A 113,755-nucleotide genomic window follows, 5' to 3' on the forward strand; every position below is an offset into this window, starting at 1 on the left:
AAGCGACGGCCCGCGCCACCGCCGAGCGGATCGTCGCCGCGGGCGGCCGGGCCGAGGCCGTGGCGGCCGACGTCTCGGACCCCGAGCAGGTGCGCAAGGCCGTCGAGGTCGCCAAGGGGCTGGGCGGGCTGCACCTGCTGGTGAACAATGCCGGCATCGGCGGCCCCAGCGCGCCGGTCGGGGAATACCCGCTGGACGGTTGGCAAAAGGTGATCGACGTCAACCTGAACGCGGTCTTCTATGGCATGCGCTACGGCATTCCGGCCATGCTGGAATCGGGCGGCGGGGCGATCGTGAACATGGCCTCGATCCTCGGCTCGGTCGGGTTCAACGGGGCCGGGGCCTATGTCTCGGCCAAGCATGCCGTGGTGGGCATGACCAAGAACGCGGCGCTGGAATATGCGGCGCAGGGCATCCGGGTGAACTCGGTCGGCCCGGCCTTCGTCGACACGCCGCTGCTCGACCAGCTGGACCCGGAGGTCAAGCAGGCGCTGGTCGCCCGCCATCCCGTCGGCCGGCTGGGCCGGGCGGACGAGGTGGCGGGGCTTGTCCTGTTCCTGCTTTCGGACCGCGCCAGCTTCATCACCGGCAGCTATCACCTGGTGGACGGCGGCTATACGGCGCTCTGACGCGCCTCAGCCCCTGCCCTCCTCAGTCCTTGCCGTGCCGCACCGTGGCCTTGCGCCCCGGCCAGCGCGGCAGGGCGGGGATGTCCAGCACATCCCCCGGCGCGACGGCCGAGGCGAGCCAGGCCAGGTCGCGCCGCGCCATGGCGATGCAGCCCGCGGTCGGAAACCCCGGCCGGCGCCATTGGTGCAGGAAGATCGCGGACCCCGCGCCCGGCCGGGCATCGGGCCAGTTCCAATCCGTCACCAGCACGATGTCGTAAAGCGGATCGGGGCGCCGCATCGCCTCGTGGCTGGGGCCGAAGGGCGCGCGCACCGGATGGTTATAGGCCGGATGGTCTGATGCATCGCACCACAGGTCGCCCGGCAGGATCGGCCGCGCCCAGGCCGCCGGCCGCGTCACCCGGTCGGGACGATAGAGCAGCCCGACGATGCGGTGCCGGCCCACGGGCGTCGCGCCGTCGCCTTCGCGCTTGTCGGTGCGGATGCCGCCGCGCCCGACCGCGCAGGGAATGACCCGCGACCCCGCCCGCAGCCCCATGGGCGTCAGCAGCAGCCTCACAGCAGATGGCCCGATTTCGCGGCCTTCACGTCCAGATAGCCGGTATTGTGGCGGTTGCGCGGCGTGATCAACGGCACGCGCTCGGCCACGCGGATGCCGTGGCCCTCCAGCATGGCGACCTTTTTCGGATTGTTGGTCATCAGCCTCACCGCGCCGAAGCCCATCTTCTTCAGGATGCCGGCGCCGATGCGGAAATCGCGCTCGTCATCCTCAAACCCCAGGCGGTGATTGGCCTCGACCGTGTCGAAACCCTGGTTCTGCAGGGCATAGGCGCGCATCTTGTTGGCCAGGCCGATGCCGCGCCCCTCCTGGTTCAGGTAAAGCAGCACCCCCTCGCCCGCCTGGCCCATGGCGGCCAAGGCGGCATGCAGCTGCGGCCCGCAATCGCATTTCAGGCTGCCCAGCACGTCGCCGGTGAAGCAGGCCGAATGCAGCCGCGCCAGCACCGGCGCCGCGCGCGAGGGGGCGCCGATCTCGACCGCGTAATGCTCGGCCTCGCCGGTGTCGGGGCGGAAGATGTGCAGCTTGGAATTCTCGGCCGCCAGCAGCGGCAGGCGTGCGGCGGCGACGGGGGCCATCGCGGCCTCGGTCGCCATCTGCGCCAGCGCGGGACCGGGCGACAGCCGCGTCAGCCCCTCGGCCGGCCCGGCCACGGGCACCACCAGAACGGCGGGCAGAAGCTGCGCCGATTTCGCCAGCGCGATGCCGGCGCGATGGGCGTCCACATCGCCGCCGCGCGGGCTGCGGAAGGGGCCCTTCATCGGCGTCATCAGGTCGCCCGCCGGATCGGCCACCGCGCGCAGCCAGGCCAGATCGGCATCGCCCGGCACCTCGATCCGCGCCAGGTCGCCGTCATAGACCCGGACCTTCAGCGTCTCGGCGCGCGGGCCGGTGATGGCCAGCACGGCCGGGCCAAGCGCGCGCATCGCCTCCAGCCGGGGGGCGGCCAGCGTCTCGGCCGCCGCGACAAGCTGGTCGCCGATCACCACGGGCAGGCCGATGCGCAGATCGGCGCGGGCGCGCGACAGGGTCTCGGTCAGGGTCGGGATCAGGGTCATCGGGCCAGCATGGTTGAAACAATCTGAAACATAGGGCGGATTTCCGACAACTCCATGTGAGAATTGCTGCAAACCGCTGGACGCCTGCCGCGCCGCGCCACAGTTTTCCGCCATAACGCCAAAGGAGGCAAGAATGGCCGGACTGAAAAAGATCCTGCTGGTCGATGACGAGGATGACCTGCGCGAGGCGCTGGCCGAGCAATTGGTCGCCACCGAGGATTTCGAGGTGTTCGAAGCGGGCTCGGGCCATGAGGCGGTCGAAAGGACCAAGGGCGCGATCTTCGACCTCGTGGTGCTGGACGTGGGCCTGCCCGATACCGACGGGCGCGAGCTGTGCAAGCGGCTGCGCAAGCAGGGGGTGAAATGCCCCATCGTCATGCTGACCGGCCACGACACCGATGCCGACACCATCCTGGGCCTGGATTCGGGGGCGAACGACTATATCACCAAGCCGTTCAAGTTCCCGGTGCTGCTGGCGCGGCTGCGCGCGCAGCTGCGCACGCATGAGCAGTCCGAGGACGCGATCTTCCAGCTTGGCCCCTATACGTTCAAGCCGGCGATGAAGATGCTGATCGACCAGAAGGACCGCAAGATCCGGCTGACGGAAAAGGAAACCAACATCCTGAAATTCCTGTATCGCGCCCAGGACGGGGTGGTGCCGCGCGACGTGCTCTTGCATGAGGTCTGGGGCTACAATGCCGGCGTGACCACGCATACGCTGGAAACCCATATCTACCGCCTGCGCCAGAAGATCGAGCCCGACCCCTCGAACGCGCGCCTGCTGGTCACGGAATCGGGCGGCTATCGCCTGGTCGCCTGATCCATGCCGATCGGCGGAACCCGCACGCGGCTTGCGGGTTCTGCTTGCGAAGCCCGGTGGTCGGAGGATGCGGCCACATGATGACCCGGCCCCGGCCCAGCCCGGCGGCCGGGTTTTCCATGGGCGCCGTCCCGCGGGGGCGCTTCGCCCCCCGCACCCCCAGAGGATATTTTTCCACGAAAGAAGCAGCCTCTCGGTGCTGTTCTTCTGTGTCCAAATATCCCACGGGGGTCCGGGGGTGTGAAACCCCCGGTCCGGCAGCGATGGACAAGCCGGGCCTTGCCCCCTAGGGTCGCGCCCGGAATAAGGAGCCTGCCCGTGTTCACCATCGCCACCTGGAACATCAACTCGGTCCGCCTGCGCGAGGGCCTCGTCGCCCGCCTGCTGGCCGAGGAAGCCCCGGACATCCTGTGCCTGCAGGAGACCAAGAGCCCGGTCGAGAAGATCCCGCTGGAGGCGTTCCGGGCACTGGGCTACCACCATTTCGTCGCGCGCGGGCAGAAGGGCTACAACGGCGTCGCCATCCTGTCGAAGCTGCCGATCGAGGATGCGGGCGACCGCGACTATGCCGGGCTCGGCCATGCCCGCCATGTCGCCGCGCGGCTGGAAAACGGCGTCACCATCCACAATTTCTATGTCCCGGCGGGCGGCGACATTCCCGACCGCGAGCAGAACGTCAAGTTCGGCCAGAAGCTGGATTTCCTGACCGAGATGCGCGACGTCTTCCATGCCGACCGGCCCGCGCGCTCGATCATGGTGGGCGACCTGAACATCGCCCCGCGCGAGGACGACGTCTGGAACCACAAGGCGCTGCTGAAGATCGTCAGCCACACGCCCGTCGAGGTCGAGCACCTGGGCGCGGCGCAGGATGCCGGCAAATGGGTGGACATCACCCGCAAGGACATCCCGCAGGGCCTGCTCTACAGCTGGTGGAGCTATCGCGCGCGCGACTGGGACGCGGCCGACAAGGGCCGGCGGCTGGACCATATCTGGGCCACGCCCGACATCGCCAATGCCGGCCACGACAGCCGCATCCTGCGGCCCCTGCGCGGCTGGCAGCAGCCCAGCGACCACGTCCCGGTGCTGGCCAGCTTCGATCTCTGACCCCTCCGCTGCGGCGCATCGCCGCAGGGGCGCGCGGGGCGCGGCCAATCTTGCATCGCGCCGGTCGCTGCGCCATCTAGGAGGCGACCCTTTCGCATGAGGATACCCGATGCTCGAGCTTGGCTCCGCCCCCAAAGATGCCGCCCCTGCCGATTTCATCAAGGACGTGTCCGAGGCGACCTTCATGGCCGAGGTGGTCGAAGCCTCGATGCAGGTGCCGGTCATCGTCGATTTCTGGGCGCCCTGGTGCGGCCCCTGCAAGACGCTTGGCCCGCAGCTGGAGGCCGAGGTCGCCCGCCACAAGGGCCGCGTCCGCATGGCCAAGGTCAATGTGGACGAGAACCAGATGATCGCCGGCCAGTTGCGCGTGCAGTCGATCCCGACCGTCTATGCCTTCTTCCAGGGCCAGCCGGTCGACGGTTTCCAGGGCGCGATCCCGCAAAGCCAGATCAAGCAGTTCGTCGAGAAGCTGGTGGCGCTTGGCGGCGATGACGGCGGGCTGGCCGAGGCGCTGGATGCCGCCGAAGCGATGATCGCCGAAGGCGCGGCCGAGGATGCCGCCGAGACCTTCTCGGCCATCCTGGGCGAGGAGCCCGAGAACGCCGCCGCCTGGGGCGGGCTGATCCGCGCCCATCTGGCCGCCGGCCATGCCGACCGGGCCGAGGAAGCCCTGGCGCAGGTGCCCGCCGCCATCGCCAGTGCCGCGCCCGTCGAGGCGGCGCGCGCGCAGCTGCAGCTGGCGCGGCAGGCCGCGAGCGCCGGCCCCCTGGACGAGCTGCGCCAGAAGGTCGAGGCCGATCCCGCCGACCAGCAGGCGCGCTTCGACTATGCCACCGCGCTGCATGCCGCCGGCGAGGTCGAGGAGGCGATCGACCAGCTTCTGGAGGCCTTCCGCCGCGACCGCGACTGGAACGAGGGCGCGGCCAAGGCGCAGCTTCTGACCATCTTCGATGCGATGAAGCCCACCGATCCGCTGGCGCAGAAGGGGCGTCGCCGCCTGTCCTCGCTGATCTTCGCCTGACATGGCGCGCGGCATCGACCTGCCCGAGACCGTCCCGCTGTTCCCGCTGCCGGGCGCGGTGCTGATGCCCCGCACCCGCCTGCCCCTGCAGATCTTCGAGCCGCGCTACCTGCAGATGGTCGAGGACGTGCTGAAGACCCCCTCGCGGCTGATCGGCATGATCCAGCCGGCCGAGGGCGGGCTCGATTCGCTGGCCTCGGTCGGCTGCGCGGGCCGGATCGTGGCCTTTTCCGAGCTGGACGACGGCCGGCTGATGATTTCGCTTCGGGCGCGTTCGCGGTTTCGGCTGAACGAGGTGCGGCCCGGCTTCACCCCCTATCTGCGCGGCCAGGTGGACTGGTCGGGCTATGAGGGCGACCTAGCCCTCCAGCCCGAGGAAGACCCGCGCTTCGACCGCAAGGGCTTCATGGCGCGGCTGGGCCGCTACATGGAGCAGCGCGGCCTGTCCACCGACTGGGATGCCGCCGAGGCTTCGGAGGCGGAGACGCTGGTCAATTCGCTGTCCATGCTGCTGCCCTTTGCCCCCGAGGAAAAGCAGGCCCTGCTGGAGGCGCCGGTGCTTGCCGGCCGCCGCGAACTGCTGGAGGGGCTGCTGGAATACGCCCTGCACGGCGGCGACAACGAGGAGACGATCCAGTGACCGACGACACCGCCGAACGCGGCTACGACCGCCACATGCTCGAGGCGCTGGTCTGCCCGGTGACGCATACGACGCTGCGTTATGACGCGCAGGCGCAGGAGCTGGTCTCGGAAGCGGCCGGGCTGGCCTTTCCGATCCGGGGCGGCATCCCGATCATGCTGCTGAACGAGGCGCGCCAGATCCGCGCCTGAGGGAAAGCCCGCGCGGCCGGCTGGCTGCATGTCCCCTTGGGCCTCGCAACCGTGGATCGGGCCGGGCCTCGGCCTCCCTCCCTCGCGCCCGGCGAAGGCCGCGTGGCCTTGCGGGGCCAAGGCCCGGCGGGAAGCCAGGGGAACCGGCCCCGCGCACCCTTGCCCATGCGCTGCGGCCGCGGCGTCGGCCACCGTCCGGCCAAGGCCCGGCGGAAGGCCAGGGGAACCGGCTTCTTGCCCATCGGCGCGGCCGGCCCTGGCCGGATCGTGGGCGCCCGGCCTTGCCCTTGCCGCGAATCGGACGCATGGCTGGCGGGACGAAAGGAATCGCGCATGAGCGAATGGACCAAGGGCTTCTGGGCGATGATCGCGGTCTGCGTGACCTGGGGCCTGTCGCCGATCTATTATCGCGCGCTGGCCGGCGTGCCCACCGTCGAGGTGCTGGCGCATCGCACCATCTGGTCGCTGGCGCTGTTCCTGGCCATCCTGGGCGTCCAGGGCCGGTTCGGCCAGCTGCGCGCCGCCCTGAGCGGCCGCCAGCTGGGGCGGATCGCCTTTGCGGCGCTGACCGTCTCGACCAACTGGGGCATGTTCATCTGGGCGGTGCAGTCCGGCCACGTCGTGCAAAGCTCGCTTGGCTATTACATCTTTCCCCTGGCCGCGGTGGTCATGGGGGTGCTGTTCTTCGGCGAAAGCCTGACCCGCGTGCAGGCGCTGGCGGTCCTGCTGGCGGCGCTGGCGGTGGCGCTGCTGACCTGGGGCCTGGGCGTCGCCCCCTGGATCAGCCTGGGGCTGGCGCTGACCTTCGTCCTCTACGGCGCGGTCAAGAAGGCGCTGCCGCTGGGGCCGGTGCTTTCCGTCGCGGCCGAGGTCGCGCTGCTGGCGCCGCTGGCGCTTGGCTGGCTGGTCGCCCAGTCGCTGGGCGCGATGCCCGCGCCTCTGGCCAAGCCGCTGGGCTTCGGCGCGAATCTGCCGGACACGCTGCTGCTGGTCGCCTCGGGCGCGGTGACGGCGGTGCCGCTGATCCTGTTCAGCTATGCCGCGCGGCGGGTGGGCATGGCCACGCTGGGGCTGATGTTCTACCTGAACCCGACGCTGCAATTCCTGTGCGCCGTGCTGCTTTTCGGCGAGCCCTTCACCGGCTGGCACATGATCGCCTTTGCGATGATCTGGGCGGCGCTGGCGATCTATTCCGCCTCGGCCCTGCGCCAGTCCCGGCACGCCCCGCCATTGGCAAACGGGTGAAACCGCGTATAGAACAGCGCGAAAGAACATCCGGGGGCGACATGGCCAATCAGAACGACAGCTTCATCGACGAGGTCACCGAGGATCTGCGCCGCGACCGGCTGTTCGCGCTGTTCCGCCGCTATGGCTGGATCGCGCTCCTGGTGATCCTGGGCATCGTCGGCGGCGCCGCCTGGCGGGAATATTCCGGCAGCCAGGCCGAAAGCCGGGCCGAGGCCTGGGGCGACGCCGTCCTGGCCGCGCGCCAGGGCCAGGATCCGATCGCCGCGCTTTCCACCGTCGATCCCGCCGGCTCGGCCGGCCGCAAGCTGCTGGCCGAGATGCTGGCCGCCGGCGCAGAGGCCGAGGCCGGCCTGCCGCAGAAGGCCGCCGAGCGGCTGAAGGCCGCGGCCGAGGGGCTGCGCAACGATGCGGTGCTGCGCGATCTTGCGCTGCTCAAGGCGGTGATGGTGGCGGGCCCGGCGATGGATGCGGCCGAACGCGACCGGCTGCTGGCGGATCTCTCCAAGCCCGGCGCGCCCTTCGAGCTGCTGGCGCTGGAACAGAAGGCGGTGGCGCTGATCGGCGCCGGCCGCACCGAGGATGCGGTGATGCTGATCGGCCAGATCCAGCAAAAGGACGGGCTGTCCGAGCCCTTGCGCCGCCGCCTGTCCGAGATGATGATCACCCTGGGGGTCGAGCCCGAGCCCGCCGAAGGCCCCGTGCCCCAGACCATGCCGGCCCCCGCCGCGAACTGATGGCCGGTCCCGCCGGCAAACCGAACCAACGCGCCCGCGGCCGAAACCCGATGTCACCCCGGCCCGGATAAAGGAGAAAGCGATGACGAGGCTGTCCCTGATCGCCGCTCTGGCTGGCCTGACCGCCCTTTCGGCCTGCGCCGAGCGCGACACCATCCTGCCCGGCGAACGGCTGGACCCGCGCGCCGTGCTGTCCCCCGACAGCCCCGCGACCGAGGGCGCGCAGGCGCCGACCACCGCCGCCCTGTCGCTGCCGCCGGTGCGCGCCAATGCCGACTGGCCGCAGCGCGCCGGCAATGCCGCCCATGCGCCGGGCAATGCCGCGCTTGGCGCCGGCACGCAGCGGATCTGGGCCGCGCCCATCGGCGCGGCCTCGGACAAGCGCCACCGCATCACCGCCGACCCGGTGGTCGCGGGCGGGCTGGTCTTTGCGCTGGACAGCCAATCCACCGTCACCGCCACCACCACCGGCGGCGGCCGGGTCTGGAGCGTGGACCTGCGCCCGGCCGGCGAAAGCGACCGCAGCGTCTCGGGCGGCGGGCTGGCCTTCGAGGGCAACCGCGTCTTCGCCTCGACCGGCTATGGCGAGCTGGTGGCGCTGGATGCCCGCACCGGCGGCGTCGCCTGGCGGCAGAAGGTCGGCTCGACCATCGGCGGCGCGCCCACGGTCGCGAATGGCGTGGTCTATGTGATGGACCGCGAACAGACCGGCTGGGCGGTGCGCGCCAATGACGGCAAGGTGCTGTGGCGCAGCTTCGGCAACAAGGACATGGCCGGGGTGATGGGCGCCCCCTCGCCCGCGGTTTCGGGCGGCACGGTGGTCTTTCCGTCGAACACCGGCGCGCTGGCGGGCGTCGACGCCGGCGACGGCAGCCAGCTTTGGGTCGCCAATGTCGGCGGCACCCGGCTGGGCCGCGCGGTCAGCTATTTCCGCGACATGACCGGCGACCCGGTCATCCTGGGCAATACGCTTTATGCCGGCACCAGCGCCGGCGGCGTCGGCGCCTATGACCTGACCACCGGCACGATGAAATGGCACGCGCGCGAGGGCGCGGCCAGCCCGGTGCTGGCCGCCGGCAACTCGGTCTTCCTGGTCAACGACCAGGCACAGCTGATCCGGCTGGACGCGGCCAACGGCGGCCGGGTCTGGGCGCAGAAGCTGCCCTATTTCACCGAACAGGTCATCCGCAAGCAGGACCGGGTCTGGAACCATTACGGCCCGGTGCTGGCCGGTTCCAAGCTTTACCTTGCCTCGTCGGACGGCTATCTGCGCGTCTTCGATCCCGCCTCGGGCGCGCTGATCGGCACCGCCCAGATCCCCGGCGGCGCCGCGGCAGGCCCGGCCGTCGCGGGCCAGACCCTTTACGTCGTCACCCATGACGGCCAGTTGATCGCATACAGATGAGCTTTACCCTCGCCATTGTCGGGCGCCCCAATGTCGGCAAGTCCACGCTGTTCAACCGCCTTGTCGGCAAGCGCCTGGCATTGGTCGACGACCAGCCCGGCGTGACCCGCGACCTGCGCGAGGGCGCGGGGCGGCTGGGCGACCTGCGCTTCATCGTCGTCGATTCGGCCGGGCTGGAGATCGCCGAGGACGACAGCCTGCAAGGCCGCATGCGCCGCCTGACCGAACGCGCGGTGGACGAGGCCGATGTCTGCCTGTTCGTGATCGACGCCCGCGTCGGCGTGACCGCGGCCGACGAATATTTCGCCGACATCCTGCGCAAGCGCGCGAAGCACGTCATACTGGCCGCCAACAAGGCCGAGGGCCGCGCCGGCGAGGCGGGCGCGATGGAGGCCTATGCGCTTGGCCTGGGCGAGCCCCTGCGCATCTCGGCCGAGCATGGCGAGGGCATGGACGACCTCTACCGCGCGCTCTTGCCCCTGGCCGAGCAGTTCGAGGCGCAGAACGTCCAGCAGGCGCCGGAAACCGATGTCGCCGTCGAGGATGGCGACGAGGACGAGGACTGGCGCCCCAGCCCGCAGAAACCCTTGCAGATCGCGGTGATCGGCCGGCCGAATGCCGGCAAGTCGACGCTCATCAACAAGATCCTGGGCGAGGACCGGCTGCTGACCGGCCCCGAGGCCGGCATCACCCGCGATTCGATCAGCGTCAGCACGAATTTCATGGGCACGCCGGTCCGCATCTTCGACACCGCCGGCATGCGTAAGAAGGCGCGCGTCACCGACAAGGTGGAAAAGCTTTCCGTCGCCGACGGCCTGCGCGCCGTGCGCTTTGCCGAGGTGGTGGTGGTGCTTCTGGACGTCGGCATCCCCTTCGAGCAGCAAGACCTGCGCATCGCCGATTTCGCCGAGACCGAGGGCCGCGCCGTGGTCGTCGCCGCGAACAAATGGGATCTGGAAGAGGACAAGCCCGAAAAGCTCAAGGAACTGCGCGAGGCCTTCGAGCGGCTCTTGCCGCAGCTGAAGGGCGCGCCCCTGGTCACGGTCTCGGCCCGCACCGGCAAGGGGCTGGACCGGCTGCACAACGCCATCCTGAAGGCGCATGAGGTCTGGAACCGCCGCATCCCCACCGCCCGGCTGAACCAGTGGCTTTCCGCCATGACCGAGGCGCATCCGCCGCCCGCGCCCGGCGGCCGCCGCATCCGCCTGCGCTATATCACCCAGGTCAAGACCCGGCCGCCGGCCTTCGTGGTCATGGCGACCCATACCGACAAGCTGCCCGACAGCTACCAGCGCTATCTCGTCAACGGGCTGCGGGCCGATTTCGACATGCCGGGCACGCCGATCCGGCTGACCTTCCGCGACCAGGGGACCAAGAACCCCTACAAGGACAAGGCCAGCAAGATCAGCCAGTCCGGCGCGCTCTCCAAGCACAGGCAGCGGCAAAAGCCCAAGGGCAGCTAGGCGGGCGGCCGCCGCCTAGGTCAACACCCGCACCAGCGCCACGGCAATGATGGCGATGGCGATGACGGTCATGGTGGCAATGGCCGCAGCGCTGGTGACGGTGGCCGCGGCGATGCCGATCAGCCCCCAGATCAGCGCCACGCTGAAGCCGATCCGCCGTCCCAGCCGCAACTGCACGCTGACGGCGGCGACCGAGCCGATCAGCAGCGCGACCACGGCCGCCACCTCCTGCGGCACGCCCAGCCGGTCGCGCAGCAGCCCGGCAAAGACGGCAAAGCTGACCAGCAGCCCCCAGCCCGCCACGAAGCCCAGCGCCGAGCTGCGCTGCACCAGGCTGCCGACCCGGACCCCCCGCAGCGCCGCCGCCAGGAAGCCCGCCAGCATGGCCGCCGACAGCAGGAAGGCGGCGACGGGATGGCTGTGCAGCAGCCAGGGCCAGACCGCGCCCGCCAGCAGCCCGACGATCAGCGGCGCATGTTCGGCCAGGCTGTCGTCATGGCGATGCAGCCGCAGCAGGTGGCCGGCGGTCGGCGGGCCCAGGCTTTGCGGCGGCAGCTCGCCCCCCTCTTCGGGCGCCGCCGCCTGCGCCAGGCGCATCCGGCGCAGCTCAAGCCAGCGCCGCCCGGCGTGATAGGCCAGCGCCAGCCAGGTCATGCCCAGCAACCCGGCCATGCCGGGGCCCCGAGGCTGCAGGAACAGCGCCGACAGATCGACCGAAGGGGCGGGAAAATCGCCCAGGCCCTGCCAGGGCGACAGGCCGTAGCCCCCATCCGCCAGGGCCGGCATCGGCGGGCCGGGCTGGACCGCATGCAGCAGCGTGCTGGCAATGAAGACCAGCACTGCCAGGATCAGCAACAGGGCGCCCGCGCGAGACATGGGCAGGAAACGCCGCCCGCTCGCGGCGGGTTTCGCGCGATCTATCTTTTGTTAATTCACGCCAGCACGCCGTCCGCGCCCAGCCGCGTCCGGCCGCCCAGATAGGGATGCAGCGCCTCGGGCAGCAGGACCGAGCCGTCCGCCTGCTGGCCGTTCTCCAGCACCGCGATCAGCGTGCGCCCCACCGCCAGGCCCGAGCCGTTCAGCGTATGGACGAACTCGGGCTTGCCGCCGCCGGCCGGGCGATAGCGCGCATTCATCCGCCGCGCCTGGAAATCGCCGCAATAGCTGACCGAGGAAATCTCGCGATACCGGCCCTGCCCCGGCAGCCAGACTTCCAGGTCATGGGTGATGCGGGCGCCGAAGCCCATGTCGCCGCCGCACAGCACGATGGTGCGATAGGGCAGGCCCAGCCGCTCCAGCACCGTCTCGGCACAGCGGGTCATGCGGGCATGTTCCGCCACCCCCGATTCCGCATCGGTGATCGAGACCATCTCGACCTTCTCGAACTGGTGCTGGCGCAGCATTCCCGCGGTGTCGCGCCCGGCGCTGCCGGCCTCGGACCGGAAGCACTGGCTATGCGCCACCAGGCGCCGCGGCAGGCTGGCATGATCGACCAGGTCGCCGTTCACGGTATTGGTCAGCGTGACCTCGGATGTCGGGATCAGCCACCAGCCCTCGCGGGTCTGATAGCTGTCCTCGCCGAATTTCGGCAATTGCCCGGTGCCCTCCATCATCTCGGACAGGACCAGCACCGGCGCCCAGGTCTCTTCCAGCCCATGCTCGGCGACATGCAGGTCCAGCATGAACTGCGCCAGCGCGCGATGGATGCGGGCGACGCCGCCCTTCAGCACCACGAAGCGCGCGCCCGAAAGCTTGGCGGCGGTCTCGAAATCCATGCCGGGGCGGACACCCGCGATCTCGAAATGCTCGCGCGGGGCAAAGTCGAAGGCACGGGGCTCGCCCCAGCGCCGGATCTCGACATTGTCATCCTCGTCCTGGCCCGCCGGCACGCTCTCCAGGGGCAGGTTCGGAACGGCCAGCAACAACTCGCGCAGTTTCGCATCCAGCGCCGCGGCCTCGGCCTGTAGCCGGGAGGTCTCGTCCTTCTTGGCGGTTACCAGGGCGCGCAGCCGCTGGAACTCGGCATCATCGCCGCGGCCCTTGGCGGCGCCGGCCTCCTTGCTGGCCCGGTTCTGCTCGGCCTGGGCGGTCTCGGCGGCGGCGATGCGGGACCGGCGGTCGGCATCCAGCGACAGGATCTCGGGCGAAACCGGGGCCATGTTGCGCAAGCCAAGCGCAGCGTCGAAGGCGGCGGGATTTTCGCGGATGGCGCGGATGTCGTGCATGGCTGACCCGTGTTAAGTAAGTGCTTACTGTAGGCCCGGATAACCCAAAGCGGCGCAAGGCGAAAGCCTCAGCCCGCCCTCTCAACCCGCCACTGCTGCCATCATATCGCGCAAGACCCCGAAGAACCGCTCCCGCCCCGGATAGCCCTCGACGCGCACCTGCTCGACCCCGCCTTGCAGCAGGATGAAGGTGGGCGTCAGCCAGGGCCGCCGCGCCAGCACCAGCCCGTCGGGCCAGGGCCCGTCTCGGTCGACCATCAGCAGCGGCACCGCCCGCCCCTCGGGATGCCGCGCATAGACCGGGGCGATCTCGCGATCCCATTGCGCGCAATAGACGCAGCCCCGGCGCCGCACCATCAGCAACTGCAACCCGGCCGCCGCCGCCACCGGCCCCGCCGCCATCGCCGCCGCCATCCCGGCCAGAATCGCCCGCCGTGTCAGCATGACCCGCTCCGTTTCCCGCGCCAGACCTACCCCACACACCCTTCCACCACAACGGCCCGGCGTTTACATGTCTTCCGTGTGGAAATATCCACGGGGGTGCGGGGGCAGTCGGCCCCCGCGTCGCAAGGATGCAGCCGGGATGGGCATGGACGAACTGACCGAACCCCTGACGCAGGGCAATCGCCGCGCGCTGTCCCGCGCGATCACGCTGATCGAAAGCACCCGCCCCGACCACCGCGCCCGCGCCGTCGCGCTGCTGGCCGCGCTGCCCGAGCGGCAGGCCCTGCGCATCGGCCTGTCGGGCACGCCGGGGGTCGGCAAGTCCACCTTCATCGAGGCCTTCGGCAAGATGCTGACCGCGCAGGGCCTCAAGGTCGCGGTCCTGGCCGTCGACCCCAGCTCGGCGCGCTCGGGCGGCTCGATCCTGGGCGACAAGACCCGGATGGAAACGCTCTCGCGCGACCCGAACGCCTTCATCCGCCCCTCGCCCTCGCGCGCGGAACTCGGCGGCGTCGCCCGGCGCACCCGCGAAACCGTGCGGCTCTGCGAGGCGGCCGGCTTCGACGTGGTGCTGATCGAGACGGTGGGCGTCGGGCAAAGCGAAACCCTGGTGGCCGAGATGTCGGACCTGTTCATCCTGCTGCTCGCCCCCGCCGGCGGCGACGAGCTGCAGGGCGTCAAGCGCGGCATCATGGAGATCGCCGACATCATCCTGGTCAACAAGGCCGACGGCGATCTGCGCGAGACCGCGATGCGCACGGTGGCCGATTACGCCGGCGCGCTGCGGCTCTTGCGCAAGCGCCCCTACGACCCCGAGGGGTTCCCCAAGGCGCTGCCGGTTTCCGCCTATACCGGCGAGGGGCTGGAAAAGGCCTGGGCCAACATGACCTGGCTGGCCGACTGGCGGCGCGAGCACGGGCATTTCGACGCCCGCCGGGCCGAGCAGGCGCGGCACTGGTTCCTGTCCGAGCTGCGCGCCGGGCTCCTGGCGCGGCTCGACCGGCCCGAGGTGCGCGCCCGGCTGCGCGAGATGGGCGACGCTGTGGCGCGGGGCGAAAGCGACCCCGATTCGGCGGCGGCGCAGATTCTGGACTGGCTGGCCGCGCCCGAGGCCGGATCGTCCCGCCCCCGGTCGCTGCAGGGCGCATGAGCGCCGCGCTGGAAGACGCGCAGGATTTTCGCCTGGCCCTGCCGGCGCTGCTGGGCCAGGCCCCGGCGCCGGATGCCCGGCTGCTGGCGGGCTGGATCGATACGCCCTTGGGCGGCATGGTCGCCCTGGCCGACGACGCGCACCTGCACCTGCTGGAATTTGCCGACCCCGCCCGGCTCGGGGCGGGGCTGCGCCGGGCGGCACGGCGCGCGAAGGCCGGGATCGGCTGCGGCCGCACCGCCGTCACCGACTGCGCCCAGGCGCAGCTTTCGGCCTATTTCTCGGGCCGTTGCGCCGGGTTCGACCTGCCGCTGGCGCTGTCCGGCACCCCTTTCCAGAACCGGGTCTGGCAGGATCTGCAACAGATCCCCGCAGGCCGGACCATCAGCTATGCCGAGCTGGCGCGGCGCATCGGCCGGCCCACGGCCATCCGCGCCGTGGCGCGGGCCAACGGCGCAAACCCCTTCGCGGTGGTGATTCCCTGCCACCGGGTGATCGGCTCGGACGGCGCCCTGACCGGCTATGGTGGCGGGCTGTGGCGCAAGCAGGCGCTGATCGCGCATGAATCCACGCATTTCGCGGCATGAAGCGCCGCGGCGGCAGCGGACGGCCCGGCGAAAACGCTTGACGCGCCCCCCGTCTCGCTTTATTCCGCGCAAACGGATTTCCGGGCGCTGCCACGCGGCGCCCTTTCATATTGCGGGCAGCCGCCCGTGCAGGATCGAATCGAAGGAACAAGATCATGTCGCGCGTTTGCGAACTGACCGGCAAGGGCCCGATGAGCGGCAACAACGTCTCCCACGCCAACAACAAGACCCGCCGCCGGTTTCTGCCCAACCTGAACGAAGTCTCGCTGCTGTCGGAAAAGCTGGGCCGCAGCTACCAGCTGCGCATCTCGGCCGCGGCCCTGCGCTCGGTCGATCACCGCGGCGGCCTGGACGCCTTCCTGGCGAAGGCCAAGGACGCGGAACTGTCCGACCGCGCGCTGAAGATCAAGCGCGAACTGGCGAAAGCCTGATCCCCTTCGACCGTGGCGCCGATTCGGGGCCGGTCCCATGCGATGCGCCCTGCCGGCAACGGCAGGGCCTTTGCATATGCCCCGGACCGGCATCGGAACGCGCCACAGCCGCCCCGCCGCGGATGGGCGGCATCGTCCCGCACGATGTCCCGCGCGGTCCCCAGGGTCGGCGGGCACATCCTGTCCGGCCCTGTCCCGCCCGGCATCGACGGCGGCCGGGGCATGAAACGGCAAGCAGGCTTTTCCAGACGAGGCCGCGATGGGTGATCCGGTTCGGGAACACAAGATCGGCTCCCTGACCGTCTTTTCCAATCATCCCGTCCTCGATCAGTTCGCCCGCGACATGCTGGCCGGCATCCGGGCGGAAAACCTTCCCGCCGCCCGGATCAACATCTATGTCGGCATCCATCGGAAATTCGGCCCCGCCCTGTTCCGCAGGGGGCTGCGGCTCGGCATCCAGACCGAGCATTATTTCGACGAAGACGGCCGTGCGATGTGGAGAAAGCCTCGCCCACGGCGGTTGCTGAAACAGCTGCTGTTCTATCACCTCATCCTGGACCTCAGCCCCGCCAACGCCCCCTATTACCGATGGCTTCCCGGCTTTCTGCGGCGCCGGGTGCTGTTCGGCCCGCATGTCTTTCCCTGCCGGCCGGTGCCCTATCGGGCCGGGCAACGCCCGCCGGTGTTCTTCGGCGCCCTCAACGACCGCAGGGCCAAGATCCTGGCCCGGCTGCCCAAGGATCATTGCCACGTGCTGTCCGAGACCTATGGCGCAGACCTGCACAAGGCCGTCTGCGACAGCCGCGGCGTCGTCAACATCCATTTCGCCGATGGCATCTATACCGAATATCCGCGGCTGCTGTCCTCGTATCTCGCCGGCAAGCCCGTGCTGTCCGAAAAGCTCGGCACGGAGCTGGTGGAGGGGCGGGATTACGGCACGCTGGGCCAGGACCACAGCGATCAGCAGCTCCGCGCGATCTTTTCGTCCTTCTGCAGCGGTTTCGCCGCCCGCCACCGGCTGACGGATTTCCTGCGCCGCATCGCCGGGCCATAGCCCCTCGCACAGGCGGGCCAGGCCGCGAAAGCCGGTGAACTCGGGGCCCGACCATGCTATCATCGCCGCAGCCGGGGCGGAGGGCTGGGCATGATCGGCGAGGATGTTCGCGGCGGCGTGGTGATCGGCATGCTGCTGGGCCTGGAAAAGGGGCGGCCGCTGGTGGTCTTTCCCGGCAATCCCTCGGCCCAGGCGGTCCCGGCGCGCAGCCTAGTGAGTTTCGATCCGGGCGACATCGGCGCCGAGCTTGCCATCCTGTTCGAGGATGGCGACGCGGCCCGGCCGCTGGTGATCGGCCGCATCGTCTCGGCCATGCCCGCCGGGCCGGTGGCGGTGGCCGATGGCGAGCCCTTGCGCATCACTGCCCAGCAACGGATCGAATTGCGCTGCGGCAAGGCCTCGATCGTGATGGAGGCGGACGGCCATATCACCATTCGCGGCACCTATCTGGTCAGCCACGCCTCGGCGGCGAACCGCATCCGGGGCGGCTCGATCAACCTGAACTGATGTATCCGCCCGCCCCCGCCCTGCCCGAGATCCTGCGCCAGCACGCCGAGCAGGCGGCCTTCCTGTGGACGCTCTACGACCGGGCGATGCTTTTCCCCGAGGAAAACCCCGAGATGGACGCCCTGCGCATCGCCCGCCTGCTGGAGCGGCTGGAGGCGCATCTGGACGGGCTGCGCCTGGCCGGCGCCGAGGGGCTGCGCATGGCCGAGACGCGCATGGCCGAATATCCCGAGCCGGGCGAGTTGTTCGTGCTGCGCATGCTGCAACCCGGCGCCGAGGGGCTGCGGGTGGCCGCGCTGGACCTGGACAAGGTCAGGGCCTATCTGGCCGGCCGGCTGGGTCAGCCGCCATAATCCGCCATGTCGAGCCGGCGCAGGAAGATATTGCCGTCATAGCCCATCTCGAACCCCTCCCAGTTCTCGCCGTCGAAGATGAAGATCTCCTTCCAGCCCGAGATCACCAGCTTTTCGGCCGAGGCGTGCATGAAAAATCCCTGCCCCAGATTGCGGAACGGACGCAGCGCGTTGCCCTCCTGCACGCTGATGCCATAGGAGGAATCGGTCCAGTAGCGGCGGCCCTTGAAACTGCAGATGCCGAAATAATCCCAAGGCGCAGCCTCCAACGGCGTCAATTCCTCGCCCATCAGCGCATAGGCGGTGCCCTCGGCGCCTCCGAAATGCATTGCACCATCGGCCGAGACCTCCAGGGCGTAGAAATTGCGCTGGTCGGGGATCTCCACCGGCACCCAGGCGCGGCCTTCCAGCCGCAGAAGCAACCCGCCATGGCCGCAGGCATGCACATCCTGGGCCGAACTGCCGTGAATGGCGCGCAACACCGCCAGATCATGGGGGGCGATCAACTCCCAGTCGCCGCCCGGTTCGCGGACATAGGCCACGCCGCGGTCGCCAAAGACGAATTGCGGGCCGCCCTCCAGATGCCAGATCCGCCGCAATACACCTTCGGGCAAGGCGGTGACGCTGTCGCCCGCAAGCGTCAGGTCATGGATCAACCCGCCCAGTTCCAGCACGACATGCCTGTCCGGCGCCAGCGTGGCATGGGAATTGATCGCATCCTCGATCTGCAACCGCACCGTGAAGGTCAGCGTCTCGCCGAAGTCGATGTCGAGCAGGAAGGACCGCGAGAATTCGCAATGGATGTCGGTCAATTCGAAACTGGCGGCATAGCGCGTGCCGCCCAGGTGAAAGGCATCCACCGCCTCGATCCTCACCTCGGAAGGGTCGAGATCGTCCAGGGGATTGCCGGAAGGGGTGTCGGTATCGGCCATGTCAATTCCTCAACTGGGTATTCAGGACGTCCTGCGTCGACGGCTGGCTGGTCGAGCCGTCGGCATTCTGCTTGGGCTTGGCCACGCTTTGCAGATAGGTCACGATCACCACCTCGATGCATTCCAGCGCGGCCTTCTTTTCTTCTTCCGAGGTGGGCGGTTGCAGCTTGTCATGGTGATCGCCATAGGCTTGCTTGGTCTCGTCCAGCGCCTCGCGCACGGTCGGCTTGGGGCTCTTCTTCAAGAGATCGCGGTTGGCCTTGGACTTCATCGGATGCGGCGCCCCCTTCATGCTGCCCGCGCCGCTTTTGGGGCTGCCATCGGGGTTCAGGTTGAAGGAGCGCATGCAGATGCAGGGCGCCTTGTCCACATGATAGCCAGGAAAGGCGGCATAATTCGTGCCGCCCCGCGATTTCTGCATCATCTGGTTTTCCAGCGGATGCTCGGACTGGTCGGGATGCTTGCAAGGGGACTTGCCATGTTCGTGCAGCTGCATTTCCAGCTTGTTCAGCAGCGTCACGCAATCGGCAAAGGCTTGGTTCGCCGCGCAGATCTCGGGGAAAGGCGGCGTCTGCCCGCCGGGCGAAGCGTGGTTGTGCGTGGCGAGGTCGGAAAAGCGGATCACCGGCTCGCCGTCGAATTTCACGTCGTTCGACCACGAGGTGAAGTATTTCTTGCCGGTGTTCTTCGAGGTGATGATGCCCTTTTTCGCCGCGCAGCCCGCCTCGGTCCCCGAGGTGCGGCTGACGTCGGACTTGTTCTTGATGTTCACCGTCTTGCCGCAGATGAACACCGTCCCGGTGCCGTTTTCCGTGTCCGAGGCCATGCCGAAGCTGGGATAGGGCACCGGCACGCCCGGCGGCGTCGCCGGGTTCTCGGGCGGGGTGAAGCAGGTGTCGGGAAAGGCGGCGATGGTCTGGGCGTTGACCGCCTTGCCGCTGATCTCCAGCCCGTTGGCGAAAACCCCGCTCATCGTGCCGCCCCCGTGGCAAGGCGATCCTCGGCCGAGACGCGCCGGGCGCCGCCGCGCGCTTCGTGCAGCACCGCCGCCCCGCAGGCGCCGTCGTCGCCCGAGGCATCGACCAGCACCGGCGAGCCCGGCGCATAGCCCCTGCGCACGGCCGCCAGCGCCATGCCCAGCATGGCGGGCACCACGGCCGCGCCGATATTGCCCAGGCTCTCGGCCGGGCTCCACAGGTCCTGGAAGGCCGAGCGGCCGCGTTCCAGGCGCAAGGTCATCAGCGCCGCCTGGCGGAAGAAATGCTGCTCGCCCGGCAGGTCCGAGATGCGGTATTCGACATGGGCAAGGTCGGTCTCGGCCTCGGCCAGGGCGGCGCGATAGGCCGCGGCCATGCCGTCGCCGCGCAGGGGCAGGTCCGCGCCGCCCTCGCCCCGGCCGTTGCCCAGGAAGGCCACCTCGCGCGCCAGACCCAGCCCGGTCAGCCGCAGGGCGCCGCCCGGCCCCAGCAGCACCGCCGCCGCCGCCTCGCCGGGAATGAAGCCGTCGGCATTGCCATCCTGGAGCAGCCGCTCCAGCCCCGCGTAATGCGCCAGCGCCGGCCCGGTCAGGTAGCTGTCGAGCCCCAGCAGGATCACCCGCCCCGCCTGCCCCGCCGCGATCATGCGCCGCGCCCGCTCCAGCCCGACGAAGCCCGAGGGCCGGCCATGCGCCACCACATGCGCCCGCCGCTCGGGCAGGCCGAGAATCTGCGACAGCATCCGCAGCAGCGCCGAGGGATCGGGCACCGGGCGGCCGGGGCGGCCCTCCTCGGCCAGGCACAGGATCAGCGCGGCCTCGGCCGCGGCGGGTTCCTGGCGCAGAATGTCGGCCAAGGCGCCGGCGGCCAGATGCGCCATGCGCCGCTGGCCGATCCAGTTGCGTGGCAAAGGCACCGGCGCGCCGATACGCCAGCCGCCGGGTGCGGTAAAGCGCGTCTCGACGAACCCGTCCAGCCGCGCCCGCATCGCCGCCGCCGACGAGGCCCAGTCCAGCCCCACCGCCGTGACCATGCCCGCCGCCAGCACGCCGATCATGGACCGTTCCCCCCGTCCGCGCCCCCGCCCCCGCCCTCGCCCAGAACGGCCGCCAGGCGGATATAGCCGCGCCCCTCGCGCTCGGCCCGCAGCATGGCGGCGGTCGGCGCGCCGATCCAGGCGCGCGAGAACTCGGCGATGGTGCGGCGGATCGGCACCTGCACGCGCCAGCTCAGCATCAAGACCCGCGCCTCGGCGTCGATGGCCAGCGTGTCGGGCAGCGCCACGGTGTCGAGGCAGCAGTCGCGCCCGTGCCAGACCCGGAACGGCAGCCGGGTGTCGGGCAGGCGGAACGCCTCGCGCCCGCGCGGGGTCAGATGCACCAGCACCACCGGCGTAAAAGGCGCGGGCGGCACGATCTGCTGGTCGGGGGGCGCCATCTGGTAGTAACGCTCGTCGAAGTCCCGCGGCAGGAAGGGCGCGGTTTCCGCCACCCAGCGCTCGTCATAGGTGCCGCCATAGGGCAGGCGCAGCGGCCAGCCGCGCCCGTAGGGCCCCAGCGCCATCGGCTGCCAGTCGCCATAGGGCGAGGTGATCTCCTGCCCCGGCGCCTCGGTATTGGGCAGCGCGAGGCCCGCCGGACTGCCGCCCGAGGCGGTGGCCCAGCCCAGCCCCACCGGATTGGCGGCATGGACCGGCACGTCGGGGCCGGGCGGACGGCTGCGGTCGGGCCCGCCAAAGGCGGTATCATAGGAAAACGGCATCCGCGTGAAGGGATAGGGCCGGGTCGCGGCAATGGCCGGCCCCAGCGTGCGCCATTCGCGCTGGCCGACCACGTCGAACTGCTTGGACCAGTTGCCCACCGCCAGCCCCACGCGCAGCCGCTCGACCGGGCGGGCGCCGGGGGCATGGGCGGCGCCGTTCAGCACCACGTCGCAAAGGGGCTTGCGAAAGGCGAAATCGCTTTCCCAAAGCGGTGCGGAAAAGCCCGGCGCGCCGGTATATTCGTCGGCCATGACCAGCGGGCGCTGGTCCTGAAGCGGCAGGGGCGGGTCGCTTTCACGCTCGGGAAAGGCGAAGCTGCCCTTGACCACCAGCAGCATGTAGGGCTGCCCGGCCACGTCCATGCCGGTCCCCATCTGATGGGGAAAGCCGGTCTGGTCCAGGATCTGCACGGCACGCCTCAGTCCAAGGCATAGGCAAAGCCGTCCGGCCCGCCGGTCACCGTCACCCTGCCGATGCCGCGCCCCTCCAGCCTGGCGTCCAGCACCCGGCGGCTGAGTTCGGGCAGGATCGCGCCGGTCAGGATGGCGTCGACCATGCGGCCGCCCGATTCGACCTCGGTGCAGCGGGCGCGGATCTGGTCCATGACGCCCGTGCCGATCACCAGCTCGGCGCCATGCGCGGCGGCCAGCCTGCGGCCGATGCCGGCCAGCTTCTGCCCGGCGATGGCCTCGATCATCGCATCCGAAAGCGGCAGGTAGGGGATCGTCACCAGCCGCCCCAGCAGCGCCGGGGGAAACACCTTCAGCAGCGGCGGGCGCAGCGCGGCCGACAGGCTGTCGATCTCGATCCGGCTGCGGCCGGCATCGGTCAGCGCCATGATCTCGTCGGTGCCCACGTTCGAAGTCAGCAGGATCAGCGTGTTGCGAAAGTCGATCCGCCGCCCTTCGCTGTCGTCCATCATCCCCTTGTCGAAGACTTGGAAAAAGATCTCGTGGACGTCGGGATGGGCCTTTTCCACCTCGTCGAGCAGGATCACCGAATAGGGCCGGCGCCGCACCGCCTCGGTCAGCACGCCGCCCTTGCCATAGCCGACATAGCCGGGCGGCGCGCCCTTGAGGGTCGAGACGGTATGCGCCTCCTGGAACTCGCTCATGTTGATGGAGATCAGGTTCTGCTCGCCGCCGTAAAGCGCATCGGCCAGGGCCAGCGCGGTCTCGGTCTTGCCGACGCCCGAGGGGCCGCAAAGCATGAAGACGCCCATCGGCTTTTCCGGCGCGCCCAGCCCGGCCATGCCGGTCTGGATGCGGCTGGCGATGGCGGCCATGGCATGGTCCTGCCCGACCACGCGCTGCGCAAGCAGGCCGGCAAGGCCCAGCGCACGCTCGGTCTGGCTGGCCAGCATCCGGCCCAGCGGGATGCCGGTCCAGTCCTGCACCACCGCCCCCACCGCCAGCCGGTCCACCGAGGGCAGGATCAGCGGCCGCTCGCCCTGCCGCTCCGCCAGCTCGGCCATCTTGACGCGCAACAGCGACAGCCGCGCGGCCGGGTCAGGGTCCGGGGTTTCGGCATCCGCATCACCGGACAGCGCGGCCGCGGCAGGCGCATCGGGCGCAGCCTCGGCAGATGCCCCCTCGGCGGCGATTTCCGCGGCCTCGCCCCCGGCTTCCGCCCCGGTCTCGTCCAGCGCCATGCCCTCGCCGCGCAGCTCGGCCCGCAGCGAAAGGATGTCGGAGACCAGCGCCTTTTCCGCCTCCCAGCGTTCCAGCGCGGCGGCGCGCTCGGCCTCGGCCGCGGCGCGGGCGGCGTCGTTGGCGGCCTGGCGCTCGGTCGTGTCGATGCCGATGGCGGCCTCGCGGGCGATGATGCCCGCCTCGATCTCCAGCGCCTGCAGGCGGCGCTCCAGATCCTCCAGCTCCGCCGGCGTCGCGTGCTGGCTGACGGCGACGCGGGCGCAGGCGGTGTCGAGCAGGCTGATCGCCTTGTCCGGCAATTGCCGCGCCGGGATATAGCGATGCGACAGCGAGACGGCCGCGCCGATCGCCTCGTCCAGGATCTCGACCCGGTGATGCCGTTCCAGCACGCCCGCCACGCCGCGCAGCATCCCGACCGCGGCGGCTTCCGAAGGCTCCTCGACCTTCACCACCTGGAAGCGCCGGGTCAGCGCCGGGTCTTTCTCGATATGCTGTTTGTATTCGGCCCAGGTGGTGGCGGCGACGGTGCGCAGCTCGCCCCGCGCCAGCGCCGGTTTCAGCAGGTTCGCGGCATCGCCCGTCCCCGCCGCGCCCCCGGCGCCGATCAGCGTATGCGCCTCGTCGATGAACAGGATCACCGATTTCGCCGAGGCCTGCACCTCGTCGATCACCGATTTCAGCCGCTTCTCGAACTCGCCCTTGACGCTGGCGCCGGCCTGCATCAGCCCGATGTCCAGCAGCCACAGATCGACCGCCGCCAGCTGCGGCGGCACGTCGCCGCGCGCCAGCCGCAGGGCAAAGCCCTCGACCACGGCGGTCTTGCCCACCCCGGCCTCGCCGGTCAGGATCGGGTTGTTCTGCCGCCGCCGCATCAGGATGTCGATGATCTGGCGGATTTCCGGGTCGCGGCCGACCACCGGGTCGATCTTGCCGGCGCGCGCCCGCTCGGTCAGGTTGGTGGCGTATTTCGCCAGCGCCCCTTCGGGCGGTTTCGGCACATTGGCCGGCGCGGGCTCGGGCGGGGCCGCCGGTTCGGCCTCGGCCGAACCGGCCAGGATGCCGGGCAGGTCCGGCGCCATGCGGTCGGGGTCGATGCGGCCGAATTCCGGGCTGATGCGCAGCAGCAAGCCTTCCAGCACCGGGGTCTTGAGGCAGGCGACCAGGATGTCGCCCGAGCGCACGCGGTCGGTGCCCCGCTCCAGCGCCGCCAGCGTCCAGCCCTCCTGAATGGCGTGGAAGATGTGGTCGGAAAACTCCTCGACCGCGCTGGCCCCGCGCGGCAGGGCGTCGAGCGCGCGGGCCAGGTCGCCCTCCAGCCGCGCCGCATCGACCCCGGCCGCGGCGGCGATCAGCGCCAGGTCCGAATCCGCCGCCCCCGCCAGCGCGGCGATGAAATGCACCAGCTCGACATAGGGATTGCCGCGCGCCTTGGCGTTGCGCGCCCCTTCGGAAAACGCCCGCAGGCACAGCGCATCCAGCCGGCCGACCAGTTCCTTGCGCTTGACGGTTTCTCGGGATCCTCTGGCGGGGGCGCGGGGCGTCACGGTCGTCATCCTGGCCATCCTTGCAAAGCTGGCAAAAGAACCGGAGCGATAAAACGGGCTTGCCAGGGGCAGGCTCGGGGGGAAATGATCCTGGGGGAAAGTGTATTTCAAAACCGCGGCTTTCGGAAATCTTTTCGCAAGGAGCCGGCCATGGCCAGCCTGCCGCAAAAGGGAACGTCGCCATGATCCCGGCCCTGCCGGGGGACATCTTCCGCGAGGGCCAGGTGCTCAACAACACCTGGGCCGTCGAGGGCGTGCTGGGCCGCGGCGGCACCGGCGAGGTCTATCGCGCCAAAAGCCTCGTCACCGGCCGGGTGGTGGCGATCAAGGCGCTTTCGGCCGGCTTTTCCGGCGACGAGGGCTATCTTGAGCTGATGCGCCGCGAAGAGGCGATGCGCGACATCCTGCACGACGCCGTGGTGCGCTACAGCGACTGCTCGCGCACGCCCGAGGGCCATGTCTTCCTGGTCATGGACTTCATCGACGGCCCGGCGCTGTCCGAGGTGATGGCCGAACGCAGGCTGGGCACGCGCGACTTGCTGATCGTCGCGCATCGCGTGGCCGAGGGGCTGGTCGCCGCCCATGCCCGCGGCGTGGTGCATCGCGACCTGTCGCCCGACAATGTCATCCTGCGCGACGGCCGGGTCGAGGGCGCGACGGTGATCGACTTCGGCATCGCCAAGGACACCGCCGCCGGGGCGCATACCGTGGTCGGCAACCAGTTCGCCGGCAAATACGAATATGCCGCGCCCGAACAGTTCGACGGCAAGGCCGAGCCGGCCAGCGACCTTTACGCGCTCGGCGCGCTGCTGCTGGCGGCGGCGCGGGGCGAGGTGCCCTTTGCCGGCGCGACGCCCGGCGAAATGATCCGCCGCAAATCCGAGCCCCTGGACGTGACCGGCCTGCCCGAACCGCTGGCCGGGCTGATCCTGTGGCTTTCGGCGCCGCGCATCGGGGAACGCGCGCCCTCGGCCGCCGCGGTGGTGGCGCGGCTGGACGCGCTGCTGAAGGGGGCCGAGGCCGCGCCGGCCCGCAAGGGCGCCGCGCCGCGCCCGCAGCCGGCGCGCAAGGCGGGCGGCGGGCGGCGCTGGCTGGTCCTGCTGCTTCTGGCCGTGGTGCTGGCCGGCGGGTTCCTTGCCGCAAGGCCGCTGCTTTTCCCCGCCCTGCCGCTGGTCCAGCCCTGGCGGCTGGAGGCGGCGGGGGGCGATGCGCCGCGGCTGTCCGGCCCGGCGCCGGATGCGGCCAGCGCCGCGCGGATCGCCGCCGCCTTCGCCGCCGCTGCCGGCAGCAGCCCGCCGCAGGACGCCCTGGCCCCGGCGCGCGGCATGCCCGCGCCCGGCTGGGCCGAGGCGGTCGAGCGGCTTTTCCCGCAATTGCAGGGCTTGCAGGACTGGACGGTGCTTGTCACCGACCTGCGCGCCGAGATCGCCGGCAGCGCCCCCACTCCGGCCGAGCGCGACGCCATCGCCGCCCGGCTGGCGGAATGGGCGCGGGCCTCGGGCATGGAGCTGGTGCCGCGGCTTGCCGCCGGCCCCGCCCTGCTGATGCCCGCCGATCTGGACGCGCTGCTGGCCGGCGCCGCCCGCTGCGGCCCGCTGACCAGCGACCTGCCCCAGGGCGGTGCCCCACCCGGCGCCGGCGTCGCGATCCGCGGCGCCCTGCCCGATGCCGCCGCCGCCGCGGCCCTGGCCGAGGCGCTGCGCCCGGCCCTGGGCGAGCGCGCCCTGCGGCTGGAGACCGAGACGCTGAGCCCCTCGCTTTGCCGGATCCGCGCCGCGGCGGCGGGCCTGCCCGAGGGCGGCATCGGCATCCGCCTGTCCGAGGCGCGCCGGCCCGAGCCCTCGCTGACCGGCATCTATCGCCCCGGCGACAACCCGGTCGCGGACGTGCTGATCCCCGCCGAACTGGCCGCGACGCCCGGCGCCGAGCTTTGGGTCGCGGTCGAGGAAACCGGCAAGGTCTTCAACGTTCTGCCCAACATGGCCGACCAGGAAACCCGGCTGGACCGCATCGGCCAGCCCGAAGGCGCGCTCAGCCGCGTGCGCGTGCTCTGGCCCGCCGGGGATGCGGGCCTGGGGCCGGGACGCATCGCCTTTCGCGTGAACGACCGCGATTTCGGCAAGGCGGGGATCTTTGCCTTCGTCACCCGCGGCCCGCTTTTCGACGAACGCCGGCCGGGCGACGAATCCGCCGACGCCTTTGCCGAGGCGCTGGCGGCGCGGCGCGCGGCCGATCCGCAGCGCATCCTGGCCGCCACCCAGCGCATCCTGGACCTGCGGCCCTGACCGCGCCAAGGCCGGGGGCACGCCCCAGCCAGGGGGCACCGCCGCCGATCCGCAGGATTTCATTGCGCAAAGCCGCAGTCCATGAGATGATTTTCCCATTTCGAGAAGAACATAATGCGGCCTTTGAAAAGGTTTCCCCTATGTTTCTCGCTCCGCTCGCCGTGCCGGATTCCGCCGGGTTGGATCTTCGCAACGACATGAGGTTTCTGGCGCTCGAAAGGGCGCTGGACGGGGCCTCTCGGGCGGCACGGGCCGAACAGCTGGCCAAGGGCAATACCGGCGACGTGGCGCTGGACTGGGCGCATCTGCTGGACGAGGCCGAGGCGCTGGCCCAGGCCGGCCGCGACCTGCGCCTGCTGGTCGTCGTGGCGCGGATCATGACCAACCTGCGCGGCGCGGAAGGGCTGGCCGAGGGGCTGGACCTGCTGGCCGAGACGCTGGAAACCTGGTGGGACCACCTGCATCCCGCCCTGCGCGAGGGCCAGCTGGTGCGCGAGGCCGCGCTGCGCCGGATCAACGCGCTCTACCAGATCGAGAATGCCGATGCCGGCATCCTGGGCGATCTGGAGTTCAACACCGTGCTGGTCCCGCGCGGCCTGCCCGCGGTCTCGGGCGGGGATCTGGCGGCGGGGGCGGTCACGGCCTCGGTGCTGGCGGCCGAGGGGCCGACGGGGCTTTCGGCCGCCGAACAGGCCGACCGCGCCGCCCGCCATGACGCCAGGGCGACGCGGGTGCTGACCGCCTGCCGCGCCCTGCGCGACACCGAGCCCGAGGCGGTGGCGCAGCTGGAAACCGGGCTTGCGGCCGCGCTGGCGGCGCTGGCCCGGCTGGAGGCGGCCCTGGCCGCGCGCATCGGGGACGACCCGCCGACCCGCTTCCCGGCGCTGCGCCGGATGCTGGAGCGGATGGCGGCGACGCTGGCCAGCCCCGAGGCGCAGTTCAGCCGCCCCACGCAGCCGGCAGCGCAGGCGCAGGCCAATGCGCCTGCAGCACCGTCCGCGCCAACGCCCGCCCCCGCGGCCGTTGCCACCGCGCCCGCATCGGCAGGCCTGCCGGCAAGGCTGGCCTCGCGTGCCGAGGTCGCGACCTGTCTCGACCTGATCATCGATTTCTACGAACGCAACGAACCCGCCTCGCCTTTGCCGCATCTGGCGCGGCGGATGAAGAAGATGGTGCCGATGAACTTCCTGCAGCTGATGGAGGAACTGGCGCCGGGAGGGATGAAGGAATTCCGCAATGTCGCCGGAGTGGCCGAGGACAAGGGACGCTGACGGCAGGGCGCAATCGGGGCCGGCGCCGCGATGGCGCCGCGACAGGGAGTAACCCGCGATGAGCGAGAGCAAGGCCAAGGTAATCGAGCGCAATCGCGCCCCCAGGGTGCAGATCGCCTATGACGTCGAGCATTACGGCAGCCCGACCACCATCGAACTGCCCTTCGTCATGGGGGTGATGGCGGATCTGGCGGGCAAGTCCACCTCGCGCGAGGCGCAGAAGCCGCCCGCCGAACGGTCCTTCGTCGAGGTGGATGCCGGCCGCTTCCCCGCCTTCATGGAGGCGCTTTCGCCCCGCGTCACCGCCCGCATCCCCAACCGCCTGCCCCGCAAGGAGGGCGAGGAGGCCGGCGCGGAGGAAGAAGAGATGTTCGTGGACCTGACCTTTCGCAACATGGGCGATTTCGCCCCCGACCGCATCGCCGAGCAGATCCCCGAACTGGCCGAGCTGATGAAGATGCGCCGCAAGCTCGAGGAACTGCTGAGCTACATGGACGGCAAGGCCAGCGCCGAAAAGCGCATCGCCCAGCTTCTGAACGACGAGCCGCTGCTGGCCCGCGTCGCCGAGCAGGCGGTGGCCCCCGGCGGCGACGGGACGGAGGGCTGAGCCATGGCCGAACAGGAACTCAAGGGCACCGAAACCGCCGCCGAAGCCGAGGCCGTCGACCTGGACGAATTCGGCACGCTTCTGGAAAAGGACTTCCGCGTCAAGGAACAGGACGACAGCGCCAAGTTGCGCGAACTGGTCGCGAACCTGGCCCTTGCCGCCCGCGAAAAGGCCGGCAGCGCCACGATCTCCGGCAATGCCGTGCGCTCGATCAAGTCGCTGATCGCCGGCATCGACGAGCTGCTGACCACGCAGATGAACGAGGTGCTGCACGCCCCCGAGATCCGCCGCATGGAAGGAAGCTGGCGCGGGCTGCATTACCTGGTCAACAACACCGAAACCGACACCATGCTCAAGATCCGGGTGCTGAACATCACCAAGGACGAGCTTGCCGACCAGCTGGAGGATTTCGAGGGGCAGATGTGGGACCAGTCGCCCATGTTCCGCAAGCTCTATACCGAGGAATATTCCAGCTTCGGCGGCGCGCCCTTCGGCAGCATCGTCGGCGATTACGAATTCAGCCACCACCCGCGCGACGTGGGGCTGCTGCGCAACCTGTCGGGGATCTGCGCCTCGGCGCATGCGCCCTTCATCGCCGCGGCCTCGCCCCGGCTGTTCCGCATGGAAAGCTGGCAGGAACTGCCCAATCCGCAAGACCTGAAGATGGTCACGTCCTCGCCCGACTACGCGGCCTGGCAAAGCCTGCGCGAAAGCGAGGACGCGCGCTATATCGGCCTGACCCTGCCGCGGGTGCTGGCGCGCCTGCCCTATGGGCCGGACACCATCCCGGTCAAGGGCTTCGACTTCCGCGAAGAGATCGACGGCAAGCACGACCATTACGTCTGGATGAACGCGGCCTTCCCGATGGGGGTGAACATCAACCGCAGCCACAAGCTTTACGGCTGGGGCAGCCAGATCCGCGGCGTGGAATCGGGCGGCGCCGTCACCAACCTGCCGGTGCATACCTTCCCCAGCGACGACGGCTCGGTGGTGATGAAATGCCCGACCGAGATCGCCATCGACGACCGGCGCGAGCATGAGCTGGCCAAGCTGGGGCTGATGCCGATCCTGCACCGCAAGAACACCGATGTCGCGGCCTTCCTGGGCGCGCAGACCCTGCAGGATTGCGAGGCCCGCGCCGGGCGGCTGGTCGATCCCGACGCCCAGGCCAACGAGCGGCTGTCGGCGAACCTGCCCTATCTGCTGCCGGTCTGCCGCTTCGCGCATTACCTCAAGGCCATCGCCCGCGACAAGATCGGCACCTTCAAGGAACGCGCCGACATGGAGGTCTGGCTGTCCGAATGGATCAACCGCTACGTGCTGGCCAATACCGCCATGGCCGACGACAAGGCCAAGGCCAAGCGGCCGCTGGCCAAGGCCGAGGTGCAGGTGGACAGCGTCGAGGGCCGGCCCGGCTATTACGCCGCCCGCTTCTACCTGCGCCCGCATTACCAGCTGGAAGGCATCAACGCCTCGCTGCGGCTGGTTTCGGAGCTGCCCTCGGTCAAGGGGCCGTGACGCGCTTTGCCCAGGGGCCGCGGCGGCCCCTGCGGCGCCGGGCCGGCGGGCGCCAGGGCGCGCGCGGCCCCCGACGCGGCCCCGACGGGCCCCGCCATGTCTGAAACCCGGCTTGCCGAACAGGCCGAACAGGGAGATGTGAGATGGCTTTCACCGGATACCTCAAGATCGACGGCATCGACGGCGAATCGCGCCGGGCCGATCACGAAGGCGAAATCGACATCTGGGGCGCCGACCTGAAGGCCGAGCAGAAAAGCTCGGCCGCGACCGGGTCTGGCCGCGTGCGCGGGCGCGCCACCGTCAGCGACCTGACGCTTTACAAATGGTATGACGCCGCCTCGCCCTACCTGGCGCTGGCCTGCATGCAGGGCAAGGCCTTCGAGACCATGACCTTCACCGTCCGCAAGGACTCGGGCGAGGCGCATCTGGACTACCTGACCATCACCATGACCAATTGCCTGATCTCGTCCTATTCGATGAGCCAGAACCAGCCCGCACCCGAGATCGACACCATCGCCGAGCAGATCGGCATCTCGTTCGAGAAGATCGCCGTCAAATACGTCGTCCAGGCCGACGACCATTCGAAAGGCGACGAGCATGAGGTCGAATACGACCTGATGGCCGCCAAGTGACCGCCCCGAGGCGCGCAGGATCGCCATGGCCAGCCCCGCCCCCGACCGCCCCCGCACCGCCACGCCCCTCCAGGCGCGGCGCGAGGAGGTGCAGCCGAGCCTGTGGGACCGGCTGATCGACGACCTGCCCGCCATGACGGCCGAGCTCGCCCGGCGGGAGGCGGCCCTGGCTGCCCGCCACGGCCCCGCCCGGCTGGCGGCGCTGCTTGCGGGCGAGGGGCGGGACGGGCTCGACCCCGACCAGGCGCGCGACCTGGCGGCGCTGGCGCAATTGCAGGCCCGCCGCGCCGCCCTGCAGGAACGCGGCATCCTGGTCACGCCCGAGGTGCTGCGCGAGGCGGTGCGCCGCGACATCGAGGATCTGTTCGGCATCGAGCGGCTGGAGGTGCGCTATCTGCTGACCCCGGCCGAGCGCCGCACCGCACCCCCCGGCATCGCCGGCGGCGCCGAGGATCCGGCCGAGATGCTGGCCGATTTTCCCCATGTCCGCGCCTCGGTGCTGAATTACGGCGTCCCGGCCTTTGCCGGGCGGCGCGCGGGCGATTTCGACCACGAGGCGCTGGCGCGCGAATTGCGCGAGGTGCTGGCGGTGTTCGAGCCGCGCCTGCGCCGCGACACCATCCGCGTCACCGTCCAGCCCGGCACCCGCACCGGCCTGCGCGTGCGCATCGAGGGGCTGCTTCTGATGGCCCCCGCGCCCGAACGGCTGCGGCTGCTGACCACCATCGACCTCGACACGGGCGCCGCCGCCACGGTGCTGGAGGAGGGCTGATGGACCGCGCCTTCCTTGCCGCCTACGAGGCCGAATTGGACCATATCCGGGTGCTGGCCGGCGAATTCGCCGCCCTGCATCCCAACGTGGCGCGCAACCTGTCGCTGGACGCCCTGCCCTGCCCCGACCCCTATGTCGAGCGGCTGCTGGAGGGCGTGGCCTTCCTGGCCGCCCGCACGCGGATGAAGGTCGAGGCCGAGGGCCAGCGTTTCGCCGCCGGGGTGCTGGATGCGCTTTGGCCCGACCTGGCCGCGCCGGGGCCGGCCATGGGCATCGGCGTGCTGCAGCCCGGCCCGCAGGTGCAGGCCATGGCGGCCGGGCATCCGGTGCCGCGCGGCAGCCGCTTCACCGCCGCCGTGCGCGAAGGTCTGGCCACCCGCGCCACCTATGCCACCGCGCAGGCGGTCACGCTCTGGCCGCTGGCGCTGGCGGCGGCCGATTACCTGCCCGACCGCGGCGCGCTGGCCGCCGCCGGCCTTGCCGCGCCGGGGGCCGAGGCGGGCATCCGCATCGGCCTGCACGCGACGGGACCGGCCGCGCTGTCAGCCTTGGCGCTGGATAGGCTCGACCTGTGCTTTGCCGGCAGCGCGCGGGCGGGGGCGCTGTTCGACGCCATCTTCGGCAGCGGCCTGGGCGCGCTGGCCCGTCCCGCCCGGCCGGGTGCGCAAGCGCTTTCCCTCGGCCGGCCCGGCCTGGTGGGCACCGGCGACGACGAGGGGCTGACCCCGCGCCTGCGCCCCAGCTTCGAGGGGTTCCGGCTGCTGCGCGACTATTTCCTGATGCCGGAACGCTTTCACTATCTGCGGCTGGAGGGGCTCGCCCCCGCCGCCCGGCAATGCGGCGAAGGCGTGGCGCTGGAGCTTGCCGTGCCGCTTTCCCGCCCCGAGCCGCTGCTGGAGGGGCTGGGCCGCGACGATTTCCGGCTCTTCGCCGTGCCGCTGGTCAACCTGTTCGAGAAGGAATGCAATTTCGTCGAACTCGACGCGCGGGCCACGGCGCATCCGGTCCACCCCGACCGCGCCCGCACCCGCGACTTCGAGGTCTATCGCCTGGTCCGCGTCGCCGATGCCGACCGCGAGGGCGCGGACGGGCTGCTCTGCCCCGCCCATGCCCCCGAGGCGCCGCGCCATCCCGGCCCGCTCTGGTGGGCCGAGCGCCGCCCCCGCCGGCCGGCCACCGACGAGATCCGGCGCGGCCAGATGCGCAGTTCCCATGCCGGGCACGACCTGTGGATCTCGGTCTCGCGCGCCGGGGACTGGATGCCGCGCCGGCTGGACATCCGCGCGCTTTGCACCAATCGCGACCTGCCGATCCTGGACGACACGCCGCGGCTGACGCCCGAGGGCGGCGAGCCGGTGATGCGGGTGGATCTGGTCGGCCCGATGCGCCGGCCGCAACCGGCGCTGGCGGGCGCGCCGCCGATGGCCGGACAAAGCGGCGCGGCGGGGCTGGACGAGCTGACCTGGCGGCTGGTGGCGCAGCTTGCCTCTGGCCATCTGTCGCTGGCCGAGGCCGGGCGCGACGGCGCGCCGCTTTGCGCGCTGCTGGCGCTTTACGCCGACCGCGGCGATCCGCGGCTGGCCCGCCACGCCCGCGCCGTCGCCGCCGTCGCCAGCCGCCCGGTGATCGAGCGGCTGGACCTGCCCGGCCCGCTGGCCTTCGGCCGCGGCACCGAGATCACGCTGGAAATCGACGAGGCGCCGCTGGCCGGGGCCAGCCGGCTGCTTTTGCCGGCGCTGCTGGACCGGCTGTTCGCCCGCCACGCCTCGGTCAACAGCTTCGTGCGCACCCGCACCCGCCTTGTGCAGAAACAGGAGGAGATGTCATGGCCGATGCGGCCCGGCCTGCGCCCCAGGATCTGACGCCGGAGACTCCCCCCGGCATCGAGGCCTTTGCGCTGATGCGCCGGCTGGAATCGCCCGGCCGCCGCTTCGGCCATGCCGGCGGCCCCGAGCAGGAGCCCGCGCGGCTGGGGCAAGAGATCCGCCTGGGTCCCGCCGCCTGCGAGGTCGCGCGCTTCAGCCCCGCCGAAGGCGACGCCCCCGCCCGCATCGCGCTGGAGATCACCGGGCTTTTCGGCCCCGAAGGCCCGATGCCGCTGCACCTTAGCCGGCGCATGCTGGAACGCATGTCCGAACGCTGGTTCGCCGGCTCCGCCCTGCCGGAACCGGGGGCGGATCGCGCCTTCCTGGAGTTCTGCAACCTGCTGCAGCACCGGATGATGGCGCTTTACTACCGCGCCTTTGCCGAGGCGCAGCCCGCCATCGCCGCCGACCACGGGCGCGAGGGCCGGCTGGCGGCGATGATCGCGGCGCTGGCGGGCCTCGGCCTGCCCGGCATCGCCGAAGCGCTCGACGATCCTGCGCCGGTCCTGCGCCACGCCACCGGGCTGGCCAGCCAGGTCCGCAGCCCCGAAACGCTGGCCGCGCTGCTGTCGGACCTGCTGGACACGCCGGTGCGGGTGGTCGAGTTCGTGCCCTATTGGCAGGACATCCCCGCCGCCCTGGCCAGCCGCCTTGGCCGCGCCCATGCCGGGCTGGGCCGGGGCGCGATGCTGGGGCCGCGGGTCTACCAGCCGCAGGCGCGGGCCGAGATCACCGTCGGCCCGCTGGGCCTTGCGCAATACCGCCGGCTGGCCGAGGACGGCCCGGAACGGGCGGCGCTGCGCCGCCTGCTGCGCTTTGCCATGGGCGAAGAGATCGGCTTCGACCTGCGGCTGGTGCTGGCCGCGCCCCAGGTGCCGCCGCCCCGGCTGGGCGCGGGCATGGCGCTGGGGCGGACCGGCTGGCTGGGCGACGGGGCCGCGCGGGACCGCGACGACCTGCGCCTGCCGCTGGACGAAAGGCAGGCCGCCTGATGACCCTGCGCCTCACCGTCCTCACAAGCCCCGTTCCCCAGCCCCGGCCCGAGCTGCGGCTGGAGGGCGGCCGGGCGGTGCTGGGGCGCGAGCCGGGCTGCGACTGGCAGATCGACGACCCCGAGATGTTCGTCTCGCGCCGCCATTGCATCGTCGAGGCCACGGCCGAGGGCTGGACCGTCACCGATACCAGCTCGGGCGGGCTGTTCATCGACGCGGCGGCCGAGCCGCTGGGACCGGGCCGCAGCGCCGCGCTGTGCGACGGGATGCGGCTGCGGCTGGGCGACGTGACGCTGGGCGTGGCCGTCGAGGCCGTGGCGGGGGCCGCAGCGGCGGCGCCCGCCGATCCGGGCATCGGCATCGACCCGTTCTTCGCCCCCCGCGATCCGGCGCCGCCACCGCCGCCGCGACCCTCGGAACTGCCCGAGCCCTTCGAGCGCACGACCGGCCGTTTCGCGCCGCCGCAGCCGCCATCGCCGCCGCCCGGCTTCGACGATCCCTTCACGCTGGACCCGCTGCCGGCCGCGCAACCGGCAGCCCCGCCCCCACCGGGCGACGACTGGAGCTGGGGGCCGTCCGGCGCGACACCGCCCCAGCCCGATCCCGCGCCCGTCGTGGAGACCCCTGCACCCACGGCCCCGCAGCCGCAATTCGACGCGGCCGCCGCCTTCCTGCGCGGCGCCGGGCTGGACCCGTCGGGCGCCGAGGGCGTGGACCTGGAAGCGCTTGGCCGGCGCTACCGCATGCTGGCCGAGGGGCTGGTCGCGCTGCTGCGCGCGCGGGCCGAGGAAAAGGGCTCGCTGCGCGTCGCCCGCACCACGCTGGGCGCAGCCCAGGTCAACCCGCTGAAATTCCTGGCCATGCCCGACGAGCAGGTGGCCGCGCTGGTCGCGCCCCGCGGGGCGGGCTACCTGGACCCCGACGCCGCCATCGCCGAGGCGTTCCGCGACCTTGCCGACCACCGGATGCGCAGCTGGCACGGGCTGCAGGCGGCGCTGCGCCGGATGATCGACCGCTTCTCGCCCGAGGCGATCGAGGCGCAGCTGGCCGATGCCGGGCTGCTGCGGGCGCTGCTGGCGGGCGGGCGCTCGGCGCTGCTCTGGGACGCCTATGCCGCCCGCTGGGCCGAGATCGCCCGCGCCGCCGAGGATCGCTTCCTGGGCGAGGTCGGCGCCGAATTCCGCGATGCCTACGAAACCCCTGACAGGAGCGAGCCATGACCACGATCTTTCCCCTATTCACGCGCCGGGCCACGCTGGCCGGGCTTGGAACGCTGGCGCTGACGGCGGCCTGCGGCGGGCCGCAGGGGCCCGGTTCGGTCAACCTGGCGATGTCGGCCGCGGCCGGGGTCAATCCCGGTCCCGACGGCAGCGACCGGCCGCTGACTCTGCACATCCTGCAATTGCGCGGCACCGCCGGCTTCGACGCCGCCGACACGCTGGCGCTGCAAGACCCCGCCGCCGCCCTGGGGGCCGACCTGGTCAAGGCCGAGACGGTCACGCTGGCCCCCGGCGGCAGCGCCGAAAAGGCGCTGGTGCTCGACCCGTCGACGACGGCGGTGGCGGTGGTCGCCGGCTATCGCGACCCGGCCGGCAAGAACACCCGCGCCAAGGCCGCCGTCTCGCCCACCGGGACCGCCAGCTTCACCGTCACCGCCGGGCCGGGCGGCGTCGTGATGGCTCCAGCCTGAAGGGAAAGCGCATGACCGAAGGCAGCCGCGTCGTCTGGTCCGAGGGCCTGTTCCTGCGCCCGCAGCATTTCCAGCAGCAGGACCGCCATGCCGCGGCCCAGCTGCGCGCGCTGCTGCGGACGCGGCCGCGGCAGGCATGGGGCTTTGTCGCGCTGCGGCTGGATCCCTCGGCGCTGGAGGCCGGGCAGGTCGCCGTCGCCGAGGCCGAGGGGCTGTTTCCCGACGGCACCGCCTTTCGCATCCCGGCCGAGGCCCCGGCGCCGCCGCCGGTCACGGTCGGCCGCGCGACACCCGCCGGCGCGGTCCTGCTGGGCGTGGCGCCGCGCCAGCCCGGCACCGCCGCGGTCGATCCCGCCCATGCCGAGCCGGGCGGTGCGCGCTGGCGCGGCGAATGGGCCAGCCTGCGCGACGAGATCCGCGGCGGCGCCGAGCCGGCCGAGGTCGAGATCGCCCGGCTTTCGACCCGGCTGATCCTGCCCGGCGAGGCGGTGCAGGGCGCCGTCACCCTGCCGCTGGCCGGGATCGAGGGGCTGGCCGCCGACGGCCGCGTCGTGCTGGCCGAGGGCTGGCTGCCTCCCGCGCTGACGCTGGCCGCCGTGCCCTGGTATGGCGGGCTGCTCAAGGAACTGGTCGGCGGGCTCGACCGCATCATCGAGGCGCAGGGCGGCATGGTGCTGGGCGGCGCCGGCCGCTCGGTCGAGAACCTGCTGATCCTGGAGCTGGCCAATGCCGCCCGGCCGCGGCTGCAGCACCTGCTGGCGCAGAACCTTGCCCACCCCTCCGAGCTTTTCGCCGACCTGGCCGAGCTGGCGGGGCGGATGGCGACCTATGGCTCGTCCACGCGGCGGCTGTCGCCGCTGCCGGAATATGACCATGCCGACCCGCAGCCGGCCTTCGCCGCACTGGCGGATGCGCTGCGCTCGCTGATCCTGTCCCTGCGCCATGTCGAGCCGAAATCCCGCGCCCTGCCGGTGGCGCGCCACGCGCAGAACGTCTGGAAGGTGCGCATCGACAATCCCGAGATCCTGCAAAACAGCCGCATCGTGCTGCGCATCGGCTCGGACATGTCGGACGAGGGCTTGATGCAGCTGTTCACCCGCCAGGTCACCGTGGGCGCGGCCGATGAGTTCGAGGCGCTCTGGACCTCGCGCCTGCCGGGCATCCCGCTGCGGCCGCTGCATTCGCAGCCGCGCGAGATCCCCTATGACGGCGACCGGCTGTGCCTGGAGCTGGACCGCAAGTCCGAGCATTGGGCGCGGCTGCAAGCCTCGCCGGGCTTCGTGCTGGGCGTGTCGGGCAAGCTGGACCGCGAGCCCGAAATCGACTGCTACGCGGTCAGCAGGTAGGGAGCGGGGGATGGGCGACCAGAACGATCCCTTCGGCCTTGGCGACCCCGGCCGCACGCGCATCCGCCCGCTGGGCGCGGGCCGGCCGCAATCCCAGCCCGCTTCGCCCGGCCCCGTCCCCGCCGCGCCGCGCCCCGCCTGGCAGGCCGCCGCCGATCCCGTCGCACCCGAGGCCGCGCCCCATGCCCGGCGCGGGCGGGCGCATCCCAACCCGCTGGTCGCCGCCCATGCCACGCTGCTGGAACTGGCGCCCGAGCTTGAGCGCGCCAATCCCCCCGCCCGCCCCGAGGCGCTGCGGGCGCGGCTGCAATCGGTGCTGGTCGAGGGGCGCGACGCCTCGGTCGCCGCCGGCGTGCCGCTGAGCCGGGCCGACCAGGGCGCCTGGTTCGTCGCCGCCCTGCTGGACGATCTGGCGCTGAACACGCCCTGGGGCGGGCAGAGCGACTGGCCCCGCCAGCCCCTGGTGACGCAGATGACCGGCGAGGTCGATGCCGGCACCCGCTTCTTCGACCGGCTGGAGGCGCTGATGCGCAACCCGGCCGGCGAACGCGACCTGCTGGAGCTGGCCTGGCTGTGCCTCTGCCTGGGCTTTCGCGGCAAGTATCGCGTGCAGGGCGGCGCGGGCGAAGGCGCGCTGGTGGCGCTGCGCGCCCAGATCGCCCGGCTGCTGCGCGACCCCGAACGCGAGGCCATGCCGCTGGCCCCGCATGGCGCCGGGGTGATCGCCCCCGACACGCCGCGCCGTTTCGCCGTGCCGCTGTGGACGCTGTGGCTGGGGGCGCTGGGGCTGGTCCTGGCGATCCATACGGGCCTGTCCATGCATCTGTCGGGCAAGGCGGAAAGCCTGTTCACCCAGGCTGCCGCCCTGCCCCCGGCCGAGCGCGCCACGATCTTCCGCCCGGTCCGCCAGACGGTCGAGCCGGCCCCCGAACTGCCGGCGACGGTGATCGACCCGCTGCTGCCCGCCTTCGAGGCCGCCCTGCCCGCCGCCCTCCGCCCGGCGATGAAGGGGCGCGAGACCTCGGGCCTTGTCGTGCTGGTGGTGCAGGCCAGCGACCCCGAGGTGTTCCGCTCGGCCAAGGCCGCCCTCAACCCCGCCTATCAGCCGCTGGTCGAGGCCATCGGCAGGACCGTCGTCGCCAACGCGCACCGCATCGGCGCGGTCGCGGTCAGCGGCCATACCGACAACGTGCCGGTGCAGCGCAGCAACCCCTTTGCCTCGAACCAGGGCCTGTCCGAGGCGCGGGCCGAGACCGTGGCGCTGGCGCTGGCGGCGGCCGGCGTGCCCGCCGAACTCATCCGCGCCGAAGGCCGCGCCGACAGCCAGCCGGTGGCCGACAACGCCACCCGCGACGGCCGCGCCCAGAACCGCCGGATCGAGATCCGCATCGAAAAGAGGCAATAGATGCGCATCTTCAAGGCCATGTTCCGGTTCCTCCTGTCCCGCGGCTTCTGGACCTTCGTCGGGCTGGCGCTGCTGGCGGCGGCGATCTGGTTCTACGGCCCGCTGGTCTCGGTCGGCGAGGCGGCGCCGCTGGAAAGCGCCGAGGTCCGCGCGCTTTGCCTGGGCGCCATCCTGGTGCTGTGGCTGCTGATCCTGCTGCTGGGCCAGATCCGCGCCGCGCGGCGCAACCGCATGTTCGTCACCGAGCTGGCCGCGCCGCCGCCCCTGCTCGACGCGCCCGATGCCGCGGCCGAGATCGGCGGCAAGTTCCAGGAAATCCTGGCCACGCTGGCCCGATCCCGGCTGAGCAAGCGGCGCTTCCTGCGCGAGATGCCCTGGTATGTCATCATCGGCCCGCCCGGCACCGGCAAGACCACGGCGCTGCGCCAATCGGGGCTGAACTTTCCCATCGCGCTGAACGACGACCTCAAGGGCGTCGGCGGCACCCGCAACTGCGACTGGTTCTTTACCGAAACCGCCGTGCTGGTCGACACCGCCGGCCGCTATACCGACCAGTCGAGCGAGCCCGAGCGCGACGCGGCGGAATGGGCCGGCTTCCTCGACCTGCTCAAGAAGCATCGCGGCCGGCGGGCGCTGAACGGGGTGATCGTCGCCCTGTCGCTGGACGAGCTGCTGGGCCCCGAGGACGCGCTGCGCCGCCACGCGCGCGAGATCCGCAAGCGCCTGACCGAGATCGGCGAGCGTCTGGAGATGCAGCTGCCGGTCTATCTGATGCTGACCAAGGCCGACCGGCTGCCGGGCTTCGAGGCGTTCTTCGGCGCGCTGACCTCGGCCCAGCGGGCGCAGGTCTGGGGCGCCACCCTGCCCGTCGACGCCCTGCCCGAGCCCGAGGCGATCACCCGCGAGTTCCGCAGCCTCGCCGCCGTGCTGGAGGGCCGGCTGGACGCGCGGCTGGCCGAGGATGCCGACCTGCCGCAGCGCGCCGCGATCTTCCGCTTTCCGGCCGAGTTCGAGCGGCTGGAGGCGCCGCTGCGGCTGTTGATCGACACCGCCTTCGGCGAAAGCCGCTACGAGCAGGCGCCCTGGCTGCGCGGCTTCTACCTGACCTCGGCCACGCAGGAGGGCTCGCCCCTGGACCGGATGCTGGCCGGGATGGCGGCGGGCTTTGGCCTGGCGCCCGCGCCCATGCCGCATCGCATGATGGGCGAACGGCGGTCCTTCTTCCTGCACGACCTGCTGGCCGGGGTGATCTTTGGCGAGGCGGGGCTGGGCCTTTTCGATCCGCGCGCCGAAGAGCGCCGGACATGGATCTGGCGCGGCTCGGCCGTGGCGGCGGCGCTGCTGGTGCTGCTGGCGGGGCTGGGGTTCCTGTTCAACACCATGCGCCAGTCGGGCGCCGTCGCCGACCAGCAGCGCCTGCTGGCCGACCTGTCGGGGCGGCTCGCCAACGCCGCCTCGCGCCAGGCCCCGACCGAGCCGCTGGACCTGCCCGTCGCGCTGGACGCCATGACCGAGATCGAGGCGGCGCGGACGCCGGTGCCCGGCGGGCCCTTGGCGCTGATCGGCCCCTCGGCCGCGGCCGAGATCGAGGGCGCGGCCCGGCTGGCCCGCGAACGCGGGCTGCGCAACCTGCTAGAGCCGCGCATGGTGGCCTTTCTGGAAGCGACGATGTGGCGGCAGATCCGCGACCCGGATTTCCTGCTGGGCGCGCTAAAGGCCTATCAGATGCTGACCGGGCTGGGCCCCTATGACCGGGCCTGGCTGGCGGAATGGTGGCAGGAGGTGCTGCCCCGCTTTGCCGCCGAGACCCCCTTCCCGACCGAGGCCGCGCGCGCCTGGCAACTGGCGGCATTGGACCGGCTGGGCGGCGACGAAAGCCGCATCCAGGCCGATCCGCAGCTGGTCGAGGCCGCCCTGCAGGCGGTCTGCACCGTGCCCTTGTCGCTGCGCAGCTATCGCGCGCTGATGTCCGAGCCCGAGATCGCCGCCCTGCCCGACTGGATCCCGGCGGAAAAGGCCGGGCCGCTGGCGGGGCAAGTGCTGACGCGGCTGTCGGGCCAGACCCTGCGCCAGGGCATTCCCGGCGCCTTCACCTGGCAGGGCTTTCACGCCACGGTGCTGCCGATGCTGCCCAGCATGGCCGAGGCGGCGCTGAACGACCGCAAGGTCTTTGCCGGCGGCTGCGCGGAAAGCGCCGATGCCTCGGCCGCCTCGCTGCAGGCCGACATGATGAAGCTTTACCAGGACGATTTCATCAACGCCTGGGAAGGCTTCCTGCGCGACGTGCGGCTGGCGCCGATCCCCGACCTGGCCACCGCCACGGCGAACCTGAAGGATCTGGCCAGCCCCGACAGCACGCTGAAGCGGCTGCTGAACGCCGTCGTCGCCGAAACCGACCTGGCGCGCCCGCCCGAACAGGGCGACAGCCCCGAGATCAATCCCGGCGTGCTGAAGAAGGTGGCCGGCAAGCTGGGCCTTGGCGCGGCGGCCCGGATCGGCACCAAGGTCGCCGCCGCCGCCGCCCGCCGTCCGGGCGAGCCCGAGCCGCCGCCGCCGGGCGCCGAGATCGCCCGGCATTTCGCCCCGCTCAAGGCCATCGTCGCCGAGGTGGACGGCAAGCCGCCGCTGATCCTGGATGCCGAGACCGCGCTGGGTGCGCTGTCCAAGGAGCTTTTGACCGTGCAGGCCAGCCCCGATCCGCAGGCGGCGCTGCTGTCGCGCGGCGGGCTGCCGCAGCTGACGGGCGACCTGCGCAATGTCGCGGCCACCCTGCCCGACCCGGTCAACGCCTGGCTGGGCGCCATCGCCGGCGACACGATCAGCGTCACGCGCGAGGCGATCCTGGCCCAGCTCAACGCGCGCTGGCGGGCGGACGTGCTGCCTTTCTGCCGCGCGGCGACGGGCGGGCGCTATCCCTTCGTCGCCGATTCCGCCATCGACGTGACGGTCAGCGACTTCCAGCAGCTTTTCGGCCCCGGCGGCCGCTTCGACGGCTTCACCAACGAGACGCTGGCGCCCTATGTCGACAGCAGCGCCCGGCCCTGGCGCTGGCGGGCCGACCTGGGGCTGGACGCGCGCACGCTGGCGCCGTTCGAACAGGCCCGCGCCATCCGCGACGCGCTGTTTCCGGGCGGCGCGGGGCCGGTCATGGCCTTTACGCTGGAGCCCAAGGACCTGACCCCGAATGCCGCGCGGGTGACGCTGAACGTGGACGGGCAGAGCCTGGTCTATTTCAACGCCGCCGCCCGGCCGATGCCGATGACCTGGCCGGGCAAGGACGGCACCAACCTGATCTCACTGAGCTTCACCCCCGTCGATGGCACGGGCGAGGCGATCAGCACCGAAACCGGCGCCTGGGCCTGGCTGCGGCTGGTGCGCAAGGCCGGGCTGTCGCCCACCGCGCTGCCCGAGGTCTTTGGCCTGCGGCTGGGCATCGGCCCCTATGCCGCCCGGTTCGAGCTGCGCGCGGCCTCGGTCGAGAATCCCTTCGACCTCAGCATGTTCGGCGCCTTCCGATGCCCGGAAGCGTTCTGACCGCGCAGGCGGGCTTCTGGGGCAAGCTGCCGGCGCGCGGCGATTTCGTCGGCCGCGGCCTGCCCGAACCGTTCCGCCACCGCTGGGACCGCTGGGCCGCGGCGCATCTGGCCGGGCGCGAGGGCTGGCCGCCGGGCGGGCTGCGGCTGCGCATCGCCTCGGGCGGGCGGGCGGCGGCGGGGCTGGTGCTGCCCTCGGCCGATGCGGTGGGGCGGCGCTTTCCGCTGGCGCTGTTCGTGCTGGCCGACGGCCTGCCCGGACCCGAGGCGCTGGAGCCCTGGTGCGATGCCGCGCTGCAAGCCGCCGCCACGCCCGACCCCGATGCGCTGTGGCAGGCGCTTGCGGCCCTGCCCGCGCCGGCCGGCAATGCCGAGGCGCCGCCGCTGCTGCTGTGGCGGCGGGGGGGTGCCGCGCTGGCCGCCGACCCCCAGGCGCCGGAGCCTGCGCTGGCGGCGATCTTCAGTTCAGGTTGACCTTGGAGCCCTTGACCGAGGTCTCGCCCGAGGCCTTCACGTCGATCTTGCCCGAGCCCTTGATCGTGATGTCCTTGCCCTCGATGGTGATGGTGCCGTCCTTCTTCAGCACGATGGCGGCCGAGCCGCAGGTCAGCGCGATCGAATCCGCCGCCACGACGGCCAGCGCCGCGCCCACGTCCAGCCCCATCTTGCCGGCGACCTTGTGCAATTCATCCGCGCCGACCGTGGTGGCCCGCTTGCCGGCGACGTCCAGCGACGAATCGCCGCCGACCTTCTCGACCCGGTTGCCGCCCGCCTTGTGGCTGCGGTTGCCGCCGACCTCGACGGTCTCGTTCCCCGCCACGTTGGTCGAGCGGTTGCCGCCCACCTTCCAGCCGTCATCCGAGGAGATGGCGTGATTCTGCCCGGCCAGAACCGTCACGCCGCGCGCGCCGACGATGGTGTTGGTCTGCGCCGCGCCGACATTGCGCGTCTCGGTCGCGGCCACGCTGTCCACCCGCGCCGCCTTGACGGTGACGGTCTGCACGCCGCCCACGGTCTGGCTGTGCGCGCCGTCGATGGCCTCGGTGGAACTGGCGGCGACATGGATCGTCTCGGTCGCGCCCACGTCCAGGCTGCGATGGCCGCCGACCTTTTCCGTATCGTCCACCCCGATCGAGACCTGGCGGTTCGCGCCGATGGTGGTGAACTTGTCGTTGCCCACGCTTTCGCGCCGGTCGTTGCCGATGGACTGGGTGGCGTCGTTGCCGACATCCTCGATCCAGTCATGGCCGATGCGGCGGGTCTCGTCGTTCTTGATCAGCTCGTTATGGTCCTTCTGCGCCTGGAAATACACCTCCTCGGCGCCGGCCTTGTCCTCGAAGCGCAGCTCGTTCCAGCCGCCGCCGCCGGGCGAGCTGTTGGATTTCCAGCCCGATTGCGTGGCATTGCCGGGCAGGCCATAGGGCGGCACCTGCTCGGCGTTGTAGACCCGGCCGGTGACGATGGGACGGTCGGCATCGCCGTCCAGGAAATCGACGATCACCTCCTGCCCGATGCGGGGGATCTGGATGAAGCCCCAGCCCGCCCCGGCCCAGGCCTGGCTGACGCGGACGAAGCAGCTGGAATGCGCATCGCGCCGGCCCTTGCGGTCCCAGAAGAACTGCACCTTCACCCGCGCATGTTCGTCGGTATAGATCTCGGCCCCCGCCGGGCCGACCACCACGGCAGTCTGCGGCCCGCGCATCGGCCGGCGCAGCGTGCGGCGCTCGGGGCGGAAGGGGATGCGCGCGGGCGCGCAGACCAGCCGGACGTGATAGCCCAGCGGATCGCGCCCCTCCTGCCCGGCGCGCTGGCCGGCGCGGACCTGGTCGTCCCACATGCGATAGCGGGCGGACAGCACCAGGTGGCGGTCGTTTTCCGCCTCGCGCGGGAAACCCGCCAGGGTGAAGCTGCGCCCCGGCCCCAGCGGCCGGGCGGTGCCCTCGGCCGCGACGCGCTCGAAGGCGGCCTGCGCCTCTTCCAGCCGGATGCCGGCCAGGCGGTCGCCGCGCCCCAGCTCCAGGTGCCGGCCGGGATAAAGATAAGCCTCGCGCCGGTCGCCGGCATGGCCCTCGGGCCGGCTCGCCGTCGCCATCAGGTCCGAGGACGGTTTCAGGAAATCGTAATCGGTCTGCGCGAAGCCGCCGATCCGCACCGAGGCGCGGGGCACCCAGCCGGTCAGGTAGTCGCCTTCGCGCGGCGCGCTGGGGCTGTCGGGCTCATAGGCGATCTCCCCGGCGCCCGGCGCAGGCTTCATCGCCGCATTGGCATCGGCCAGCACGGTGACATGGCCGTCCTGGGAATGCTCGAAGAAATAGAAGATCCCCTCCTCCTCCATCAGCCGCTGGAGGAAGTCGAGGTCGCTTTCCTCGAACTGGACGCAATAGTCGCGGGGCGGGTAGCTGCCCTCCAGCCGCTTGTCCAGCACCACGTCGGGATAGGCGCGCAGCACCTCGTCGATGATGTCGGGCACCGAGAGGTTCTGGAAGATGCGGTTGTCGGTCGCCAGGCTCGCGAACCACAGCGCCGGGCGCAGAAGCAGCCGGTAGAAGGCGAAATCGTCGCGAATCTCGGCCAGGCCGAACTCGGCGACATGGCCGTCGAAATGCCGCGGCTCGCTGTCCTCGGGGCCCTTGACGGCAATGGTGGCGCGGGTGCCCAGCACGTCGGCCGCCTTCACCTCCAGCGTCTTGGCCGACAGGCGCAGCTCGAAGGCGAAGGGGGCCGAGACCTGCTCCTCGCCCTCCATGCGCTCGAAGGTGACGGGCTCGCCTATGGCGGGAATGGCGACGGTGATCTCGCGGGCGGATGACATGCTGACCTCCTGCCGATTGCCGGGCCCAGTATGACGCAAGCCGGGCGGATTGGCGAATGATTACAGGACCTGCGGGCAGGCAAGCCCCGCCAGCAGGCGCCGGGCGGAAAGCGGGTTCAGCGGCCGTTCGAACCCCATCTCCAGAAACAGCCGCGCGCCTTCGGTGCGCAGGTCGATCAGGAAGCGCCGGCCGCCGTCGCGTTCGCGCAGCCGCAGGGGCGCCAGCAGGCGCATCAGCCCCCAGGGGCCGGGCTGCTGCAACCGGGCCGCGCCCTCGGGCGTGGCGAAGCTGACCTCGATCCCGGCGGCGGGATCGGCGCCCGGCCAGTCCAGCGCCACCGCATCCCCCGCCGCGCCCACCGGCCCGCCATCGCCGCCGATCAGCAGCGTGGCCCGCCCGCGTTCGGCCAGGGCAGCGGCCGAGATGCGCAGCCCCGGCGCCAGCGCCGCCCCCGCCGTCAGCGCGCGTTGCAGAAAGGCGGCGCTGTCGGGGCTGAGCCCGGCAAAGCGCGGCTCGGGCTTCCAGCGCCAGGGATCGGCCTCGCGGTCCAGCAGGGTGGCGGCGCGCGCGGCCAGGAAACGGTCCATCGCGCCGCCCGGCCCGATCAGGGCGGCGACCGCGGCCGGATCGGCATCGGGCCCCTGGGCAAAGGGAAAGCGCCCGGCCAGCGCCGGGGCGCAAAGCGGCAGCACCTCGGCCTGCCAGGCACGGGTCAGGGGGTTGGTCAGGTCGCTGGCCTCGGCCGCGCCGCTTTCGGCCAGCGTATCCTCGACCAGCCGGCCGATCAGCGGCGGCGCGTCGCGCAGCGCGCGAACCGTGCGCGCCCGCGCCTGCACGCCAAGCAGCCGGCGCTGCGCATCCGCCGCATCCGCGTCCATCGCCCCCAAGGCCACGTGCAGCTCGGCAAACAGCGCGGCGATCTGGGCGATGCGGCCGCTTTCGACATATTGGATCTCGGGGCCGAAGCGGACGGCGACGGCCAGTTGCAGCGCGTGCGGGCGGCTGCGGTCGGTGCCGCCGGCCTGGCGCCAGACCTCGGCGATCAGCGCCGCCAGGGGCGAATCCGGCCGCGACAGCGCCCCCGAGACCAGCACCGCCCGCCGCCGGTCGTCGAAGGAGCGCAGCCGCAGGTCGCCCAGCCAGCCCTGCCAATGCTGCAAGGTCGCGCCCTGCAACAGCGCCATCACCCGGTCGGGGCTGTCGTTCTGCGGGGCGGGCGCTTGGGCGAACAGCGCCGCGCCGGCCTGCCTTGCCGCCTCGACCGCCAGGCCCGCGCCGCGGGCGCGCGCCATGTCCCAGCCGGCGGCGGTGTAGAGCCCCGGCACCGGCCGGTCCAGCGGCAGGCCCGAGCGGCGCTCGGCAATATCCGCCAGCGCGGGCAGCGCCTGCAAGGGGCGCCAGGGCGGCAGCGCCGCCGCCTCGGCCGAACGGCGCAGTTCCAGAAAGGCGCGCTCGGGCTCGGGCGTCTCGGCAGCAAGGACGCGCGCCTGCGCCAGCAGTTCGGCATCGGGCGGCGCGATGGGGGTGTCGGGGCGGTGCGGCAGGGCCAGCAGATGCGGGGCAAGGCCGGCCAGGGCGGGATCGGCGCCGGCGCGATCCTCGGCCCAGCCGGCCAGCCAGGCGGGTTGCCAGTCGGCCGCACCCGACAGCACCGACCAGGCGCGCAGCGTGTCATAGGCGGCGGCCGGCTCGCCCTCGCCGGCCAGGGCGGCGTCGATGGCGCGGGCCAGGGCCGGCGGCAGGTGGCGGGCGCGCCCCTGGGCCAGCGCAGCGGCGGCGCGGCGGGCGGCATCGCGGCCGGTCAGCCAGCCCAGCGGACGCACCCGCACCCGCGCGATGCCCGCCGCCACCTGCGCCTCGGCCCGCCGCAGCCGGTCGAGCCGCGCGCCCAGGTCGGCGAAGGGCGCATCGCGGTCCAAGCCCGCCGCCACAGCCTCGGCCTGGAACAGCCGGTCCAGCGCCCGGCTTTGCCCGGTCTCGACCCACAGCGCCCAGGCCAGCGCGGCCAGCAGCCAGGCCGCCGCCAGCACCGCCAGCATGGCGCCCCAGCCGGCGGGCCGGCTGCGGTCCAGCGCCTGGCGCCGCGCCTCGGTCCGGGCCAGGCAATCGGCCACCAGCGCGCGCACCGGGTCCAGCTCGGCCCCGCCGCGCCGCAGCGCCTCGGCCAGGCTGGCGCCGTCCATGGCACCAAAGCCGCGCGCCGCGCCCTGCCAGCCCGGCAGCGCCGGATTGGCCGCGCCCGCATCCTGCAAGAGCAGCGCCAGCGCCGCCCGCGCCGCCGCCACCGCCTGCGGCGGCAGGCCCGCGCGCAGCGCCTCGGTCCCGAAGCGGTCCAGCAGCACCCGCGCATGGCCGGCCAGCGCCGCCATGTCCTCGGCCACCCAGGGCAGTCGGTCGGCATAGGCCAGCACCGGCCCGGCCAGCCGTTCGGCGGCGGCGCTCAGAGTTTCCCCTCGGCCTGCCATTTGCGCAGCGTCTCCTCGCCGATCTCGAAATGCATCGAATCCTCGCGGCTGTTATAGGCGGCGCCCCAGAACCAGCCCTCTTCGTTGAAATATTCGGCCAGGATCAGCAGGCCGAACTGCGTCGCGCCATCGGCAAAGGGATCGAGCTGCCCCTCCAGCGTCAGGTCGATGGCCGTGCCCCAGGAATGGTTCGAGATCGACCGGGTCGAGCCGCGGATCAGCCGCGCGCAAAGCCCGCCGGCGGTGCCCAGCTTGGCATGGATGTCGGGATCGCTCTGCTCCAGCCGCTCCAGCACCCGCGCCAGGCTGTCGAGCGCGGGCTTCAGCATGGTCACGGTGATGGGACCGACCTTGCGCGTCTCGATCAGCGCCCGCAGCCGGGGGTTGGTCACGGGCTGGCAATCGGTGTTGTAGCTGTCGCGCGGCGGTCCCAGGATCGCCAGCATGGTCGCATTGCGCGGCTGGGTGATGCCCTTGTTGAAGCGCGACTTGGCCAGCCGCATCTGTTCGGTCAGCGCCTCGGTCGGGGGCGGGCTTTCGAAATCCTCGGCGCCCAGGTCCGCCGGAGGGGCGGCCTGAAGCGGCGGCGCGACCGGGGCGCGGTTCGCCACCAGGCTCAGGTCGTCGCGCAGCTGCGCCAGATCGGCGCGCAGGCCCTGGCGTTCCACCCGCGCCTCGGCCAGCGCCTCGCGCAGCAGGGCCAGTTCCGCCTCTTGCCGGGACAGGCGCAGCTCGGTCGCCTGGTCGGCGCTGTCGAGAAACCAGGTGGTGACCGCAAAGGCGATGGCGCCGATCACCACGCCGATCGCCACGATGATCGGCGCGGCCAGGCTGCCCGCCGGGCGCGGCGCGCGGGCCCGGCCGCGCCCCGGCATCGCGCTGCGCGCGGGCGGGGCGGTCGGCGGGGCGGGACGGCGGCCCATCTCAGCCCGGCCCGATGTCGACCACGATGACCGAGACATTGTCCGGCGCCCCCGCCGCCAGCGTCTGCTGCAACAGCCGGGCACAGGCGGCATCGGCGGGCGTGCCGGCGGCCAGCGCCGTGCCGGGCCGGGTCTCGCGCAGCGCCTGGGCCAGCGCGGCATCGGCCAGCACATGCGTCAGCCCGTCCGAGCAAAGCAGCAGCCGGTCCCCCGCCGCCAGGTCCAGCGCCGCCAGTTCCGGCGCCGCCCCCGCCCCCACGGCGCGGGTGACGATATTGGCCTGGGGGTGGTCGCGCGCCGCCTCGGGCGCCAGCTTGCCGGCATCGACCAGTTCCTGCACCAGCGAATGGTCGCGGGTCAGCCGCGCCAGCCGGTCCTCGCGCAGCAGATAGGCCCGCGCGTCCCCAGCCCAGGCCAGCGTCAGTCGCCCGCGCCGGATCACTGCCGCGACGGCGGTGGCGCCGATCACCGCGCCCTCGCTGCGGCCGCGCGCCGCGATCAGCGCATCGGCCGCGGCAAAGCGCGCGGCCAGCGCGGCGGCGGGGTCTTCGCCGTCGGCGACCGTCTCGAGCGCGTCGATCACCCGGTCCGCGGCATAGCCGCCCAGCCGGTGCCCGCCCATGCCGTCGGCCACCGCCCAGACCCGGCCCGAGGGATCGACCAGGATCGCATCCTCGTTCTGGTCGCGCACCGTGCCGCGATGGGTCAGCCCCGCGCCCCTGACCGACAGGCCGCGCCGGGTGGTGGGACCGTTCACCGGGTGATCCTTTGCGGGCAAGGCAGCCTCATCCCGAACAATCGCGCAAGAATTGAAAACATCTTTAGTTTAGCGTAAAATAATCTTTCAGGGATGCAGTTTTTTTATGGTGATTCCCGTGCTGCGGACCGGCTTGGCCATATTGTCCGGTATTTGCCTTCTGGTCGGTTCCGCCCAGGGGCAGGACTTGACCGAAGAACAGATCCTGCAACGCTTCGAGGCCCAGCGCGAGATGTATCGCGCCACCGTCCAGGGCCAGAAGACGCGCGGGCTGGACATGATCGCCGTCCCCCAGGGCGGCGAGCCGGCAGGGGCCGAGGCGCCGGCAGAGGGCGGCACCGTGGTCTTCGGCGAGTTCGCGCCCGAGCTTCAGGTCAATATCGCCATCCGCTTCGCCTTCGATTCCGCCAGCATCGCGCCCGACCAGCACCCGCTGCTGGAAAAGATGTGCGGGGCCATGCGGCAGTCGGACGTGGCGCTGTTCCGCATCGTCGGCCATACCGACGCCAAGGGCTCGGACAGCTATAACGAGACGCTTTCGAAGCTGCGCGCCGAAGAGGTGCGCCGCTGGCTGGTCCAGGATTGCGGCATCGCCGCAGCGCGGCTGGAGGCGCTTGGCATGGGCAAGCGCTTCCTGGCCAATCCCGCCGACCCGGCGGCGGCCGAGAATCGCCGGGTCGAGTTCCAGGCATTGAGTTGACGCGACGGGCCGCCCCGGCAGCGGCTGGATACCGATAAGAAGAACGCTTTCGACGGGCTGACGAAACCGGGGCGGCATCCCTGCCGCCGCATCGTTCGGGGGAGGCAGGAACGTGACATCTGCAAGACGCGGCATCCGCCGGCCACGCCCCTTCGCCCGCCCGGCAGGCTGGATCGCGGCGCTTGCCGCGGCGGCCCTGCTGGCGGGGCCGGCGCAGGGCCAGACAGGGATCCCGACCGCAAGCCAGATCACCCAGGACAGCTACCAGCCGCCGATGCAGCGGCTGACCGGCGCGGTGGTGTTCAGCGGCTCGCCGGGGCTGGCCGCGCCCGAGGGCGCCGAGCGGCTGTCGATCCAGCTGGCCGATGTCCGGGTCGAGGGCGCCCTGCCCGGCAGCGAAGCCCGCATCGCCGCGCTGCGCCAGCGCCTGACCGGCAAGCGGATCGCGGTGTCCGAGATCTTCGCCGCCGCCTCGGACCTGGAGGCGGGCTTCGTGCGCGACGGCTATGTGCTGGCGCGCGTGGTCATCCCGGCGCAGACGCTGGAGGATGGCGGCCCGCTGCGCCTGACCGTGGTCAACGGCTTTGTCGAGAAGATCGACACCAGCGCCGCACCCCCCGGCCTGCGCGCCCGGCTGGACGCCGTGACCGCGCCGCTGGTCGACCGCCCCACCCTGCGCCTGCCCGACATCGAGCGGCGGCTGCTGCTGGCGGGCGACATGTTCGGCGTCGCGCTGGGATCGGCGCTGTCCACCGGCGCCCGGCCCGGCGGCACGGTCATCATCCTGAACCCGCAATTCCGCACGATTACCGGCTTCGTCGGGCTGGACAACAGCTTCTCGCGCGAGCTGGGGCGGTGGAACCTCAGCGCCGGGGTCGAGCTGAACAACCAACTCGGCCGGGGCGAGGTGTTCTACCTGCGCGCCTCGGGCCATCCCAAGCTGGGCGAGCGGGGCTATCTGGACGACCGGCCGCAATTGCGCACGCTGGCGGGCGGCGCGGTGTTTCCGCTGGGCAACGACGGGCTGACCTTCGGGATCGAGGCGGCCAGTTCCAAGGCCGGGCCGGACAGCGGCGACGTGGCCACGGCCTCGGATTTCGACCGGCTGTCTTTGCGGCTGTTCTATCCGGTGGTGCGCTCGGTCAAGCGCAACATCTCGGTCACGGCGGCGCTGGACCTGCAACGCGACCGGCAGGATCTGGAAACCGGCGCCGGCGATTTCGGGATCTACAAGGACCGCACCCGCGTCCTGCGCCTGACCGGCGAGGGCAACTGGCAGCTTTCCGACCAAAGCGCGCTGCGCATGGCAGCCGTCCTGTCGGTGGGGCTGGACGCCCTGGGCGCGCGCAGCGCCGCCGAGGCGACACCGGCCGAGCCCCTGTCACGGGCCGGCGCGGATGCGGATTTCCGCAAGCTGGAGCTGTCCTTCCGCTACGACCGCGACTTTCGCCAGGACTGGAGCATGGCGCTGTCGGGGCAGGCGCAGAGCGCCTTCGGCGACCCGCTGCTGTCGAGCGAGCAATTCGGCATCGCCTCGACCGAGGGGCTGTCGGCCTTTGACCTGGGCAGCCTTTCGGGCGATTCCGGCTGGTTCCTGCGCGGCGAGGTGGCGCGGCATTTCCCGGCGCAGGGCTTCGGGCATCCGCTGGTGGTCAGCCCCTATGTCTTTGCCGCCATGGGCGCGGTCCATCTGGAGAATCCCACCGCCGACGAGGCTGCGCGCATCGAGGCCAGCTCGTTCGGCATCGGCGTCGATCTGCGGCTGATCCGCGATCCCAGCTATTCCTCGGCGCTCATCAGGTTGGAATACGGCAAAGGGAACAGGGACGATGGCCAGGAAGATCCCTCGCGTTTCACGATCGTCAGCACCTATCGCTTCTAGCCCCGGCCGCCGGCTTTGGGCGGCGCTGCTCATGTGCAGCGCGCTGGTGCCGGGATCGCTGGCGGCGCAGACCCTGCCCAGCGGGCCGAACGTGGTCGGCGGCAGCGCCAGCGTCACCACGCCGAACCCCGGCGCCATGCGGGTCGACCAGCAAAGCGACCGCGCCATCATCGACTGGACCAGCTTCAGCATCGGCGCCGGCGGCTCGGTCCGGGTGCATCAGCCGGGGCGCGATGCGGCGCTGCTGAACCGCGTGACCGGCGACAGCCCGACCCGGATCGACGGCTTCCTGGGCGCGAACGGCCAGGTCTTCGTCGTCAACCGCAACGGCATCCTGGTCGGGCGCGAGGGGCGCATCGCCACCGCGGGCTTCGTCGGCTCGACGCTGGACATCTCGAACGAGGATTTCACCGCCGGCCGGCTGCGCTTTTCCGGCGACCGGCCCGGCAGCGTCGAGAATCGCGGCCGCATCGACATCATCCCCGGCGGCTATGCCGCGCTCTTGGGCGGGCGGGTCGCCAACAGCGGCACGATCCGCGTGCCGCTGGGCACGGTGGGGCTGGGCGCGGGGCGGCGGGCGGTGCTGAACCTTTCGGGCGACGACTTCCTGTCGGTGGCCCTGCCCCCGGCCGAGGACGGCGACGCCATGGCGCTGGTCCGGCAGAACGGCCGCATCTCGGCCGATGGCGGCGTGATCGAGATCGAGGCGGCGACGGCGCGCCATGCCGCGCGCCATGCGATCAACCTGACCGGCGTGACCGAGGCGCGCACCGTCTCGGGCCGCTCGGGGCGGGTGGTGCTGGGCGGCGGCGACGGCGGCCGGGTGCGCATCGCCGGCCGGGTCGATGCCAGCGGCGGCCGGCGCGCCGCGGCCCCTCCGGTCAGCGCCGCGCGGCCGGCGGCGCGGCCCGAGCGCGGCGGCAGCATCACCGTCACCGGCGCCGAGATCGCGCTGGAGGGCGCGGTGCTGGATGCCAGCGGCACCGGCGGCGGCGGGCTGATCCGCGTCGGCGGCGATTATCGCGGCGGGGCCGGCCTGCCACGGGCGCGCCGCACCACGCTGGACGCCGGCACGCGGCTGCTGGCCGACGGGATCGGCCGTGCCGATGGCGGGCGGATCATCGTCTGGTCCGACGAGCATACCCGCTTGGCCGGCGGCGTGTCGGCGCGCGGCGGCGACATGGGCGGCGACGGCGGCTTTGCCGAGATCTCCAGCCATGGCGCCCTGGCGATCCGCAGCTCCGACGTGCGGGTCTCGGCCCCCCGCGGCCGGCCGGGGACGGTGCTGTTCGACCCGCAGAACCTGCGCATCGTCGACGAGGAGACCTTTGACCCCGACGATCCGACGCATGTGCTGGTGACGGACATCTATGGCATGTTGCTGGACCCCGGCCACTATATCCTCTCGACCGCGGGCGAGGGCGACGATGCCGGCGACCTGGTCGTCGATACGCCGATGACCCTGACCTTTGCCGCCGGCGCGGCCAGCCATCTGGACCTGCGCGCCGACAACGACCTGCTGGTCAATGCGGCGATGAGCTGGAGCGGGCCGGGCCAGCTGTCGCTGACCGCCGGCGCCGACCTTACCTCCCTGGGCGCGCTGAGTTGGAGCGGCGCGACGGCGCTGAACCTGGCGGCGGGCGAAGGCATCGCGCTGAACGCGCCGGTGCAGGGGCCGGCCGGGGTGCTGAACCTGCAAGCGCCGCTGGTCACGGCGGCGGCGGGCGTCTCGGTGGACAGCTTCCGCCTGAACGGCGCCTCGCAATGGCGGCAGGTCGCGGCCACGCTGCCGGGCTTTGCGGCGCGCGACTTCGCGCTTTCCGACACGGCGGGCTTCCTGCGGGCGACGGGCGGCACCGGGACCGCCGCCAGCCGCTATGTCGTCACCGATGCCTATGGGCTTCAGGGCATCGGCTCGACCGGCTATGCCGGGGCGCATTACGCGCTGGGGGCCGACATCGCCGCATCGGGCACGGCCGGCTGGAACCTGGGCGAAGGGTTCCGGCCCATCGGCGGCCGCGGCACCCCCTTCTCGGGCAGCCTCGATGGTGCCACGGCGGCGGGCGGGCGCCATGCGATCAGCGGGCTGGCGCAGGTGGTCTCCTCGGGGCCGGGCGGGCTTTTCGGCATCATCGCCGGCGCCACGATCCAGAACCTGCGCCTGCTGGACATCGCGCTGGAGGCGCGGCAAAGCTTCGCCCCCGTCGCCGGCGGGCTGGTCGGCGAGACGCAGGCGGGCAGCGCGCCCAACGTGATCGAGAACGTGCTGGTCACTGGCCGGATCGCGGCCGAGATGGGCGAGGATTCGGTCAGCAGCGCCAGCTTTGGCGGCCTGGCCGGGCTGTTCGGCGACGGCCGCATCGCCGATGCGGAATCCCGCGTCGCCCTGGCGCTTGCGGGCGAGGCGGACGGCTGGGGCGACGTGGTCCTGGCCGGCGGCCTTGTCGGGCAATCGCTGGGCGGGATGACGATCACCGGCAGCCGCTATGCCGGCAGCATCGATTCCGGCTTCGACGGGTCCGAGGACAACAGCGAAGGCTTCGCCCCCGCCTCGCGGATCGGCGGGCTGGTCGGGCTGACCCAGGAGGGCGACAGCATCGCCGATTCCACCGCCGCCGCGCAGATCTCCCAGACCGGCAACGGCAACTGGATCATCGGCGGGCTGGTGGGCGAGAACGCGGCGGACCTGTCCGGGGTCTCGGCCAGCGGCGGCATCACCCTGTCGCAGGACGATGTCGAGACCATCCGCCTGCTGGCCCTGGGCGGCCTGGCCGGCACCAGCAGCGGCGCCATCTCGGACGCCTGGAGCGACGTTGCCATGGACCTCGACACCGCGGGCTATGTCCGGGCCGGCGGGCTGGTCGGCGTGAACGAGGGCACCATCGGCGCCGCCTATGCCCTGGGCGGGCTGGGCCTTGTCCTGTCCGGCCTGCCCGAGGGCGACAGCATCGCCGAGATCGGCGGCCTGGCCGGCGCGAACGAGGGCGAGATCGCCGATGCCTTTGCCGACAATGCCGTCAGCGTCAGGGGCAATGCGGTGACGGCGGCGGGCGGGCTGGTCGGCTGGAACCCGGGCACCATCGCCCGCGCCCGCGCCTCGGGCAGCCTGGAGGTCGCGCTGGACGGCACCGAGGCGCTGGACGGCCCGCGCTCGGCCCTGGGCGGGCTGGCGGGGTGGAACGACGGAAGCATCGCCGACGCCTATGCGCTGGCCCCCGTGACCTATTCCGGCAACCTGCCCGCGACCATCGGCGGGCTGGTCGGCTCGAACGCCGGCAGCATCGCGCGGACCCATGCGGCGGGCCGGATCAGTTCCACGGCCGCGGCGGGCCTGCTGCGCACCGGCGGGCTGGTCGGGGCCAATGACGAGGGCGAGGGCACCGGCAGCACCGCCGCCTCGTTCTGGGACCGCCAGGCCAGCGGGCAGCAGCAATCCGCCGGCGGCAGCGGGCTGACCACGGCGCAGTTGCAGGACACGGCGGGCTTCATGGCCCGCGCGACGGGCTGGAGCTTCACCACCACCTGGGCGCCGGGCGGCAATGGCGCCTATCCGCAGCTCTACAGCATCGACCCGGTGCTTTGGGCCGAACCCGCGCCGCTGTCGGCGACCTATGGCGACGCCCTGCCCACGCCCGACGGCACGGTGCATGGGCTGGGCCGCTACCTGTTCGGCGACCAGCCCCTGGTCGCGGGGATCTTCGGCCTGCCGGCGGGCGTGCGCAATGCCGGAACCTATCCCATCCAGACGGCGGGCAGCGTCACCTCGGCCGACGGGACCGGCTATCGCATCATCGCCTCGGCGGCGAGCCTGACCATCAACCGCGCGCTGCTGACCGTCTCGGCCAACGACCTGAGCAAGACCTATGGCGAAGAGCGCCGGCTGCTGGTCGGGGACGCCACCGCGACGGGCCTGCGCTATGACGACCGGCTGGCCGCGCTGGACCTGGCCAGCGAAGGCGCGGCGGCCGGGGCCTGGGTCGCCGGCTCGCCCTATGTCATCGGCGCCGGCGGCGCCCGGATCGAGGGCGCGGGCGGCGATGCGACCGGCAATTACATCATCACCTATGCCGAGGGCGCGCTGGAGGTCTTGCGGCGCGCCATCACCATCGGCGCCCGCGACGCCGCGGCACGCTTCGGCACCGCGCCGGTGCTGGACTGGGCGCTGATCGCGGGCACCCTGGCCCAGGGCGACGCGATCACCGACGTCCTGCTGGCCAGCGATGCCGCCGCGGCCAGCCCGCCGGGCGCCTACGGCATCACCGCCGCGGACGCGCGGATGCTGGCGGGGGCCGAGGCGAACTATGCCATCACCTATGCCCCCGGCACCTTGCAGATCCTCAGCCCCGGCACGGCCAGGGGGTTGCCGATCGCGCAGAACACCCTGCCGGAGACCGGGCTGCCGAACCCGACGGACGGCCCCCTGCCCCTTCCGGTCACGCTGCCGACCGATCCGCCCTTGATCACAGACAGCGGCGGCGTGCAGGAGGACGGGCTGGCCCGGCTTGCCGCCCTGTCGGACGAGGTGTCGCAGATGATCGACGCCTGCAGCCAGCACGAGGGCCAGGCCGAGGACATGCTGGCCTGCCTGTCGCGGGCGCTGGACCGCTATTCCAGCGCGCTGGACCAGCTTTCGGCGGAACTGCCGCCCTCGATGCAGACGGTCTCGGCCATCCTGCGCCAGGCCAGCGCCGAGATCGGCGCGGCGCGCAGCCGGGCGATGGACCGGCTGGCCACGGCCGGCAGCGATACCGAGCGCCGCGCCATCCGCGGCGACGCCCTGCGCGAGGCCAGCCAGGCCATCGCCGGCGCGCGGGCCGAGATCGTCAAGCAGATCGCGCTGCTGCGGGTCGAAGACCCCGAACTGGCCCGCGCCCATGCCCGGCAGGAGGGGCTGATCCTTGCCACGGTCGAGAAAGCCGATGCCGTCCTGGTGCGCGCGGTCGGGCTTTAGGCCCGCCCTCATCCTCGCCGCGCTGGTCGCGGCACTGTTCCTGGCCGCCGAGGCCGCGGCGGCGCCCAAGGTGGCGCTGGTGATCGGCAATGCCGCCTATGGCGGCGTGCCGGCGCTGGACAATCCCGCCAACGATGCCGAGGACATGACCGCGGCGCTGCGCGACCTGGGCTTCCAGGTGATCCTGGGCGTGGACAGCGACCAGGCGCAGATGCGGGCGCTGATCGGCCAGTTCGGCGCGGCGGCGCAGACCGCCGAGGTGGCGCTGTTCTACTATGCCGGCCATGCCTTTCAGGTCGCCGACCGGAACTATCTGCTGCCGCGGGATTTCCGGCTGGAGCGGCTGGACCAGGCCACCGAGCGCACCGTGGCGCTGGACGAGGTGCTGGGGGCGATGGCCGGGGCGCCGGGGGTCAAGATCGTGCTGCTGGACGCCTGCGGCGACAATCCGCTGCGGCTTGCCGGCGCCGGCCGCGGCCTGGCCCGGATCGGCAGCCCCGCGGATTTCCTGATCGCCTATGCCACCCAGCCCGGCGCGGTGGCCTTTGACGGCGCCGGCCGCAACGGCACCTTCACCGAGGCGCTGCTGAGCCATATCCACACCCCCGCCCAGGACATCGGCGAGATGATGATCGCGGTACGCAAGGACGTGATGGCGCGGACCGGCGGGCAGCAGATCCCCTGGGACGCCTCGGCGCTGACCCGGCGGTTCCGCTTTGCCGACGGCCCGCCCACCGCCTCGCCCGAGACGCTGTTCTACCAGGTCTCGGTCCGCGCCGCCGATCCGGCGCTGCTGCGGCTTTACCTGCAGCGCTATCCCAACGGCAGCCATGTCGGCGAGGTGCTGGCGCTGCTGGCGCAGGATCCCTCACGCACGGGCCAGGCGCGGCGCAGCATGGGGCCCGAGGCCGAGGGCGCGGCGGGCGAGCAGCTGTGGGATCTGGCGCGGCGCAGCCGGCTGAAGCCGCTGCTGGAAAGCTATGCCCGCAGCTATCCCGACGGGCCGCATATCGGCGAGGCCCGGCGGCTGCTGGCCGAGCTTTCGGCGCAGGCCGACCCCGGCCCCGCCCGGCGCTGCGAATTGCTGGCGACCCATCCGCGCGACGGGACCGAGACCACGCCCGGCGTCTCCTACGAGCTGCTGGCGCAGAACGCCGTCGAGGCGATGCATGCCTGCGACGAGGCGAGCCGGCTTCACCCCCGCCAGGCGAAATACGTCGCGCTGCTGGCACGGGCGACGGCGGCGGCCGGCCTGCGCGCCCAGGCGGTGGCGCTTTACGAAACCGCGGCCGGGCGCGGCGACCTGCGGGCCATGGTCAGCCTGGCGCTGCTGAAGGAAACCGGGGACGGCGTGGCCCCTGACCCGGCCGGCGCGCTGGCGCTTTACGAAAGGGCGGCCGCCGCCGGCAGCGCCGATGCGGCGATCAACCTGGCGGTGACGCTTCTGGACAACCCCCGCGCCCAGGACCAGCAGCGCGGCATCGCGCTGATGCAGCAGGCCTCGCAGGCCGGGTCGCCGATCGCCACCTTCAACCTGGGCGTGCTGGCGCAAGAGGGCCGCTTCGGCGATCCCGGCGACGCCCGGACGCTGTTCGAGCGCGCCGCGCGCGAGGGCGAGCCGCGCGGCCACCGCGCCGCGGCCGTGCTGCTGGACGAGGGGCGCGGCATCCCCCGCGACCCCTCGCGCGCGGCGGTGCAGCTGCTGCTGGGCGTCGCGTCCGACGATGGCGGCCTGCTGCGCGAGCTGGCCGAGCAGGGCGGGAACTGGAACCCCGAGACGCTGAGCGCGCTGCAACGCCGCCTGGCGCGGGCGGGACTGTTTCAGGGCCCGGCGGACGGCATGCCCGGCCCGGCGCTGAGCCAGGCGCTGGAACTGTGGCGCAACGGCGGCTTCGACGCGGCGGCACTGTCGGGCTGAGCGCGGCCGCCACGCCGGCAATGCGTCGGAACCGGCCGGGTCTTGCCGGGCCTTGCCGGGCATCTGCTGCCTGCGCAACCCCTGGGATCGCTGCCTGCCGCACAGCCGGCCCCCAGCGGCAGTTCAGGGGAGGACCTGTTGCAGGAACGCGCGCGGGGGCCTTGCGAGTGGCTGACGAAATCGCCGGGTGCCGCCTCCCTCGACCTTCTGGCCGCAGCCCATCAAGATCCCGGTCGGCGCCCGGCCGTGCGAAGCCCATCTCATCGGTAACGCAGGGCATGGCCACACCCACTTCGGCCGGACCGACCATGGTGTCGAGGACATCCTTGACCTGAACCTTAACCATGCCGCGACCGAAGCCCGGTCATGCAACTCGTGTGCCGTCGCGAGACCTTGCCACCCTATTTGCGCAGGAGGACTCGCCGCCTGCGCTACAGGATGGCATCGTTGAAGGGAGGGGGTGCGCGCCGGAAGTGTGCCTTATCAAACAAAAGGCCGGACTTCCTGAAACGACAAAAGAATTGGCAAGGATCAGGAACCTCTACCTCGACGACCGAAAATAATCGAAGCAAGTCAAACCCTGATTAATCAATTCACACTCAAAGTCTGCCTTTATCATCTGAAAACATTGCCTCTGACCAGGTAAAAAAGAGAGCCGAGCACAGTCAGCTCTCTTCAGGCGCATATGTTTAGACTACATCATTCCGACGAAAAATATCGCTGCATTTGCCACCAAGAGAAATTGGCAATGCCCCATGGCCTATCTGGTGAGAGCGCTCCGCAACCAATGATCGACCAGACGTCTCCGCCAGTTCCTCCAGCGAAATAATTTCGCTTCTGAATTTTTCAAATGACGCGCGCGTTGAGTAATGCCCACGACGAACCCATTCACCTTTGCGTTCGGTTGCAACCTGAAGGTGACCTTCTTCACGTAGGCGATAAACAGTCGGCCGACTAACCTTCAGTGCTCTTGCCACCTCGGCCGAAGAGACAATCTTTTCGCGGCGGCGCCCCTTCAGTCGACCCAAATCATTCAGTTGCAATCGAAACTCCCGAAAGCTCACGGGATGAGTGCTAGCGGCATAAAGGGTAATTCGGTGCGTCAGGATATGATCAGTTACATGCGCTGTCATTATCCCTCGAAGACGGGCGGCGGTTGAAATGTCTACCGTTTCAATTTCGGAACCAGGGTGGCGCAGGAGCTGTCTAAGACTATCGATAAAATCCTCAACATCTCTCTTACTGTAGTATGAGCTTCCCTGATCGCTCTCGTAGTAGCGTTTGATTAGACCCTGATCGGCCAGCCTTTCAAACAATGTATAATTTATTCCAATGCTTTTAGCGGCTTCCTTGGTGCCAACCAGAGCAGCCAACTCTGAGCAGACACCATTAAGAACCGCTGTGGGGATGTACTTATTCAGTTTGTAGAACCTACCGCCGGACTCGGGCCTTGCGATTCCCATCTCAGCCAGCTTCCGGCCAAGTCGAATGTGCGGGATCCCGAAAGCCTTCTCAGCTGTCTGGAAAGAATGGAGCTGCTGTTCGGGACAGGGCTTTCCAAATACAATTGCTCCGGTCGCTATCGGGAAGTTCTTGAATATGAAATCCCGGACGATATTTCGGAAAATATCGAAATCTTTGTCATCATCGCGATAACGTAGCCATTCAAAGAACACGCCGTAGTGATACCGGTGTAACTTTTCCTCAATGGGATGGGCATCACGTATTGCTCTGAGCTTTTTCCGCAGACTGTTGGGGCCTTCCTGCAACACCTGGAGACCCGCGCTCCCGGCCACTGCCCACTGCGGATCCCTGGTCTCGGAGCGCTTTGCTTTCGGACCGATAGTCAACAACAATCCCAGCATCTCGCAGGCCTGCGCGGCGACATGGAGGGGGGACTGATCCAACCATGTCCCTCCGGGGCCGTTTTGGATTCGATTGATCAGGTAGTTTTCGAGTTCCAGATGGTTGGGTTTCACCATCACGATGCCTGCGGGCTGAAAATGGTCAACCATGGGGATATGGTCGAAGCAGTCGTTTGCATTCGCAGGCCGTGGGACTGCGACGAGATGACAGCCATGCCGTTCACAACTTCGGATTGCTGCGAGTTGCCATATCCCATGATGGACGATCCCCGTCCTGTCATCTGGATTCTGAGCGCACATCGGACAGATCCTGAGCGTGGTCCGCGCGAATGCGGTGAATTTAATGCGTTCGTTCCCAAGCCGAAACCAACCCGGCTCAATCAGAGAAGGTGTTGCCGCTTGCAGAGGGACAGGGTCGATATCGCCCAGAACTGCCAACCTCTGGATTTCGACCGGATCGCCGTTCACAAGCGCGAAGTAGTCGATCCCCACATCCGAGCAGAAGGCGATCATCCGGGGCACCCCGTTCCGTCGAGCCAGGCGGGAGGCGAAGGATGTCGCGGATTCCCCCACAATCGTGGGGACCGTCAGTGGTAGTGGTTTTGTCGCCGTGAACATCAGCGTTTCTCCCGTGAGAAGACCTGCCGCGCATCGACCCGGTAAAAATCGGGTATAATGAAGGGATTGAACGAGTCGTCGCAGGCGGTCCGCAGGTGATAGGCGCAGGCAAAATCCCGCGATGCCAGTTGGCGGGCCCCGTTGAGAAACGCCTGTTCGATGGCCGCCAGCGTCAATTCGATGACCAGACCGAACTGATTGGCTGCCGCGTGGATCAGCCGTTCGCCATGTGCCAGTTCGACAATGCCGGGGGCTGGCGGCAGTCCCGCGCGCTTGCTGTAGTTCTCCACGAGATCCAGCACGTCATTGCCATGCGCGACGGGAGACAGGCTGTTGAAATGCACCGTCTGCATCCGCCGCGCCAGTTGTGGATCGTGGTTCAGGATGTCCTCCAACTCCGGCGTCCCAGACAGGATGATCCCGACTGGCCAGTCGGGATCGGTCATCAGGGTTTTCAGCATCGAGGCCACGGCATTCAACTCGTGCTTCGTGCCGCGCGAGGCAAGATCCTGCGCCTCGTCCAGATGAACGAACAGCACCTGTCGCTCTTTCAGGTGATGCCGGACCAAATCCCAGATGTACCAGGCCTGCCGTTCTGAGCTGATCTGATAGCCCAAAGCGCGCAGCAAGGTGTAGCCGACGAATTTCAACGTCGCCGGCGATGGCACGCGAAGGCTGATGATCGGCGCATCCCAATGGCGGGTCGTTGACAGCTGCTGGCCAACACCGGCAAGCAGGTGGTGCATCGCCGCGCTTTTCCCGGTCCCCGACGGGCCCGACAAGGCGAGCCCGTGGGCTTCGCTTGACCGGCCTGCGTCCAGATCGGACAGGCGCTTGGCAACCAGCATGGCGAAGCGTGCCTCCAGCAGCTCGAATCGCTCGTGGTGGATGAAATGGTCCCGCAGCGCGGCCACTTTCTCGGCGGTTTTGTGGATAATGTCATTGCTCATCGTCGAATCTCCAGCGGTTCCGGCGTTCACGCGCGGGCGGTGATTGGTCATGGTGGTCAGTGGGGTTCTCGGATGGTCCACCTGCACACGGCACGATCTGGATGCCGTCAGAGAGAGGGTCGGAAGACGGTCGGGCATGCCCGAGGCGCTCGGCATCGGAGCGTAAGGGGAAATGCAGCGCGGATCGATTGCGCTCCACGTCCAGATCGGTGACATGGAATGGTGTCAGCTCACGCAGGGCGAAAGCACGGCGATTGATTTCTGAAATCCGTTGGATCGCCCGGCGGACCGTGGGCGCATCCAGTTCAGCGTCTCGCCGGTGTTTGATGCGGAGCGTCCGGGTGGCTTCCTGAAGTTCGTCATAGCTGACACCGTCGAAGCCGCTCTGATTGGCCATGGCAGGATGCCAGGTCGCGCCCACCTTGACGGCGATCCAACCCATATCCCGCAGATCGGCGCGGATTTCGACATTTCGTTCCGGCGCGTGCAGAAATGCTTCGCGCAATGCCCCGCAGCTGTAGGTCAGGCCCGCAAACAGGACGCCGTCGCCGCGTAAAGCGCGCTGCAATGGCCTGCCGAAAGCCTTGCGCAAGGCCAGACCATCGGGAACCGGGGGCGTGCCGTGTTCGGCGACCAGGCGCGACCACGCCTGATTGGGCGTCTCTCCACCCAGCGATCCGTGGGGCTGATTGTGATAGATGTCGACGACATAGGTCAGCAGGACCGTGATCAGATCATCGTCGCAGAGACAGGCCAGCTGCTCCGACGGATAATCGCCGCGCTCGACGGTATCGAAGAAGGTCCGGCCGACCAGCAGGGGCATGAGCTGGTGCCCATAGGTTCGGAAGAAGGTTTCGATATGACCGCGCAGCCAAGGCAGGCCAGCAGGCGGAAGATGCGCGGTGATGCCGAGCGAAGACACAGTGCCCTGAAATTCGTCGGAAACGAAGGCGCCGCCCTGGTCCGTCACCAATGTCCCGATACCACCATGATGGTGCCAGGTGCTTTCGCATCCTGCTGCCTGCGCGATCGGCGTCTTGTCGACGAAAATATCCCGCAGCGCCTTGATCGCATCACCCGAGTTTGGCGTCTCGGCCAGACGCATGGAGAGAATACACCGGGTCGCGCAATCGATGGCGACGTATAGCCACCGGCGCCCAGCCTCGAACCGCTCCTGTCTGTCGGGCGGAAGATGATCCCAGATGCCGGTCAAAATCAGAAGCGAAACGACATCGAGACGGTTCTCGTCCATTTCGACGCGTTCCAGTGGCTGCCAGACGTCAGGGCCGTTCTCGTAGAGCGTGAAGTGGGCATTTGCCGCCGCGGTGCCGAATCGCTTGGCATGCACATAGTATGGATCGGCCTGGGCAAGACGGCGATTGATGGTTTGGCGCGACGGCACAACCAGTTCGGACAAGCCAGCCTCAGCCCGCCGTCGGTTTTCGCGGCAAAAAAGCTCCAGCGTTTCGGCAACGGCCTGTGTTCTGCTGGGGCGTTGCGCGTCGGCATAGATTTCGATGACCTGGTTCATCAAGGCCTCAGCACGATGACACCAACGAGGTCTGCGATTGCCACAGCGATGGGTTTCCGGGATCAGCGCCACCGCTGAATATCCGGCCCGCTCATAGCTCCGCACCCATTCGAAAGCGGTGCGGCTGCCCGGAAGCTGGCGGGTGATGATGTCGGCGCCTGGTCGAACGGCCCTGCCGCTGGCCGGCCCCTCCCCGACGCGCCGCTGGATTTCGGCTGCCAGCCTCTCGCGCCCTTTCACATATCCTTTATGGGTGCGGTTGATGAAGCCGAGCGATTCCAGGTACAGGAACGCGTCGCAGAAGGCCTTGCGCCAGATCACCAACCGACGCACGGCCTCGCGCAGTTCGTTAACGACATCAACGGATTTACGGCCGCGGATTTCTTGCGCCGTGCGATCGAAATAGCCTGCGACATAGGTCGTGTCCGGCCGGCGCAGGAGGGCGGCCAGCTCTTCATGCGAATGCCGTTCGGTGATCCCGGGTTGGCCTAGACGCTCGAACAGCCCACCCTTGTCGTCGATCTTCAGCGGGCGCATCGCAACGCCCGCCGTGGTGATCAGATCGGATTTGGAGAAACGGAACCGGATCGTCATGCCGCCACCTCTGTCAACGCCGGACGGGTCCGGGCTAGCTGGCGTGCCGCCGCCGCAGCGGCGGCACGATCAAGATGCCGATCGGTAATCAGTATCACCCGGTCGGCAAATTGCTTCGGTGTCGCTGCGGCCACCCTCTCCAGCTCGGACAGAAAGTTGCGCGCGATGACGCGCTGCATCGGCTTCACCGCCACGGCGATGCGTTCTCCGTCCGTTTTCGTCACGAGAAAATCGAAGATATGCTTGGCCGTCCGGCCATCACAGCCAGCATAATGCACGGCTGGCGGCTGGTCCCAGATGTGCTGGATATCGTCACGCACCAGGGTCAGGCACAGGAAGGCATATTCCAGCGCGCTTTCGAACTGGAGAATGCGGGGACTGCTAAAGCCAGGCAACTTGACAACCATCGCGCCGCGAAGACTGGCCCGGGATCGGCGCGATATGGTGCGGGTCGCGTGGCTCGGTTCTGGCCCGCGATAGATCAGGTTCTGGTTCATGATGTTTGGAGTGCGCCCGCCACCGCGTCATCGGCGATGACGGGGCGATCTCCCCCTTTTGGATGTGTTGAACAGCCCTGCTGGTCACCGCGACCGGCAGGTTGACTTTTTGTTCGACTCGGGGGATGAATGAGGTGTCGCGACCAAACGACAACCAAAAGGGGCGCCTGTGTCAGCAGGGGCCCCTTTTCATATCCCGTTGTCAGCTGTGTCCGGTTTTCATACCCTCCTCTGCCTCGTAACGATCGGGAAAGAACTGCTGCGGCGTGGTCCCAAGCTGGTCCGCGATCTCGCGCTGCACGCGGTGCGACCGACGGTAGCCTTGGCTCACCACGGTCACGCTGCTTTGCGAGATGCCGAGCGACCGGGCGATCTTTGCCATGGATGATCCCGCCAACCGGAGCCGGAACTTGAGGAGCTCATGGTTTTCAAGATCGACCTTCATGGGCTGATATAAGTCCTTGGTCTGCAGAGTTACTCTGCGAATCAGAGATTCGAAAAACCACGATTGGCGCAACAAGATTGATGACCACTTCTCATTTTTGCTTCAATTGACCGGTAATAATGGCAGCCAAACTGAGAAGAGTTCGTAAAGCATGCACTATTTTATGGTACGCTCTGATCAGCCCGCCATATCTGGAGCTCTTTGGCGGCGTGTCGAGGAGAACTGCATGTTCGGATTGACCGACGAGGAGACTGCGGCACTTGTGGCAGCCAGGGCGGCTGTGCAGAACGCCCAGAGTATCGTCGATCGTCTCGAAAGGAAAATTTTCGACGCTGAATCAGAGGCTATTCGCGCGCGAAGGCGGACGCCCCGATCATCTGTAGCCGCAACCCTGTCGGCTAATGCCTCGCCTCGGCAGGACTTTCCAAAGCCTGCTTCAAAGAGATGCTCCCGGTCATCGTCTCTCTCGCGACTGCTCTACCCGCCGACGCCGCCGCCCCGCGAGGCCATCATCGACACCTTCGGCCTGGTAAAATCGTTCGGCGGCCTCGCGAACACCTATTCGATGGGGCACGCGCAAACCCACCAGGCGCTGCGAGATGCCGGTATCAACATCTGGGAAGAGGTGGCGCGAGACTGGGATCGCGGCATTTCCGTCAAGGAGCTGAGTCGTCGCCATGGCATCGGTCGAGACACTGTCGCCAGATGGATCCGGAAAACGGGCCGGATCGTCAACCCGCGCAACGGCAATCGGCGATCCGATGAAGCGCTCATCGTCAAAACCTATGAGGAGACATATTCGGTCAACAAGGCAGCCATAGCGGCCGGGGTTGCTTGGGCCATGGCGCGTGCTGCTCTTTTACGGCATGACGCTTGGACCGAGAAAAGGCGGAAACCTGCATCCATCTTCGGGTCCGGAGCGGAAACGGCACGCCAGTCTTTGCCCAGTTGCTGATCGATGAACCGACTTCTATCGGCGTCAGCGAGAACAGGCCTGAATTACAGGTCCACGCGCCCCGAGCGATCGGTCGACCAACCACCGGTTGGTTTCATTGGTCGACGGCACGGCGAATCCTCCAGGAATAGGGGCCTATGGGGGCTCCGTACCGACTCAGCCGAACCACCTCACGAGCCAAACGGTGCTGACGATGGCTGAAACCACGGAAAATGAGACCGCTCGCCTGCTTCTGGACATGCGCCGGGAGATGCAAGACATGCACAAGAAACTTGCTCTGAGGCTCGACGGCATTGCCCATATTCTGGCATTGATGGAGCGGGGGCATCGCGCCAAAAGGGGCAAAGAGGTGCCTCCTTTAAAGGCGGACTGAAGCGTCGGTTATGTGATGCCGCCTGTGCGAGTCTCGACCTCGGCAAGCGGCGCGACAGCGGGTCGTCCTGTGCGGGCGACGTGCAGCATTTGGGGAAACGAACAGCGTCCATGGCCGATGATCCGGTAGTGGCGGCCCCTGCATTTGCTGTAACAGCCAATCCACCCGGCTGACCGCAATCAGCCTGCCGACAGGCTGCACCGGCACCGAGCTATCAGTCCTCGCCCCACATGTCGTCCATGAAGGCCTTATTCGCCTCGACAGTGTCCGTAGACCCCGATTGAAAACCCATCCGTGCAGCCTGCTCCTGGATCTTGCGCACACGTTCCGCAAGATCCGCCTTGGCGGGCGGAGAGTCGCTGTCGGTTCCTTGGACGCGGTCGCTTTCCATGAGGTAACGATACCATACTCTGCGACATTCAGGAACTGCCGCGCAGAAGACGTGGTGTATCCTTGACGCAAGGCCAACGAGCCCTTGATATCACCGTTCCGCCCTGCCGGCCCGCGACAGCGCGCTGACCTGCTCGGGTTCCCGGCCGGTCAGCGCCAGATATTCTGAAACCGCACCGCCGCCGTGCGGGTATAGCGTGCGGTATGGCGCGGATCGCGATGGCCGAGATAGTCCTGGATCAGCCGCAGGTCGCGCCCGGCATGGGCCAGGGCGTGACCGCAGGAATGGCGCAATATATGTGGGTGCACCGCGCCGAGCCCGGCTCGCGCCGCGATGCAGGTCAGGAGATAGTTCACCGCCTGCCGGGTCAGTGGCCCGCCACGCTCCGACAGAAACAGCCAGGGCAGCGGATCACCACGACCAGCCAGATAGCGCCGCAATGCCCGAATCTCATCCCCCGCCAGCGGCTGGCTGGTGGACAGCCCATGCTTCAGCCGCTGCACCCAGAGCCGGCCCGAGGCCAGATCGAGATCCGTCCGCCGCAGGGCGATCAGCTCGCTGACCCGCAGCCCGTGCCGGTACATCAGCAACAGCATGAGATGATCGCGCGCGCCGTGCCGGCCGGACCTGGCCGCAGCCAGTAGGCGCTTGACCTCATCGGGGGTCAGGTAATCTCGGCGGCGCCGATGCGCATCCACCGGCGCGCTGCCGTCACTCTTAACAAAATGCTGGTCGGTGCGCTATCGGGTCATCTGATTTTGCCCTGCGATTTCTGGTCCTGACTCTATCCACTCTTTACAAAACGGGCATTCTGTAAAGAGTTTGCTGTGGGTTACGACGTCGCTTCCGGCCCAATACTAGCCGGTCGTGGTACCGTTGTGCTGCAAAACAGTATTCGCCAAAGCGGACATTCGTCATTCGCAAACTGAAAGCGGGTATCAGTTGCGGTTGGCCTGCGGTTTCTGAAGCGCTAACCTTGCTTCATCGCTGGAACGCAGTCGGTATCTGTTGCGGTTGGCCTGCGGTTTCTGAAGCGCTAACCTCGAGCGCGAGGTGGTCGGATCGACCGGCCAGTTGCGGTTGGCCTGCGGTTTCTGAAGCGCTAACCTGCGAAATCCAACGCCGCCCGCATCGAGGCCGTTGCGGTTGGCCTGCGGTTTCTGAAGCGCTAACCTCTTTGACGGCAAAAAGGCCGGGCGTCCCAAGTTGCGGTTGGCCTGCGGTTTCTGAAGCGCTAACCTTGACGCGCGTCCGGATGTAGGCGACCGCCTGTTGCGGTTGGCCTGCGGTTTCTGAAGCGCTAACCTGGATGTGTTGGCAACTTGTTGATTAAAAACAAGGAGTCGGCACATCCAGGCGATGCCAAATCCTGGACATAACTAGAACAGCGCCAACTGATCCGGGTTTTCGCGGGGCTTGCGGCGGCGCTGGCTGGAGAATCGGACGATTCCCTCATACTGCTTGTCGGTGAACGTGAGCACATGGATCTCGCCTTTCTCCGGCAGGTTACCCTCGATCCGCTTCAGATGCGACTCATAGCTGTCCTTGCCGTTGCAGAACCGGGCGTAGATCGAGAACTGGCTCATCTCGAAACCCTGATCCAGCAGAAACTCTCGGAACTTCGTGGCGTCCCGCATCTCCTTCTTGCTGCCCACCGGCAGGTCGAACATCACGAAAATCCACATCAGCCTGTATCCGCTCAGATATGACGGGTCCTTCTTCACGCGCCGTCCCCCTCGCCGCGGCCGAGCGCGGCCCAGTCGAGCGCGCCGGGCGGGTCGAACAGCAGGAGATCGGGGCGGCCGGTCTCGAAGGCCTTGCCAAGCGATTGCGCCATCCGAACAGCGGCGATGGAGACGGGCGAGGTCTCGCCGGCAATGCCCAGATCGAAGGCGATCAGGCGGGCGAAACGCCGCTTTTGTGCGGGATCGAGGCGGGTGATGCCCTCGCGCATCATCGACTTGGCCAATGCATCCACCAGCGGCCGGAACGGCTCGATCAGGTCGTCGGCCAGCGCAAAGGCATTGCCGCGGTTGGAATGCTGGATGCCCAGCGTCGGATGCAGGCCCGCCGCGACGATGGCGCGGGCGCAACTGGCCCGCATCACGGCATAACCGTAGTTCAGCAGCGCGTTAACATCGCCGGCGTCGCGGTTGCGGCGGAAATCGGGGCCCATCAGCAGCGGCCAATAGCGCCGCGCGGCCTGCGCCTCGAGGTTCTCCTTGTCGCCCGAAGTCACACGACGGGCCATGAAAGGAAAGGCCTCGGCCCCAGGGGCTCCGCGCGCTGCGAGCAGCGCTCCCTGCATCAGTATCTTGGCCGAGACGATACGGCGCCAGAGCTGTTTCATCAGCGGGGTTGAGGCCCCGATCTGTGCCTGCATCCGGGCGTTCTGGGCGTGATGGCCGTCCAGCGGCAGGGTTACGGCGACGGGGGCGTGCGAGGCGTTGCAAAAGACGATGGGCGCCCCCCGCTCGGCCAAGGCCGCGACGATATTGCCGGTCCAAGTGACGCCATGGGCATGGACGATCAGGGCGTGGATATCGTCGAGCGCCACGCGGCCGACCTCGGCCCGGTCCTTTTCGACCATGAGGAAACCGCGGTGGAGCGAGAGATGCAGGCCGTCGGTGGCTATATCGACGATCCGGTCCATCCCTCGCCCGCTATTCGCGTGGGCCGGGATCGAAGACGCGACCGAGTGGATCGATGCGGACCTGACGGGCCTTGGCGTTTTTTAGGGAGCTGGGAGAAAGATAAGTGTATTTGAACGGATCGGCGTCGTTCGGTGCCGCGTCCCGGTTCTGAAGCTTGCCGCCCTCGTTCGGCGGACAAAGAGTCAGCCGCCCGGCTTGGTTGAACTTAACGACCCGCATAATCTCCCGAAGCCCACCATTACGCTCCACCGCGATCATATCGTTCTGGCGTAGCGATAAAACCTTTTTCGCCGCTGGGTGCGGGCGAAGGTCGCGATAATCGCTCCGGTGCGCGTTGAAGGTGGACACAACATCATGCCGCCAGGAAGCGTCGGGCATCCGCCAGACATTGTATCGGTCGTTGGACGCCCCGGCATAGCTTTTGTAAGGTTTTCCTTCCCTGTCGTGGATCGGGATGACGTTCAGCGGCTCGCGTATCCTCACCCGGCGGATGCCCTTGAACACCGGATGCTCCTTGGCGAAGCGCGCTAGGGCCTGATCGAAGGCCTTGCCGGAACAGTCCCGGGTGGCGAGCCACAGGGCGTTGCGGAGGGTTTCGTCGGGAATACAGTCGGGGTCGGCGATCTGCGTGGGCTTCAGCGAGGCCAGGAGAACGCGGTGCACGACGATAGGGGTCTTGCCATCGGTGGTCTTCAGGCCGGTCAGGCCATAGGCGGTGTCGTTGTGCAGCTTGCCCGCCGTCACATCGCGGTGGCGCGAGGGTTTCGCGCTGCGTCCATGATCGGGCTTGTGCGTGGCGACTGTGCGGGCAAGGCACGCGCCCAGGTCCTCGCGGAAGCCGTCCCAAGGATGCGGCAGATCGTCGAACAGGCGCTCCAATTCCTTTTCCTCCGACCGGGCCGCTGCGGCTGCGATCTGCTGCATCCGGGACAGAGATGTCACCGCCGCGACCGTGGCGTCAATCGCATGGTGGCGGTGATCCAGCCGGTTCTTCGGTGCGCTGGAATGTTCGTTCTCGACGAAGTTATGGTCGGGCAGCAGGCTGTTCAGGCCCCAGACCCGGCGCAGCATCGCGGTCATGCGCCCGGGGATGACATCGACCCGGCCCTCATCAGCAGTCGGATAAAGGCCGCGCAGGTATTTGTCCGCGATCCGCGCCAGATACTGGGTATCAGTCAGTTGGCGGGCGGCGAAGCCGCCGTCGCGTTCCAGCCGCTCCATCGCGTCGGGGCCAAAGCGCCATTGTTTCGAAGGGTGCATCCGCGCAACCTGGGCCGAGATGATTTCCCATTTCGCCTCGTCCTCGTGCCACCGATCCCAGGGCGTCTTGTTGCCCTTCTGGCGGTTGCAGTTGCGATGGACCAAAACTTTGTTCGCCGGGCTGTCGTCGAGCGACCTGGAATAGGGGATGATATGGTCGATATCCGCTAGGCTATTGAAAATCTGCGCCATGCCAATCGGCTCGCCGCAGTAGGGGCAGCGACGGTCGAGGGGGTTCGACGGGTTCAGCTCCTCCCATTGCCGCATCAGGGCGCGGTTGGCGCCGGTATCGGCAATACCCGCCTCAACAAGCTTCTCGCCCCTGCGGATCGCCGCCTCGGTATCCCGCCTGATCCGTCGCTGATGCTCGTCCTTCTGCTTGTCATTGAGCTTCAGTTCGCGGGCGAGTTCGATGACGATCCGGTCGGGCCTGCCATGCCGGGCGATCACCGCATTCACCAGCTTTTGCAACTGGCGCAGGCCAATATGGACGGTGGGATTGGTGACCTTGCCATATTGGCGTTCGAGCGGATCGCCGTACTCCGCCTTGCCGGGCGCGATCTCACGGGTCAGGACCTCGCCGTAATAGGGCAGGAGGTCGTAAACCTCGCCCGTCCGGTGATCGCTATGGTGGAACCCTGCCGCCAGCGCGGCCTTGTCATAGGTAACGACCTCGGCCTTTAGAGCCGCGATCAGCCGCCGGGTCGCGGTCTCGCCGAAGCGGCCGTGCCCCTCGGGCAGGTTCGTCCTGGCCACCGCGACCGCCGCCGCCTTGTCCAGCCCGCAGTCGGATTGCAGCCAGGCCAGCAGGATATCGGGATTTTCCTCGTTCTGCACACGGTCGATGATCTGCAACTGCCGCTCCAGCGGGAAATGCGTCCAGCGATTGCCGAAGCGCTTCTTGTCCGCCATCTCGGCCCGGACCTCGTCGCCCGCCAGGTCCTTGCGGGCTTCGCTTTCCTTGTTGAACCGCTCGCCCTCGGCCAGTTTCAGCACCTTCTTGGCCAAAGTGGCGAAGGTGACTTTCTTGTTGTCGCGCAACTTGAGGATCAGCCGGTCCCGTTCATCCAGCGTCAGGTCGCGCGCAGCGGCTCCGGCGGCGACTACCTTGAGGTTGTTCACCTCCTCGTAGAGCCGCCGTTCCTGGAACAGCGGATGCGCCTTTGGCAGCCGGCGCTCGTCGTGAGGCACACCGCTCATGCCGGCGAAGGTGCAAAAACCCACCTCGGGCGTTTTCAGCGGGCGCTGAAAGAACAGGATGCGATGGATCGCGGTCCGGGCCGTGTCGGTCAGCAACTCGGGGTGGTGGTGTTCCTGCGCCTCCCAGATCGCCGCGAACTCCGCCTCGAGATGGCTGCGCTGGGGATAGAAATCATAGGCCTGGTTCTCGCCACCCATCCGCACCCGCGCCGGTTGCCCGGCGTCGATCCGGTCGGCCAGAAATTGGCCGAGGGTGCGCTTGCCCAAGGCCGCGTCCAGCGCCTGGCCGGCGGTGGCGATCTTGCCGGTTTCGGGCTCGTTTCGGCCCCGGTCGGCCTTACGGTTCGACTTGAAGCCGCGCCGGGTGTTGAGGTGGAAGATCGCCCGGCCGATCTCGTGCGGCGAAAGTGGCTCCGACAAAGCCCGGCGGCGCAGGACATGGGGATCGGTGTCGGCCAGCGCCTTCGTCTCGGCATTCGGCAGCGCCTGGTTGCGCCGCCGCCCATGGCCCGCGGGCGGGTCTCCGGGCAGCAGGCCGAGCGCGATCAGCTTGTCCAGAAGAGCCGAGCGGCGACCGATGAACCTGTCCCGCCGCCGCCGCGCCGAACGGGCCTCGCGCCGCGCTTCGGCGAGGGGTGCGCCCGATTGCGGGTCGCGCCCGGCACCGGCGGCGGCGCTGAAGATGATCACGCCGAGATCGAGGATGCGGTGTTCGTCTTCGATGAGACACCAGCCCAACGACGACGTGCCAAGATCAATGCCGAGTGTAGTGGTCATGACATTCTCCCATCCCGCAGGCGCCACCTTTGCATGCGCTGTCGAGCATGGCGAGATACATCTACCGCAGACGGTTTTCTGCCCGGCCAGGTCCAACCCCGGAACCGGACAGACTTGCAAAATTGGAACTTGGCAAATGCCAATGTGGCGGCAGCGTCCTGCCTTCACAGCAGGGCGCGTATTTAGGCCCACACCTTTTCAGATGTGGCGAATACGGTAGCGCCTCGTTGCGGTCGGTCCGCGGTTCTGAGCCTCTCCATCGGACAGCCCCGCGCCGTCCGATGGGGATTTGCTCGCCGATGTGCGTCCGCGCCATGTCCATCACCGCTCTTCCGGAAGCCGTTTCCGTATGAGCCGCCCACATGGCGATTGACTCCCGGCGCGCCTGATGGGAAGTTCAAGGTTCAGAAACCGCAGGCTGGCTGTTAACAAGCAGCTTGACTGCACCAAATAAGGGCAGGGCTGCGGCCCTGCCTTTTCTTATGCGTGCTCACGGACGGTCCACTGCTACCCCTTTGATTTCTACCCCAATCGCGAGCAAAATTCGCTGTTTGGCCAGACCCGATATATGGTCGCTACTGGACGGCCAGCCATCATCTCTACTCCGGGGCTCGTCAAGCCGCATGTGAAAACCGATCCCCATGACGGCATGGGTGTTCGGGGATTTTCCGATGATCTCCATCTCTGATGGTAGACCGTCGGTTGGCGATGCTGTCAGCAGGAACGGCTGCTTTCCTAGGCCTGCTGCAGATGCTACGCTGCACTGCCGTTGTTGTTTGACACGAATATCTGGACTGATCTGCGAAGAGGCCCGAAGATCTGCGAAGATCGGCGAAGGCCCAGCAAAATAAGGCTGTGAGGGGTCTTGGAGGCCGAAGTCGAGGGACGGGCGAATATGTCCTGGACTAAGGCTTCAAAAGGGCTTCAACGGGGTTGTGAAGGCCCGTGGCGGTGTGAGGCCGTCGAGGCCAAAGATATCAGCATTTGCAGGAGATTGCGAGGCGGAGCGGGCGTTGGGCCCGTGCTGCAGTAGGCTCCGAACATGCAAATCGGCCCGCAAGTTCGATCTGCCATTTGCATGTTTGCAAAAACCGTTGAAATACAAGGAAGTACGCCGCGGGCGAAGAGCCAGCGGCGTCGATGAACATGCAAATGAATTTTGCCGGGCGGCTTACTCTACGAGGTCAACGGTGACGTCGCATGTTTCGTTGTCAAAGCTGCCAACTGCCTTGCCGAGCATGAGCGCACCAAAGCCGTTCTTGGCGCGGTATGTCATCAGGATCTGGTTGCGGCCGTCTGGCTGCACGGGCCATGTCTGCGTCTTGTCATGCTCAAAGCTGTGAGGGTCATGCAGCCTTTCCTTGACCTGCGTCACCAGGCCGCGATGGCTGCCATCCCATCCACTGAGGCAGTGGAAGCCATAGCGTTTTTCATGCGCCTTCTCTTTGGCCTTTGCCGCAGCTTCGACTTTCGTGGCTTCTGCGGCGGCCTTGGCTTCAGCCTCTGCCTCGGCGGCCAGACGCTCGGCTTCGGCCTTTTCGGCCACGGCCTTTCGTGCTGCCGCTTCTGTAGCCGCCGCAGCCTCTTCAGGGGATAGTTCGACTTGCGCGGCTGTCACTGGCTCGGCGTCACCGGTCAGCCAGTTCCATCCCCAGACCACCAGGCCAACAACGATGAGCAGGCCGATCATCCCGTCGCGAAATTCTTGCAGCTTCGACTGCGGTGGTTGCGGCTTTTCGAATAGTTTCACGATCTGTTCCTCATCACCGCTTGTTGCGCCGCCCGGCGATGTAGCGATACGCTCTTTCCAGTTCATCGTTGGCAAGCTCTGTCAGGCTACCCGCATTGAAGTTCTTGCGGATATACCTGTCCAGCGCCTCCGCATCCTCGGGCGCCTTGGAGTTCACCTTGATGTAGGCGTAGCGCGTCTTACGCCATTGGTCGGCGTTCTTGATCGGTGCTGACCGCATCCCGTTCAACTGGCCGCGACGCTGGTAGAGATAAGAGCGCGCCTGCTCGAAGCCATCAAGCGGGATCTGCTCCAGCTTTTTCACCTCGTCGAACTGGTTGAAAAGTGCCGAATAGACACTGCTGAACCCTCTGGGGCTTCTCTTCAGTCGCGCCTCGGTCTCGGCCACCTCCTCCACGAGTTTCCGCAGGATTGCCCGCTGCTCTGCCGTAATATGCTCGATGCCGGGCCGCACTTTTGGACGGGCAGCGGGCGGCGAGGGCAGATGATAGTGAACGTCGCCGCCCGCGACCACGTTTCCGTTACCGTTGACGCTGACCGCATTTCCAGCCCTGGACTGTGGGCGCCTGCGCTTCGGCTTGGTTCCTTCCTTGAAAAGCTGGACGATCTTGTCCTTGGGGTCTTCCGACATCGTTACCTCAAGCGGTTTTTACCAAACGAATGATTTCAGCCGAGGCCGATTCGCCCTGGCTGGCAAGAATGTCATACGCGGCCAGCGCTAACTGGGCCTTGACGGCGGGCGGCGCGGTTCTGTTCGTGGCAGCCAGCCCTTCCTCGATCGCCTCGATGGCGGTGGCCAGCCGTTCGCGCAGACGCGGGGGAAGCTGATTGGCCGTGGGCGCCGGAAGTCCAGAGCGGCGCTCGCCTGTCAGGATGTAGAGTACGTCCGCACCCGCCGCCGCGATGGCGGCTAGATAGGAGGCGTCTGGCTGACGTTTCCCGCTCTCATAGTTGATCTGCGATTGCTTACCCACACCGCCAATTTCGGCCAGCTGCGGTTGGACCATATTCAGCCGCAACCGTTCCTCCCGCAGCCGGTCAGAAAAAGACGACATTCGTAAACCTTCCTCTTGACGGTATACGTTTGTAAACCTAATCTCACTTTTAACCATGCGGCACCCGCTCCGCGACAGGCAAGTGAGACAGACATGACACGGCAGGATATGATTTTCCAGCCCGGCGCCGTCCTCCATGAGGCGGTCATCGGCGGGCTGCGCGCGAACGGCACCAATTTCAGTGCATGGTGCCGAGAGAACGGCGTCATCGAAACGGTGGCGCGTCAGGCCACCTTCGGTCAGTCGCGAGGCGAGAACGGGCAGGACATCCTTGCCCGCCTGATCGAGGCGGCGGGGCCAGATTTCGTTCGTCAGGTCTACGAGCGGCGCCTGCTGGATCACGCCGATCAGATCCGCGCGGCACAGCGCAAGCGGGGCGCCGCGTGATGACCGCCGCGATCATCCCCTTCGATTTTGAGGAACAGGCCGTCCGCGTGGTGATGCGCGACGACGCGCCCTGGTTCGTCGCCGCAGATGTGTGCCGGGTGCTGGAGCATTCGAACCCGACTGTTGCGATCAGCCGCCTTGAGGCTGACGAGATCCAGACGGTCAATCTGAATACCCTAAACAGTAGTGAGGGTATTCGCGGCAACCCGAACGCCACCATCATCAACGAAAGCGGCCTCTACGCGCTGATCCTGACCAGCCGGAAGCCGGCAGCTAAGCGGTTCCGCAAATGGGTGACGGCCGAGGTGCTGCCGGCGTTGCGCAGCCAGGGCCGCTATGAACTGCCCGGTGGCGAGCCGCAGATGCACGAGATCAGCGCCGACCGCCTGATCGAATTGTTGCAGGCCGAGAACCAGCTGCTGCGGTCCGGCGTCAGCCGTCAGTCTGCTTTCCGCCCAACGCGTCGATCAGATCGCGCAACATGGTGCACGGTGGCTATGATATGTAAGGCGGTGAGCAGCAGCGTCCGGCGTTTGACGGAAAGGCGAATCCAGTCGCTCCCCTCGTGTGCGACCATCACTATTAGTGGCGGACTCGCTCCCGAGCACCTTTAGCCACACGAAATCAGTGCGTTGACGAGAAATCAGTGGCTGGGAGAGGCAATTCTCATGATCAAAAAGGCAAAACTACCTGCCCCTTATCAAGAATTCCATGGTCGGAGCGAGAGGATTCGAACCTCCGACCCCCTGCTCCCGAAGCAGGTGCGCTACCAGGCTGCGCTACGCTCCGACCGTGAAGGGGCAGGTAGCCCCTGGGGCGGCGGAATGCAAGGGGGAATCTTGCGGGACAGCCGCAGAAAACAGCGTCAGCCCCGCGCACAGCAAGCGCGGAGATCTCGCCTGCCGGTGCCGGGCGAGTGCCGCGTCAGCCCCGTGCGCGTAGCAGGCGCATCAGCGCGGTTTCCGAATGCAGGAAGCCTTCCGCGTCAGCCCCGCGCGCGCAGCAGGCGCTGCAACAGGCTCCAGCGCGGGGCCGTCACCGCCTCGGCGCCCAGGCGCGCCCGCGTCGCCGGGCGCAGGCGCGAGGCGCCCAGCCGCTCGCGCATCAGGATGTAGAGCCCCGAGGCCATGATCAGACCCGCCCCCAGCACCGTCGGCCCGTCCGGGCTTTCGCCGAACAGGAACCAGCCGTAACCCACCGCCCAGAGCATCTGCGAATATTGCATCGGCGCCACATTGGCCGCCTCGCCGGCCTGATAGGCCAGGATCAGCAGGAAGCCCGCCGCCAGCCCCAAGGCCGCGATCACCCCGGTCAGCGCGAGGTCGCCCAGCTCCATCGGGCGATAGGCGAAGCCCAGCGAGGCGCCGGTCAGCAGGAAATTCCCGATCATCGGCCAAAGCAGCAGGATCACCGTCCGCTCGGACCGGCCCAGGCGTCGCACGGCGATGGCGGAAAGCGCCGTGGCCGTCGCCCCCATCAGCGCCGCCAGGTGCCCCAGCCCCAAGGGCGTCACGCCGGGGCGCAGCACGACCAGCACGCCGCAAAGCCCGGCGCAGACCGCCAGCCAGCGATGCAGCCCGACCTTTTCGCCCAAGAGAGGCACCGACAGCACGGTGACGATCAGCGGCGCGGCGAAGAGGATGGAATAGACCTGCGCCAGCGGCAGCACCGAAAAGGCATAGAACCCGCCGATCCCCGAGATGACGATGCAAAGCGAGCGCAGCCCGACCCAGAACGGGTTGCGCGGCAGCAGCGTGCCATGCGTCGGGTCGCGCAGCAGCAGCACCGCCAGCGGCGGAAAGGACAGCAGCGCCGAGAAGAACAGGATCTGCAGCGCCGGATAGGTGGCGCCCAGAACCTTGATGATCACGTCATGGGTCGAATAGAGCCCCATGGCCAGCAGGGCGAGCAGCGCGCCCTTGATGTTGCCCGCCGTCATGCCCCTCCCCGACGGTTCGCAGGTTGGGCCGCGCCCGGCGATGCGGGCGCGACCTGCCGGTCACAGCGCCGAAAGCGCCGCGACGATGTGGTCGCCCATCTCGGCGGTCGAGACCGGCTTGCCGCCCTCGGCCCCCATCAGGTCGCCGGTGCGCACGCCGTCGGCCAGCACCTTCTCGACCGCCTTTTCCAGCAGGTCGGCCTCGGCGCCCAGGCCGAAGGAATAGCGCAGGCACATGGCGAAGCTGAGGATGCAGGCGATCGGGTTGGCCTTGCCCTGCCCGGCGATGTCGGGGGCCGAGCCATGCACCGGCTCGTAAAGCGCCTTGGGCCGGCCGTTCTCCATCGGCGCGCCCAGGCTGGCCGAGGGCAGCATGCCCAGGCTGCCGGTCAGCATCGCCGCCGCATCCGACAGGATGTCGCCGAACAGGTTGTCGGTCACGATCACGTCGAACTGGCGCGGATTGCGCACCAGCTGCATGGCGCCGTTGTCGGCATACATGTGCGACAGCTCCACGTCGGGATATTCGTTGTCGTGGACCCATTGCACCTCTTCGCGCCAGAGGATGCCGGATTCCATGACGTTGGCCTTTTCCATCGAGCAGACGCGGTTGCCGCGCTTGCGGGCCAGTTCGAAGGCCGAGCGGGCGACGCGGCGAATCTCGCCCGAGGTATAGCGCTGGGTGTTGACGCCGACGCGGCCGCCCTCGTTGCCGGGGGTGTCGTCGGCGGAAATGCCGCGCGGCTCGCCGAAATAGACGCCCGAGGTCAGTTCGCGCACGATCAGGATGTCGAGGCCGGCCACCACCTCGCGCTTGAGCGAGCTGAAATCGGCCAGCGCGTCGAAGCATTGCGCGGGACGCAGGTTGGCGAACAGGTCCATCTCCTTGCGCAGGCGCAGCAGGCCGCGCTCGGGCTTGACCGAGAAATCCAGGTCGTCGTATTTCGGCCCGCCGACGGCGCCCAGCAGCACCGCATCGACCGCCTGCGCCTTGGCCATGGTCTCGTCCGCCAGGGGCTTGCCATGTTTGTCATAGGCCGCGCCGCCGACCAGATCCTCGCTGACGTCGAAGGACAGGCCGCGGTTCTGCTGGAACCAGCCGATGACCTTGCGCACCTCGGCCATGACCTCGGGGCCGATGCCGTCGCCGGGCAGGATCAGAAGGGAATAGGTCGTCATCGCAGGCATCCTCTATGCTTCTGGCTGTTGGCAATCGCGTATCCTTGCGCCTGTGCTGCGTCAAGTTCACGGCGAATTGGGTTGCACGGGACCGGCGGATCGGGCGGGATGGGCGCGCGAAACCGAACGTCCAGAACAAGCAAGGGGGCAATCCATGAAAGCACTCGCGGCTCTGGCCGGCGCATTGGTCCTGGGGACCGGCGCGGCGCTGGCGGACGGGGGCATCACCGTGAAGCTTCCCGATGTCTCGGGCCTGTCCGACCCACAGGCGAAATCGCTGATCGCGGAACTGGCGAATGTGAACGTCATCACCTCGAACTGCCCCGATTACGCGATCACCGACGGGGAATGGACGCTGATCACCGGCACGGGCGATCTTCTGGCGGCGAAGCTGGGGCTGGACGCCGCGGCCTATGACCGCACCTATTACGGGCCAGCCTTCAAGCTGCTGGACGATCCGGGCGCCTGCGACCGCATCGGGCCGACGGCAAGGCCGCTGATCCAGCGGCTGGTCGGCATGGGCGGCGGCACCACGCCGCTGACGCAATCGCAGTAACGCTGGCGTCGCGCGACCGGGGGCAAGGCATCGTGCCGCTCGCGCAATCGCAGCTGTGCGTCGCATCTTGCCCGCGCCCGCGCCGCGCCCTAGCCTGCGGCCATGACCGCCGAACCGACCTACAGGGGATTCGCGCTGGACGCCGAGACGGCGCTGGCGCTTTTGCAATGGCAAGCCGAGCTGGGCGCGGACGAGCCATGCCTCGACGCGCCGCTCGACCGCTATGCCGCGCCCGACCGTGCCGAACCGCCCCCTGCCCCGGCCGTCCAGGCCGCGCCGGTCGTGGCGCAGCCGCGCGACGAGGCCGAGGATGTGGTCGCCCGCGCCGAGGCCATGGCCGCCGCCGCGACCAGCCTGGCCGAACTGGCCGAGGCGCAGGAAGCCTTCGACGGCATCGAGCTGAAGAAGGGCGCGCGCAACTTCTGCTTCTGCGACGGCAATCCGGCGGCGCGGGTGATGATCATCGGCGAGGCGCCGGGCGAGGAAGAGGACCGTCAGGGCCGCCCCTTCGTCGGCCGCGCCGGCCAGCTTCTGGACCAGATGTTCGGCGCCATCGGCCTGTCGCGCAAGGCGGTGGATGCGGAACACGCGCTCTATATCACCAACGTGCTGACCTGGCGGCCGCCCGGCAACCGCCGCCCCGAGCCGGCCGAGATCGCGATGATGCTGCCCTTCCTGGCCCGGCATGTCGAGCTGGCGCAGCCGCAACTGCTGGTGCTGATGGGCAACACGCCCTGCATCGCGGCGCTGAACCAGCAGGGCATCCTGAAGCTGCGCGGCAATTGGACGACGGCCTTCGGCCTGCCGGCGCTGCCGATGGCGCATCCGGCCTATCTGCTGCGCACGCCGCTGGCCAAGCGCGAGGCCTGGGCCGACCTGCTGTCGGTGGCGGCCCGGCTGGAGGGCTAGGCGGGGCGGCTAGTCCGCCGCCTCGCGGCAACCGCGGAACTCGACCGCGTCGTCGGGGCCGATCAGCGTCACCCGCAGCGCCTGCGGATCCAGCGGAAAGGGCTTGCCCGAGGCCGCGACGAAATCCGCCTGCGCCGCCAGCCGGCCGCCGGCTGCATGCGTTTCCGGGGCCGAGACCCAGATCTCGTCATCGGCCAGTTCCATCGCCACCTCGTCGCCGCGGGCGCTGTCCGCCGCGGGCAGGGTGGCCGTCACCTGCATGCCGTCCTGGATCGGGGCGATGCGGCATTCGGGCTGGCGGTCCGAGGTCTCGGGCTGGCGGGCGATGGCCGCCTCGATCAGCGGATCCGGCGCCGGGCCGGGGGGGCCGGCCTGCAATTCCACCCGCACCGGCACGCAGATGTCCTGGCAGATGCCGAAATCCACCACCGCCCTGGGCTCGACCGGCGCGGCGGGGCTGGCCGGGGTGATCTCGATCGGCAGGACCAGTTCACCGTGATAGCCCAGCGTGCGCTCCCCGCCCGATTCGATCACCTCGGGGCGCGGCCAGAGCAGCCGCACCTGGGCCAGGTTGCGCGAGGCGCCCCAGTCGAAGCGCGGCGGCACGCCGGCATCGCCGGGGCTGCGCCAATAGGTCTTCCAGCCCGGCTCGAGCCGCAGGTGCAGCGCGGTCATGCGGTGGCCTTCGGCCGTGGTCCAGCCGGGCAGCAGTTCGGCGGATGCCAGTCCGGGCGGCAGATCCTGCGCCAGTGCCGGCGCGGCGGTCATGAATAGCAGGGCAAGGGTCTTCATGCTGCCGTTCTAGTCGTCCCGCCCCCTCGGGGTGAAGTCACATTAGCGGCAATCCCTTGCGAAAACAGCCGACAGGGCCGATCTTGAGGAAAAGGACGGAGCAGATCATGGACCAGTCGAGCAACCTGACCGGCAAGATGCTGATCGCCATGCCCGGCATGCGCGACCCGCGCTTCGAGCAATCCGTGATCCTGGTCTGCGCCCATTCCGAGGACGGCGCCATGGGGCTGGTGGTCAACCGCCCGCTGCCCGAGATCGGCTTTTCCGACCTGCTGGCGCAGCTTGGCATCCAGGCCGGCACGAATGCGCTGGACATCCCCGTCCGCTTCGGCGGCCCGGTCGAGCCGGGGCGCGGCTTCGTGCTGCATCGCGCCCCCCGCGACATCGACCTGGGCGAGAACCGGATGCGCATCACCGACGACCTCGCCATGTCCACCACCCGCGACATCCTGGAAGATTTCGCGCGCGGCCAGGGCCCGCAGCCCGCCGTGCTGGCGCTTGGCTATGCCGGCTGGGGGCCGGGGCAGCTGGATTCGGAAATCCGCGACAACGGCTGGCTGACCTCGGAGCGCGGCGACGAGATCATCTTCGGCACCGACAATCCCGGCAAATGGCGCGCGGCGCTGAAATCGCTGGGCATCGACCCCCTGATGCTGTCGCCCAGCGCGGGCCACGCCTGAGCCCTAGCGCGGCGCGGCAGCACGGCGCAGCCGGTCGTTGATCGCGGCGCCCAGGCCCGCGTCCGGCACCGGCGCGACGGCGATGGGCCGCCCCTCGGCATCGGCGCGGTGCAGCAGGTCGAACAGCCGCGCCGCGGCCTCGGCCAGATCGCCCGTCTGGCTCAGCGTCATCTCGCCCGCGACGGGGCCGAAGCCGATCAGCAACTCGCCCGGCCGCGCATCCCCGGCGTTCAGCCGCAGGCTGGCGCGCGGCGCGTAATGGCTGGTCAGCTGCCCCGGCGAGGTCGGCGCCTCGGCATTGCCTTCGGGTCGGGCCAACGGCTGGCCCAGCACGGATTCGATGGCCTCGGCCGCGACGCCGCCGGGGCGCAGCAGGGCGGGCCGGCCCCGGACCCAGCCGACGATGGTCGATTCCACCCCCACCGGACAGGCGCCCGCATCCAGGACCGCCGCGATGCGCCCGCCCAGCCCGCTTTCGGGGTCGGCGACATGCGCCGCCGTGGTCGGGCTGATCCGCCCCGAGGGATTGGCCGAGGGCGCCGCCAGCGGCCCGCCAAAGGCGCGCAGCACCGCCTGCGCCGCCGGATGGGCCGGCACGCGGATCGCCACCGTATCCAGCCCCGCCGTCACCAGCGAGGCGATGCCGGCCTCGGGCCGCAGCGGCAGCACCATGGTCAACGCCCCCGGCCAGAAGGCCCGCGCCAGCGCCAGCGCGGCATCGTCGAAGACGGCGATGCGCTCGGCCGCCGCCAGGTCCGGCAGATGCACGATCAGCGGGTTGAAGCTGGGCCGCCCCTTGGCCTCGTAGATGCGGGCCACGGCGCGCGGATTGCGGGCGTCGCCGGCCAGCCCGTAGACCGTCTCGGTCGGGATGGCGACCAGTTCGCCCTGCGCCAGCAGGTCGGCGGCGGCGCGCACGCCCTGCGGGTCATGGCCAAGGATCAGCGTCTGCATTCGTTACGTCGGGTTGTGGTTGATGGACGCGGGCCGGCAAATATGATCGAAGCCCAAGGCATCAGTTACGCGCCGCAGCCGGATTTGCCAAGGCGCCAGAGGGAGAGAGTGCGGATGGCCTATCAAGCCCCGGTCGAACAGATCGCGTTCATTCTGAACCGGGTCGTGTCGTTTCCAGACCTGTCCGTCACCCAGCGCTTTGCCGAGGCGACGGCCGAGACCATGGCCGCCATCCTGACCGAGGCCGGAAAGCTGGCGACCGAGGTGATCGCCCCGGTGAACCGCGCCGGCGACCTGACCCCCGCACGGCTGGAGAACGGCAAGCTGCGCTCGTCCCCCGGCTATGCCGAGGCGTTCCGCGCCCTGGCCGAGGGCGGCTGGATCGGCATCGCCGCCGATCCCGAATACGGCGGCATGGGCCTGCCGCAGGCGCTGAACATGGCGGTGAACGAAATGCTCGCCTCGGCCTGCCTGGCCTTGCAGCTGAACCCGCTCTTGACCCAGGGCCAGATCGAGGCGCTGGAGCATCACGGCAGCGACGAACTCAAGGCGCTTTACCTACCGAAGCTGATCTCGGGCGAATGGTCGGGCACGATGAACCTGACCGAGCCGCAGGCGGGATCGGACGTGGGCGCGCTGACCACCCGCGCCGAACGCGCGGGCGACGGCAGCTATCGCGTCACCGGGCAGAAGATCTTCATCACCTGGGGCGACAGCGACGTGACCGAGAACGTCTGCCACCTGGTGCTGGCGCGCCTGCCCGACGGCGGGCCGGGCACCCGCGGCATCAGCCTGTTCATGGTGCCCAAGTTCATCCCGGACGAGAGCGGCAAGCCGGGCGTCGCCAACGACCTGCGCGTCGTCAGCCTGGAACACAAGCTGGGCATCCACGGCAGCCCGACCTGCGTCATGAGCTTCGAGGGCGCCAAGGGCTGGCTCGTGGGCGAGGAGCACAAGGGCATGGCCGCCATGTTCACCATGATGAACGCGGCCCGGCTGGGCGTCGGCGTGCAGGGCGTGGCCCAGGCCGAGGCGGCCTTGCAGCAGGCCGTGGCCTATGCCGCCGAACGGGTGCAGGCGGGGCCGATCCTGCGCCATCCCGACGTGCGCCGGATGCTGGCGGAATCGCGGGCCGAGGTCTTTGCCGCCCGCGCCATCTGCATGGCCTGCGCGGTGGCGCTGGACATGTCGCGGGCCACCGGCCTGGACGAATGGGCGGCGCGCGCCGCCTTCCTGACGCCGATCGCCAAGGCGCATGGCACCGACGTCGGCATCCGCGTCGCCGATACCGCGGTGCAGGTGCATGGCGGCATGGGCTATGTCGAGGAAACCGGCGCCGCCCAATACCTGCGCGACGTGCGCATCACCGCGATCTACGAGGGCACCAACGGCATCCAGGCCATGGACCTGGTCGGCCGCAAGCTGGCCGATGGCGGCGCCGCGGCGATGGCGCTGCTGGACGAGATCCTGGACGGCGCCAAGGCCGCGCAGTCGGCCGAGCCGGACCTGGCCAACCAGCTGTGGCAGGCCGCCGAAACCCTGCGCGAGACGACGCAGGAACTGCTGGACCGGAACATGCCGGACCGCTTTGCCGGCGCCGTGCCCTACCTCTCCGCCTTTGCGCGGGTGCTGGGCGCGCATTACCATCTGCGCGCCGCGACCGGCGGCGGCAGCAAGGCGCTGGCGCGGCTCTACATCGCCCGCATCCTGCCGCAATTCGCCGCCGACCTGGCGGCGGCGCGCGCCGGGCTGGCCGATCTTGAGGCGCTTGACGACGCCGTGCTGCTGGGTCAAATGGCCGGGTGATACGCAGCGAGACACATAACCCCCCGGCCGAGGGCGAGGCGCATGAGATCGCCCCCGGCGTGTTCTGGTTCCAGCTGCCCCTGCCCTTCAAGCCCGATACGGTCAATGTCTATGCCTTCCGCGACGCGGATGGCTGGACGCTGGTGGACAGCGGCCTGGACACCCGCCGCACCCGCGGCATCTGGCAGGGCATCCTGCAGGGCCCGCTGGCCGGCGCGCCGGTCAGGCGGCTGATCGCCACCCATCACCACATCGACCACATGGGCCTGGCCGGCTGGTTCCAGACCCAGGGGGCCGAGCTTTGGACCTCGCGTTCGGCCTGGCTGACGGCGCGGATGGGCATCCTGGACGTGCAGGAACGCCCGACGCCGCAGGCCATCGCCTTCTGGCGCCAGGCCGGGATGCCGCCCGAGCTGCTGGAGGAACGCAGCCACGAGCGCCCCTTCAACAGCGCCGATGTCTGCGCGCCCCTGCCCCCCGGCTACAGGCGGCTGGCCGAGGGCCAGCAGGTGGCCTTCGGCGAGCGGCGCTGGACCCTGCGCATGGGCCATGGCCACGCGCCGGAACATGCCACCCTGTGGTCGCTCGACGATGACCTGGTGATCGGCGGCGACCAGCTGCTGGCGACGATCTCGCCCAACCTGGGCGTCTATCCGACCGAGCCCGAGGCCGATTCCGTCGGCGACTGGCTGGAAAGCTGCGAGCGGCTGGCCGGGTTCGCGCAGCCCGAGCAACTGGTCCTGCCCGGCCACAAGCTGCCCTATCGCGGCCTGCCGACCCGGCTGCGGCAACTGGCCGAGAACCAGCGCGCCGCGCTGGACCGGCTGCTGGACGGGCTGCGGCAACAGCCGCAAAGCACCGTCGGCTGCTTTCCGCTGCTCTATCGCCGCCAGATCGCCAAGCCGGAATTCGGCCTCGCCCTGGCCGAGGCCGTGGGCCACATCAACCACCTGCGCGCGACCGGCCGGGTGTGGCCCGTGGGCCAGACCGAATCGGGCGCGGTGCTTTGGGGGGCGTGACACGGCCGGCGCCTTGGGTTATCCCTGCCCCCGACGCATCGCATCGTTTTACGGACAGGATCATGGCCTCGCATCACGAAATCACCGAACACAAGCACGGCGAAATGGACATCCGTCACCACCAGGCAACCTTCGCAGGCTTCATCAAGGCCGCGACCTGGGTCAGCGTGCTGGCCATTGCCGTGCTGGTATTCATGGCTCTGGCCAACGCCTGATCCTGACCGGGGAAAGACCAAAGATGCAAAGGCGTGCCTTCCTTGCGCTGGCGCTGCCGGCCGCGCTTGCGGCCTGCGGCTCCGACAACAAATGGGCCAGCGACGAGTCGATCCGGCGCGCCCGCTATGTCGCGGAGGGGCCGCCCTCGATCACCCTGTTCACCGTGATCGGCATCCCCCGCGGCGAAGGCGGGCATTCCGCGGTGATGATCAACGGCAGCCAGCGGGTGATCTATGATCCCGCCGGCAGCTGGGAACATCCGGCGATCCCCGAACGGCACGACGTGCTTTACGGCATCACGCCGAACTTCAGGAACTTCTACATCGACTATCACGCGCGCTCGACCTACTGGGTGGCCGAGGACACGGTGCAGGTGCCGCTGGCCATCGCCGAGGCCGCGATCCGCTCGGTCGAGCGGCAGGGGGCCTCGAACAAGAGCTTCTGCGCCGTCAACACCGGCAAGGCGCTGAGCCGCGTGCCCGGATTCGAAGGCGCGCCCACCGGCTTTTCGCCGCTCAAGCTGCGCGAATGGTTCCTGACGCTGCCGGGCGTGACCTCGCGCCGGCACATGGACGGCGACCCGGCCAACAACCACGACGTGCTGCTGCGCCAGAAAGGCGGCGCGATCGCCGGCTATGGCCGCGACGGCCAGCTTCACGTCATGAGGTAAAGCGCCGTGTAAAGCGTGGCCATCCCGCCCAGGATGGCCGCCAGCACGTTGCGCGTCGCCACGCCCACCGCCACGGCCACCGTTGCCGCGATCATCCGCGCCGGATCGGGCTCGCCATGCGTGGCCGCCGGCCAGACCACCAGCGGCGCCACGATGGCCGGCAGCACCCCCACCGCCGTATAGCGCAAGAGCCGCTGCGCCCAGAGCGGCATCGGCCGGCTGCCGAAGGCGCCAAGAAAGGACCAGCGCAGCCCATAGGTTCCCAGCGCCACGGTCAGGATGATCAGCCAGATCGTCACATCGCTATAGCCGGTCACAGGCGGGCTCCGTTTCTGCGTTCCATCAATACCTCGACCCCGGCGCCGGCCAGCATGGCCAGCGGCGCGGCCACGAACAGCCCCAGCCCCGAGGGCAGGAAGGCAAAGGCCAGCGAGGCCACAACCGCCACCAGCGCCGCCGCGACATGGGCCGGGCTGCGCAGCATCGGCGCGATCAGCGCCAGGAAGGTGACGGGCATGGCGAAATCCAGCGCCCAGCCCTCGGGGATGGCGTTGCCCAGCCAGACGCCCAGCAGCGTGGCCAGCAGCCAGAACGGGCAGGTGGCCAGCGCCGCGCCCAGGAAATAGCCGATGCGCTGCCCCATGCTCAGCCGCGGGTGCTTTTCATAATGCTGGATCGCCAGCGCATAGGTCTGGTCGATCAGCACATAGGAGATCCAGGCCCGGTCGCGCGGCCTGGCCCCGCCCAGCCAGGGCACCAGCGAGGCCGAATACATCGCCATGCGCAGGTTGACCGCGATGGCCGAGACGATGACCACCAGCGCCGGCGCCTGGTCGGTCAGCAGCTGGACGGCGGTGAATTGCGACGCGCCGGCCAGCACCAGCACGGTGAAGCCCAGGATCTGCGGCAGGTCCAGCCCCGCATCCGTGGCCACCACGCCAAACAGCATGCCAAAGGGCAGAAGCACCAGGATAAAGGGCAGCGCCTGCAGGAAGCCGTGGCGCAGGCATTGCGCCGGGCTGCGCAGCAGCGCGCGGCTCTGGTCGGGGGAGTGGCTGGGCTGGGCCGCAAGGCCGGCTTGCGCGGACATGGTGAAAAAGGCTCGCGATGCGGATAAGGCTGGCGGCACAATGGCCAAAACCGCCGCCCGACACAAGAACCACCATACAAGAACATGCAGGGACAGCCATGACCGGATCGCAGACCCCGCCCCGCATCCTGCGCGGCATCCCGCCCGAGTTGCGGGGCGCGGCGGCGGCGCTTTACTGGCGGCATTTCGGGGCGCAGATCCTGCCCTGGCCGGCAGGGCCGCGGCAGGGCGCGGCGCTGGTCCGCGCCGCCATGCGGCCGCAGGGCGCGCTGGTGGCGCTGTCGCCCTCGGGGCGGCTGCTGGGAATCGCCGGGCTGCGCGATGCGGGGGGCGGCTTTCTCGATCCGGGGCACGGCGGCTTCGTCGCGGTCTGGGGGCCGGTGCGCGGACGGCTGCGCCACCTGGCGACCGGGCTTTACCGGCCCGGCGCCGAGACGGCGGACCTGGTCCTGGACGGGATCGCGGTGCTGCCGCAATGGCGCGGGCGCGGCATCGCGCGGGCGCTGGTCGAGGCGGCCGCCGCCCATGCCCGCCGGCAGGGCCACCCCGCCCTGCGCGCCGAGGTCCAGGCCGGCAATCGCGCCGGGCTGGCGGCATGGCGGGCGATGGGCTTCCAGCCGCAGGACCGCCAAAGGCTGGGCTGGCCCTGGTCGGCGCCGGCCCATGTGCTGCGGCTGCCGCTTTAGCGCGCGCCCGCCCCCTCTGCCCCGTCGGCCCCCTCGGCCTGGGTGCCGGCGCGGCCCAGCATGCCGGTCACCTGCGCCAGCAGGGTAAAGGCCCGGCCCGAGCGGGTCTCGGCCAGCGCGGCCAGCAATTGCGGGTCGCTGTCCTGCACCTTGCGGCTCATCAGCCGGTCGAAATGGCGCAGGAAATGATGGGCGACGTCGCGAAACACCTCGTCGCCATGCAGCATCGCCCCGGCGCTGGCCAGGGCGGCCTCGTCGCGAATCACCGCCAGGTCGGCCACGGCCTCGCCGCGCGCGCCCTCGGCAAAGCGGCGCCACAGGACGGGATCGGCCTCGGGGACGGCCAGCTCGTCCATGTAGACGCCCTGTCCCGCCAACAGCGTGACCACGTCCTGCGCCGCCCGGATCAGCCGGGCCATGCCCGGATCGGCCAGCGCCAGCCGCAGGCAGCGAATCGCCTCGCGATCCTCGGGACCGTCGGGAAAGTTCAGCGCATGGAACAGCTCGGCCGGCGTCAGCTGGGCCGCGGGCGGCGAATCCAGCTCCAGGCTGGCCTGCCGCGCATCCGCGGCAGAGGGCCGCGGCGCGGGCGGCACCATGCCGCGCCGCGCGGCCGGCGCGGAAACGGGGGCGGAGGACGGCGCGGCCGCGCGCGGCTCGGCCATGGGTTCGCCGGCCATGCCCTGGTCCTGCATCCGGGCCAGCATGGCGCGCAGCTCCTCGGCCTCCTGGCGCAGGAGCAGCAGGCTGCGCGCCGACCAGACCGCCAGCCAGACCAGCGCCAAGGGTAGGATCACGCCCACCAGCCAGACCAGCCAGCCCGCCGCGCCCTGCCCTTCGGCCTCCGGGCCGAAAAGCGCAAACAGCCCGACCAGCGCCAGCCAGGCCAAGCTGACCCCCGCGCCGATCGCCAGCACGCGGTTGCGGGCCTGTTCGACGGCCAGCCTGCGCAGCGGATCAAGCGAGTCCATGCGCCCGGCCCCTTCCTTCAGACATAGCGGATCGAGATGATCTCATAGGATTTCCCGCCCCCCGGCGTCACCACCTCGACGCTGTCGCCCTCGTCCTTGCCGATCAGGGCGCGGGCCAGGGGCGAGCGGATGTTCAGAAGCCCGCGCTCCAGGTCCGCCTCGGCCTCGCCGACGATCTGGTAGGTGCGCTCTTCCTCGGAATCCTCGTCGAGCAGGGTGACGGTGGCGCCGAACTTGATCGAGCCGTTCAGCCGGCTCGGGTCGATGACCTCGGCCCGCGAAAGGATCATCTCCAGTTCCTTGATGCGGCCCTCGACGAAGCTCTGCTTTTCGCGGGCGGCGTGATATTCGGCATTTTCCGACAGGTCGCCATGCTCGCGCGCCTCGGCGATGGCGCGGATCACCGCCGGGCGCTGGACCGAGCGCAGTTCGCGCAGTTCCTCGTCCAGCTGGTCGTAGCCCGCGCGGGTCATCGGTATCTTTTCCATTCCAGTCCTTCCGGTCGCAACGGTGCGACGCCAGTCAACGCGAAACAAGCTGTTGGAACGCCCCCGGCCATCGGCCGGGGGCGCCCGCTGAAAATCCGAGGGGCATCGTGGCGCGATCCCGTCCCTGTTTCAAGTCCCGCCGGATGCGATCCGCGGCAGCCTGCCGAGAAAACGTCGCAAGTTGATTATCATGCGTCGCGTTAAGATTGCCCGCAAGAATATTACGCGCTAGGTCTTGCGCCCAGATTGTCGAGCTAGGGAAGTTGGGGGCCGAGCCATGTCCGAAATTGAACGCGAGTCGATGGAATACGACGTTGTGATCGTCGGCGGCGGCCCGGCGGGGCTGTCGGCGGCGATCCGGCTCAAGCAGGTGAACCCGGAGCTTTCGGTGGTGCTGCTGGAGAAGGGCTCGGAGATCGGCGCGCATATCCTCTCGGGCGCCGTGCTCGACACCGCCGGCCTCGACAAGCTGATCCCGGACTGGAAGGACAAGGGCGCGCCCGTCAGCACCGAAGTCACCCAGGACAATTTCTACATCCTCGGCCCGCAGGGCCAGGTCCGCGTGCCGAACTGGCCGATGCCGCCCTTGATGTCGAACCACGGCAAATACATCGTCTCGATGGGCAATGTCTGCCGCTGGCTCGCCGAGCAGGCCGAGGCGCTGGAGGTGGAGATCTTCCCCGGCATGGCCTGCTCGCAGCTGGTCTACGAGGGCAGCCGCGTCGCCGGCGTCGTCGCCGGCGAGATGGGGCTGAATGCCGACGGCACCCCCGGCCCGAGCTACGAGCCCGGCATGGAGCTGCGCGGCAAATACGTGCTGATCGCCGAGGGCGTGAGGGGCAGCCTCGCCAAGGAACTGATCGCCAGATACGACCTCTCCGCCGGCCATGAGCCGCAGAAATTCGGCCTCGGCATGAAGGAGATCTGGGAGATCGAGCCCTCCAAGGCCCGCCCCGGCACCGTCACCCACACCATGGGCTGGCCCTTGGGCAAGAACGCCGGCGGCGGCAGCTTCATCTATCACCTCGAGGGCAACCAGGTGCTGGTCGGCTTCGTCGTCCACCTGAACTACGCCAACCCCTACCTGTATCCCTACATGGAGTTCCAGCGCTTCAAGCACCACCCGATGGTCGCGGAGTTCCTGGAGGGCGGCAAGCGCGTCGCTTACGGCGCCCGCGCCATCTCCGAGGGCGGCTGGCAGTCGATCCCGAAGCTGGCGGTGCCCGGCGCGGCGCTGCTCGGCTGCTCGGCCGGGCTGGTGAACGTGCCGCGGATCAAGGGCAACCACAACGCCATGCTCTCGGGCATCGCCGCAGCCGAGGCGGCGGCTTCAGCCATCGCCGCGGGGCGCGCGGGCGACGAGTTGACCGATTACGAGGCCGACCTGCGCTCCGGCCCCATCGCCCGCGACCTCAAGCCGGTCCGCAACGTCAAGCCGCTGTGGTCGAAGCTGGGGCTGTGGCCGTCGCTGGCGCTGGGGGGCTTCGACATGTGGGTGGCGAACCTGACCGGCTGGAACCCCTTGGGCACCTGGAAGCACGGCAAGACGGATGCCGAGGCCACCGGCAAGGCCGCCGATTTCCAGCCCATCGACTATCCCAGGCCGGACGGCAAGCTGTCGTTCGACCGCCTCACCAACGTGGCGTTTTCCTTCACCAACCACGAGGAAAGCCAGCCCTGCCACCTGAAGCTGAAGGACCCCGCGATCCCGATCGCGGTGAACCTGCCGCTTTATGCGGAACCCGCGCAGCGCTACTGCCCGGCCGGGGTCTACGAGGTGCTGGAGGGCGAGGGCGGCCCGCGCTTCCAGATCAACTTCCAGAACTGCGTCCATTGCAAGACCTGCGACATCAAGGACCCCGCCCAGAACATCAACTGGACAACACCCCAAGGTGGAGACGGGCCGAACTACCCGAATATGTGATCGCCAGGACGCCCGCCGCCGCCGCCCCGCCGTTGCCCATCGGCCCGGCGGCGGCTAGGGTCGCCTGCGCAAATCGCCGAGACATGGGCCCAAGCCGTGACCACAAGACTGATCCCCATGGCGCTGATCGCGCTGATCGCCGCGCCGATGCCGCAGGGCACCGCCATGGCCGCACCCTCGCTTGCCCAGGCCGAAAAGCCCGAGCCCCAGAACAGCGAGCGCCCGGCGCATCGCCCGGCGGATACGGCGCCCGAGGTTCGCGGCCTCTCGGGGCCCTACCTGGCCGCGCGCATGGCCGCGATCCAGAACGACTATCCCGAAGCCGCCCGCTATTACCTCCAGGCGCTGGCCCATGACGACAGCGATCCCTTCCTGCAGGACAGCGCGCTGGTCGCGCTGATCTCGGCCGGCGAGATGGAGCGCGCCACCGCGCTTGCCGGCACCATGTCCGGCCAGGGCCGCGCCACGGAACTGGCGCGGCTGGTGCAGCGCGCCGAGATGGCACGCGCCGGGCGCTGGGACGCGCTGATCGAGGCCATCGACGCCGCCCCCTCGCCCGAAGGCGACGCCGGCACGCCCGGCGGCGGCATGCTGATCGACGGCATGATGCGGGCCTGGGCGCTGCTGGGCGCCGGAAAGGCCGGCGAGTCGCTGACCGCCTTCAAGAAAATGGCCGAATTGCGCGGCGCCGCGCCGATGGTGAACTACCACCTGGCGCTCGCCAAGGCGCGGGTCGGCGATTTCGAGGGCGCCGAGCTGCTGCTGGCCGATCCCGTCACCGGGGCGCATATCCTGGGCGTCATCGCCCGCGCCCAGGTGCTGTCGCAGCTGGAACGCAACCGCGACGCCATCGCCATGATCGAGGCGACGCCCGGCTTTGCCGAGGAGCCCTACCTGGTCGCCCTGCGCGACCGCATGGCACGGGGCGAGACGCTGCCCTTCGATTCCGCCCGCGGTCCGGCGGACGGCATGGCGCAGCTGTTCCTGACCTTCGGCTCGGTCCTGGCCACCACCGACGAGCCCGATCCGCTGGCGCTGATCCATGCCCGGCTGGCCGAATACCTGGCCCCCGACCTGGGCGAGGCGCGGCTTCTGGCGGCGCAGCTCTTGCAGGGCTTCGGCCAGTTCGACCTGGCCGAGCGCGAGTTCGAGGCCCTGCGCGAGCTGGGCGACATGCGCCCGGTCGCGGAATTGTCGCGCATCGACGCCCTGGCCCGCGCCGAGCGGCTGGGGGATGCCGAAAAGGCCGCGCTGGCGCTGACCGCCGCCCATCCCGAACTGGCCCAGGGCTGGATCGCGCTTGGCGACATGCTGCGCCAGCAGGACAAGTTCGCCCAGGCGGTCCCGGCCTATGACAAGGCGCTGGACCTGATCGGCGACGCCAGCCCCGAGGCGCGCTGGTTCCCGCTTTACGCCCGCGGCATCGCGCTGGAACGCTCGGGGCAGTTTCCCAGGGCCGAGGCGGATTTCCGCGCCGCGCTGAAGATCCGCCCCGATTCGCCGCAGGTGCTGAACTATCTGGGCTACAGCCTGGTGGACCGCAACGAAAAGCTGGACGAGGCGCTGGCGCTGATCCAGCGCGCGGTCGAGCTGCGCCCGGACGACGGTTATATCCTCGATTCGCTGGCCTGGGCCTATTTCCGCCTCGGCCGCTACCAGGAGGCGGTGGCGCCGATGGAGCGCGCGGTGGCCGCCATGGCCAGCGATTCGCTGGTCAACGACCACATGGGCGACATCTACTGGATGGTCGGCCGCAAGCGCGAGGCCGAGATCCAGTGGCACCGCGCCCTGTCGCTGAAGCCGGAAACCGAAGCCGACGCCCAACGCATCCGCATCAAGCTCGAGCGCGGCCTCGATGCGGTGCTGGAAGAGGAAACGGCCGCCGGCCGCCGGCGCCCCGAGGTCCGCGCCCCGGAACCGGCCAAGGCCGACTGACCCATGCCCCTGCCCCGGCGCGAGGCCGCGCCCGCCAAGCTGAACCTGTCCCTGCATGTGACCGGCCGCCGCGCGGACGGCTATCACCTGCTTGATTCGCTGGTGGTGTTCCTGGAGCTGGGCGACGTGGTGACGGTGGCGCCGGGGCCCTTGTCGCTCAGCCTGACCGGCCCCTTCGCCCAGGGCCTGGCGGCCGAGCCCGACAACCTGTGCCTGCGCGCCGCGCGGCTGGCCGGGCGCGAGGCGCGGATCACCCTGGAAAAGAACCTGCCGGTGGCCTCGGGCATCGGCGGCGGCTCGGCCGATGCGGCGGCGGTGCTGCGCGCGCTGGATGCCCGCCCCGAGCGGCCGGAAATGCTGGGCGCCGACCTGCCCGCCTGCCTGGCCGGCCGTCCGCTGCGGATGCGGGGCCTGGGCGAGATCCTGGTGCCGCTGCCGCCGCTGCCCCAGCTGGATGTGCTGCTGGTCAATCCCGGCCGCGGCCTGCCCACGCCCGCGGTGTTCAAGGCCCTGGCGCAGCGCGACAATCCGCCCATGCCCGAGCCCTTGCCCGATTTCCCCGACGCGCCGGCTCTGATCGCCTTCCTGCAGGAATGCCGCAACGACCTCGAGGCGCCGGCCATCGCCCTGATGCCCGAGATCGCCGATTGCCTGGCCGCGATCCGCGCGACCGGGGCGGCGCTTGCACGCATGTCCGGCTCGGGCGCGACCTGCTTCGGGCTTTTCGCAACCGCGGCCCAGGCCCAGGCCGCCCGCGCCCGCATCGCCGGGGCAAATCCCGGCTGGTGGGTGGCGGCATCTGGACTTGCGCCGGCAAAGCACTAACCTGCCGCTGAAATCCACAAGGGGAAAACCATGCTGCGCCTTGGCGTCAACATCGACCACGTCGCCACCATCCGCAACGCCCGCGGCACGCCCTGGCCCGACCCGCTGCGCGCGGCGACGCTGGCCCAGGAGGCGGGCGCCGACGGCATCACCGCCCATCTGCGCGAGGATCGCCGCCATATCTCGGACGCGGACATCGACCGGCTGATGGCCGCGCTGAACCTGCCGCTGAACCTGGAAATGGCCGCGACGGCCGAGATGCAGGCCATCGCGCTGCGCCACCGCCCGCATGCCGTCTGCATCGTCCCCGAAAAGCGCGAGGAGCGCACGACCGAAGGCGGGCTCGACGTCGCCGGCAACGAGGCCTTCCTGGCCGATTTCATCGCGCCGCTGCGCGAGGCGGGCTGCCGGGTCTCGCTCTTCATCGGCCACGAGCCGCGCCAGGTCGAGGCCGCCGCCCGCATCGGTGCCGCGGTGGTGGAACTGCATACCGGCGCCTATTGCGACCTCGACACCGAAGGGCGGCCGGCCGAACGCGACCTGGAGCTCGAGGCGCTGCGCAAGGCCGCGGCCCAGGCGCATCTGCTGGGACTCGAGGTCCATGCCGGCCACGGCCTGACCTTCGACACGGTCGGCCCCATCGCCGCCATCCCCGAATTGCGCGAATTGAACATCGGCCATTTCCTGATCGCCGAATCGGTCTTCCTCGGCCTCGGCCCGGCCATCCGCGAAATGCGCCGGCGCATGGACGCCACCCGCGCCTGATTTCTCCGTTGCCCAAATACCCATGTCACCACAGGACCAACCAGGCGCATGATTCTCGGCATAGGCTCGGACCTCTGCAACATAGACCGCATCGCCGGGGTGCTCGCGCGCCACGGCGACCGCTTCCGCCGGCGGGTCTTTACCGAACGCGAACTGGCGCTGGCCGCGCGGCGCCGGCAAGAGGCCGCGACGCTCGCCAAGCGTTGGGCGGCCAAGGAGGCCTGCTCCAAGGCGCTGGGAACCGGGCTGGCCATGGGGATCGCCTGGCGCGACATGGCGGTCAGGAACCTTGCGACCGGCCAGCCGACCATGGAGCTGACCGGCTGGGCGGCCGAGCGGCTGGCGGCGATGACGCCCCCCGGCCACCGCGCGCATGTGCATGTGACGCTGACCGACGACCATCCCTGGGCGCAGGCCCTGGTGGTGATCGAGGCGCTTCCGGATGACGGCGGGGCAGGCACGGCTTGACTTTGCCGCCCCCCGCGCCCCATGAACGCGCGACTTGCCGATGAAGGGAATGGCATCCATGGCCAAAAGCGAAGCCCGCAAGGATGGCGGCATCTGGGAAACCGTCAAGACCATCTTCTGGGCGCTGGTGATCGCGGGCGTGTTCCGCACCCTGTTCTTCCAGCCGTTCTGGATTCCCTCGGGCAGCATGAAGGACACGCTGCTGATCGGCGACTTCCTGTTCGTGAACAAGATGGCCTATGGCTATTCGCGGGTGTCCTGCCCCTTCGCGATCTGCCCGATCTCGGGCCGCATCCTGGGCTCCGAGCCCGAGCGCGGCGATGTCGTGGTCTTTCGCCACCCGACGCGGGGCGACGATTTCATCAAGCGGGTGATCGGCCTGCCCGGCGACCGCATCCAGATGAGGGACGGCGTGCTGTGGATCAACGGGCAGGAGGTGCCGCAGCAGCCCGCCGGCACCTTCACCGAACCCTATGCCCCGCAGGGCCCGCAGCAAAGCCTGCCGAAATGCCGCAACGAGCCGGTCCCCGAGGGCGCCGCCTGCGAAAAGGACCGCCACACCGAGACGCTGCCCAACGGGCGCACGCATGACGTGCTGAACATCTTCGACAACGGACCGGGCGACAATACCGCCGAGTTCACCGTGCCCGAGGGGAACTACTTCTTCCTGGGCGACAACCGCGACAATTCCGGCGACTCGCGCTGGCCGGCGGCGGTGGGCGGCGTCGGCATGGTGCCGGCGGAATACCTGATCGGGCGCGCCGACCGGATCATGTTCTCCTCGGCCGGCAAGTCGCTGCTGTATTTCTGGACCTGGCGGGCAGACCGCTTCCTGAAGGCCGTGGACTAAGGGAAGAATTGCCGCGGCGCCCCGCGCCGTGGCAGGATCGCGACATGAAGATTTCCGCAGACCTGCGCGCATTCTCGGAACGGCTGGGGCACGAATTCTCGCGCCCCGACCTGCTGCGCCGCGCCCTGACCCATGGCTCGATCGCCAGCGCCACCCGGCCCGACAACCAGCGGCTGGAATTCCTGGGCGACCGCGTGCTGGGCCTGACCATCGCCGAGGCGCTGTTCTCGGCCGACCACGCCGCGACCGAAGGCCAGCTTGCGCCGCGCTACAACACGCTGGTCAAGGGCGAGACCTGCGCCGCCGTCGCCCGCGAGATCGGTCTGGGCGAGGTGCTGAAGCTCGGCCGCTCCGAGATGCTGTCGGGCGGCCGGCGCAAGGAGGCGCTGCTGGCCGATGCGATGGAGGCGGTGATCGCCGCCGTCTATCTGGATGCCGGCTTCGAGGCGGCGCGCCAACTGGTGCTGCGCCTATGGGCAAGCCGGCTCGCCAATGTCGAAAGCGATGCGCGCGACGCCAAGACCGCGCTTCAGGAATGGGCGCAGGCGCAGGGCATGAGCCCGCCGCGCTATATCCAGACCGCGCGCAGCGGCCCCGACCATGCGCCGGAATTCCAGATCACCGTCCGGCTGGACGACGGCCGCGAGGCCGCCGCCAGCGGCAGGGGCACCAAACGCAGCATCGAGCAGGCCGCCGCCAGCGCCATGCTGGAACAGATCGAAAGAACGCCATGACCCAGACACGCGCGGGCTTCGTCGCCCTGATCGGCGAGCCGAATGCCGGGAAATCCACCCTGCTGAACCGGATGGTCGGGGCCAAGGTCTCGATCGTGACGCATAAGGTGCAGACCACCCGCGCCCGCATCCGCGGCATCGCCATGCGAGGGGACAGCCAGATCGTCTTCGTCGACACGCCCGGCATCTTTCGCCCGCGCCGCAGGCTCGACCGCTCGATGGTCAAGGCGGCCTGGGGGGGCGCGGCCGATGCCGATGTGATCCTGCTCTTGATCGAGGCGCATCGCGGCTTGACCGACGGCGCGCAGGCGATCATCGACAACCTGCGCCAGCATGCCGGCCAGACCCCGGTGGCGCTGGTCATCAACAAGATCGACCGGGTGAAGTCCGAGGCGCTGCTGGCGCTGTCGCAACAGCTGAATGCCGCCTTCGACTTTACCCGCACCTTCATGATCTCGGCCGAAAAGGGCTATGGCTGCGACGACCTGCTGGACTGGCTGGCGCAGGAAGTGCCCGAGGGGCCGTGGCTTTACCCCGAGGACCAGGTGGCCGACCTGCCGATGCGCATGATCGCCGCCGAGATCACCCGCGAAAAGCTGACCCTGCGCCTGCACGAGGAAATCCCCTATCAGCTGACGGTGGAAACCGAGAAATGGGAAGAGCGCAAGGACGGCTCGGCCCGCGTGGACCAGATCGTCTATGTCGCCCGCCCCGGCCACAAGGGCATCGTCCTGGGCAAGGGCGGCGAGACGATCAAGGCCATCGGCCAGGCGGCGCGGGCCGAACTGGCCGAGTTCATGGGCCGCCCGGTCCACCTGTTCCTGCAGGTGAAGGTGCGCGAGAACTGGCTGGACGAGGCCGAGCGCTATAACGAGATGGGCCTCGATTTCCGCGACGGCGATGCCTGAGGCGCCCGATGCCTGAGCCGCGCCTGGCCGCCGGCGTCTGGGTCGCGGCCTATCTGCGCCGGCTGGGGCTTGTCGGCATCCCGGCCTATGTCACCCGGCATGGCGACGACACCGCCGGCAGCGTGATGGTGAAATGCGCCACGCTGGACGGCCGGGCGAGCCTGTGGATCCGGGAATGGGATTTCGAGACCGACCGGCGGGCCTGGCTGCAGCTGAACGAGGCCGAGGAGCGCGAGATCGACGCCGGGATCGCCCGCAACATCGCCCGCGACCCCGACCTGTGGGTGATCGAGATCGAGAGCCGCGACGGCCGGACCCTGCTGGAGGAGGACGGGCTGGCTTGAACCGGCCTGGGTATCGCCCGAGAGGGTGGAAGGCCGGACGGGGCGGGGCACATTGCGCGCCGGGCGGGAGTATTTGGGAAACGGTGAAAGCCCAAGGACAAGGCGGCGGGCGGAGCGCCTGGCGGGGCGGGCGGCATGGGTATTTGGGGAACGAAGAAGCCGGAGGTTTCGCGCCGGATGGCCGGGCGCGCGGCGCGGCGGGCATGGCGGGGCGCCGGCCGGTGGGAAGCCGCTAAATCTTGTGGCTTTCCCGTGACATTCCGTGCGGCGCACACTATAAGATGCGAGTCCAAGGCAGGATAAGAAGACAATGACCGAACCCGCCCCCCAGACCTCCGACTACGGCGCCGATTCCATCAAGGTTCTCAAGGGCCTGGAAGCCGTGCGCAAGCGTCCCGGCATGTATATCGGCGATACCGACGACGGCTCGGGCCTGCATCACATGGTCTATGAGGTCGTGGACAACGGCATCGACGAGGCGCTGGCCGGACATGCCGATTTCGTGCGGGTGAGGATTCACGCCGACAGCAGCGTCTCGGTGCGCGACAACGGCCGCGGCATCCCGGTGGACATGCACCCGACCGAAGGGGTCAGCGCGGCCGAGGTCATCATGACCCAGCTGCATGCCGGCGGCAAGTTCGACCAGAACAGCTACAAGGTCTCGGGCGGGTTGCACGGCGTCGGCGTCTCGGTCGTCAACGCGCTGTCGGACTGGCTGGAGCTGCGCATCTGGCGTAACGGCAAGGAACATTACGCCCGCTTCGAGAACGGCGACACCGTCGAGCACCTGCGCGTGGTCGGCGATGCCGAGCCGGGCGAGAAGGGCACCGAGGTGCGTTTCCTGGCCTCGTCCAAGGAGGACCGGGCGGACGGCACCTTCTCGAACCGCGACTTCAGCTATAAGGTGCTGGAGAACCGGCTGCGGGAGCTGGCCTTCCTGAACTCGGGCGTGCGCATCATCCTGGAGGACGAGCGCCATGCCGAACCGCTGCGGACCGAGCTTTTCTATGAAGGCGGCGTGCGGGAATTCGTGAAATTCATCGACCGCTCGAAAACCCCGGTCATGCCCGAGCCGATCTTCATCACCGGCGAGCGCGGCGGCATCGGCATCGAGGTGGCGATGTGGTGGAACGACAGCTACCACGAGACGGTGCTGCCCTTTACCAACAATATCCCGCAGCGCGACGGCGGCACGCATCTGGCCGGCTTCCGCGGCGCGCTGACCCGCGTCATCAACAATTACGCGCAGACCAATGCCCAGGCGCGCAAGGAAAAGGTCGATTTCACCGGCGACGACGCGCGCGAGGGGCTGACCTGCGTGCTGTCGGTCAAGGTGCCGGACCCGAAATTCTCGAGCCAGACCAAGGACAAGCTGGTTTCCTCGGAGGTGCGTCCCGCGGTCGAGGGGCTGGTGGGCGAGAAGCTGGCCGAATGGTTCGAGGAAAACCCGGCCGAGGCGAAATCCATCCTGGGCAAGATCGTCGAGGCGGCGCTGGCGCGCGAGGCGGCGCGCAAGGCGCGCGAGTTGACGCGCCGCAAGACCGCGATGGACGTGGCCAGCCTGCCCGGAAAGCTGGCCGATTGCCAGGAAAAGGATCCGGCGTTGTCGGAACTGTTCATCGTCGAGGGCGACTCGGCCGGCGGGTCCGCCAAGCAGGGCCGCTCGCGCCAGAACCAGGCGGTGCTGCCCTTGCGCGGCAAGATCCTGAACGTGGAGCGGGCGCGCTTCGACCGGATGCTGTCGAGCGACCAGATCGGCACGCTGATCACCGCGCTGGGGACCGGCATCGGCCGGGACGAGTTCAACCTGGGCAAGCTGCGCTACCACAAGATCGTCATCATGACCGATGCCGACGTGGACGGCGCGCATATCCGCACGCTTCTGCTGACCTTCTTCTTCCGGCAGATGCCCGAGTTGATCGAGGCGGGGCATCTCTATATCGCGCAGCCGCCGCTCTACAAGGTCAGCCGCGGCCGGTCCGAGGTCTATCTCAAGGACGAGGCGGCGCTTGAGGACTACCTGATCGAGCAGGGCATCGACGGCGCCAGCCTGCGGCTGGGCAATGGCGAGACCCTGACCGGCGCCGACCTGGCCCGCGTGGTCGAGGAGGCGCGCACCGTGCGCCGCATCCTGCGCGCCTATCCGACGCATTACCCGCCCCATATCACCGAACAGGCCGCCATCGCCGGCGCGCTGGTCCAGGGCCGGGTCGATGCCGATGCGCAGGGCGTGGCCAATGCCGTGGCCCAGCGGCTGGACCTGATCGCCGAGGAATACGAGCGCGGCTGGACCGGCCGCCCGACCCAGGATGCCGGCATCCGCCTGACCCGGCTGCTGCGGGGCGTCGAGGAAAGCCGCACCCTGGACGGCCCGATGCTGCGCAGCGCCGAAAGCCGGCGGCTGGGCGCCATGACCGATGCGCTGCACGAGGTCTATGGCCAGCCGGCGCAGCTGATCCGCAAGGATCGCGGCATCCCGATCCACGGCCCGATGAGCCTGCTGCAAGCCATCTTCCTGGAGGGCGAAAAGGGCCTGTCGCTGCAACGCTACAAGGGCCTGGGCGAGATGAACCCCGAGCAGCTTTGGGAAACCACGCTGGACCCGGCGGCGCGCACCATGCTGCAGGTGCGGGTCGAGGATCTGGGCGAGGCCGACGACATCTTCACCAAGCTGATGGGCGATGTGGTCGAACCGCGCCGCGATTTCATCCAGCAGAACGCCCTGAGCGTGGAGAATCTGGACATATAAGGCTTAACGGTGCCAATGGCGCCACAAACCCCTTAAATTTTACACGATCTTTAGTTTTATGTTGCTATCATGTCGCGATCTGCGCCACAAAACGGCGGCGCCTTCAGGCGCCGCTTGCGGCCTTCCGACCGCAGGCCGAGTTGTTAATTGATTTTGATGCCGGGGATTTTGGACCTTCTATAGGCATCACGCATAGGAGATGTGGACATGTGCGCTGTTCGGATGAACGCCCTTCACGCCACTGCGGCCGCCGCCTCGCTGACGCTGGCCGCCGCTTTGGCCGCGAATGCGGGAGGTTTTACACTGCCGATCGTTGACAGCGGCGTCACCGCCCCGATCGTCGAAGTCCCCGCCGGCGAATGGGCCGGCGGCTATGCCGGTGTGACGCTGGGCTATGCCTTCGGCGAGGGCGAATACGTGGGCTTCACCGAGATCCCAGGCGGCTATCTGGGCACCGCCGGCAAGCTTGAGCTTAGCGGCGCCAATGCCGGGCTGCGCATCGGCTATCGCTGGCAGCGCAACCGCTGGGTGTTCGGCCCGGAACTGGGCTTTGAAGGCGGCAATATCGACGACGTGCTGACCTATGACAACGCATACGACGGCTCGACCGATGTGTCCTCCAAGGTCAAGAGCGTCCTGGCCCTGCGCGTCAAGACCGGCTATGTGGTTCAGCCCGACCTGCTGGTCTATGGCGTGGCAGGCCTTGCCAGGGCCGACATCGAGTATCGGGTCGCTGCCACGGATGACGCAGGCGGTTCCTTCAGCGACGAAGCGAATTACAAGCAGAGCGGCTATATCCTGGGCCTTGGCGTCGAAAAGAAGCTGAACGATCGCATGTCGGTAACGGGCGAATATGAATATGCCAACTTCGGCAAGTCCACGCGCACCTTCACTCTCAATAGTGAAACGGCATCGACTCAGGCCACCCCCGACTATCACAACCTGAAACTGGGCCTGAACTTCAAGTTCTGACCCCGAACGCTTGATCCGGCTCCACGGACGGGAAAGGGTCGCCCTGGGCGGCTCTTTTTCGTTTCTCACGACCGTCGGCGGCCCAGCGGCAGCGGAATGGCGCGGGCGCCGCAAGCGATGGCCAGCCCCTGCGGCACCAGCGCCGCCAGCGCCGGATCGTCCTGCAAAAGCCCGCCGGTATAGGCGCCGAAGGCCGGCAGCAGCAGGTGATCGCCGCCCAGCAGGAAGGCGCGCCGCCGCTCTCCTGCCAGCCGCACGGCGGGGTGGAAATGGCCCGATATGTCCGGCCCCTGCCCCGCCTGGTGCCGCAGCGTGACCCGGCCCAGCCGCAGGCTGTCCGCCGCCCGGCCCGGCAGGCCCGCCGGCGCGCTGGGATCGTGGTTGCCGCCGATCCAGACCCAGTCCCGCCCCTGCGCCAGCCGGGCCAGGGCGCCGGCGACCAGCGGGTCCAGCGCCTCGGCCGCCGCCAGGTCGTCGAAACCGTCGCCCAGGCTGACCACCACCTGCGGGTCCAGCGCCGCGATTTCGGCCGCCAGCCGCTCCAGCGTCGCCAGCCCCTCGTAAGGCGGCAGCAGCGGGCCGCCGCGCCGGGCCATGCGCTCGGACTTGCCCAGGTGCAGGTCGGCCACGACCAGCCAGCCGCCCATCCCCCACCACAGCACGCCCGAGCCCCGCGCCTCCAGCCACAAGCCGTGGAAGTCAAAGACATATCCGCTCATGCAATCCCTTCCAGCCCGGCGTCGCGCATCAGTGCCTCGGCCTCGATCTGCGCCAGCCGCTCGCGGCCCTCGCCGCGGATCGGCACCCGGCCGACCTCCAGCAGCAAGGGCGCGGCCATGGGCGAAACGCGGTCCAGCATCCGATGCTCGCGCCGGGGCGAGCGGTCCAGCATCTCCTCGATCCGGCCGAAATCGACAAGGCCCCGCCCCGCCTCCTCGGCGGTGATGCGCAGCATCAGGTGGCCGGGGTCGTATTTGCGCAGGGTGTCGTAAAGGATGTCGCTGGAGAATGTCGCCTGCCGCCCGCTCTTGCGTTGGCCGGGCATGTTGCGCTGGATCAGCCCGGCGACGGTGGCCACGTTGCGGAAGGTGCGCTTCATCACCGCATTCCCGCCCAGCCAGTCGCCCAGGCCCGCCCGCAGCCGCGCCCGGTCCAGCAGCGGCGCGGGATCGCACAGCGGGTCCAGCGACCAGACCAGCAGCGCGTAATCGGTCGACAGGAAACCCAGCGGGCCCAGCCCCTCCTCCTCCATCTCGCGGGTCAGCAGCAGGCCCAGCGTCTGCAAGGCATTGCGACCGGCGAAACCGTAAAGCGCGAAATGCCACAGCCCGGCATGGGGAAAGCTTTCGGACAGCAGCAGCCCCGGTTCCGGCAGGGCCGAGACCTCGGCCTGCAAGCCCAGCCAGTCCCGCGTCTGCGCGGGCAAGGCATCGTGCCGCGACGGATCGCCGATCAGCGCCAGCACCCGATGCGAAAGCTGCGTGGACATGGCCAGCTTGACGCCGGAATAGACCGCGATCTTGGGCTGCCGCGTCGGGTCGGGCGTGACCTCGATCACCATCTCGCGCATCGCATCCATGCGCACCACCCGCCCGCCGATCAGGAAGCTGTCGCCCGGCGTCAGGCTGGCGGCAAAGGCTTCCTCGACCTCGCCCAGGGGCGCGCCGCCGCGGCCGCGCAGGCGGACCTTCATCATCTCGGCCTCGACGATGGTGCCGACATTCATCCGCAGCAGTTTCGCCGCTCTCGCGTCGCGCAGATGCCACAGGCCCCCGCGCAGCATCAGCCGCTGCCAGCGGTCATAGGCGCGCAGGGCATAGCCGCCGGTCGCGGCGAAATCCAGGCAGGCGTCGAAATCGGCGCGGGAAAGCCCGCGATAGGGGCCGGCGGTGGCGACCTCGGCATAAAGCGCATCGGCGTCGAAGGGTGCGGCGCAGGCAGTCAACAGGATATGCTGGCACAGCACATCGAGCGGCCCCGGCCCGCGCGGATCGCCATCCAGGTCGCGCGCCCGCACCGCCTCCAGCGCGGCGACGCATTCGATCTGCTCGAAACGGTTCGCCGGCACGATCCGCGCCTTCGAGGGCGCATTATAGCGATGGTTCGCCCGACCGATGCGCTGCACCAGCCGCTTGACGTTCTTGGGCGCACCGACCTGGATCACCAGGTCCACCGCGCCCCAGTCGATGCCCAGGTCCAGGCTGCCGGTCGCCACCACGGCACGCAATTCGCCCGCCGCCATCGCCGCCTCGACCCGCGCGCGCTGCTCGCGCGCCAGGCTGCCGTGGTGCAACCCGATGGGCAGGTTCTCGTCATTCGCAGCCCAAAGCGCCTGGAAGAACAGCTCGGCCTGGGCGCGGGTATTGATGAAGATGATGGTGGTGCGCGCAGCCTTCACCGCCGCCAGCACCTCGGGGATGGCATGATGCCCGCCGCCGCCGGACCAGGGCGCAGGCCGCGCAGTGGCCAGCATGGCGATGTCGGGATCGGGGCCGGGATCGGCCTCGACCACCGTGACCGGCGCAGCGCCTGCCATGAACCCGGCCAGCGCCTGCGGATCCTCGACCGTCGCCGACAGGCCCGTCACCCGCAGCCCCGGCGACAAGGCCCGCAGCCGCGCCAGGCCCAGCATCAGCTGGTCGCCGCGCTTGCTTTCCGCCAGGGCGTGCAATTCGTCCAGCACCACCCGGCGCAATCCGCCAAAGATCGCCGGCGCCTCGGGATAGCTCAGCATCAGGGCCAGGCTCTCGGGCGTGGTCAGCAGGATCTCGGGCGGATCGACGCGCTGGCGCCGGCGCTGGCTCTGCCCGGTGTCGCCGGTCCGGTCCTCGACCCGCACCCCCAGCCCCAGTTCGGCCACCGGCCGCGCCAGGTTGCGGCCGATGTCGGCAGTCAATGCCTTCAGCGGCGAGACGTAAAGCGTATGCAGCCCGCCCCGTGCCGCTTCTCTGTTGCCCCAATACCCATCCGGCCGCGCCGCCTGCGCCAGCTCCACCAGCGAGGGCAGGAACCCCGCCAGCGTCTTGCCGCCGCCGGTCGGCGCGATCAGCAGGCTGTCGCCCGTCGCCGCCAGCAGCGCCAGCTGATGCGGATGCGGCTGCCAGCCCTGGCGCGCGAACCAGTCCTGGAACGCGGGCGGCAGGATCACAGCATCGCCTCGAGCGTTTCCAGCCGGTCCGCCTCGGCCGCCGGCTTGTCCCAGCGGATGCGGCTGATGCGGGGAAAGCGCATGGCCACGCCCGAACGGTGCCGGGCCGAGCGGTTCAGCCCCTCGAAGGCCACCTCGACCACCAGCTTCGGCGCCAGCGCCCGCACCGGCCCGTAACGCTCGACGGTGTTCTGGCGCACGAAGCGATCCAGCTCGCGCAGCTCGGCATCGGTAAAGCCGAAATAGGCCTTTCCGACCGGCACCAGTTCACCGCCGTCCCACAGGCCAAAGGTGAAGTCGGAGTGAAAGCCCGAACGCTTGCCATGGCCGCGCTGCGCATAGATCAGCACCGCGTCGACCACCATCGGGTCGCGCTTCCACTTGAACCAGGGCCCGCGCGGCCGGCCGGCGACATAGGTCGAATCGCGGCGCTTGACCATCACCCCCTCGATCACCGCCGCGGGCGGCTCGGCACGCAGCGCGGCCAGGTCTTCCCAGGTGGCGAAGTCCAACAGCGGCGAGATGTCGATGCGGGCACCGAAATCCACCGCCTCCAGCACCCTGCGGCGCGCCTCCAGCGGCTCGGCACGCAGATCGCGGCCATCCCACAGCAGCAGGTCGTAAAGCCGCAAGCCCGCCGGGTGGCTGGCCAGCAGGCCCTTGCCGACGGTCTTGCGGTTCAGCCGCTTTTGCAACTCGCCGAAGGGCGCGACCTCGCCCTCGCGGCGCACGATCAGCTCGCCATCGGCGCTGCCGTGGAAATCCATCGCCTCGATCACGTCGGGAAAGGCGTGCGAGATGTCCTCGCCGGTGCGGGAATACAGCCGCCGCATGCCGCCTTCGGCCACCGCCTGCACGCGGATGCCGTCCCATTTCCATTCCGCGAAATAATCGCCGGGCTCCAGCGCCCGCAATTCGTCCAGGTCGGTCGGCGTCGACAGCATCACCGGGCGAAACGGCGCCAGCGCCGCGCTTTCCGGCCGCGCCCCACCGCCCAGCCAGCCGAACAGCGGCGCATAGGGCGGCGTAAGCCCGTGCCAGATCTCCTCGATCTCGGGGACCGAGGGCACGCCCATCGCCGCCAGCGCCATCCGCGCCATGCGGGCCGAGACGCCCACGCGCAGGTTGCCGGTGGCGAGCTTCAGGAAGGCCAGCCGCTCGGACGGGCCCAGCCGGTCCAGCAACGCAGCGATGGCGCCGGGCAGCGCCGCCTTGCCGGTGCCCTGCAACAAGGCCACCGCCTGGGACAGCGAGGGGTCGTCCTCGGCCCCCTCGGGCCAGACCAGCGCGATGGTCTCGGCCAGGTCGCCGACGAAATCATAGCTCAGCGCCAGAAGCTCGGCGTCCACCCGCTCGGCCGCCAGGGCCCGCAGAAGCGAGGGCGTGACCCGGCGCAACGCCAGATCGCCGGTCAGCGCCGCCAGGGCCCAGCCGCGATCCGGGTCCGGCGTGCGCTCCAGATAGTGCTGCAAAAGCTGCAGCTTGGCATTGCGCGCCGGCGTGAAGGCCAGCCGTTCCAGCAGGGCGGCAAAACCCTTCATTCCGCCTCGTCCTCGTAGCCGACCAGCCGCAGCGGCCGGGCGGGGATCTGCGCCAGTTCGCACCAGCGCATCACGCCCTCTTCGGCGCCATGCGTGACCCAGACCTCGGACGGCGCCAGTTCCGCCAACGTGCCGGTCAGCGCCGGCCAATCCACGTGGTCGCTGATGACCAGCGGCAGTTCGACCCCGCGCTGCCGCGCCCGCGCCCGCACCGCCATCCATCCCGAGGCGAAGCCGATCACCGGGTCGCGGAACCGCTGCACCCAGGGGCTGGCGAATGCCGAGGGCGGCGCGATCACCAGCTGCGCCGCCACATCCTCGGCCGTGGCGGGCACCAGCGCGCCCAGGTCGATGCCGCGGGAGGTGTAGAAATCGCACAGCGCCTTCAGCGCGCCATGGATAGCGATGGGCGCGTCATAGCCGGCCTCGCGCATCAGCGCGATGACATGCTGCGCCTTGCCCAGCGCATAGGCGCCGATCAGGTGCGGGCGGTCGGGAAACTCGGCCATGCTGGCCAGAAGCTTGGCCACCTGCGCCGAGGGCTCGGGAAAGCGGAATACCGGCAGGCCGAAGGTCGCCTCGGTCACGAAGACGTCGCAGGGCACCGGCTGGAAGGGCGCGCAGGTCGGGTTCGGCTGGCGCGCGTAATCGCCCGAGACGACGATGCGGCAACCGCCGGCCTCGACCGAGATCTGGCTCGATCCCAGCACATGACCGGCCGGGTGGAAGCTGACGGTGACGCCGCCGATGCGCGTCTCGGCCTCGGCCAGTTGGGTCGCGCCGGCAAAGCCGTCGCCCATGCGCAGCCGCATGATCTCCAGCGTCTCGGCCGTGGCCATGACCGCGCCATGGCCGAAACGGGCGTGGTCGGAATGGCCATGGGTGATCAGCGCGCGCTCGACCGGACGCAGCGGGTCGATGTGAAAGCCGCCCTCGGGGCAGAAAAGGCCGGCTTCGGTCGGGAACAGGATGGAATCGGCACGCATGACCCGAAGATGTAGAACATTTCGTGAAAATCAAGCCGGCGCCAGCGGCCGGCCCTCGAAGATCGTCTCCATCGAGAAAACGCCGGTGACGCGTTCCAGATCCATGTCGGCGATCAGTTGCTTGTAAAGCGCGTCATAACCCGCCATGCCGCCCACCACCGCCTTGGCCATATAGTCCCATTCGCCGCCGATGCGGTGGAACTCGGTGATCTGCGGCAGCGATTCGATGCGGGCGCGAAAGCGCCGCGCCCAGGCGTCGTCATGATGGCGGGTGCGGATCATGACAAAGACCGTCAGCCCCAGCCCCAGCGCCGCCGCGTCGATGACGGCGCGGCTGCCTTGCAGCACGCCGGCCTCGGTCAGCCGCTGCAGGCGCCGCCAGCAGGCGTTCTGCGACAGGCCCACCCGCTCGGCCAGTTCGCGCTGCGACAGGCCGGCATCGCGTTGCAGCAGCGCCAGAAGGCGGTTGTCGATTTCGTCTATGGAAGAGGTCTTGTCGTTCATTTGACAACCGATCAGTGGGATACTGGCAGATATTCAGAATGATTTCTCGCCAGCGGCGGGTCAAGATGCGCGCATGAAGACGAGGAATCCGATGCCGCCTTTCGACAGCTATCTCGCCCGGCTGGGCGACGACCCGATGCAGGTGATCCATGACGGCGTGATCGGCCGCGACGCGGTGATCGACGGCCCCTTCGGGCCGCGCCGGATGATCTATGCCGATTACATCGCCTCGGGCCGGGCACTGCGGCCCATCGAGGACTGGGTGATGGAGAACGTCCTGCCCTGGTATGCCAACAGCCATACCGAGGCCAGCCATTGCGGCGGCACCATGACCCGGATGCGCCGCGCGGCGCGCGAGGCGATCGGCTTTTGCACCCATGCCGGGGCGGAACATGCGGTGATCTTCACCGGCTCGGGCGCGACGCAGGGCATCAACCGGCTGGTGCATCTCATGGCCGCCGGGCCGGGAACGACGGTGCTGATCGGGCCTTACGAGCATCACTCGAACATCCTGCCCTGGCGCGAAAGCGGGGCCGAGGTGGTGACGATCCCCGAGGCCGCGACCGGCGGGCCGGACCTGGCGGCGCTACGGCAGGCGCTGGCGCGCGCGGGCGGCCCGGTGATCGGCAGCTTCTCGGCCGCCTCGAACGTCACCGGCACGCTGACCGACATGGCCGAGGTCACGCGCATCCTGAAGGCGGCAGGGGCCAGGGTGGTCTGGGACCAGGCCGGCGGCGCGCCCTATCTGCCCATCGACATGCGGCTGGGCATGGATGCGGTGGTGATCTCGCCGCACAAGTTCATCGGCGGGCCCGGCGCCTCGGGCGTCCTGATCCTGCGCCGCGACGCGGTGCTGGCCGGGCGCCCCACCCTGCCCGGCGGTGGCACGGTGCGCTTCGTCTCGCCCCAGGGCCACGATTATGCGCCGTCGCTGGAGGCGCGCGAGGAAGGCGGCACCCCGAACGTGATCGGCGACATCCGCGCCGCGCTGGTCTTTCTGACCAAGGCCGCCGTGGGGCAGGACGCCATCGACGCGCGCAATGCCGAATGGCTGGCGCTGGGGATGGCGCGGCTGCGGAGCCATCCGCGGATCGAGCTGCTGGGCAACCCGGACGCGCCGCGCCTGCCCTTCTTCAGCTTCCGCATCCGCGACGGGCGGGGCGGCTTTGTCCACCAGCAGCTGGCGACGCGGATGCTGTCGGACCTTTACGGCGTGCAGGCGCGCGGCGGCTGCGCCTGCGCCGGGCCCTATGTCCATCACCTGCTGGGGCTGGGCCCCGAGGATTCGGCCCGGCTGCGCGCCGCGATCCTGGCCGGGGACGAGATCGAGAAGCCCGGCTTCGTGCGGCTGAACCTGTGCTGGGCGGCCCCGCGCGCCGAGGTCGAGGCGATCCTGGATGCCGTCTGCGACCTGGCCGATCACGCGGCCGACCACCTGGCGCATTACCGCTGCGACCGCGCCACCGCGATCTTCACCCCGGTTGCGGCCGCCTAGCGCAGGGGCGCGAGATATAGTCCCGCACCAGGGCCACCCGGCGCGGGCGAAAGCTGGTGCCGCCGGGACGCATGGCCCGGATGCGCGGCACGTGAAAGGTGCGGAAATCCTGCCGCAGCGTGCAATGCGCCAGCAGCATCATGTGGTTGTCGCTGTAGCTGAGGCCCAAGGGCCAGATCTCGCGCGTCGTGGCGGCGTCCTGCAGGTCGAGATAGTCGATGACCAGGCTGCGCTCTTCCCACAGCGCCTCGCGCAGCAGCGCCATGTCCACCTGCGGGCTGGGACGCTGCGCCGGTTCGCGAAACAGGCGCATGGTGGTGTGCATGGCGTGCCGGCCCTGGCTTTCGGGCAGGGTGGCGATGATGCGGGCCAGCGCATCCTCGCCCGCGCGGGTCAGTTCGGGATCGCCCAGCGTGCGCAGGCCCGAGACGGCCAGCAGTAGTGCCTCGATCTCCAGCCGCGAAAAGCTTTGCGGCGGCAGGGCCGGGTCTTCGGTCAGCGCATAGCCCAGCCCCGCCTCGCCGTCGATCAGCGCGCCGCCGGCGCGCAGCGTGGCGATGTCGCGGTAAAGCTGGCGGCGCGAGACGCCGGTCTCCTCGGCCAGCCGCGCGGCCGTCACCGGCGCGGGCAGGCGGCGCAGCGCATCCATCAGGCGCATCAGCCGGTCGGTGCGGGACATGCTGTCACCTTCTGTCAGGGGCCCTGCGCCATTCTGCCCCCGTCAACACAGGAGGCCAAGATGCCGACCCTATACCACGCCCCGAAAAGCCGCTCGTCGAGCATCCTTGCCCTGCTGGACGAGTTGGGCATCCCCGACAAGGTCGAGATCCGCCATGTCACGATCCCGCGCCAGGACGGCTCGGGCGGGCGCGACCCGGCGAACCCGCATCCCGAGGGCAAGGTGCCCTATCTGGTCGATGGCGAGGATCACGTGCGCGAACGCGGCGCCATCATCCTGTATCTGACCGACATGTTCCCCGAGGCGGGGCTGGGCCCGCTGCCGGGCGATCCCAGGCGCGGCCAGTATCTGAGCTGGCTCAGTTGGTATCAGGGCGTGCTGGAGCCGGTGGCGATCCTGAACTTCTTCAAGATCCGGCATCCGGCGCTGGAGGCGACCTTCCGCGACTACGACACCGCGATCCGGCGGCTGGACGAGGTGCTGGGCAAGCAGCCCTGGCTGCTAGGCGACCGCTTCTCGGGCGCCGACCTGCTGATCGCCAGCCCCTTCCTGTTCTTTGGCGAGGGGATGCCGCGCACGCCCGCCATCGACGACTGGGCGCGGCGGGTTCAGTCGCGCCCCTCGATGGCGCGGGCGGCGGAACTGGGCGGCTGAGGCGCCGCCGCGGCGGCGGCGGGCAGCTTGGCCAGCTGCACCATCAGGATGCCCGCCGCCACGATCAGCGCGCCGATCACGTCCGAGGCACCGAACCGCTCGCCCAGCAAAGCGGCGGCGATGGCGACGCCGAAGATCGGCGACAGGAAATGAAAGGTCGCCGCCCGCACCGCGCCGATGCGGTTGACCAGCCGGAACCACAGCCAGGTCGCGCCGATGCCCGGCGCGATCACCGTATAGGCAAAGGCCCAAAGCAGGCCCGCGCTCCATTCCACCGGGCGGCCCCATTCCATCAGCATGGCCGGGACCAGCAGCAGGCCGGCGCCGACTGCCATCTGCAGCCCGACGATCATCATCATGTTGCGGCTGCCGCCGGCGCCGCGCGCCGCCAGCGTGGCAAAGGTCAGCGCCACCATGCCGATCAGGCACAGGATCACCCCCGGCACGTCCAGCCCGTGCCGGAGCCGCACCCCCATGATCAGCGTGACGCCGGCCACCCCCGCGACCAGCCCGGCCACGGCGATGGGGCGCAGCCGCTCGGCATAGAGCAGCCAGCCCAGGAAGGCCACGGCCAGCGGCATCATCGAGGCGATGATGGCCGAGACGGATGCCTCGACATATTGCATCGCGACCCAGCTGAAACCCAGGTAAAGCGCGTTCTGGCACAGGCCAAACAGGACCACCGTGCGCCATTCGGCCCGGCTGAGGCGCCAGTTCTGGCCCATGGCGCGGGCCAGCGGGATCGCGACCATGGCAGACAGGCCGAAGCGGATGACCAGCGCGGTCAGCGGCGGCGCGGCCGTGACGATCATGCGCGTCGAGGTAAAGGCCGAGGCCCAGACGACCGCAAAGCCGAAGCCCATCAGAATGGCCCTGAAATCCATGTCGCCCCCCTGCCCGCACCCCCATGGGCTAGCAGATGGGCCGGCGGGCGCAAGGGCCGGAAACGACAGAAGCCGCGCAGGTCATGCGCGGCCCCTTCTGCGGCGAAAGCCGGGATCAGGCGTTCACGCTGTCCTTCAGCGCCTTGGCGATGGTGACCTTGACCACCTTGTCGGCGGGCTTCGTCATCATCTCCTGGGTTTGCGGATTGCGGACCTGACGCTCGGGGCGGGTGCGGCAGGCAACCTTGCCGATGCCCGGCAGGGTGACGGCACCACCTTCGGCGACCGTGCGCGACACGACGGCCGAAAGCGCGTCCAGAGCCGCCGCGGCAGTCTTCTTGTCGCTGCCCATTTCATCGGCCAGCGTGGCGACGAGCTGGGTCTTGGTCATCGGTTTCGAAGCGGCCTGGGCCATATTCTGTCTCCTCGTTGTTCCCCGTTCGGGAAATTTTCGGACGCCACCTTGGCGGCACGCTTGCCGCTACACAAGCTTTTTAAGCGCAGATCAAGCTTTTTCGGCGTCTTTCCCCAGCAAACGCTGCGAAATTCGTCGCCAAGGGCCCTATTCTAGAGAAAGGCGGTCTCGTTGAACGAGCGCAACTTGCGCGAGTGGATGCGCTCCAACGGCGTCTCGCGCAGCTTTTCCATGGCCCGGATGCCGATCAGCAGGTGGTTCGCGACCTGGGTGCGATAGAAATCCGTGGCCATGCCGGGCAGCTTCAACTCGCCGTGCAGCGGCTTGTCGCTGACGCACAGGAGCGTGCCATAGGGCACGCGAAAGCGGAACCCGTTCGCGGCGATGGTGGCGCTTTCCATGTCCAGCGCGATGGCGCGCGATTGCGACAGCCGCTGCACCGGGCCGGACTGGTCGCGCAATTCCCAGTTGCGGTTGTCGATGGTGGCCACCGTGCCGGTGCGCATGATGCGCTTGAGCTCATAGCCCTCCAGCTGCGTGACCTCGGCCACCGCCTCTTGCAGGGCGACCTGCACCTCGGCCAGGGCCGGGATCGGCACCCAGACCGGCAGGTCGTCGTCCAGCACGTGATCCTCGCGCAGATAGGCATGGGCCAGGACGAAATCGCCCAGGCTCTGGCTGTTGCGCAGCCCGGCGCAATGGCCGACCATCAGCCAGGCATGCGGGCGCAGCACGGCGATATGGTCGGTCGCGGTCTTGGCGTTCGAGGGGCCGACGCCGATATTGACCAGGGTGATGCCGTCGCCGTCCGCGCGCTTGAGGTGATAGGCCGGCATCTGCGGCATCTTGGCGCCGGTGGCGATGATGTCCTCGGGGCGTTCCAGGACCTGGTTGCCCGGCGCG

102 protein-coding genes, 1 tRNA gene and 1 CRISPR repeat array (2 of these 104 cut by a window edge) are annotated in these 113,755 nt (G+C 69.5%); of the genes, 59 read left to right on the forward strand and 44 right to left on the reverse strand.

All coding sequences use genetic code 11. The features are described 5' to 3' along the window. Positions 1–629: the 3' portion of an SDR family NAD(P)-dependent oxidoreductase gene (locus E3U25_RS18115; RefSeq protein ID WP_116221982.1), read on the forward strand. 121 nt of this gene lie to the left of the window's left edge; the window shows 629 of its 750 coding nt (coding positions 122–750); its start codon lies off the left edge, out of view; its stop codon occupies positions 627–629. Positions 630–651: 22 nt separating this feature from the next. Here the strand turns inward: E3U25_RS18115 and E3U25_RS18120 are convergent, their stop codons facing one another. Continuing rightward, entirely contained in the window at positions 652–1,167 is a 516-nt protein-coding gene (locus E3U25_RS18120; protein ID WP_116171089.1) for a L,D-transpeptidase family protein, read from the reverse strand. 17 nt (positions 1,168–1,184) lie between these two features. After that, positions 1,185–2,246: a GTP cyclohydrolase II gene (gene ribA, locus E3U25_RS18125; RefSeq protein WP_116221981.1), complete on the reverse strand. Its 1,062-nt coding sequence runs from the start codon at positions 2,244–2,246 to the stop codon at positions 1,185–1,187. Between the two features lie 133 nt (positions 2,247–2,379). Between ribA and E3U25_RS18130 the strand changes: the two genes are divergently transcribed. The 9 genes from E3U25_RS18130 to der all read left to right on the forward strand — a co-directional run bounded on the left by E3U25_RS18130 (position 2,380) and on the right by der (position 10,872). After that, positions 2,380–3,066, forward strand: a complete 687-nt coding sequence (locus E3U25_RS18130) for a response regulator transcription factor (protein WP_036757032.1) — start codon at positions 2,380–2,382, stop codon at positions 3,064–3,066. Between the two features lie 318 nt (positions 3,067–3,384). Beyond that, complete coding sequence (locus tag E3U25_RS18135) at positions 3,385–4,170, forward strand: exodeoxyribonuclease III (protein WP_036757029.1); 786 nt, start codon at positions 3,385–3,387, stop codon at positions 4,168–4,170. A 109-nt stretch (positions 4,171–4,279) separates the two neighbouring features. Then, positions 4,280–5,191 (forward strand): thioredoxin family protein, encoded by a 912-nt coding sequence (locus E3U25_RS18140; protein ID WP_116221980.1) that lies wholly within the window; start codon positions 4,280–4,282, stop codon positions 5,189–5,191. 1 nt (position 5,192) lies between these two features. Beyond that, positions 5,193–5,831: an LON peptidase substrate-binding domain-containing protein gene (locus E3U25_RS18145; protein ID WP_036757024.1), complete on the forward strand. Its 639-nt coding sequence runs from the start codon at positions 5,193–5,195 to the stop codon at positions 5,829–5,831. Between the two features lie 35 nt (positions 5,832–5,866). Continuing rightward, on the forward strand, positions 5,867–6,022 hold the full coding sequence (locus E3U25_RS18150; RefSeq protein ID WP_116171088.1) for a Trm112 family protein: 156 nt from the start codon (positions 5,867–5,869) through the stop codon (positions 6,020–6,022). 333 nt (positions 6,023–6,355) lie between these two features. Further along, complete coding sequence (gene rarD, locus E3U25_RS18155; RefSeq protein ID WP_116222424.1) at positions 6,356–7,267, forward strand: EamA family transporter RarD; 912 nt, start codon at positions 6,356–6,358, stop codon at positions 7,265–7,267. Positions 7,268–7,308: 41 nt separating this feature from the next. After that, complete coding sequence (locus E3U25_RS18160; RefSeq protein WP_116221979.1) at positions 7,309–8,004, forward strand: tetratricopeptide repeat protein; 696 nt, start codon at positions 7,309–7,311, stop codon at positions 8,002–8,004. An 82-nt stretch (positions 8,005–8,086) separates the two neighbouring features. Further along, positions 8,087–9,409 (forward strand): PQQ-binding-like beta-propeller repeat protein, encoded by a 1,323-nt coding sequence (locus E3U25_RS18165; RefSeq protein WP_116221978.1) that lies wholly within the window; start codon positions 8,087–8,089, stop codon positions 9,407–9,409. Beyond that, positions 9,406–10,872: a ribosome biogenesis GTPase Der gene (gene der, locus E3U25_RS18170; protein WP_036757010.1), complete on the forward strand. Its 1,467-nt coding sequence runs from the start codon at positions 9,406–9,408 to the stop codon at positions 10,870–10,872. The genes E3U25_RS18165 and der overlap by 4 nt, the downstream gene beginning before the upstream one ends. A gap of 15 nt (positions 10,873–10,887) precedes the next feature. Here the strand turns inward: der and E3U25_RS18175 are convergent, their stop codons facing one another. The 3 genes from E3U25_RS18175 to E3U25_RS18185 form a co-directional block, all read right to left on the reverse strand. Continuing rightward, complete coding sequence (locus E3U25_RS18175) at positions 10,888–11,727, reverse strand: hypothetical protein (protein ID WP_244295161.1); 840 nt, start codon at positions 11,725–11,727, stop codon at positions 10,888–10,890. Positions 11,728–11,804: 77 nt separating this feature from the next. Further along, positions 11,805–13,097: a serine--tRNA ligase gene (gene serS / locus E3U25_RS18180; protein WP_116221976.1), complete on the reverse strand. Its 1,293-nt coding sequence runs from the start codon at positions 13,095–13,097 to the stop codon at positions 11,805–11,807. An 81-nt stretch (positions 13,098–13,178) separates the two neighbouring features. Beyond that, complete coding sequence (locus E3U25_RS18185; protein WP_116221975.1) at positions 13,179–13,541, reverse strand: thioredoxin domain-containing protein; 363 nt, start codon at positions 13,539–13,541, stop codon at positions 13,179–13,181. A 139-nt stretch (positions 13,542–13,680) separates the two neighbouring features. On the opposite strand from E3U25_RS18185, the gene meaB reads away from it, so the two are divergent. From meaB to E3U25_RS18215, 6 genes are all read left to right on the forward strand, one after another. Then, positions 13,681–14,691 carry a methylmalonyl Co-A mutase-associated GTPase MeaB gene (gene meaB, locus E3U25_RS18190; protein WP_052096002.1) on the forward strand — a complete coding sequence of 337 codons (1,011 nt, stop codon included), beginning with the start codon at positions 13,681–13,683 and terminating at the stop codon, positions 14,689–14,691. Continuing rightward, positions 14,688–15,278, forward strand: a complete 591-nt coding sequence (locus E3U25_RS18195) for a methylated-DNA--[protein]-cysteine S-methyltransferase (protein WP_116221974.1) — start codon at positions 14,688–14,690, stop codon at positions 15,276–15,278. Before meaB ends, E3U25_RS18195 begins: the two co-directional genes overlap by 4 nt. Before the next feature lie 155 nt (positions 15,279–15,433). Next, positions 15,434–15,709 carry a 50S ribosomal protein L28 gene (gene rpmB / locus E3U25_RS18200; protein ID WP_011748713.1) on the forward strand — a complete coding sequence of 92 codons (276 nt, stop codon included), beginning with the start codon at positions 15,434–15,436 and terminating at the stop codon, positions 15,707–15,709. Positions 15,710–15,968: 259 nt separating this feature from the next. Continuing rightward, positions 15,969–16,763: a hypothetical protein gene (locus E3U25_RS18205; RefSeq protein ID WP_116221973.1), complete on the forward strand. Its 795-nt coding sequence runs from the start codon at positions 15,969–15,971 to the stop codon at positions 16,761–16,763. A 90-nt stretch (positions 16,764–16,853) separates the two neighbouring features. Further along, on the forward strand, positions 16,854–17,270 hold the full coding sequence (locus tag E3U25_RS18210) for a DUF6484 domain-containing protein (protein WP_116221972.1): 417 nt from the start codon (positions 16,854–16,856) through the stop codon (positions 17,268–17,270). Further along, positions 17,270–17,623, forward strand: coding sequence for a hypothetical protein (locus tag E3U25_RS18215; RefSeq protein ID WP_116221971.1), 354 nt, complete (start codon positions 17,270–17,272; stop codon positions 17,621–17,623). The genes E3U25_RS18210 and E3U25_RS18215 overlap by 1 nt, the downstream gene beginning before the upstream one ends. Here E3U25_RS18215 and E3U25_RS18220 read toward each other — a convergent pair. From E3U25_RS18220 to tssH, 5 genes are read right to left on the reverse strand one after another with little or no spacing between them, the layout of a single operon-like run. Beyond that, the gene (locus E3U25_RS18220) at positions 17,611–18,555 is read right to left on the reverse strand and encodes a hypothetical protein (protein ID WP_116221970.1); all 945 of its coding nucleotides are present in this window, start codon (positions 18,553–18,555) and stop codon (positions 17,611–17,613) included. The genes E3U25_RS18215 and E3U25_RS18220 overlap by 13 nt on opposite strands. 1 nt (position 18,556) lies before the next feature. Continuing rightward, the gene (locus tag E3U25_RS18225) at positions 18,557–19,528 is read right to left on the reverse strand and encodes a DUF4150 domain-containing protein (protein ID WP_116221969.1); all 972 of its coding nucleotides are present in this window, start codon (positions 19,526–19,528) and stop codon (positions 18,557–18,559) included. Then, complete coding sequence (locus E3U25_RS18230) at positions 19,525–20,589, reverse strand: 3-oxoacyl-ACP synthase (RefSeq protein ID WP_116221968.1); 1,065 nt, start codon at positions 20,587–20,589, stop codon at positions 19,525–19,527. Before E3U25_RS18230 ends, E3U25_RS18225 begins: the two co-directional genes overlap by 4 nt. After that, positions 20,586–21,704 carry a DUF2169 family type VI secretion system accessory protein gene (locus E3U25_RS18235; RefSeq protein WP_116221967.1) on the reverse strand — a complete coding sequence of 373 codons (1,119 nt, stop codon included), beginning with the start codon at positions 21,702–21,704 and terminating at the stop codon, positions 20,586–20,588. Before E3U25_RS18235 ends, E3U25_RS18230 begins: the two co-directional genes overlap by 4 nt. 8 nt (positions 21,705–21,712) lie before the next feature. Further along, the gene (tssH, locus tag E3U25_RS18240; RefSeq protein WP_116222423.1) at positions 21,713–24,499 is read right to left on the reverse strand and encodes a type VI secretion system ATPase TssH; all 2,787 of its coding nucleotides are present in this window, start codon (positions 24,497–24,499) and stop codon (positions 21,713–21,715) included. Between the two features lie 173 nt (positions 24,500–24,672). Here tssH and E3U25_RS18245 point away from each other — a divergent pair, with 173 nt between their 5' ends. The 14 genes from E3U25_RS18245 (at position 24,673) to E3U25_RS18310 (ending at position 42,880) form a co-directional block, all read left to right on the forward strand. Further along, positions 24,673–26,775, forward strand: a complete 2,103-nt coding sequence (locus E3U25_RS18245; protein WP_116221966.1) for a serine/threonine protein kinase — start codon at positions 24,673–24,675, stop codon at positions 26,773–26,775. 140 nt (positions 26,776–26,915) lie between these two features. Further along, positions 26,916–28,046, forward strand: coding sequence for a type VI secretion system protein TssA (locus E3U25_RS18250; RefSeq protein WP_116221965.1), 1,131 nt, complete (start codon positions 26,916–26,918; stop codon positions 28,044–28,046). A 58-nt stretch (positions 28,047–28,104) separates the two neighbouring features. Next, the gene (gene tssB, locus E3U25_RS18255) at positions 28,105–28,653 is read left to right on the forward strand and encodes a type VI secretion system contractile sheath small subunit (RefSeq protein ID WP_036760983.1); all 549 of its coding nucleotides are present in this window, start codon (positions 28,105–28,107) and stop codon (positions 28,651–28,653) included. A gap of 3 nt (positions 28,654–28,656) precedes the next feature. Then, complete coding sequence (gene tssC / locus E3U25_RS18260) at positions 28,657–30,171, forward strand: type VI secretion system contractile sheath large subunit (protein WP_116221964.1); 1,515 nt, start codon at positions 28,657–28,659, stop codon at positions 30,169–30,171. Between the two features lie 143 nt (positions 30,172–30,314). After that, positions 30,315–30,803, forward strand: coding sequence for an Hcp family type VI secretion system effector (locus E3U25_RS18265; RefSeq protein WP_036760978.1), 489 nt, complete (start codon positions 30,315–30,317; stop codon positions 30,801–30,803). A 25-nt stretch (positions 30,804–30,828) separates the two neighbouring features. Continuing rightward, positions 30,829–31,575: a type VI secretion system baseplate subunit TssE gene (locus tag E3U25_RS18270; protein ID WP_116221963.1), complete on the forward strand. Its 747-nt coding sequence runs from the start codon at positions 30,829–30,831 to the stop codon at positions 31,573–31,575. Further along, the gene (gene tssF / locus E3U25_RS18275; protein WP_116221962.1) at positions 31,575–33,437 is read left to right on the forward strand and encodes a type VI secretion system baseplate subunit TssF; all 1,863 of its coding nucleotides are present in this window, start codon (positions 31,575–31,577) and stop codon (positions 33,435–33,437) included. The genes E3U25_RS18270 and tssF overlap by 1 nt, the downstream gene beginning before the upstream one ends. Then, positions 33,401–34,432 carry a type VI secretion system baseplate subunit TssG gene (tssG, locus tag E3U25_RS18280; protein ID WP_116221961.1) on the forward strand — a complete coding sequence of 344 codons (1,032 nt, stop codon included), beginning with the start codon at positions 33,401–33,403 and terminating at the stop codon, positions 34,430–34,432. Before tssF ends, tssG begins: the two co-directional genes overlap by 37 nt. Beyond that, entirely contained in the window at positions 34,432–35,652 is a 1,221-nt protein-coding gene (gene tagH, locus E3U25_RS18285; protein WP_116221960.1) for a type VI secretion system-associated FHA domain protein TagH, read from the forward strand. Before tssG ends, tagH begins: the two co-directional genes overlap by 1 nt. Beyond that, a complete protein-coding gene (tssJ, locus tag E3U25_RS18290) occupies positions 35,649–36,122 on the forward strand; it encodes a type VI secretion system lipoprotein TssJ (protein ID WP_116221959.1) in 474 nt (157 codons plus the stop codon). Before tagH ends, tssJ begins: the two co-directional genes overlap by 4 nt. Before the next feature lie 11 nt (positions 36,123–36,133). Continuing rightward, positions 36,134–37,468, forward strand: a complete 1,335-nt coding sequence (gene tssK / locus E3U25_RS18295) for a type VI secretion system baseplate subunit TssK (RefSeq protein ID WP_116221958.1) — start codon at positions 36,134–36,136, stop codon at positions 37,466–37,468. 10 nt (positions 37,469–37,478) lie between these two features. Continuing rightward, a complete protein-coding gene (gene icmH, locus E3U25_RS18300; protein ID WP_116221957.1) occupies positions 37,479–38,873 on the forward strand; it encodes a type IVB secretion system protein IcmH/DotU in 1,395 nt (464 codons plus the stop codon). Continuing rightward, positions 38,874–42,407, forward strand: coding sequence for a type VI secretion system membrane subunit TssM (gene tssM / locus E3U25_RS18305; RefSeq protein WP_116221956.1), 3,534 nt, complete (start codon positions 38,874–38,876; stop codon positions 42,405–42,407). Further along, positions 42,389–42,880, forward strand: a complete 492-nt coding sequence (locus tag E3U25_RS18310) for a TagF domain-containing protein (protein WP_116221955.1) — start codon at positions 42,389–42,391, stop codon at positions 42,878–42,880. Before tssM ends, E3U25_RS18310 begins: the two co-directional genes overlap by 19 nt. Here the strand turns inward: E3U25_RS18310 and E3U25_RS18315 are convergent. Genes E3U25_RS18315 through E3U25_RS18330 form a run of 4 tightly spaced genes read right to left on the reverse strand, consistent with a single transcriptional unit; the run spans position 42,867 to position 49,364 of the window. Then, the gene (locus E3U25_RS18315; RefSeq protein ID WP_116221954.1) at positions 42,867–45,218 is read right to left on the reverse strand and encodes a type VI secretion system Vgr family protein; all 2,352 of its coding nucleotides are present in this window, start codon (positions 45,216–45,218) and stop codon (positions 42,867–42,869) included. The two genes, E3U25_RS18310 and E3U25_RS18315, sit on opposite strands and share 14 nt — an antisense overlap. Before the next feature lie 60 nt (positions 45,219–45,278). Continuing rightward, a complete protein-coding gene (locus E3U25_RS18320; protein ID WP_116221953.1) occupies positions 45,279–47,684 on the reverse strand; it encodes an ImcF-related family protein in 2,406 nt (801 codons plus the stop codon). Beyond that, a complete protein-coding gene (locus E3U25_RS18325) occupies positions 47,660–48,607 on the reverse strand; it encodes a M15 family metallopeptidase (RefSeq protein ID WP_116221952.1) in 948 nt (315 codons plus the stop codon). Before E3U25_RS18325 ends, E3U25_RS18320 begins: the two co-directional genes overlap by 25 nt. Position 48,608: 1 nt before the next feature. Continuing rightward, positions 48,609–49,364: a PP2C family protein-serine/threonine phosphatase gene (locus tag E3U25_RS18330; protein WP_116222422.1), complete on the reverse strand. Its 756-nt coding sequence runs from the start codon at positions 49,362–49,364 to the stop codon at positions 48,609–48,611. Positions 49,365–49,551: 187 nt separating this feature from the next. Here E3U25_RS18330 and E3U25_RS18335 point away from each other — a divergent pair, with 187 nt between their 5' ends. The 4 genes from E3U25_RS18335 to E3U25_RS18350 all read left to right on the forward strand — a co-directional run bounded on the left by E3U25_RS18335 (position 49,552) and on the right by E3U25_RS18350 (position 58,815). Beyond that, complete coding sequence (locus tag E3U25_RS18335) at positions 49,552–50,064, forward strand: OmpA family protein (RefSeq protein ID WP_166435530.1); 513 nt, start codon at positions 49,552–49,554, stop codon at positions 50,062–50,064. Between the two features lie 112 nt (positions 50,065–50,176). Next, positions 50,177–51,946, forward strand: coding sequence for a ShlB/FhaC/HecB family hemolysin secretion/activation protein (locus E3U25_RS18340; RefSeq protein WP_116221950.1), 1,770 nt, complete (start codon positions 50,177–50,179; stop codon positions 51,944–51,946). Between the two features lie 31 nt (positions 51,947–51,977). Beyond that, positions 51,978–56,897, forward strand: coding sequence for a two-partner secretion domain-containing protein (locus E3U25_RS18345; protein WP_166435529.1), 4,920 nt, complete (start codon positions 51,978–51,980; stop codon positions 56,895–56,897). Then, positions 56,866–58,815 carry a caspase family protein gene (locus E3U25_RS18350; RefSeq protein ID WP_116221948.1) on the forward strand — a complete coding sequence of 650 codons (1,950 nt, stop codon included), beginning with the start codon at positions 56,866–56,868 and terminating at the stop codon, positions 58,813–58,815. Before E3U25_RS18345 ends, E3U25_RS18350 begins: the two co-directional genes overlap by 32 nt. A gap of 689 nt (positions 58,816–59,504) precedes the next feature. On the opposite strand, the gene E3U25_RS18360 is transcribed toward E3U25_RS18350, so the two are convergent. From E3U25_RS18360 to E3U25_RS18380, 5 genes are all read right to left on the reverse strand, one after another. Continuing rightward, positions 59,505–61,298, reverse strand: coding sequence for a TniQ family protein (locus E3U25_RS18360; RefSeq protein ID WP_116221947.1), 1,794 nt, complete (start codon positions 61,296–61,298; stop codon positions 59,505–59,507). Further along, positions 61,298–62,248 (reverse strand): TniB family NTP-binding protein, encoded by a 951-nt coding sequence (locus E3U25_RS18365; RefSeq protein ID WP_166435528.1) that lies wholly within the window; start codon positions 62,246–62,248, stop codon positions 61,298–61,300. The genes E3U25_RS18360 and E3U25_RS18365 overlap by 1 nt, the downstream gene beginning before the upstream one ends. After that, positions 62,238–64,373, reverse strand: a complete 2,136-nt coding sequence (locus tag E3U25_RS18370) for a DDE-type integrase/transposase/recombinase (protein WP_116221945.1) — start codon at positions 64,371–64,373, stop codon at positions 62,238–62,240. The genes E3U25_RS18365 and E3U25_RS18370 overlap by 11 nt, the downstream gene beginning before the upstream one ends. Beyond that, positions 64,370–64,870 carry a Tn7 transposase TnsA N-terminal domain-containing protein gene (locus E3U25_RS18375; protein ID WP_244295159.1) on the reverse strand — a complete coding sequence of 167 codons (501 nt, stop codon included), beginning with the start codon at positions 64,868–64,870 and terminating at the stop codon, positions 64,370–64,372. Before E3U25_RS18375 ends, E3U25_RS18370 begins: the two co-directional genes overlap by 4 nt. A gap of 202 nt (positions 64,871–65,072) precedes the next feature. Continuing rightward, a complete protein-coding gene (locus tag E3U25_RS18380; RefSeq protein ID WP_114536302.1) occupies positions 65,073–65,315 on the reverse strand; it encodes a helix-turn-helix domain-containing protein in 243 nt (80 codons plus the stop codon). 226 nt (positions 65,316–65,541) lie between these two features. Between E3U25_RS18380 and E3U25_RS18385 the strand changes: the two genes are divergently transcribed. Next, the gene (locus E3U25_RS18385) at positions 65,542–66,270 is read left to right on the forward strand and encodes a helix-turn-helix domain-containing protein (protein ID WP_166435527.1); all 729 of its coding nucleotides are present in this window, start codon (positions 65,542–65,544) and stop codon (positions 66,268–66,270) included. A 193-nt stretch (positions 66,271–66,463) separates the two neighbouring features. Then, positions 66,464–66,643 carry a hypothetical protein gene (locus E3U25_RS18390; protein ID WP_116221942.1) on the forward strand — a complete coding sequence of 60 codons (180 nt, stop codon included), beginning with the start codon at positions 66,464–66,466 and terminating at the stop codon, positions 66,641–66,643. 540 nt (positions 66,644–67,183) lie between these two features. On the opposite strand, the gene E3U25_RS18395 is transcribed toward E3U25_RS18390, so the two are convergent. The 7 genes from E3U25_RS18395 to E3U25_RS18425 all read right to left on the reverse strand — a co-directional run bounded on the left by E3U25_RS18395 (position 67,184) and on the right by E3U25_RS18425 (position 75,730). Next, positions 67,184–67,732, reverse strand: coding sequence for a tyrosine-type recombinase/integrase (locus E3U25_RS18395; RefSeq protein WP_036759304.1), 549 nt, complete (start codon positions 67,730–67,732; stop codon positions 67,184–67,186). A 243-nt stretch (positions 67,733–67,975) separates the two neighbouring features. Continuing rightward, positions 67,976–68,341: direct repeats of the CRISPR family, unit length 36 nt; unit sequence GTTGCGGTTGGCCTGCGGTTTCTGAAGCGCTAACCT. Positions 68,342–68,413: 72 nt separating this feature from the next. After that, on the reverse strand, positions 68,414–68,719 hold the full coding sequence (cas2, locus tag E3U25_RS18400) for a CRISPR-associated endonuclease Cas2 (RefSeq protein WP_114537290.1): 306 nt from the start codon (positions 68,717–68,719) through the stop codon (positions 68,414–68,416). A gap of 35 nt (positions 68,720–68,754) precedes the next feature. Continuing rightward, positions 68,755–69,687 carry a type II CRISPR-associated endonuclease Cas1 gene (gene cas1, locus E3U25_RS18405; protein ID WP_116221941.1) on the reverse strand — a complete coding sequence of 311 codons (933 nt, stop codon included), beginning with the start codon at positions 69,685–69,687 and terminating at the stop codon, positions 68,755–68,757. Between the two features lie 10 nt (positions 69,688–69,697). Then, on the reverse strand, positions 69,698–72,925 hold the full coding sequence (gene cas9, locus E3U25_RS18410; protein ID WP_116221940.1) for a type II CRISPR RNA-guided endonuclease Cas9: 3,228 nt from the start codon (positions 72,923–72,925) through the stop codon (positions 69,698–69,700). A 1,171-nt stretch (positions 72,926–74,096) separates the two neighbouring features. Further along, positions 74,097–74,675: a hypothetical protein gene (locus E3U25_RS18415; protein WP_140847974.1), complete on the reverse strand. Its 579-nt coding sequence runs from the start codon at positions 74,673–74,675 to the stop codon at positions 74,097–74,099. 13 nt (positions 74,676–74,688) lie between these two features. Next, the gene (locus tag E3U25_RS18420) at positions 74,689–75,306 is read right to left on the reverse strand and encodes a hypothetical protein (RefSeq protein ID WP_140847971.1); all 618 of its coding nucleotides are present in this window, start codon (positions 75,304–75,306) and stop codon (positions 74,689–74,691) included. A gap of 7 nt (positions 75,307–75,313) precedes the next feature. Beyond that, positions 75,314–75,730 carry a helix-turn-helix domain-containing protein gene (locus tag E3U25_RS18425; protein WP_116221937.1) on the reverse strand — a complete coding sequence of 139 codons (417 nt, stop codon included), beginning with the start codon at positions 75,728–75,730 and terminating at the stop codon, positions 75,314–75,316. Positions 75,731–75,838: 108 nt separating this feature from the next. On the opposite strand from E3U25_RS18425, the gene E3U25_RS18430 reads away from it, so the two are divergent. Together E3U25_RS18430 and E3U25_RS18435 are read left to right on the forward strand one after the other, a co-directional pair. Then, a complete protein-coding gene (locus E3U25_RS18430; RefSeq protein ID WP_244295157.1) occupies positions 75,839–76,117 on the forward strand; it encodes a hypothetical protein in 279 nt (92 codons plus the stop codon). Next, a complete protein-coding gene (locus tag E3U25_RS18435; RefSeq protein WP_116221935.1) occupies positions 76,117–76,731 on the forward strand; it encodes a BRO-N domain-containing protein in 615 nt (204 codons plus the stop codon). The genes E3U25_RS18430 and E3U25_RS18435 overlap by 1 nt, the downstream gene beginning before the upstream one ends. Before the next feature lie 98 nt (positions 76,732–76,829). Here the strand turns inward: E3U25_RS18435 and E3U25_RS18440 are convergent. From E3U25_RS18440 to leuB, 3 genes are all read right to left on the reverse strand, one after another. Continuing rightward, positions 76,830–76,906 (reverse strand) — tRNA-Pro (locus tag E3U25_RS18440). 196 nt (positions 76,907–77,102) lie between these two features. Then, the gene (locus E3U25_RS18445; protein ID WP_072461696.1) at positions 77,103–78,056 is read right to left on the reverse strand and encodes a DMT family transporter; all 954 of its coding nucleotides are present in this window, start codon (positions 78,054–78,056) and stop codon (positions 77,103–77,105) included. 60 nt (positions 78,057–78,116) lie between these two features. Further along, complete coding sequence (gene leuB / locus E3U25_RS18450) at positions 78,117–79,235, reverse strand: 3-isopropylmalate dehydrogenase (protein ID WP_036759322.1); 1,119 nt, start codon at positions 79,233–79,235, stop codon at positions 78,117–78,119. Between the two features lie 154 nt (positions 79,236–79,389). Here leuB and E3U25_RS18455 point away from each other — a divergent pair, with 154 nt between their 5' ends. Next, on the forward strand, positions 79,390–79,791 hold the full coding sequence (locus tag E3U25_RS18455; RefSeq protein ID WP_036759324.1) for a carbohydrate kinase family protein: 402 nt from the start codon (positions 79,390–79,392) through the stop codon (positions 79,789–79,791). 102 nt (positions 79,792–79,893) lie between these two features. Further along, positions 79,894–80,700: a uracil-DNA glycosylase gene (locus tag E3U25_RS18460; protein WP_116221934.1), complete on the forward strand. Its 807-nt coding sequence runs from the start codon at positions 79,894–79,896 to the stop codon at positions 80,698–80,700. Positions 80,701–80,709: 9 nt separating this feature from the next. Here the strand turns inward: E3U25_RS18460 and E3U25_RS18465 are convergent, their stop codons facing one another. Next, positions 80,710–81,492 (reverse strand): protein-disulfide reductase DsbD domain-containing protein, encoded by a 783-nt coding sequence (locus tag E3U25_RS18465; protein WP_072461694.1) that lies wholly within the window; start codon positions 81,490–81,492, stop codon positions 80,710–80,712. A gap of 107 nt (positions 81,493–81,599) precedes the next feature. Here E3U25_RS18465 and E3U25_RS18470 point away from each other — a divergent pair, with 107 nt between their 5' ends. Further along, entirely contained in the window at positions 81,600–82,172 is a 573-nt protein-coding gene (locus E3U25_RS18470) for a YqgE/AlgH family protein (RefSeq protein WP_036759328.1), read from the forward strand. A 3-nt stretch (positions 82,173–82,175) separates the two neighbouring features. Here the strand turns inward: E3U25_RS18470 and E3U25_RS18475 are convergent, their stop codons facing one another. Further along, positions 82,176–83,126 (reverse strand): L-threonylcarbamoyladenylate synthase, encoded by a 951-nt coding sequence (locus tag E3U25_RS18475; protein WP_036759330.1) that lies wholly within the window; start codon positions 83,124–83,126, stop codon positions 82,176–82,178. Between the two features lie 114 nt (positions 83,127–83,240). Here E3U25_RS18475 and E3U25_RS18480 point away from each other — a divergent pair, with 114 nt between their 5' ends. From E3U25_RS18480 to E3U25_RS18495, 4 genes are all read left to right on the forward strand, one after another. Beyond that, on the forward strand, positions 83,241–84,932 hold the full coding sequence (locus E3U25_RS18480) for an acyl-CoA dehydrogenase family protein (RefSeq protein ID WP_116221933.1): 1,692 nt from the start codon (positions 83,241–83,243) through the stop codon (positions 84,930–84,932). Continuing rightward, positions 84,929–85,951 carry an MBL fold metallo-hydrolase gene (locus tag E3U25_RS18485; RefSeq protein WP_036759335.1) on the forward strand — a complete coding sequence of 341 codons (1,023 nt, stop codon included), beginning with the start codon at positions 84,929–84,931 and terminating at the stop codon, positions 85,949–85,951. Before E3U25_RS18480 ends, E3U25_RS18485 begins: the two co-directional genes overlap by 4 nt. 62 nt (positions 85,952–86,013) lie before the next feature. Then, on the forward strand, positions 86,014–86,166 hold the full coding sequence (locus E3U25_RS18490; RefSeq protein WP_024845773.1) for an aa3-type cytochrome c oxidase subunit IV: 153 nt from the start codon (positions 86,014–86,016) through the stop codon (positions 86,164–86,166). A 23-nt stretch (positions 86,167–86,189) separates the two neighbouring features. Further along, on the forward strand, positions 86,190–86,837 hold the full coding sequence (locus E3U25_RS18495; protein WP_052096194.1) for a hypothetical protein: 648 nt from the start codon (positions 86,190–86,192) through the stop codon (positions 86,835–86,837). On the opposite strand, the gene E3U25_RS18500 is transcribed toward E3U25_RS18495, so the two are convergent. Further along, on the reverse strand, positions 86,822–87,154 hold the full coding sequence (locus tag E3U25_RS18500; RefSeq protein ID WP_036759337.1) for an AzlD domain-containing protein: 333 nt from the start codon (positions 87,152–87,154) through the stop codon (positions 86,822–86,824). The genes E3U25_RS18495 and E3U25_RS18500 overlap by 16 nt on opposite strands. Continuing rightward, positions 87,151–87,927 (reverse strand): AzlC family ABC transporter permease, encoded by a 777-nt coding sequence (locus E3U25_RS18505; protein ID WP_083539059.1) that lies wholly within the window; start codon positions 87,925–87,927, stop codon positions 87,151–87,153. The genes E3U25_RS18500 and E3U25_RS18505 overlap by 4 nt, the downstream gene beginning before the upstream one ends. A 98-nt stretch (positions 87,928–88,025) precedes the next feature. Here E3U25_RS18505 and E3U25_RS18510 point away from each other — a divergent pair, with 98 nt between their 5' ends. Then, positions 88,026–88,613 carry a GNAT family N-acetyltransferase gene (locus E3U25_RS18510; RefSeq protein WP_116221932.1) on the forward strand — a complete coding sequence of 196 codons (588 nt, stop codon included), beginning with the start codon at positions 88,026–88,028 and terminating at the stop codon, positions 88,611–88,613. On the opposite strand, the gene E3U25_RS18515 is transcribed toward E3U25_RS18510, so the two are convergent. Beyond that, a complete protein-coding gene (locus tag E3U25_RS18515; RefSeq protein ID WP_116221931.1) occupies positions 88,610–89,584 on the reverse strand; it encodes an RAD23 family protein in 975 nt (324 codons plus the stop codon). The genes E3U25_RS18510 and E3U25_RS18515 overlap by 4 nt on opposite strands. Positions 89,585–89,601: 17 nt before the next feature. Beyond that, the gene (greA, locus tag E3U25_RS18520) at positions 89,602–90,072 is read right to left on the reverse strand and encodes a transcription elongation factor GreA (RefSeq protein ID WP_024845767.1); all 471 of its coding nucleotides are present in this window, start codon (positions 90,070–90,072) and stop codon (positions 89,602–89,604) included. A gap of 277 nt (positions 90,073–90,349) precedes the next feature. Here greA and E3U25_RS18525 point away from each other — a divergent pair, with 277 nt between their 5' ends. From E3U25_RS18525 to E3U25_RS18575, 11 genes are all read left to right on the forward strand, one after another. After that, positions 90,350–91,996, forward strand: coding sequence for an electron transfer flavoprotein-ubiquinone oxidoreductase (locus E3U25_RS18525; protein WP_116221930.1), 1,647 nt, complete (start codon positions 90,350–90,352; stop codon positions 91,994–91,996). Between the two features lie 96 nt (positions 91,997–92,092). Next, on the forward strand, positions 92,093–93,931 hold the full coding sequence (locus E3U25_RS18530) for a tetratricopeptide repeat protein (RefSeq protein WP_244295155.1): 1,839 nt from the start codon (positions 92,093–92,095) through the stop codon (positions 93,929–93,931). A gap of 3 nt (positions 93,932–93,934) precedes the next feature. After that, positions 93,935–94,756, forward strand: a complete 822-nt coding sequence (locus tag E3U25_RS18535; RefSeq protein ID WP_072463729.1) for a 4-(cytidine 5'-diphospho)-2-C-methyl-D-erythritol kinase — start codon at positions 93,935–93,937, stop codon at positions 94,754–94,756. A 30-nt stretch (positions 94,757–94,786) separates the two neighbouring features. Beyond that, positions 94,787–95,521: a pyridoxine 5'-phosphate synthase gene (locus E3U25_RS18540; RefSeq protein WP_072463728.1), complete on the forward strand. Its 735-nt coding sequence runs from the start codon at positions 94,787–94,789 to the stop codon at positions 95,519–95,521. 48 nt (positions 95,522–95,569) lie between these two features. Then, positions 95,570–95,989 carry a holo-ACP synthase gene (acpS, locus tag E3U25_RS18545; protein WP_072463727.1) on the forward strand — a complete coding sequence of 140 codons (420 nt, stop codon included), beginning with the start codon at positions 95,570–95,572 and terminating at the stop codon, positions 95,987–95,989. 49 nt (positions 95,990–96,038) lie between these two features. Continuing rightward, on the forward strand, positions 96,039–96,839 hold the full coding sequence (lepB, locus tag E3U25_RS18550; protein ID WP_116222421.1) for a signal peptidase I: 801 nt from the start codon (positions 96,039–96,041) through the stop codon (positions 96,837–96,839). A gap of 44 nt (positions 96,840–96,883) precedes the next feature. After that, positions 96,884–97,573, forward strand: coding sequence for a ribonuclease III (gene rnc, locus E3U25_RS18555; protein ID WP_116221928.1), 690 nt, complete (start codon positions 96,884–96,886; stop codon positions 97,571–97,573). Next, positions 97,570–98,481: a GTPase Era gene (gene era, locus E3U25_RS18560; protein WP_072463724.1), complete on the forward strand. Its 912-nt coding sequence runs from the start codon at positions 97,570–97,572 to the stop codon at positions 98,479–98,481. The genes rnc and era overlap by 4 nt, the downstream gene beginning before the upstream one ends. A gap of 8 nt (positions 98,482–98,489) precedes the next feature. Next, positions 98,490–98,825 carry a DUF1491 family protein gene (locus tag E3U25_RS18565; RefSeq protein ID WP_116221927.1) on the forward strand — a complete coding sequence of 112 codons (336 nt, stop codon included), beginning with the start codon at positions 98,490–98,492 and terminating at the stop codon, positions 98,823–98,825. A 310-nt stretch (positions 98,826–99,135) separates the two neighbouring features. Next, entirely contained in the window at positions 99,136–101,574 is a 2,439-nt protein-coding gene (gyrB, locus tag E3U25_RS18570; protein WP_114535244.1) for a DNA topoisomerase (ATP-hydrolyzing) subunit B, read from the forward strand. Between the two features lie 207 nt (positions 101,575–101,781). Then, positions 101,782–102,546 (forward strand): outer membrane protein, encoded by a 765-nt coding sequence (locus E3U25_RS18575; RefSeq protein WP_116221926.1) that lies wholly within the window; start codon positions 101,782–101,784, stop codon positions 102,544–102,546. 65 nt (positions 102,547–102,611) lie between these two features. Here the strand turns inward: E3U25_RS18575 and pdeM are convergent, their stop codons facing one another. From pdeM to E3U25_RS18600, 5 genes are read right to left on the reverse strand one after another with little or no spacing between them, the layout of a single operon-like run. Further along, complete coding sequence (pdeM, locus tag E3U25_RS18580) at positions 102,612–103,265, reverse strand: ligase-associated DNA damage response endonuclease PdeM (protein ID WP_116221925.1); 654 nt, start codon at positions 103,263–103,265, stop codon at positions 102,612–102,614. Beyond that, positions 103,262–105,694 carry a ligase-associated DNA damage response DEXH box helicase gene (locus tag E3U25_RS18585; RefSeq protein WP_116221924.1) on the reverse strand — a complete coding sequence of 811 codons (2,433 nt, stop codon included), beginning with the start codon at positions 105,692–105,694 and terminating at the stop codon, positions 103,262–103,264. The genes pdeM and E3U25_RS18585 overlap by 4 nt, the downstream gene beginning before the upstream one ends. Then, positions 105,691–107,235: a cisplatin damage response ATP-dependent DNA ligase gene (locus E3U25_RS18590; RefSeq protein WP_116221923.1), complete on the reverse strand. Its 1,545-nt coding sequence runs from the start codon at positions 107,233–107,235 to the stop codon at positions 105,691–105,693. Before E3U25_RS18590 ends, E3U25_RS18585 begins: the two co-directional genes overlap by 4 nt. Beyond that, entirely contained in the window at positions 107,232–108,221 is a 990-nt protein-coding gene (locus E3U25_RS18595; protein WP_116221922.1) for a ligase-associated DNA damage response exonuclease, read from the reverse strand. The genes E3U25_RS18590 and E3U25_RS18595 overlap by 4 nt, the downstream gene beginning before the upstream one ends. Positions 108,222–108,251: 30 nt before the next feature. Further along, a complete protein-coding gene (locus E3U25_RS18600; protein ID WP_116221921.1) occupies positions 108,252–108,725 on the reverse strand; it encodes an Lrp/AsnC family transcriptional regulator in 474 nt (157 codons plus the stop codon). 73 nt (positions 108,726–108,798) lie between these two features. Between E3U25_RS18600 and E3U25_RS18605 the strand changes: the two genes are divergently transcribed. Next, complete coding sequence (locus E3U25_RS18605; protein WP_116221920.1) at positions 108,799–110,220, forward strand: aminotransferase class V-fold PLP-dependent enzyme; 1,422 nt, start codon at positions 108,799–108,801, stop codon at positions 110,218–110,220. On the opposite strand, the gene E3U25_RS18610 is transcribed toward E3U25_RS18605, so the two are convergent. After that, positions 110,198–110,899, reverse strand: a complete 702-nt coding sequence (locus tag E3U25_RS18610) for a helix-turn-helix transcriptional regulator (RefSeq protein WP_036750003.1) — start codon at positions 110,897–110,899, stop codon at positions 110,198–110,200. The genes E3U25_RS18605 and E3U25_RS18610 overlap by 23 nt on opposite strands. 60 nt (positions 110,900–110,959) lie before the next feature. Between E3U25_RS18610 and E3U25_RS18615 the strand changes: the two genes are divergently transcribed. Beyond that, positions 110,960–111,553 carry a glutathione S-transferase family protein gene (locus tag E3U25_RS18615; protein ID WP_116221919.1) on the forward strand — a complete coding sequence of 198 codons (594 nt, stop codon included), beginning with the start codon at positions 110,960–110,962 and terminating at the stop codon, positions 111,551–111,553. Here the strand turns inward: E3U25_RS18615 and E3U25_RS18620 are convergent. The 3 genes from E3U25_RS18620 to E3U25_RS18630 all read right to left on the reverse strand — a co-directional run. After that, entirely contained in the window at positions 111,508–112,437 is a 930-nt protein-coding gene (locus E3U25_RS18620; RefSeq protein WP_116221918.1) for a DMT family transporter, read from the reverse strand. The genes E3U25_RS18615 and E3U25_RS18620 overlap by 46 nt on opposite strands. A 115-nt stretch (positions 112,438–112,552) precedes the next feature. After that, positions 112,553–112,852, reverse strand: a complete 300-nt coding sequence (locus E3U25_RS18625; protein WP_024845371.1) for an HU family DNA-binding protein — start codon at positions 112,850–112,852, stop codon at positions 112,553–112,555. Positions 112,853–113,004: 152 nt separating this feature from the next. After that, positions 113,005–113,755, reverse strand: the 3' portion of a protein-coding gene (locus tag E3U25_RS18630; protein ID WP_036749994.1) for an AMP nucleosidase. It continues 734 nt past the right edge of the window; 751 of the gene's 1,485 nt are visible here — the last part of the coding sequence; its start codon lies off the right edge, out of view; the stop codon is at positions 113,005–113,007.

Origin of the sequence: Paracoccus versutus (assembly GCF_029909795.1) — a bacterium.
Taxonomy (GTDB): Bacteria; Pseudomonadota; Alphaproteobacteria; order Rhodobacterales; family Rhodobacteraceae; genus Paracoccus; species Paracoccus versutus.

Coding starts and splice junctions, on each gene's coding strand:
- E3U25_RS18120 (WP_116171089.1), bottom strand. CDS start 1,167: ATGGGGCTGCGGGCGGGGTCGCGGGTCATTCCCTGCGCGGTCGGGCGC.
- ribA (WP_116221981.1), bottom strand. CDS start 2,246: ATGACCCTGATCCCGACCCTGACCGAGACCCTGTCGCGCGCCCGCGCC.
- E3U25_RS18130 (WP_036757032.1), top strand. CDS start 2,380: ATGGCCGGACTGAAAAAGATCCTGCTGGTCGATGACGAGGATGACCTG.
- E3U25_RS18140 (WP_116221980.1), top strand. CDS start 4,280: ATGCTCGAGCTTGGCTCCGCCCCCAAAGATGCCGCCCCTGCCGATTTC.
- E3U25_RS18145 (WP_036757024.1), top strand. CDS start 5,193: ATGGCGCGCGGCATCGACCTGCCCGAGACCGTCCCGCTGTTCCCGCTG.
- E3U25_RS18150 (WP_116171088.1), top strand. CDS start 5,867: ATGCTCGAGGCGCTGGTCTGCCCGGTGACGCATACGACGCTGCGTTAT.
- rarD (WP_116222424.1), top strand. CDS start 6,356: ATGAGCGAATGGACCAAGGGCTTCTGGGCGATGATCGCGGTCTGCGTG.
- E3U25_RS18160 (WP_116221979.1), top strand. CDS start 7,309: ATGGCCAATCAGAACGACAGCTTCATCGACGAGGTCACCGAGGATCTG.
- E3U25_RS18165 (WP_116221978.1), top strand. CDS start 8,087: ATGACGAGGCTGTCCCTGATCGCCGCTCTGGCTGGCCTGACCGCCCTT.
- der (WP_036757010.1), top strand. CDS start 9,406: ATGAGCTTTACCCTCGCCATTGTCGGGCGCCCCAATGTCGGCAAGTCC.
- serS (WP_116221976.1), bottom strand. CDS start 13,097: ATGCACGACATCCGCGCCATCCGCGAAAATCCCGCCGCCTTCGACGCT.
- E3U25_RS18185 (WP_116221975.1), bottom strand. CDS start 13,541: ATGCTGACACGGCGGGCGATTCTGGCCGGGATGGCGGCGGCGATGGCG.
- meaB (WP_052096002.1), top strand. CDS start 13,681: ATGGGCATGGACGAACTGACCGAACCCCTGACGCAGGGCAATCGCCGC.
- E3U25_RS18195 (WP_116221974.1), top strand. CDS start 14,688: ATGAGCGCCGCGCTGGAAGACGCGCAGGATTTTCGCCTGGCCCTGCCG.
- rpmB (WP_011748713.1), top strand. CDS start 15,434: ATGTCGCGCGTTTGCGAACTGACCGGCAAGGGCCCGATGAGCGGCAAC.
- E3U25_RS18205 (WP_116221973.1), top strand. CDS start 15,969: ATGGGTGATCCGGTTCGGGAACACAAGATCGGCTCCCTGACCGTCTTT.
- E3U25_RS18210 (WP_116221972.1), top strand. CDS start 16,854: ATGATCGGCGAGGATGTTCGCGGCGGCGTGGTGATCGGCATGCTGCTG.
- E3U25_RS18215 (WP_116221971.1), top strand. CDS start 17,270: ATGTATCCGCCCGCCCCCGCCCTGCCCGAGATCCTGCGCCAGCACGCC.
- E3U25_RS18220 (WP_116221970.1), bottom strand. CDS start 18,555: ATGGCCGATACCGACACCCCTTCCGGCAATCCCCTGGACGATCTCGAC.
- E3U25_RS18225 (WP_116221969.1), bottom strand. CDS start 19,528: ATGAGCGGGGTTTTCGCCAACGGGCTGGAGATCAGCGGCAAGGCGGTC.
- E3U25_RS18230 (WP_116221968.1), bottom strand. CDS start 20,589: ATGATCGGCGTGCTGGCGGCGGGCATGGTCACGGCGGTGGGGCTGGAC.
- tssH (WP_116222423.1), bottom strand. CDS start 24,499: ATGACGACCGTGACGCCCCGCGCCCCCGCCAGAGGATCCCGAGAAACC.
- E3U25_RS18245 (WP_116221966.1), top strand. CDS start 24,673: ATGATCCCGGCCCTGCCGGGGGACATCTTCCGCGAGGGCCAGGTGCTC.
- E3U25_RS18250 (WP_116221965.1), top strand. CDS start 26,916: ATGTTTCTCGCTCCGCTCGCCGTGCCGGATTCCGCCGGGTTGGATCTT.
- tssB (WP_036760983.1), top strand. CDS start 28,105: ATGAGCGAGAGCAAGGCCAAGGTAATCGAGCGCAATCGCGCCCCCAGG.
- tssC (WP_116221964.1), top strand. CDS start 28,657: ATGGCCGAACAGGAACTCAAGGGCACCGAAACCGCCGCCGAAGCCGAG.
- E3U25_RS18265 (WP_036760978.1), top strand. CDS start 30,315: ATGGCTTTCACCGGATACCTCAAGATCGACGGCATCGACGGCGAATCG.
- E3U25_RS18270 (WP_116221963.1), top strand. CDS start 30,829: ATGGCCAGCCCCGCCCCCGACCGCCCCCGCACCGCCACGCCCCTCCAG.
- tssF (WP_116221962.1), top strand. CDS start 31,575: ATGGACCGCGCCTTCCTTGCCGCCTACGAGGCCGAATTGGACCATATC.
- tssG (WP_116221961.1), top strand. CDS start 33,401: ATGGCCGATGCGGCCCGGCCTGCGCCCCAGGATCTGACGCCGGAGACT.
- tagH (WP_116221960.1), top strand. CDS start 34,432: ATGACCCTGCGCCTCACCGTCCTCACAAGCCCCGTTCCCCAGCCCCGG.
- tssJ (WP_116221959.1), top strand. CDS start 35,649: ATGACCACGATCTTTCCCCTATTCACGCGCCGGGCCACGCTGGCCGGG.
- tssK (WP_116221958.1), top strand. CDS start 36,134: ATGACCGAAGGCAGCCGCGTCGTCTGGTCCGAGGGCCTGTTCCTGCGC.
- icmH (WP_116221957.1), top strand. CDS start 37,479: ATGGGCGACCAGAACGATCCCTTCGGCCTTGGCGACCCCGGCCGCACG.
- tssM (WP_116221956.1), top strand. CDS start 38,874: ATGCGCATCTTCAAGGCCATGTTCCGGTTCCTCCTGTCCCGCGGCTTC.
- E3U25_RS18310 (WP_116221955.1), top strand. CDS start 42,389: ATGCCCGGAAGCGTTCTGACCGCGCAGGCGGGCTTCTGGGGCAAGCTG.
- E3U25_RS18315 (WP_116221954.1), bottom strand. CDS start 45,218: ATGTCATCCGCCCGCGAGATCACCGTCGCCATTCCCGCCATAGGCGAG.
- E3U25_RS18320 (WP_116221953.1), bottom strand. CDS start 47,684: ATGGCAGGCCGAGGGGAAACTCTGAGCGCCGCCGCCGAACGGCTGGCC.
- E3U25_RS18325 (WP_116221952.1), bottom strand. CDS start 48,607: ATGGGCCGCCGTCCCGCCCCGCCGACCGCCCCGCCCGCGCGCAGCGCG.
- E3U25_RS18345 (WP_166435529.1), top strand. CDS start 51,978: ATGTGCAGCGCGCTGGTGCCGGGATCGCTGGCGGCGCAGACCCTGCCC.
- E3U25_RS18350 (WP_116221948.1), top strand. CDS start 56,866: ATGCCGTCCTGGTGCGCGCGGTCGGGCTTTAGGCCCGCCCTCATCCTC.
- E3U25_RS18360 (WP_116221947.1), bottom strand. CDS start 61,298: ATGTTCACGGCGACAAAACCACTACCACTGACGGTCCCCACGATTGTG.
- E3U25_RS18365 (WP_166435528.1), bottom strand. CDS start 62,248: ATGAGCAATGACATTATCCACAAAACCGCCGAGAAAGTGGCCGCGCTG.
- E3U25_RS18370 (WP_116221945.1), bottom strand. CDS start 64,373: ATGACGATCCGGTTCCGTTTCTCCAAATCCGATCTGATCACCACGGCG.
- E3U25_RS18375 (WP_244295159.1), bottom strand. CDS start 64,870: ATGAACCAGAACCTGATCTATCGCGGGCCAGAACCGAGCCACGCGACC.
- E3U25_RS18380 (WP_114536302.1), bottom strand. CDS start 65,315: ATGAAGGTCGATCTTGAAAACCATGAGCTCCTCAAGTTCCGGCTCCGG.
- E3U25_RS18385 (WP_166435527.1), top strand. CDS start 65,542: ATGTTCGGATTGACCGACGAGGAGACTGCGGCACTTGTGGCAGCCAGG.
- E3U25_RS18390 (WP_116221942.1), top strand. CDS start 66,464: ATGGCTGAAACCACGGAAAATGAGACCGCTCGCCTGCTTCTGGACATG.
- cas2 (WP_114537290.1), bottom strand. CDS start 68,719: ATGTGGATTTTCGTGATGTTCGACCTGCCGGTGGGCAGCAAGAAGGAG.
- cas1 (WP_116221941.1), bottom strand. CDS start 69,687: ATGGACCGGATCGTCGATATAGCCACCGACGGCCTGCATCTCTCGCTC.
- cas9 (WP_116221940.1), bottom strand. CDS start 72,925: ATGACCACTACACTCGGCATTGATCTTGGCACGTCGTCGTTGGGCTGG.
- E3U25_RS18420 (WP_140847971.1), bottom strand. CDS start 75,306: ATGTCGGAAGACCCCAAGGACAAGATCGTCCAGCTTTTCAAGGAAGGA.
- E3U25_RS18425 (WP_116221937.1), bottom strand. CDS start 75,730: ATGTCGTCTTTTTCTGACCGGCTGCGGGAGGAACGGTTGCGGCTGAAT.
- E3U25_RS18430 (WP_244295157.1), top strand. CDS start 75,839: ATGATTTTCCAGCCCGGCGCCGTCCTCCATGAGGCGGTCATCGGCGGG.
- E3U25_RS18435 (WP_116221935.1), top strand. CDS start 76,117: ATGACCGCCGCGATCATCCCCTTCGATTTTGAGGAACAGGCCGTCCGC.
- E3U25_RS18445 (WP_072461696.1), bottom strand. CDS start 78,056: ATGACGGCGGGCAACATCAAGGGCGCGCTGCTCGCCCTGCTGGCCATG.
- leuB (WP_036759322.1), bottom strand. CDS start 79,235: ATGACGACCTATTCCCTTCTGATCCTGCCCGGCGACGGCATCGGCCCC.
- E3U25_RS18455 (WP_036759324.1), top strand. CDS start 79,390: ATGAAAGCACTCGCGGCTCTGGCCGGCGCATTGGTCCTGGGGACCGGC.
- E3U25_RS18460 (WP_116221934.1), top strand. CDS start 79,894: ATGACCGCCGAACCGACCTACAGGGGATTCGCGCTGGACGCCGAGACG.
- E3U25_RS18465 (WP_072461694.1), bottom strand. CDS start 81,492: ATGAAGACCCTTGCCCTGCTATTCATGACCGCCGCGCCGGCACTGGCG.
- E3U25_RS18470 (WP_036759328.1), top strand. CDS start 81,600: ATGGACCAGTCGAGCAACCTGACCGGCAAGATGCTGATCGCCATGCCC.
- E3U25_RS18475 (WP_036759330.1), bottom strand. CDS start 83,126: ATGCAGACGCTGATCCTTGGCCATGACCCGCAGGGCGTGCGCGCCGCC.
- E3U25_RS18480 (WP_116221933.1), top strand. CDS start 83,241: ATGGCCTATCAAGCCCCGGTCGAACAGATCGCGTTCATTCTGAACCGG.
- E3U25_RS18490 (WP_024845773.1), top strand. CDS start 86,014: ATGGCCTCGCATCACGAAATCACCGAACACAAGCACGGCGAAATGGAC.
- E3U25_RS18495 (WP_052096194.1), top strand. CDS start 86,190: ATGCAAAGGCGTGCCTTCCTTGCGCTGGCGCTGCCGGCCGCGCTTGCG.
- E3U25_RS18505 (WP_083539059.1), bottom strand. CDS start 87,927: ATGTCCGCGCAAGCCGGCCTTGCGGCCCAGCCCAGCCACTCCCCCGAC.
- E3U25_RS18510 (WP_116221932.1), top strand. CDS start 88,026: ATGACCGGATCGCAGACCCCGCCCCGCATCCTGCGCGGCATCCCGCCC.
- E3U25_RS18515 (WP_116221931.1), bottom strand. CDS start 89,584: ATGGACTCGCTTGATCCGCTGCGCAGGCTGGCCGTCGAACAGGCCCGC.
- greA (WP_024845767.1), bottom strand. CDS start 90,072: ATGGAAAAGATACCGATGACCCGCGCGGGCTACGACCAGCTGGACGAG.
- E3U25_RS18525 (WP_116221930.1), top strand. CDS start 90,350: ATGTCCGAAATTGAACGCGAGTCGATGGAATACGACGTTGTGATCGTC.
- E3U25_RS18535 (WP_072463729.1), top strand. CDS start 93,935: ATGCCCCTGCCCCGGCGCGAGGCCGCGCCCGCCAAGCTGAACCTGTCC.
- E3U25_RS18540 (WP_072463728.1), top strand. CDS start 94,787: ATGCTGCGCCTTGGCGTCAACATCGACCACGTCGCCACCATCCGCAAC.
- acpS (WP_072463727.1), top strand. CDS start 95,570: ATGATTCTCGGCATAGGCTCGGACCTCTGCAACATAGACCGCATCGCC.
- lepB (WP_116222421.1), top strand. CDS start 96,039: ATGGCATCCATGGCCAAAAGCGAAGCCCGCAAGGATGGCGGCATCTGG.
- rnc (WP_116221928.1), top strand. CDS start 96,884: ATGAAGATTTCCGCAGACCTGCGCGCATTCTCGGAACGGCTGGGGCAC.
- era (WP_072463724.1), top strand. CDS start 97,570: ATGACCCAGACACGCGCGGGCTTCGTCGCCCTGATCGGCGAGCCGAAT.
- E3U25_RS18565 (WP_116221927.1), top strand. CDS start 98,490: ATGCCTGAGCCGCGCCTGGCCGCCGGCGTCTGGGTCGCGGCCTATCTG.
- gyrB (WP_114535244.1), top strand. CDS start 99,136: ATGACCGAACCCGCCCCCCAGACCTCCGACTACGGCGCCGATTCCATC.
- E3U25_RS18575 (WP_116221926.1), top strand. CDS start 101,782: ATGTGCGCTGTTCGGATGAACGCCCTTCACGCCACTGCGGCCGCCGCC.
- pdeM (WP_116221925.1), bottom strand. CDS start 103,265: ATGAGCGGATATGTCTTTGACTTCCACGGCTTGTGGCTGGAGGCGCGG.
- E3U25_RS18590 (WP_116221923.1), bottom strand. CDS start 107,235: ATGAAGGGTTTTGCCGCCCTGCTGGAACGGCTGGCCTTCACGCCGGCG.
- E3U25_RS18595 (WP_116221922.1), bottom strand. CDS start 108,221: ATGCGTGCCGATTCCATCCTGTTCCCGACCGAAGCCGGCCTTTTCTGC.
- E3U25_RS18600 (WP_116221921.1), bottom strand. CDS start 108,725: ATGAACGACAAGACCTCTTCCATAGACGAAATCGACAACCGCCTTCTG.
- E3U25_RS18605 (WP_116221920.1), top strand. CDS start 108,799: ATGAAGACGAGGAATCCGATGCCGCCTTTCGACAGCTATCTCGCCCGG.
- E3U25_RS18610 (WP_036750003.1), bottom strand. CDS start 110,899: ATGTCCCGCACCGACCGGCTGATGCGCCTGATGGATGCGCTGCGCCGC.
- E3U25_RS18615 (WP_116221919.1), top strand. CDS start 110,960: ATGCCGACCCTATACCACGCCCCGAAAAGCCGCTCGTCGAGCATCCTT.
- E3U25_RS18620 (WP_116221918.1), bottom strand. CDS start 112,437: ATGGATTTCAGGGCCATTCTGATGGGCTTCGGCTTTGCGGTCGTCTGG.
- E3U25_RS18625 (WP_024845371.1), bottom strand. CDS start 112,852: ATGGCCCAGGCCGCTTCGAAACCGATGACCAAGACCCAGCTCGTCGCC.